The organism is Enterovirga sp. CN4-39 (genome assembly GCF_049446235.1).
In the GTDB taxonomy this organism is placed as follows: domain Bacteria; phylum Pseudomonadota; class Alphaproteobacteria; order Rhizobiales; family Beijerinckiaceae; genus Enterovirga.
The window spans coordinates 1-108,780 of record NZ_JBMSEF010000005.1 but is presented as its reverse complement, the minus strand read 5'-3'; the positions used below and the strand labels follow the sequence as shown (position 1 = coordinate 108,780).

Below are 108,780 nucleotides of genomic sequence, written 5' to 3'. Positions count from 1 at the left end.
CAGGTTGGACCGGATGGTCGAGTCCATCGAGATCAGGGCGATCTTCAGGGCGTCGTAGAGATCGGTGCCGTGCGAGACGGCACGGTCCAGGATGGGCTTTCCATACTTGTGCTCGCCGATCTGCAGGAACGGCGCGTCCTGGCTGCACTCGATGAAGTTGCCAGCCGAGTAGATCATGTACAGGCGCATGGGGCCGCCTTCGATCTGTCCACCAAAGAGGAAAGACACGTCGAACCGAAGATCGGCTTCCTGCAGGCCCGGGCCGTCGATGGTTCTCACCTGCCGGATGGCCCTGCCGATCAGCTGCGCCGCTTTGAACATGGTCGGCGCATCGTTGATGGTTTCCAACTCGTGGGTGTCGGGGTTCTCGGTGCCTTCCTGCAGGAGGCTCACGACCGCCTGGGAGACGGAGAGATTGCCGGCTGAGGCGAGCGCCAGGGCGCGCTGCCCGGGCTGCACGAAGAGATGCAGCTTGCGGTAGGTGGAGATGTTGTCGAGCCCGGCATTGGTGCGGGTGTCGGCAATCATGACGAGGCCGCCCTTGACGAGCACGCCTACACAATACGTCATCGGTTCCTCTCGACGGCAGCGGCAGCCGGCCTTCAGCCCTGCGACTGAACCTGCCCGCGAGCGGTATCCACTCTCAACCGGACGTCAAGCCGTTCGTCTCCGCCACCTCGGCGGCTGCCCCGGATCGGCGCCGCCCCGAGATAATCGAGGCCGATGGCGACCCGCACATGCGCATCCGTGGTGCTGATGCCGTTGGCAGGGTCGAACCCCACCCAACCGAGGCTCGCCACCTTCGCCTCGGCCCAGGCGTGGCCAGCCTCCTGTTCCGTCACCCCGTCGGCACGGTGGAAGTAGCCGGACACGTAGCGCGCCGGGATGCCGAGATGACGGGCGGCGGCAATGAAGATGTGCGTCAAATCCTGGCAGACGCCGCGGCGAAGCGCGAAGGCCTCGACGGCGCTGGTCGCTGCGTCGGTCGGGGCGAGGTCGAAGGCGATCTCGCGATGAATCCCGCCTAGAAGGTCATGCAGGGCCGCGAGCGGATCCTGGGATGCCAGCCGTCCGTGCTCCGCTGCGAATTCCCGCAGAGCGTCGTCGACCCCCGTGAGGCTCGTCTCACGCAGATAGACGAGATCCGGAAGACGCTCTACCGCCCCCCGAACGACCCCCGCCGTATCGTGAGTCTCCACTTCGCCCGTCACCGTGAGGGTGAAGTCGTCGATCGGATGATCGGAGGAGAATTCGTGGCAGCGATTACCGAAAGCGTCCTCGAACGGCTTCATCCGACCCTCGGCGCTCGGCTCGAGCCGCCAGGAGAGGACGTGCTGGCTCTCCGTGTCCCGCGGGGTCAGCCGCAGAACCTGAATGAGTGACCGCGCCAGGCTGTCGTAGGTGTAGCGCGTCTGATGCGAGATCCGGATCCGCATGGCCTCGAGCGTGTCGGTTCAGCTCAGGTATTGCTCGGTGATCGCGTGGCCGAGCCTGTTGTTCTCGGTGACGAAGGTCGTCACGAACTCGTGCAACCCGTTACTGAATATCTCTTCGATGGTCGAGGCCGACAGCCTCGTGCGGAGGCTTGTCGCCAGTCGTTGGCTCGGCCCGCGCCGCCCGTAGGCGTCGGCAATGAGGTCAAGATAGCGCACGAGCATCTCGTAGCAGTTTGCCAGCGAGCGCGGCATCTCCTTGTTCAGGATGAGGAGGTCGGCGACCAGCCAGGGCTTGATGCTCTCGCGATAGACCCAGTGGTAGGCGGTCAGCGCCGAGACCTCACGCAGGATCGTCGTCCATTGGAAGTAGTCGAGGCTCCCGCCGACGCGCTCCGTCTCCGGTAGGAGGAGGTGATACTTCACGTCCAGGATGCGGGCGGTGTTGTCCGCACGTTCGATGGCGCTGCCGAGGCGAGTGAACCAGAAGGCGTCGTTACGCAGCATCGTCCGGTAGGCCGAGCCGTCGAAGGTCAGGACGACGCGCTTCACCCAGTCGAGAAAGCGGACGAATTCCTCCTGGTTGATGCTGTTGTCGTACTTTTTGAGTTCGAGCCAGGCGCAGTTGAGATCGTCCCACATCTCCGAGGTGAGCGCCGTCCGGACCGCGCGCGCGTTCTCCCGGGCCGTTTCGATGCAGCTGCGGATCGAGGATGGGTTCGCCGGGTTGAAGGCCAGGAAGTCCCGAACCGTGTCCTCGTTCACGGTCGAATACAGGGTCCGGAAGAGGTCCACGTTGCCGGCCGAGGCAAGGGCCGATTCCCACTCGTTGCGCTCGCCCGCATAGCTCTGCGGCAGCGTCGTGAGCCTGAGCGTCGCGTCCAGGATGCGCGCGACGAAATCTGCTCGCTCGGAGTAGCGGGAGAGCCAGTAGAGACTGTCGGCGGTGCGGGAGAGCATGGGGTGGGCCTTGTTGGGCGGCGCAGGCGATGGGGTGGGCCGGGATCCTTTCCTATCCGTCCAGGACCCAGGTGTCCTTTGTCCCGCCGCCCTGGCTGGAGTTCACAACGAGCGATCCTTCCTTGAGGGCAACTCTGGTCAGCCCGCCCGGGACGATCCTGATTTCGTCAGAGCCGGACAGCACGAAGGGCCGCAGGTCGACATGCCGGGGCGCGACGCCCGAAGCGACGAAGGTGGGGCATGTGGAGAGGGATAGCGTGGGCTGCGCGATGAAGTTTTCCGGCGCGTGTTTCAGCTTGCGTCGGAACTCGTCGAGCTCACGCTTCGACGCGTGAGGGCCGACGAGCATGCCGTATCCTCCGGAACCGCTCACTTCCTTCACGACCAGCTCCGGCAGGTGCGCGAGCACATGGGCGAGGGCCTCCGGCTCGCGGCAGCGCCAGGTCGGAACGTTCTGCAGGATCGGCTCCTCTCCCGTATAGAAGCGGACGATGTCAGGCATGTAGGTGTAGACGGCCTTGTCGTCCGCGATGCCGGTTCCGACGGCATTTGCCAGCGTGACGCTGCCGGCCCGGTAGGCCCCCATGATGCCGGGCACGCCGAGAATTGAATCGGGACGAAAGACGAGCGGGTCGATGAAGTCGTCGTCGATACGGCGGTAGATCACGTCGACGCGGGTCGGCCCTCGCGTCGTGCGCATGTAGACGCACTCATCCTTTACGAAGAGGTCGGACGCTTCGACCAGTTCGACGCCGAGCTTGTCCGCGAGGAAGGAGTGCTCGTAGAACGCCGAATTATAACGGCCCGGCGTCAGCAGCGCGACGACCGGGTCGCGGGCGGCGGTGATCGGGGCGACGGAGCGGAGCGTCGCCAGCAACGCATCAGGATAGTTCTCGACCGGCGCCACGTGATGCTTGGCGAAGAGCTCTGGGAAGAGCCGCATCATCACTTCGCGGTTCTCGAGCATGTAGGAGACGCCGGACGGCGTCCGGGCGTTGTCCTCCAGGACGTAAAACTCGTTCGGCCCGACGCGAACGACATCGATTCCGGCAATATGCACGTAGATGTCGTGCGGAACGCGCGCGTCCTTCATCTCGAGGCGGTAGTTCGGATTGCGAAAGATGAGATCCGGCGGCACGATCCCGGCCCGGATACAGTCTTGCGGCCCGTAGAGGTCGCGTAGAAAAGCATTCAGCGCAGTGACACGCTGCTTGAGACCTTTCTCGAGGAACGACCATTCCGCCTTCGTGATCACACGAGGAATGATGTCGAACGGGATCAGACGCTCCGACGTCTCGTTTTCCCCGTATACGGCGAACGTGATGCCAACCCGTCGGAAAAAGAGTTCGGCCTGGCTTCGCCGGGTATGAAAGAACTCAGGTGGCTGCTCTTTGAGCCAAGCATTGAGGCATTCATAGGCAGGCCGGACCCCGCTCCCGGCATCCGGGCCGCCATTCATCTCGTCGAACGCCGCGCCTGTCATCGTCCCCCCAGGCCCTCTTCCGGACCGTAAACGCAATTTGCGTTCCAGGGAAAGCAGAGCTTCGTAGCTGGTTCCTGTGATGGGGCGAACCGAGGCTAAGCACAATGGACGATCCTGACGCCCATTCGGTTTGCGCTTAAACTACACGGCGGGAGAAGGCCGATGCTCGACCGATACGGCTATGAGACCCACGAGGTGCTGAACCAGCCCCCGCCACTGGCCGAGTTCGACGCCTTCTCGACGGATCCGACGTTGAAACGCGTGGTCGCCGCCTTCGGGGCCGACTGGGCGCGAGAGAAGCTCGGGGCGGCAGGGCGGACAGTCGGGAGCTCGCATGTCCGGACGCTCGCCAGGCAGGCCAATCGCTACCCGCCCGAACTCAGGACGCATGACCGTTTCGGCAACAGGATCGACGAGATCGACTTCCACCCGGCCTGGCACGAGTTGATGGGGCTTGCGATGTCCCAGGAGGTCCACTCGCTATGCTGGACCGATCCGCGGCCCAGTGCCCAAGTCGCCCGAGCCGCCCTCTCGTACCTGTGGAACCGGGGCGAGAACGGCATCATGTGCCCCATCCTCATGACCTACGGGTCGATCCCGACCCTCCGGCGCGATCCTGCCCTCGCTGCCCTATGGGAGAGCAGGGTGCTCTCGACCCGCTACGATCCGCGCCCGATCCCTGCGGCGGCGAAGATGGGCATCACCGTCGGCATGGCCATGACGGAGAAGCAGGGAGGCTCGGACCTGCGGCAGACGCAGACCGTGGCGGAGCGCGATGGCGAGGGTTGGCGGCTCGTAGGCCACAAGTGGTTCTTCTCGGCTCCGAACTCCGATCTCTTCATCACTCTCGCGCGGACGGAAGCGGGCGTCTCCTGCTTCCTCGTCCCGGGCTGGCTGCCCGACGGCACGCGCAACCACCTCATGCTCCAGCGCCTCAAGGAAAAGGCAGGCAATCGGTCCAACGCGTCCTCGGAGGTTGAGTATCGAGGCGCCTATGCTCAGCTGATCGGGGAGGAGGGACGCGGCATTCGGGAGGCTATCTCGATGGGCCACCTCACGCGGCTGGAATGCGCGCTCTCGTCCGCCGGGATCATGCGCGAAGCTGTTGCGCAGGCGGCTCACCACGTCACGAACCGGCGCGCGTTCCAGCGTTCGCTCGTGGATCAGCCGCTCATGGCCAACGTCGTCGCGGACATGCAGATCGAGGCGGTCGCGGCTGCGTGGCTTTCGTTCCGGGTGGCGCTCGCCTTCGACCGCGAAGCGGACGAGGCGGAGCGGCTTATCGGCCGCATCTCTGCGCCCATCGCGAAATACTGGGCTTGCAAGCGGGTGACGCCGCTCGTCGCCGAGGCGTTGGAGTGCCACGGCGGGAATGGCTTCATCGAGGATCACCTGATGGCGCGCCTCTACCGCGAGGCTCCCTTGAACGGGATCTGGGAAGGAACCGGAAACGTCATCTGCCTGGACGTGCTCCGCTCGATGCAGCGTGCGCCTGGATCCCTTGACGCTCTCTTGGCCGAAATCGGAGAGGCGAAAGGCGTCGATCGGCGGTTCGACCAAGCCCTCGCTTCCCTGAAGCAGGAGGTCGCAGATCTCGCGCCCCTGGAGAGCCAGGCGCGACGTCTCGTCGAGCGGCTCGCACTGATGCTGGCCGGCAGCCTCATGCTGCGCTTCGAGTCGCCGGAACTCGCGGACGCCTTCGTGGCGAGCCGGCTCGAGGCGGGCTGGACCGGCGCGTTCGGAACCCTCCCGAGGAGCGTTGATGCCGGCGCGATCGCCCGAGGGGCTGCGCCGGCATTGCACTGATCGGAAGCGCTCTCACCTCAGGTCAGATCAGACGCAGCCCCTTCATGCTCGCATGTCCCTCGCGGCCGACGATGATGTGGTCGTGGACGGCGATCCCGAGCGGTTTTGCGACATCGATGATCTGGCGCGTCATGGAGATGTCCGCCGAGGAGGGCGTCGGATCGCCCGACGGGTGGTTATGGACCAGGATGACGGCCGTCGCGGCAAGTTCGAGGGCGCGCTTCACCACCTCGCGCGGGTAGACCGGCGTGTGGTCCACCGTGCCGCGCTGCTGCACCTCGTCCGCGATCAACGCGTTCCGCTTGTCGAGGAACAGGAGCCGAAACTCTTCCCTGTCCGCGAACGCCATGGCGGTCCGGCAATATTCCAGGACGGCGCTCCACGAGGAGAGGACGGGCCGCTTGGCGACCGAGCCGCGAGCGAGCCGTCTCCCTGCAGCCTCGACGACCTTCAGATCCAGGGCCACGCTCTCGCCGACGCCGTCAATCTCGGTCAGAAGGTGAGGGGGGGCCGCGAGCACCTCCGCGAAGGAGCCGAAGCGGCGAATGAGCCGCTTCGCGATCGGCTTCACGTCCCTGCGTGGGATCGCGCGGAAGAGAAGAAGCTCGAGGAACTCGTAGTCGGCCAAGCCTTCTCCGCTCGTCTCTGCGAAACGGGTCCGGAGCCGTTCCCTATGGCCGAGATGATCGGGTGAATCCGCCGGGTCGGAGCTCATTGCGTACGGCCCGGCGCCTTCATCAGGGAGCTATGTTGTAGGGTGGCTTGTCGTAGCCCTTCGGGGAGAGCGTGAAGATCTCCACCCCGGTCTCGGTCACACCGACCGTGTGCTCGAACTGCGCCGAGAGCGAGCGGTCGCGCGTCACGGCCGTCCAGCCATCCGAGAGCACCTTCACCTGTGGACGACCAAGATTGATCATCGGCTCGACCGTGAACAGCATGCCGGGCTTGAGCGGCACGTCGTAGCTCGGCTCCACATAGTGCAGGATCGTCGGGGCATCGTGGAAGACGCGGCCCAGTCCGTGACCACAGAAATCGCGCACGACGGAGCAGCGCTCCTGCTCGGCGAGCGACTGGATGGCAGCCCCGATCGCGTTTGTGGTGCGGCCCGGCTTCACCGCTTCGACGCCCCGCATCAGGCACTCGTACGTCACGTCGCAAAGCCGCGCCGCACGCCGGGGCACCTCGCCGACGAAGTACATGCGGCTCGAATCGCCGTACCAGCCGTCGAGAATGAGGGTGACGTCGATATTGAGGATGTCGCCTTCCCTCAGCGGCTTGTCGTTGGGGATGCCGTGGCAGACGACGTGGTTGATCGAGGTGCAGATCGACTTCGGGTACCCGCGATAGAGCAGGGTGGCGCTATACGCTCCGTTGTCGCGGGCGAACTCTGCGACCAGAGTGTCCAGCGCCTGTGTGCTGACGCCCGGCTTCACGTGCTCGACCAACAGGTCCAGGGCCTCGGCCGTCAGTCGCCCAGCCCGGCGCATCCCCTCGAAGGCTTCGGCCCCGTGCAGGGGCGGTTCGGCGGGCCTCTGCTCCGCTTTGGTGGGCGCGTCGTAACTCATGGCTGGGCAACTGGATCTAGGCTGCCTTCCATGCAGCGCAAGCGCAGACGGGGCGGCCGGGTTGCGGGTGAGCGGGCCAGGTGCGATGACCGCGTCATCCGGGCCCGTTCGTCGGGCCGTGTATAGCTCATCGGGATGATCGACGCAGCCTCCTACGGCACCTACGCACCAAAGGGCATCATACGGACGGCCGTCGACTGGACGCGGTCCCTGCCCGATACGTGGCTGGCCCGCCGCGCGGTCATCTTCGTGCGCCGCTTCGTGTTGCGTCGCCTCGGGGGCGATCCTGTCGACGTCGAGGCGCTCGGCTTCCGCATGCGCCTGCGGCCATACGCGAACATCTGCGAGAAGCGGATGCTGTTCACGCCGGGCACCTTCGACCCGGTCGAGCGGGCCATCCTCAGCGAGAACATGCGGGAGGGTTTCACCTTCATCGACGTAGGGGCGAACGTGGGGGCTTACGCCCTGTTCGTGGCCTCGCGGGCCGGGCCGACGGCCCGGATCCTCGCCGTGGAACCGCAGCCAGAGATCTACGAGCGGCTGATCTTCAACATCCGCCTCAACGCCTTTCCGACGATCAAGGCGGTCGATTGCGCGATCGCCGAAAAGCCGGGCGAGGTGACATTGTTCCTCGATCCGAACAACGCGGGAGAATCGAGCCTCAAGGTCGTCGCCTGCAGCGGCGCGACGCCAATCCGGGTCGAGGCCCGGACCCTCCTCGATCTGATCAGGGAAGAAGGCTTCGAACGCGTCGACGCCATCAAGCTCGACGTAGAGGGCGCCGAGGATCTGATCCTCGAGCCCTTCCTGGCCAAGGCCCCGGACCATCTTTTTCCGCGCATCCTCATCCTGGAGAACGGGCTTGCGCGCTGGCAGGCGGATCTTTCCGGCTTGCTGGCCGCCAAGGGGTATGCGCTGAAAGCGACCACGCGCCAGAATCTCGTCTTCGAGCGCGCTCAGGGAGATGGCCGTCATGGGGGCTGAGACGATCACGGCAGCGCTTCTCGTCATCGGCGACGAGATCCTGTCCGGGCGCACCAAGGACAAGAACATCGGTTACATCGCCGAGTACCTGACCACCATCGGGATCGATCTGCGCGAGGTGCGTGTCGTGCCGGATGTGGAGGAGGAGATCGTCGGCGCCGTAAACGCGCTGCGCTCCCGCTACACGTACCTGTTCACCACCGGGGGGATCGGGCCCACGCACGACGACATCACGGCGGATTGCGTGGCCAAGGCTTTTGGCGTCCCGATCGATGTCGATCCGCGCGCGGTCGAGATGCTGCTGCAGCGCATGAGCCACGAGGACCTGAACGAGGCCCGCCTGCGCATGGCCCGGATACCCGAAGGAGCCGGGCTCATCGAAAACCCGATCTCGCGCGCCCCGGGTTTCAAGATCGGCAATGTGATGGTGATGGCTGGCGTCCCGGCCATCATGCAGGCGATGCTCGACAATGTCGCGCCGGGCTTGGTGAAGGGTGTGCGGGTGCTCTCGGAAGTGATTGAGGCGGCCGGCCTTCCCGAAGGGCTGTATGCTGCCGGCCTCGCCGAGATCGCGAAGGCTTATCCAACCCTCTCCATCGGCTCGTACCCGTCGTATTCTCCGTCAGGCTTCACCAACCAGATCGTGGCGCGCGGGCGTGACCGCGACACCCTGGTGGAAGCCGCCGGCCGGATCAGGGACCTGGTCGCCTCGCTCCGGGCCAGCTGAGCGGCTGTCCGGGAGAAACTCTCCCGAACAGCCGGATCCAGGATCAGTCGCAGCTCTGGGTCGTAACCGTCTTCGATTCGCCGAAGGCGTTCTCGGTGCGCGTCGTGCGGGTGGCGCAGTCGACGCTGCCCGTCCCTCGCCGCTCGATGACCACCGCGTCGGGGCGGCGATTGGCGTCGTCGGCCGCAGCGCCCGCTATACCGCCGACGCCGGCCCCGACTGCCGCGCCGATCGGGCCGCCGACGACCGCACCGGTTATCGCGCCTGTGGCGGCACCAGCCGCCGCACCTCCCTCCGCCAGGGCAGCGCCGGGAAAGGCAAGCGCCGAAAGCGATACAAAGCCGATCAGGGCATTCCGCATGTCGAACCTCCAAGGATTGTAGTCGATATGCGACCCAAACGCGCACCCAAGCGCGGCTGTTCCTGAGCACGGCGGCCTGAACCCTGTTCGCCGAAAAGGCGTTGCGCCAGGGACAGTGATCGCCCCGCGGAGCATTTGATGCCCACCGAACTTCCGAACGAGCGCACGATCCGGACACCCGGCTCGATGGAACTCGACCCCACGGGCGACGGCATCTCGACGGACGAGACCCGGCGCCTGATTGCTTCCAACAAGGTCGAGGGGACGGCCGTGTTCGACCGCTCGGGCGACCAGATCGGGACCGTCTACAACTTCATGGTCGACAAGGTCTCGGGCCAGGTCGCCTACGTGGTGATGTCCTTCGGCGGATTCCTCGGCATCGGCGAGAGCTATCACCCGCTTCCCTGGCGCGCGCTGACCTACGACACGGAGCTTGGGGGCTACGTGGTCGACATCGACAAGGACCAGCTTGCAGGCGCCCCGACGCACGGGGCGGACGAAGATCCGTTCGCCGATGACGAATACGGCCGGAAGGTGGACGCCTATTACCGTACGGCACCTTCGGCCTGACGGGAGCTTTCCGGCCCAACCTCCAGACAGTCCTGGGCATCCTTTCAGCGAGAAGCGCGACGCGGCCAAGCGCCCCCATGTTCTTGTCGTGTTCCCATCGGGTAGGCCCGGTGGGGAGGCTTGCCTAGCCGGCAAACGCCCGTGCCGCACGCCACCCACCGGAAGCGGGAAGGCGACCGCGCCAACTTGATCAACAGCCAGTTGCCCCGCCCTGAGCCATGAGGGCGCGCGCGCGAGCTCAGCTAAACCCGTCTCCGTAAGCGATGGCGCTATGTAGTGCGAAGTCGCTCCAGTCCGGGATTGCCAAGCACTGGGCGCAGTACCGGCGCTCGCGACCGATGGTGAATCCAATGCACAACGATTTACATGGCCATCCAGTTTACATCGGGTTCGTCCAGTGTATACGAGTTTCATACTCCCCAGGATGATCTCGCGGGAACCGCTCGATGTCCAGCGAGCATGTTCTCGAGACGGATCGCCAAAGGGAGGAATGTGCCGCTGAACTCAATCTTGCGAAAAGGCAATCGTTCAGCGCAGCAACAGAAGCCGTAAGGCTAGTTCAACACTTGGGGCGGGAATGCTTAAAGCTTGGTTTTTTGGGATTCTCGCGACGGCGATGATTGCGCATCACGCTGTAGACGCACAAGAGCTCGACGGTCGTTGTCAGAAACTTCTTGGAGCGCTGTGCGGAAGCTCCCAGATTGGCTCGTGCTTCAAGAAGCAGAGCACGTGGGACGACCTTCCCGCCCGCTGCCATGGTCCTGTTCAGGCCATGATCGAGATGGAGCGTGAAGCGCTCCAGCAGCAGCTCGAGGATCAACAACGACGGCGCAGAGGCCACGCCGGCAGGGGGCGGACTGAGGGCGCGAGCTTCTCTTGCGGCGGCATCCTGCGGAGCCGGCCGGCGATGACGGCAGGAAAGGTCGCCACCGTCGCAGAAGGCCAGCGGTTCGACAGCGTCGAGGACGCGGGGGTCTGGACCGACGATTACAAGTGGTTCCGGGTTCGTTATGGCGGCCTCGAGGGGTACCAGTGGGGCGGCATCTTCTGGACCCAGGGCGGCCGTGAGGGAACGATCCCGAGCTGCAACGGCTGATCCGGACAGCTCCGGCGTGCGTCACGCCCTGGCAGCGGACGCGCCGGCTTTGCTTGCGTCGCTTCGATCATGCTGTCGTGCAGGACAGGCAAGCATGATGAAAGCGGGACGCGCCTGAAAGCCCAATCCCGCTACGCGGCGCACTTGCGCGCTGTCTCTGCTGACCCCCGCTCGGAACTGCGCCCGAGACATCGGTGAAGGATAGGAATTAGCCATGCCCCGTAAGGCACTGAACGGATTCTTCGTCGCAGCTCTGTGCGCGCTCAGCTTGGCCCCGGCCTCGGCTAAGGCTCAGGGCAGCGGCGATAGAAGTACGCCCGAGGGCTTCGTGCGGGAGGTCTATCGACCCTACGAGCAGCGGCGCCCACCGAAGGATTTTGCGGTCCGCAACGGCGCCTCGATCCTGTCACCGCGGTTTCGGGCGCTGGTCCTGAAGGACCGCGCACAAGCCGGGGGAGAAATCGGCATCATCGAGGGCGACCCCATCTGCCAGTGCCAGGACGTCGTGAAGTTCCGCGTGACCGAAATGAATGTCGGCGGTGACAGGGAGAACGCGCTGGTGGACGTCGCCTTTCAGAACGGGGCGGACCGCGGCAAGGTAAAGCTCTCACTGCTCTACACCGACCGGGGCTGGTTGATCGACGACATCACCACGGGCGACGTGCCTTCGTATCGCACGATCCTGCAGAGCGAGCTTCGCTAGGTGTCATTTCCAAGGACGTTGTCCTTGGGGCTGATGGGTGGTTGTCCGCCGAGCGCTGAATGCGGTCGGCTGTGGTCACGGCGTCCAGTATCGCAGGGCGGCGAAAGCGCTCCTCCTGCGACCGACCGCGCGGCTTCCGATACGACTCACGTACATCCGCAGGGATGCCTTGGCGAACCAATCGCCAGTCGTGGCGCGTCTGAGGGATGTCATCGGAATGGCCATTTGGACCGCCCTCTGTAGCGAGGGCGTTCCGGGAAACCTCTGAAGTGCCTCGACTATTCGGCCGCGTTGCCGCTTTCAAGGCCATTGGTGCGGACGGCGGGGGTCGAACCCGCACGGGCAAGGCCCGAGGGATTTTAAGTCCCTTGCGTCTACCAGTTTCGCCACGTCCGCCTCAGGCGAGGACCGGTACCCGGGGCAGGGGGATCGATCAAGCCGAACCGGCGCGCCAGCCATAGATCCAGGCGTAACGCTCGGTCATCCTCTCGGCGCCGAGCCGTTTCATCACGATGTTCCTGCCGAGCCGCATCAGGCCGCCGGCGTGGTAGGCGGCGGCGTTCTGGCGGGCGCCGTCCTGCACGCGCCTGACGCGGCGCAGGCGAAGCTTTTCGTAGCGGCGCAGGGCGGCCGGAACATCGTCGGGCCGCAGGCCGACCTCCCCGGCCAGCGCCGCAGCGTCCTCGATCGCCAGCGCGCCGCCCTGTGCCAGGAAGGGCAGGGACGGGTGCGCGGCATCGCCGAGGAGAGCGATGCGACCGGCCCGCATCCGCTTCGCCGGAAGATCGTGCAGCGACCAGGCCGACCACTCCTCCGCCGCGCCGAGAAGCTGGCGGATGGGTGCGGATGCGCCCGCGAAGCTCGCAAGCACCCGGGCCCGGTCGGTCGGGGTCGACCACTCTGCAAGACGCTCCGCGCGGCGCTCGACGGCAACGACGTTAAGGTGCCGAGCGGCCCCGATCGGATAGTGGACGACGTGGCGCTCCCGCCCGAGCCACAGCCCGCCTTCGTTGCCGGCCATCTCGCGGGGCGCGGCATTGCGCGCGATGGTCGCGCGATAGGCGATGAAGCCGCTCGGGATCGGGTCGCGATCATCGCCGATGCTCTTCCGGGCGCGGGACCAAAGTCCATCCGCGGCGACCACCAGGTCCGCCTCCGCCGAATCCGCCGCTCCTCCCGATGCCTCGAAGGTGAGCGTGACCCGGCCCGCGGTGTCGGAGAGGCCCGTCAGGCTTCGTCCGACCCGCAGGCGTATGTTGCCGCGTCCGCGGACGGCATCGAGGAGCGCGGTGTGCAGGTCCTGGCGGGCGACGAACCAGTAGGGCGCCCCAAACCGCTCGTTGGCGCTGGAGCCGAGCGCGATCGCCGTGATCTCCCTCCCGCTCTCGAGATCCCGGACGACGATCCGGTCCGGCTCGGACGCGACGCGCCGCACGACCGGCCCAAGGCCGAGATCGATCAGGACGCGGCTGGCATTCGGCGAAAGCTGGATGCCGGCGCCCGCCTCGCCGAAGCCTGTCCGCCGCTCGTAGATGGTGATCTCATGCCCGCGCGCGGCCAGCGACAAGGCAGCCGTGAGCCCGCCGATTCCGGCTCCGACCACCGCGATGCCGAGGCGACTCACAATTGCTGTACGCGGTCGCCCCAAAGGCAGTCCGCCGGGTCGGATTCCGACGCGGAGAGCGATGCCCTGTATTTGTAGAGCGTGCCGCAATAGGAGCAGATCGCCTCGTCGGCCGACCCCATGTCGATGAAGACATGCGGATGGTCGACCGGCGGCGTCGCCCCGATGCACATGAACTCCCTCGCGCCGACATGAATCGTCGACACGCCGACATCGTTGTGAAAATGCGGAATACCCGACTGAGCCATCCTGCCTCTTCCGGCTGCCCGTTCGCCTCCGGGCGCGGGCCGCTCTCTGGCACGTGGGGCCGGGCCGGGCAATGGGCGGAGATCGGTTGTGGCTGACGCAGTGGCGATGGAGACGAAGCGGGCCGATCTCGGCGGTGTCGAGATTGCCTATGCCGACGTGGGGCCTGCGGCCGGCGTATCGCCCAGGCCGGTCCCGGTCCTGCTGATCCACGGCTTCGCCTCGAACCGGACCGTGAACTGGATCGCCACGAGCTGGACCGGGACGCTCAGCCGCGCCGGATACCGGGTCGTGGCGCTAGACAACCGCGGGCACGGCGAAAGCACCAAGCTGTACAGGCCCGAGGATTACGACACTTCCCTCATGGCGGCGGATGCAGTCGGTCTGCTCGACCACCTCGGCATCGAACGCGCCCACGTGATGGGGTATTCGATGGGGGCGCGGATCACGGCCTTCACGGCGCTCGAGCATCCGGGACGGGTCAAGACCGTGCTGCTGGGTGGGCTCGGGATCCACCTTGTGGAGGGTGTCGGGCTCCCGCTCGGGATCGCCGACGCCATGGAAGCCCCGTCGCTCGCGGATCTCACCGACCCGATGCAGAGGATGTTCCGGGCCTTCGCCGAGCAGACGAAGAGCGACCTGAAGGCGCTCGCCGCCTGCATCCGGGGTTCGCGCCAGACCCTCAGCAAGGACGAGGTGGCGCGGATCAGCCATCCGACGCTCGTCTCGGTGGGCACTCGGGACCCGATCGCCGGCTCGCCGCAGGAACTCGCGGACTTGCTGCCGCGGGGCGAGGCCCTGGATATTCCGGGCCGCGACCACAATCTTGCGGTGGGCGATCGCGTGCACAAGGAAGGCGTGCTCGCTTTTCTGGCAGAGCCGCGCTGAGCGCCGGGCTGGGCCGCGTACCGGACCGGTGTTCGGCAGGGCCGCCTGAGATGGTAGAACACTCGCCTCAGGAGGCCCGGTATGGCGAACAACCTAGCGCGTCAGGAGTTGCCCAAGGAGATCGCGGGCGTGGTCGACCCGGTCTGGACCCGGATCCGGCAGGAAGCCGAGGCGGCGCTTCGCGGCGAGCCCGCGATGGCGACGCTTCTCTTCACGACGATCCTGAACCAGCCGACGCTGGAAGCGTCCGTGATCCATCGGGTCGCGAGCCGGCTCGCGCATGCGGCGCTGACCTCCGATCTCATCATCCAGACTTTCGAGGAGGCGCTCGGGGCCGACGGCGCCATCTCCGAGGCGTTCCGGGCGGATATCCTGGCCGTGGTCGATCGCGACCCGGCCTGCTCGCGCTTCCTCGAGCCGCTGCTCTATTTCAAGGGCTTTCACGCGCTTCAGACGCACCGTCTCGCCCATTGGCTCTGGCACGAAGGTCGGCGCGACCTCGCGCTCTATCTCCAGAGCCGGTCCTCCGAGGTCTTCCAGACCGACATCAACCCGGCGGCGCGGATCGGCAAGGGCATCTTCCTGGACCATGCGACCGGCCTGGTCGTCGGCCAGACGGCGGTGATCGAGGACGACGTGTCGATTCTCCAGGGGGTTACGCTGGGCGGGACCGGGAAGGAGCGGGGCGACCGGCACCCGAAGATCCGCCGCGGCGTGCTCCTCGGGGCTGGCGCCAAGGTGCTGGGCAATATCGAGGTGGGCCAATGCGCGCGCGTGGCATCGGGCTCCGTCGTGCTCCAGCCGGTGCCTCGCAACACGACGGTGGCCGGCGTGCCGGCGCGCGTGGTGGGCACTGCGGGCTGCGCGGAGCCGGCGCGCTCCATGGATCAGATCCTGTCGGACAAGAGCGAGGCCTGATGCCGCGCCTTGCCGCCCGGCCCGTGCCGTGGCAAGCGCAGGAAACAGCTTAACGAGGACAGCCTTTGGATAAGACCGAGCTCGCCAAGATCGAGCGCTACCTGCGCCAGAAATTCTCGAACCACGCCATCAAGATCGCGGCGCGGCCGAAAAAGTCGGATTCGGCCGATGTCTATCTCGGCGAGGAGCAGATCGGCACGATCTCCCTCGACGATGAGGACGGCGACCGCTCCTTCATCCTCACCATGCCGATCCTGGATGTCGACCTGGAGGACTGAGAAGACGCGCCGATCTTAACCAAGACGGGCGATCTTGCTTAACGAAGGGTAAAGGGCGCGTCAGAACGGCTTCGCAGGAGCGAGCCGCCATGGCGCTGACCCAATCGACGATCGACGCGTTTTCAGCACTGGCCTTGGGTTTCGCCTTTGCGGGCCTGCTGGCCAGCGGCTTCGAGTTGGTCGCGCGGCGACCGCTCGGGTTTTCGTCGCTCCAGACGGGCGATCTCGGAGCGCTGGCCACGGTCCCGTTCCTGGTCTTCTCCGCTCCCCTCATCATCCTCCGGAACACGATCCGGGGCCGGCGGATCGACGGGCGTCCCATCCCGGCCGTAATGATCGCCACGATGATCGCCTGTTTTTGGAGCATGATGTGTGGTCGCGTCGTGCTCGACGTCGCCCATCTCGTCGCTGGCGCTTGACCCTGACCGCATCGCGGTCTTTCTGGGCGGCCACGCGAGCCGCACAGCCATGCCCATCTACTCCCTCGACGATGTTGCGCCCGAGCTTCCTGCCGAAGGCGAGTATTGGATCGCGCCCGACGCGCACGTGATCGGCCGCGTCCGATTAAAGCGCGGCGCAAGCATCTGGTTCGGCTCGGTGGTGCGCGGCGACAACGAACTCATCGAGATCGGCGAGGACGTGAACATCCAGGAGAGCTCGCTGCTTCACACGGACCCCGGTTTCCCCATGACGCTCGGGCGGAACTGCACGATCGGGCACCACGCCATCCTGCATGGCTGCACGATCGGGGAGGGCTCCCTCATCGGCATGGGAGCGACGGTCCTGAACGGGGCAGTGATCGGAAAGGGCAGCCTCGTCGGCGCCAACGCGCTCGTGACCGAAGGCAAGACCTTCCCCGATCGGTCGCTGATCGTCGGGGCACCCGCCAAGGCGGTGCGCGAGCTCGACGATGCGGCGGTGGCGCGGCTCGCCGGCACGGCCGAGCACTATGTCAGGAATTGGCGGCGGTTTTCCGCCGGGCTGAAGCGCATCGGCTAGGCCCGAGCGGGGTGATGGCGCAGCTGTCCCCTACGGAACTTCCTAACGGGACGTAAGCCCCTGGTGCCTCAGCGGTTCGCGGTGGTGCTCGGCGAGGTCCGCTCGCCGAGCGACACCCATTCACGGCTGTCCTGGCCCTCGCGTTTCACGAAGACATAGCCTGTCTCGTGCCAGGGCAGGATGGCGGAGCGCTTGTTGTCGAGGATCAGGTCGCCCTCGTCGGTTCTCACCATCATGACCGCGTGGCCTTCGCCCTGCTCGTCGATGACCACCGTCATGCGGAAGGCGCGCTTCGGGAACCCATATTGCTCGACCAGGATCTTGCGCTTGAGGAGCTGGTAATCCTCGCAATCGCCGTAACCGTCATCGGGGAGGTCCCAGCGGTCGACGACGCCCCAGTGCTCCATGTCGGTGCGCGGCTTGACGGTCGTGTTCACCTTGCGGTTCACGGCGTTGAGCGCTTTCCAGGTACGAGCGCTGAGCGTGATCGTTGAAGCCTCGCCGCTGTTGAAGTCGCACTCGCCAGCGTAGCGCTCGCAGAACCTGACCCAGCCCTGGACGGGGCGCGCCGATCCGGTCGTCTCGACCTTGCCGATGGCGGCGGCGTTGGGAAGTGCGGCGTAGCTCTGGGCGAAGGCGCCGCCCGGCATGAGGGCGGCAACGGCGAGGGCGGCGCCAATGGCGAGGGATTTTGCGAGCGTCGCCAGCTCTCGCGTCTCAACCCCGCCCCTCAGCATCTCGTCAGCCCCGGTAACCTTTGATTAACCAAAGGTGCCACGGCGGAGGCTGAAGGCTCAAGCCGATTGTTAAAGCTTCGTTAACGACCATCCGGCGCGTTGTCCCAAAGACACGGGGCCGGGACACGAGCGATGAGCGCGGCTCAGCGGTTCTTGGCGGTGACGGTCGGCGAGGTGGCACGGCCCAGCGAAACCCACGCGACAGCCTCCTGGCTTTCCCGCTTCACGAAGACATAGCCGGTCTCGGACCAGGGCAGGACCTCGTCCGTCTTGTTGTCGAGCGCGAAGTCGCCCTGCGTCGTACGGATCATGAGGACGGCATGGCCCTCGTTCTTCTCGTCGATCACGACCGTCATACGCATGGCGCGCCGCGGCAGGCCGGCATCCGCGAGCATCTTGCGCTTGAGGAGCTGGTAATCCTCGCAGTCCCCGAAGCCGTCCTTGGGCAGGTCCCAACGGTCGGCCACGCCCCAATGGTCGGAGTCGAGCATCGGCTTGATGGTGGCGTTCACCTTCCGGTTCACGCTCACGATCGTCTGCCACATCTTCGGCGTGAGACTGATCTGCGCCGGCTCGTTCCGATCGAAGCTGCACTCGTCCCGATAAGTCTGACAGAACTCCGTCCAGGCCGGCAGCGGCTTAGCATCCCCAACCGAGGCGATCGGCTGCGTGTCGACCGGAAGCGAAGCAAGAACCTGAGCGGAAGCAGAGCCGAGTCCGGCGACGCCCAGACCGGCCGCCACGATCAATGCTCGAACCGTCTTGTTCTTGAAAAACATGTTGTTCCCCCTGTCCCGGGGAGCAACATGCCTGGACCCTATACATCGCCGCTGAAGCAGATATGCGCAATTTGATGCAATCGGCCCGCCGCAAAACGCAGCCGATTACGTCATAAATTCAGGGCTGCGGAGATGCGCGCAATTTGAGCCTTTCTGCTGGCAGGCTGTTTGCACGCGGAAGACAGGGCCAGGAGCGCGGTCCCGGCCGTGATGGCTCGCAGTGCCAGAGGGGGCGTTCGAGAGGCGCCCTAGGGGCTAGCCCAAAGCGCCCAGGGTAGGGTTAGAGGACGATATTCTCGTCGAACCTGTCGGGCGACAGAGGCAGGCGGAACTCGAGCGCGACGCCGTTCTGGAAGTGGCGCACGACTTTCGCAGCGGTGCTGCCGACCGTTACGCCGGCGCCGAGCGGCGGCTTGTGATCCATGGCGATCGCTGCTCCGGACATCGAGATGTCGATGATCCGGGCCGGCAGTTCGCGCCCGTTATCGAGCCGGATGACGGTCGAGAGGATGCGGGGCGTGATGCGCTCGTGCCTGCGGTCTTCGGGAAGGCCCAGCGTCGTCCGGTTGGCAAGCCAAGTCAGCTGGGACGCAAGCTTGTCGCGCTTTCTGGCGGCGGCGTGAATGCAGATCGCGAAGCCCTTCGGCGTGTGCCGCGCGATCTCGCCCTCGATACGCCCAAGATGCTCGAGATAGACGACGACCCGCTCGCCGATCTCGCCTTTGACCGGCGCGGTGAGCAGCACGCCACCCGGGGACATGTCCACGGTCTGGCAGGGATATTCCTGGCGATCCGCCAGCATGTAGCGACCAAGGAGCGAGACGAGCACGCGCTGGTGGCGACGCCGCTCGAGCGGGCGGGTCTGAAGCCGGGGCGCAGTCGCCTGCATAACGCTCATATCGACAGAATCAGTCCTGGATACCCTCCCGATGCTACCCAGGCTACGTTAACGCTGGCTTGAACCGACCGCTCACAGGTTAGGAAGTGCGACTTCGCTTAGCGGAGGCCGCCCTCGAGCACGACGAGGTGACGGCGCTTCGACGAGGGGCCGGAACCGAATTCGCCCGGGAGCGATGGCGAGCCTGTGCGGTTCCCGCCCACGACCCTGACCGAACGCGTCGTAAGCCCATGGACGGGCGCCAGGCCGAGCCACGGCGGCACCGTACTCGGGGACAGCGCACCGAGTGCGCGCCGGTTTGTCGATCCTCCGTAGCGAAGCGGCAGGAGGAGCAATTCGAGCCCGACGACGGGCCCAAGGTCGGCCTCGCCGAGCATCCCGGCGACCACCGCGACCGTATCGTTCGCGACCAGATCAATCAGTTGGTCGGGCTCCGCCTTCCGATCGGCTGGCCATAGATCGGAGAAGAGGGCGCCCTTCAGGTCGCGGCCGAACAGCGCACACATCCGCGTTCCGGCGAGGCGGAAGGTGGCCCGTCCGTCTGCCTCCAGGCCAAGAATGAAGGTATCCGCCAGGATATGTCGGATGCGGCCCGGCTCGATCTGCGCGCGCTCGGGAGCGGCCCGGTCGCCTCGCACCCCGTCCCAATATGCGAACAGAAGACGAGAGGTTGTGTGCTTCATCTCGGGACCGTCTCGCTCGCCGGCGGAGCTGGGCCGCTCCATTTCGGGATCCGAGCCTCGCGCTTCCGGTCAGAACCGGGACGACGGCGAGCCTCTCACGCCGAGAGCGCGACCGGCATGCCTCAAAAGGGGCAGTGCGCCGGAAACGGCCGATTAGGGTTAACGAGCGGCGCGTACGCTTGCGGGAGCGGGGTGGCCGGCCCAAGTTCGGGCGCGATGTCTCATGATGCGATCCGCCGGCGCGAGCCCGCTGTGAACATGCCGGGCTTGATCCTGGTCCTGGTCCTTGGGCTTTGCGCGATCCACTTTCTTCGAGGGCTGCTGCCCCCCGCGACGGATCTCGAGCTTCTGTTCGACTGGGGCTTCGTGCCGGCGCGATGGTCGCTCGCGTGGGGCTACGCCGGTCCCGAGGCGATCATCGCGGCGGCGACTTCGATCGACGGTGGTGATGCGGACGTTACGGCCGCCCATCTCATGATCGCCGAATATGTCGTCGCGCAGGGCGGGGCATCGCCCGTCACGGCGCTGAGCTACGCGCTGCTGCATGGCTCTTGGATGCACGTCGTCCTGAACTGCGTGTGGCTGGTAGCCTTCGGCAGCCCCGTCGTTCGCCGCTGCGGGACGACGCGCTCCGTCATCCTTGCCGTCCTGGCGACCGTCGGGGCGGTTGCCGTGCAGTGGCTGAGCAGCCCGCTCAGCACCCAGGTCGTTATCGGGGCGTCCGGCACCGTATCGGGCTTCATGGGAGCGGCAGCCTTGTTCGTGTTCCGGCGACCTGAACGCGTTTGGGATTGGCCGGCCGGCGCCCAGGACCGGCGCAGCAGCCTCGGCGAGCTCGTGCGGAATCGCAGCGCGCTGTTCTTTCTGGGCAGCTGGCTCGTCATCAACCTCGTCGTAGGGCTCCTGTCGCAACCCCTCGGCATCACGGAAGGTGGGGTCGCGTGGCAGGCGCATATCGGAGGGCTTGTCACGGGGCTGCTGGTCTTTCGTTGGCTTGACCCCGTATCGGGCACGCCCGGACAGACCTCATCGTGGACGGCTTGAACCCTGGGCCGCCGTTTCGCATCATCCCGTTCTGAGACCTGATCGAAGGGACGGAGGCGATTCGATGAGCGTCGAGCACATCTTGGCCGGGAAAGGCCGCCAGGTCGTTACGATCGCGCCGGACCGGACGCTGGCGGACGCGGTCACCTGCCTGTCTGAACGTCGGATCGGCGCCGTCGTGGTGGTCGACGGATCCGGGACCGTCCTCGGGATCATCTCCGAGCGTGACGTCGTTCGGGCGGTTGCCGAGGCAGGCGGGGAGGCCCTCAAGGCTCCCGTCTCGAGCCGCATGACGGCCAAGGTTGTCACCTGCGTGCCGACGACCAGCATCGACGAGATCATGGGTCTCATGACAGAGGGCAAGTTCCGCCACGTCCCGGTGATCGAGGGCGGGCGACTCGCCGGCATCATCTCCATCGGGGACGTCGTGAAGCAGAGGCTCGGCGACATCGAATCGGAGCACCGAGCGATGCGCGACTACATCGCGACGGCCTGAGGCATCCCCCGGGCCACGCCTGGCACGACGACGGCCCCCTTCAGCATCTCGAGAATGTCGGGGAGCGCCCGCTCGGCCGCCTGACGGCCGAGCTCGATCGCTTCGGCGGCCCGGTGGAATTCGAACAGGCCGATCTCCGCGAGCTTGGGCGACACCATGGCGTCGGGCGGATCGCCCGCCAGTCGCGAGCGCGAAATGCGGTCCTGCGTGATGTTGAAGGCGTCGATCATGACGCTGGCCATGCCGGGTGCGGAACGTCGCCCACGCCGTCGCCCGGGATTGTCCAGCCAACTCGAGAACAGGCCCGTCCGCGGCGGCTCGCCGGCGGATTCGTCAAGCGGGGCCGGTTCGTCCTCTACCTCGCCGTGATCATGGATCACGGCGCCGCGAAGGCGGATGTCGTTGTTCAGGTTCACGCAGATGACGACATCTGCCCCAAAGGCGCGGGCCACCGTCACGGGAACGGGGTTCACGAGCGCCCCGTCGATCAGCCATCGTCCGCCGAGGCGGACCGGATCGAACACGCCCGGCAGTGCATAGGATGCCCGCAGGGCATCGACCAGCGCGCCCCGCGTCAGCCAGATCTCGTGGCCGGTCACGAGTTCGGTGGCAACCGTGGCGAACCGGATGGGCAAGTGCTCGAGCCTGAGGTCGCCCAGATCCATCTCGAGAAGCTTCTGCAGACGCCCGCCCGCGATGAGGCCCGATCCCGTCAGGTGGAAGTCGAGCAGCCCCATTACCCGACGCTTGGTCAGCGAGCGCGCGAAAACCTCGATGTTCTCGAGCTTCCCGGCCGCGTAGCAGCCGCCCACGACGGCACCGATCGAGCAGCCTGCAATCATCGCGGGCCGTATGCCCGCCGCCTCGAAGACCTGCAGGACGCCGATATGCGCCCAGCCCCGCGCCGCTCCTCCGCCCAGCGCGAAGCCGATCTTCAGCCGCGTCGATGGCGGCGACTTCTCCTGCGATCCATTCGCCGTACCCTCGCTGCCGAGGCTGAGTGCCCGGCGGGCGAGTCCATCGAACAGCATGTCGAGGCTCCGTGCCTGTTCCCGCTACCGTGCCAGCCGGCCCGTGAAAACGCCGTGAACGATCGACGTCCTGCCGAACGGCCCTACTCCTGCTCAACCCATTCGAGAGCTATGCTGCCGTCCTTCGCGGCACCGCCGACCCGCCGGTAGAAGCAGCTCCGGCGTCCGGTGTGACAGGCCCCGCCGTCGCCCCCGACGCGGACCTTGATCCAGATTGCATCCTGGTCGCAGTCGATCCGCATATCCTCGATGGTCTGGATCTGGCCGCTTGTCGCGCCCTTGTGCCAGAGCTCGCCGCGGGAGCGTGACCAGTACCAGGCCTCGCCCGTCTCGATGGTTCGGGCGAGCGCTTCGCGATTCATGTGCGCCACCATGAGGAGATCGCCCGTCAGCACGTCCGTCGCTACGCAGGTGAGGAGCCCGTCGGCGCCGAAGCGCGGCGAGAAGCGCAGATCCTCCTCGAGTTCCTGCTTGCTGTTGGCTGTCGCGAACTGCACCGGTTCCGTCCTCTCCGCCTCCGCCTCGCGACGGAGCTTGCAGGTTCCTATATGCTTCTTCGAGGCGAAACGGCCACGAGAGCCATCGGGGCATGCTGAGCGACATCTATAACCAGCGCATACTCGAGCTAGCTGCGGATATTCCGAGGCTTGGCCGGCTTGCGGATCCCGACGGGACGGCTCGGGCGCATTCCAAGCTTTGCGGCTCGACCGTCACGGTCGACCTCAAGACGGATGGCGAGCTCGTCACCGACTTCGCACATGATGTGAAGGCCTGCGCCCTCGGCCAGGCGTCGTCGTCGATCATGGCGCGCCACGTCGTCGGGGCGACGCATGACGAACTCCGCGAAGTGCGGGAGACGATGCGCCGGATGCTGAAGGAGAGCGGGCCCGCCCCGACGGGGCGTTGGGCGGATCTCGCCGCGCTGGAGCCGGTGCGCGACTACAAGGCGCGGCATGCCTCGACGATGCTGACCTTCGATGCCGTCGTGGAGGCGCTCGATCAGGCGGAAGCCCGGCGCAACGCACCTCGCGAGGCAGCCGAGTGAGCGCAGGCGCGGCGGCGGGCCGCACCGGCCGGCTCCTCGCGACCGGATTGATCCGCGCCTACCAGCTGACGTTCTCGGCCATCGCGGGTCGCACCTGCCGCCATCTGCCAAGCTGCTCTGAATACGCGGCCGAGGCGGTCGGGCGGCATGGGGTCTGGCCGGGCTCCTGGATGGCCGCGGCCCGCATCTGCCGCTGCGGCCCTGGCGGCACCTCGGGCCTTGACTTCGTATGCGAGGAAATCCCGCGACGGGCCGCCTGGTATCTGCCGTGGCGATACGGGCGGTGGCGCGGAACGAACTCCGAACCTCCTGCCCGGACCTGAGGTCAGGAATCCTTCGCGAAAACCTCGATGTCGCGGTCGAGGCCGCTCTCGACCTTGAACTCGCGCGTATAGACGCGCCCGTCATGCCGGGCGATCACCGTGTACTCGCCTTCGGCCAGGGTGACGGTCGGGAAGGCCCCGATCGCCTCGCGGATGACGTCGCCGCCGGGCGTCAGCACGCTGAAGGCGGTACCCGCGAAGGCTTCGCCGCCCGGCGCTGCCACGAGCTTCAGGGTCACGGTCGCCGCGCGGTGGTTGACCGTCGCCTCCGTCAGCCGGCCCGGATCGACCTTCAGATCAACCCGCATGATCGCGTTCGACTCACCGTAGGTGGACACGATGTGGTAGTTGCCTTCCGGCAGCCGGATCACGTCTCCGGCCTTGACGTTGGACATCACCGTCCGCCCTTCGCTGTCGTTCCCGACCGGCAGGAAGATCGAGAAGGTCAGCCGGTTGGGGCTGATGGGCAGATCGCCGATCGCTCCCGATAGCTTGAGTGCGCCGCCATTGATGGCCAGGCGCTCCGACGAGCCGCCGCCCGACAGCGTTACGCGCCGGGAAGCGCTCGCGAACCCATAGGCCGCATGCACCGTGTAGGTGCCGGGGGCGAGCGAGATCACCGGCGCAGCTGCCGTTGACTTCGCAACGAGCCTGGGACGGCCTTCCACGCCGCTCTCCGCGAAAATGCGCCAGACGAGTCCGGAACGGATGGGGCGCTGGTCGGCCGTGAATACGGCGCTCAGCGACAGGCTGGCTGAATCCGGCACCATCGCGGGCGTTGGCACGGGCGGTGGCGCGGGGAAGTTGAGGCCCGATCCTGGAGTTGCCTGGAACTGGGGCGCGGCGGCCGCGGGAGGCGAAGCCGCGCCCGGACCGACAGCCGGCGCGGTCTGGGCATGGGCTGACTGGCCGACAAGGCTCAGCAGTGCCGCCGCAATCCCAAACCGCCTCAAGGTCATCCTCATCGCCTCAGCGGGTCAGCGTCTCCGCCTCGCCGTCCTCGCTCTCGATCAACCCGCTCGCCGCCGAAACGAGGTTCGCGACCGAAAGCGGGCGGAAGCGGAACTCGATCCTGTGATGCCCGGGCGGAACCTCGACACCGCGGAACAGCAGATTGGCCCGCAACATCGTCGCGGGTTTTCCGTCCACCGTTACCTCCCAGCCGGGATAGTAGATGTCGTGAAGGATCACCACGCTGTTGCGATCGGTATCCACCTCGAGTGAGACCTCATTGCGGCGGTATCCCGTAATGCGGACTGAGCCGTTCGCGGGATCCGGCTCGGCGGCGGTATCCCGAGTGCCGTAATCGCCGTGAAGTTCGGCGGCCTGGTCGGCCTCCAGCAGGGCCGCCGAGCGCCTGTCGAATTCCGGCAATTCCTCGTCTTCGAGAACCTTCTCGGAATCGACGGGCACGAGATGCGTCGCCAGATAGGCGCGAGGCGCGCTCGAAGCGAGCTGGTAGACCCACATCGTGCCCGAGCCGTAGAGGAGCCGCGCTCCGGTCAGGCGGGGGAAGTGGCGCGGCAGGCGCTCCACGGGTCGGTCGAGGACGAGATATTCGAGGCCGAGCAGGCTTGCCAGACGGCAGCGATAGCCGCGGAACGTGCCCGGGAACTGCCTCAGGTTCGGGTCCGCCGCGTTCTCCCCGGGGCCGATCGCGCGTTCATAATCGGCAAGCCGCAGGGGATTGTAGCCGATGGTGTCCTCGAGCCCGAGAACCATCGAGGCGTTCTGCCATGCGCCGCCCAGGCCGAGGATCTCGACCCGCGGGCGCTCGCCGCGAGCATGCCTCTCGGCCAGCGCCTGCTTGAGCACCTGAAGACCCCTCAGTTGGTCGGCCGGCAGGTCCTGGAAGACGGCATATCGCTCGGCCGGCTCCGCATTGAGCGCCGAGGCGGCGTTGCGCCAGATGAGCTCGCCGCCCGTGAACGCGGCGATCGCCACAGCAGCCATGGCCCGCCAGCGTCGATCGACGTCGCTGCGCAGGAGCAGGACGACCAAACCTCCAGAGAGGGCGATCGCGATCGCGATCTCCGTCGCCGCGGCAGCACCTTGGTTTGCCCGCAGCGCAAAGGTCAGTCCGGACAGGATCGCGCCCGCGACGATAGCGATGGCGCAGGCCACCAGGATCGCGGCCCGAGGCGATCGCCGCATCTCGGCGAAACGCGGATTGCCCTCCTGGAAGAAGCGATGGACCAGGTAACCGCCGGCGAATGCCAGTACGATGTTGATGAGGAAGGTCGCATCGGCGGGCCGGCGATAGAGGGCGATCCCGGGCAGGTTGTCGAAAATGAAAGAGAACACGGGCGTGTAGCGGCCGAGCGCGTAAAGGATCGCGGCGACGCCCACGACGAGGAAGAACCGGAACTCGCGCGCGAGTAGGCGCCCGCCAGCGAGCCCATGCCAGAGGAGCAGGATCGCGGGGACTGTCCCGGCGAAGAGGTAGTTGGTCGCGCGGTCCGTCCAGGTGCCCTCGACGAGGGAATGCCAGTCCGGGCCCCAGTAATCATAGGTCCAGCGCAGCGAGCCGAAGACGTTGGCGAACAGGATCGTCGCGAGGCTCTCCGGCGGAAGCGAACCCATAGCCGCGACGCCGAAGCCGAAGGACGGGCGCGTCGAGGTCGCCAGGAGCTGCATCGTCAGCACCACCGGCACGGCGAGAAGCGCCGCACCGACGAGTCCCGCGGCGAGAAGGATACCCGCCCGGGAACGCAGATACGCGAGCGCGCCGCCGGAGAGGACCGTCTGGTGCACGACGACGCCGACGAGCATCAGGCCGGTCAGGAACGCGACCTGGTCGCGTCCCACCACCATGACGCTTGCGACGGCGGCAAACGCGCATGCCAGGAGATACGAGCGGCGATCGAGCGCTTCCTCGAGCAGAAGCAGTGCGAGTGGGAAGATCCCGTAGCCGAAGATCATGCCCGTATGCTGCAGCCTGGCGGAAGCCGAGCCGCCGAGCACGAAGATCGCTACCGCGACGAAAGCGCCCTCCGGCCGCCATCCTCGGCGGGCGAACAGGCCGAGCATGGCGAGCGCACCAGGTAGGAAATGCGCGAAGACGACGACATCGAAGAGCTGCATGGACGGCGCTGGAACAAGCCAGCCGAACAGCAGCATGGTGGGCGTGAAGAGCAGCGATTGGGGGTCTGCGACGGCCGGGTGGCCACTGAAATGGTAGGGATTCCAGAGCGGAAGCTCACCATTCGCCAATGCCTCGCCGAGATAGCGAAGCATCGGATAGAAGTGGTTCTTGGAATCCCAGGGAACGACGCTGCCGGTCAGCGGCCACGCAAGGGCGGCGCAGGACCAGAAAACGAGGACGGCAATGACGGCCAGCACCCACTGCCGCCTCGTCCACGGCCGGAACGGGGCGGTTCGCGGCTCGATGCCGAAGGAGATATCGGCATCGGTCGCAAATCGCGCGGAGCCGCCGCCGGACGGTCCAAGATAGTCAGCGCGCATTGACGTGATGTGACCTGGAGGGGAGGGGCCTGGCCGGCCGGGCCCTCAGGCCTCGTCCAGCAAAGGCTTGACGCCATTTCGACGCCAGCGGAGACACGTTCGACACCTGACCATCCCCCGAGATGCCGTCGCTTGATCCGCCGGCCCCGGGCTCCTGTCTGTCCGGTTTGATCTCTACCGGCGACAAGTGGCAGGGAAATGGCGGAGATCTGTTGCCGGCCCTCTCGCGGCCGACCTGACGGTTCTGTCCCGCGAGCCCCTTCTTCTCTGCTCCTCCTCGGCTGAAGGTAAAATGAACGACAAACTTGCATTCCTGGCGCGGCGACGCTCGGTCCCGCCGCACCTCATGACAGGGCCCGGCCCGAGCGCTGCCGAACTCGAGCAGCTTCTAACGGTCGCGTCCCGCGTCCCCGACCATGGCAAGCTCGCGCCCTGGCGCTTCATCGTGATCGAGGGCGAGGCCCGCGACCGAATCGGCGAGTCGATCGCGGCCGCCTTCCAGGCCGACGAGCCGAATGCGGACGAGCAGCGGATCGCGACCGAGCGCAAGCGGCTCGCTCGGGCCCCGCTCGTCGTTGCCGTCGTGTCGACCGCCCGTCCTCACGTGAAGATCCCCGAGTGGGAGCAGGTGCTCTCGGCTGGGGCCGTCTGCATGAACCTGGTCGTTGCGGCGAACCTGATGGGCTACGCCACCTCGTGGCTCACGGAGTGGTACGGCTTCGACCGGCGCGTGCTTGGTGCGCTCGGCCTCGCCCCGAACGAGGAGCTTGCCGGCTTCATCCATATCGGTCGGGCGGAGGAAACCCCGCCGGATCGCCAGCGCCCGAACCTCTCCGACATCGTGACGCGACTCTGAGGCATCCCATGTTCTACGACGCTACCAAGAACGATCACGGCCTCAAGCATAGCCCGATGAAGGCGCTCGTAGGCCCTCGCCCGATCGGCTGGATCTCGGCGCTGAACGGAAAGGGCGAGGTGAACCTTTCGCCCTACTCCTTCTTCAATCTGGTGGGCGAGAACCCGTTCATCGTCGCGTTCTCGTCGTCCGGCTACAAGGACGCAGTCGCGTTCGTGGATGAGACGAAGGAGTTCGTCTGCAACCTCGCCACGTACGACACGCGCGAGGCAATGAACCTCACCTCGGCCCCGCTTCCGCGGGGTGAAAGCGAGTTTGGCTTCTCCGGTCTCACGACCGCTCCGTCGCGGCTGGTCAAGCCACCCCGCGTGGCGGAAGCGCCGGCCGCCCTCGAATGCCAGTGGCTTCAGACGATCCAGCTGCAAGATCGGGATGGACGGCAGATGGACCAGTACCTCGTTCTGGGCCAAGTGGTCGGCGTCCATATCGACGATCGCTTCATCAAGGACGGTCTCGTGGACAATGCTGCCATGCGGCCGATCATGCGGGGGGGCTACATGGACTATTTCGTCGCGACCCCCGAAACGAAGTTCTCCATCCAGCGCCCGAAGGGCGCCTGAGGATCGGTGCGCCTCAGGGCTGCGACCTCAGCAGGGTCGAGGGCCAGCTTCCCGGAGAAGCCGTTCGCGACAGCGACGGCCGCTTCTGCAGCGAATTCTTCGGGAGGCGATGGGGTCTGGGTCGCGTCGATTGCAGGCACGTTCGATGCCGCGGCGACGATGACGGCCTGGGCCTGGGTGGCGCGGACCGGACCTGGGAGAAGCCCCGGCTCCTCCGGGCGGCATCGGAGGTCCGCTGCGAGCGCCTGCGCATCCAAGGCCACCGCCGCGAGGCGCGGCCCGACCTCTGCGAGCTGCGGCAGCGCCAGGGCGCCCCGCGCGCTCTCGATGGAGGCGACGACGCGCGTTCCCCCATGACGTAGGTCGAGCTCGGCTTCCGCCACTGCGAGACGCGATGCGAGTTGCTCGACCTGGGTCCGTCCGACCGTATCCCGCAGCCACACGGCATCGGGACGCGCCTGCATCGCGCAGCTCAGATCACCTGCGCCGCCATCTGCCAAAGGACGGATCCGGAGCAGGACCGGACGCTTCCGCGTTCGGATCGCGCCGACAAGGGTGAGCAGGACCTTCGGCTCGCAACCGGCGACGTCCAGCAGGAAGGCGTCGGGGTTGCAGCGAACCACCTCGTCGATGGTGTCGAGGCTCGTCGGGTGGACCAGCAGTACGGCGCGCATCGGATAGGGATAGCGCGGACAGGCGATTGCGCCAGTCCCGGCCTGACCACGCGCCGCGGGTTGAGGCTTCGTTTACCATAAGCGCGGCAACCTGCGCGCCTCCTCCTCGAGGCCTCGCTCCCGTTCGATGTTCCTCTTCACGACGCCCGCCGAGCCCCGCGCGAGCGCTCCCGCGCCGACGCCCGTCGTAGAGGCGATCCGCCAGGGCGCGGAGCAGACGGGTACGAGCTTCGAGTATCTCTTGAGCACCGCCCAGCGCGAATCGGCGCTCGATCCGGGCGCGAAGGCGCCGACATCGTCGGCTACCGGCCTGTTCCAGTTCATCGAGCAGACCTGGCTGGGCCTAATGAAGAGCGAGGGCGGCAAGCTCGGCCTGTCGGATCTGGCTTCGGCGATCACGTCCCGAGGCGAAGGCGGCTATGCCGTCCCGGACGGCGCGATGCGCGAAAACATCCTGAAGCTGCGGGAAGACCCGCGACTGGCCTCCATGATGGCCGGGGCACTGACGCAGCAGAACCGGGAAGCCCTCACGGCGGCGACCGGCCGCGAGCCGACGGGCAGCGAGCTCTACATGGCTCATCTCCTCGGCGCGCGAGGCGCACGCGACCTGATCCGGGCTGCCCGGAGCGAGCCATCCCGGCCGCTCGCGCAGGACATGCCGGAAGCCGCTGCCGCGAACCGGACCATCTTCTTCGACAGGGCCGGCAAGCCGCGCGGTGCGGGCGAGCTATATGCAATGCTCGGTGCCGCCGCGCCCGCCGGCCCGCCTCCCATGGCCGCGGCAGCGCCGCGTACCGTCACGGCGACAGGGCGCCCGGCCGTCACACGCACCGGCGATGGGCCGCCGCTGCTTGGCCTCTTCCGGACCGATGCCAGGACCGGGCCAGTCTCCGATGCCGTCGCGAAGCTGTGGCAGGTGAACCGAGCCCAGGCCAGCCAGGCGGCGCCAACCGTCGCCTTCTTTCCGAAGGCGAACGGAATGCAGAGCGCCGCGATCGAGGCGGAGCCCGTCCCGGCCGCTGTATCGCCCGCGCCGGCCGAAGCCGCGGTCGGCCCGGCCAATGTTCCTCTTCCGCCGCCGCGTCCCAAGGCAACCGCCAACCCGGCAGCCGCGCGGAACCCGAGTGCCCTGCCACCCCAGGCCATCCTCCATGATCGTTCGCCGCTTCCTTCTCTGGGCGCGTAGCGCATCGCCCGGGCATCGGGCGGAGGCGACAGCCGCCCTTGCGAAGGCGTTCCTTTATTCGGACCTGTCGGAGTCCGACCGGTGGGAGGCGGAGACGGCGCTCACCGCGATGCTCGACGATCCCGCGCCGATCGTCCGGCGCGCCATGGCGGAGAGCCTGGCCGCTGCGCATGACGCCCCGCGCCACATCATCGTGGCGCTGTCGAGCGATGTGGCAGAGGTCGCGCAGCTGGTTCTCGCGCGCTCTCCGGTGCTCATCGACGCCGACCTCGTCGATGCCGCGGCCGTCGGCGACGAAGGAATGCAATGCGCGATCGCTAGCCGCCTGACGGTCTCCGTCTCGGTGTCCGCCGCCCTCGGTGAGATCGGGCGCCCGGCGCCTCTGGTCAGGCTCGCGGCCAATCCCGGCGCCGAGATCGCCCATTCGACCCTGTGCAGGATCCTGGAGCGCCACGGGGACCATGCCCCGCTGCGCGAGGCGTTGCTCGGCCGGCCAGACCTGCCGGTCGACGTCGCTCAGGCGATCGCGGCGGCGCTCGCCCGCTCGCTCGAGAGCTTCGTGGTCGGGTGCGGCTGGCTCAGCCCGGAGCGGTCCGGACGGATCGCGCGGGAAGCCCGGGAGAGCACGACGGTGGCCCTCTCGGCCCGCTCGGAGCGGGAGGATGTCAGCCGGCTCGTAGCTCACTTGCGCAACTCCGATCAACTCACCCCCGCCTTGATCCTGCGGGCGATCCTCTCGGGGGAGATCGGCTTCGTGGAGGCCGCGTTCTGCGAGCTGACCGAGCTTTCGCCGAAGCGGGTCGAGGCCTTTTGCCGGGAAGCCGGCGGGCAGGGTTTTCGGGCGATGTTCGCGAAGGCAGGCCTGCCGCCAACGCTCCGTCCTGCCTTCGAGGCGGCGCTGCAAGCCTGGCGGGAAGGGCAAGCCTCAGGACAGCCGAGGGGCGCAAGGCTATCGCGCGCGGTGATCGAGCGGGCGCTCGCTGCCTGCGGACATCTGCCGCCCGATCAGACCGGCCGGCTGGTCGCGCTTCTGCGCCGCTTCGAGGTGGAGGCGGCCCGCGAGGAGGCACGCCGGATCGCAAGCGATCTCGCGGACGATGCCGCGCTGGACATCGTCATGCGCCACGCGCCCGAGATGCTGCTCGAGGGCCCGGAACCCCGTTCGGCCCTGGCGGCCTAGTAGCCGAACTGCTCAACGAGGATGCGCTCCTCGAGGCCGTGCCCGGGGTCGTGGAGCATCACGAGCTCGATGCTCGTATCCATCGAGGCGCTGACGCAGGCGACCTTCCTGAACTCGGTGTGGTCGGCGACGGCGCTCACGGGACGCAAGTCGGGGTCGATGACCGTGATGGTGATCCTGGCCCGGTCGGGAAGCAGGGCGCCGCGCCACCGCCGGGGGCGAAATGCCGAGATGGGGGTCAGGGCGAGCAGGGGCGCGTTCAGCGGCAGGATCGGGCCGTTCACCGAAAGGTTGTAGGCTGTGGAGCCGAACGGGGTCGCTACCAGAAGCCCGTCCGCCACGAGCTCCTGGAGCCGGATCTTCCCGTCGACCTCGACTCTCAGCTTGGCGGCCTGGTGAGTCTGGCGAAGCATCGAGACCTCGTTGATCGCGTAGGCCTTGTGACTCTTCCCCTCGATGTCGCGCGCATCCATCAGGAGCGGGTGGACGACGCTGCGCTGGGCCGCGCTCAGCCGCTCCATCAGCCCGTCCGGCTTGAACTCGTTCATCAGGAAGCCGACCGAGCCCTTGTTCATGCCGTAGACGGGCTTCGCCTGTCCCATGAAGCGGTGGAGGCTCTGCAGCATCAGGCCATCGCCTCCGAGCGCGACGATGACGTCGGCCTGTTCGGGCGACACGTGAGGGTAGCGGGACGCCATCTCCCTGGAGGCGGCCTGGGCATCAGGCGTCGGGCTCGCCACGAAGGCGATCGTCATCTCCCGGCCCATCATCGGTCCCGCTCTGGTCAGGAGGGCTCAAGCCCGGCGCTGCGATGCAGCGGAACGGCTGCCTTTATACGAGCCCCGCGCCGCTTGGAACCAGGGAGGTAGAAGCCTGCGCGGGCAACAAGGGCCCGCGCAGGTTTGGCGCTCAGACGGCAGGCGTCCACTGGACAGGCACGAAGCGGAAGCCGCTGCCGTCCTTGAGGATGTGACCCGTGGCCGGGAAGGGCGCATGGTAGAAGGCGACCTGAGTACGGTCGGCGGCCACCATGTCGAGCATCTTCACGCGCGTCTCTCGCGCCTTCTCCGCGTCCATGTCAAAGACCGCGGCCCAGGCAGGGTTGCGGACGAAGAGCGCGGGGTGGTTCGTGATGTCCGAGACCATCAGGAATTGCTTGCCCCCGGAGGCAATCCGGAACGCCACGTGGCCAGGCGTATGTCCGGGGGCGGCGACGGCGCTGATCCCGGAGACCAGTTCCTTCTCCGGCTGGAACTGCTTCACGTCCTTCGCTACCTGGCCGAAGACGCGCCGGACGTTCTGGAAGCCGCCCTTGAGCCCCTCCGGCGCCGAGTTCATCTTCGCGTCATCCATCCAGAAGGCCCACTCCGTCTCGGGCACCATGATTTCGGCTTTCGGAAACACGGCGTTCCCGTCCTTCAAGCGCAGGCCGTTGATGTGGTCCCCGTGGAAATGGCTGATCAGGACGGTGTCGACCTGGGCCGGGTCGAAGCCGGCTGCCCGGAAGTTGGCCATCCAGCGGCCGGAGGTCGGCGCGCCGGAATCGCCGTTCCCGGTATCGATCAGCACGGTCTTGCCGCCGGTCTTCACGACGAGGGTCGTGAACGTGATCGGGAGGGCGTTGTCCGGCAGGAATGCCTCCGCCATCGCCTTCTTGACGTCCGCTAGCTCGGCGTTCCGGACGAAGCCCTCCAGCGGCCGCATGGCGAAGCCGTCATTGATCGCGGTGATCTCGATATCGCCGATCTTGTACCGGTAGAATCCCGGCGCCTGGCCGGCCGTGGGAGCCGCGGCGCCTGCCGGAGGCGTGGCTGCGGTCTGGGCCGAAGCCGAGCCGAGGCCGATTCCGGCCGCGGCGATCGAGGCCGAACTGATTACCATGCGCCTGTTCAACATCTCCGCCCTCCATTGTCGCCGGTCGTCGGCTGACGTTCCTGAATTCGACCGCATGCATGACGGCTGGCGAAACCTGGCTATTCCGCTTTCCGACTGCCGTGGCTCGAAGATTCGTGACATGCGGACCTGTCGCGCCGCAACTCGGACTGGCTAAACATGATTGTGATCCATTCGCCGGCTGTCTCCCTGCATGATCCGTCCGGCTACTTCCGACGCGGGCAGACGATCAGCCACCCCGAGCAGGCGGAGCGCTACTGGATCCTGCGGCGGGCGGTCGAAGGTGCCGGCCACCGCCTCATCGATGCGGTCGACCACGGGCTCGAGCCGCTGCGTGCGGTCCACACGGACAGCTATCTCGACCTGCTCCGGACGGCCTGGACCCGCAAGGACGAGCTTCCCGGCGTCGGCGAGGAGATCCTGACCGGGCACTTCGCCAGGCCGCAGATGCATGCTCGCCCGGCCGGCCTGCTCGGGTTGCTCGGCTACCACATGGCCGATACCTCGACCCCGATCAGGGCCGGAACCTGGGAGGCTATCAATGGCAGCGCGCAGGCAGCGGTCTCGGCTGCCGATGTGGCCCTCGAGCACGGCCACGCTTACGCACTGTGCCGGCCGCCAGGCCATCACGCCTATGCGGATTCCGCAGGCGGGTTCTGCTTCCTGAACAGCACGGCAATCGCGGCCGAGCGCCTTCGCGCCAAGACGAGCGGGCCGATCGCGATTCTCGATATCGACGTCCATCACGGCAACGGCACGCAGGGAATTTTCTACGGGCGAGGCGACGTCCTGACGGTGTCGATCCACGCCGACCCTACGAACTACTTTCCGTTCTACGCGGGCTACGCCAACGAGACGGGGGAGGGGGCCGGGCAGGGGGCCAACCTGAACCTGCCGCTGGCGGAGGGCTCGCATGACGGCGTGTGGCTGGAGGCCATCGGGGAAGGCTTGCGCAGGGTGGCCGCCTTCTCTCCTGCGGCTCTCGTCATTGCGCTCGGCTTCGACGCCTCCGAGCATGACCCGATCGGAGCGTTCAAGGTGTCGACCGAGGGGTTCGCGGCGGCTGCACGGATGATCGCCGCCGCGCATCCGACGACGCTTCTCGTCCAGGAGGGAGGCTATCTGTGCGACGCGCTCCCGCGCAATCTCGTGGCGTTTCTCGGAGCCTTCGAGGAGGCCCGCCGCTGATCAGTGCCTGATCCGCGGGTCGTCGAGGACTGGCCACGGCCGGGCCGTTTCGAAGGCCCGCGACGCGCGCAGCACCTGCCCGTCCCGCTGGATCGCGCCGACAATCTGCAGGCCGACCGGCAGCCCGGATTGGGTGAAGCCGCACGGCACGGTCGCCGCGGGCTGGAGCGTCAGGTTGAACGGGAAGCTGTAGGGTGCCCAATCGATCCAGTTCTGGCCGAAGCGTCCGTCCGGCGGCGTATTGTTGCCGACCTCGAACGAGGCCGTCGCAAGGGTTGGGGTGAGCAGCAGGTCGTATTGCTCGTGGAAGCGCTCCATGGCGAGGTAGAGCGCCCCGCGGGCGTTCGCCGCCGCGACGAAGTCGGCCCCGAGGATCCTGCGGCCGCTCTCGGCAACAGCGACGAAGCCGGGATCGACATCCTTCCAGCGCGCTTCCGGTATGCCGCGCAGGACGGACCAGGCCCCGACGTACCAGAGGGTTTCCAGCGTTTCGATCGCGTCGACGAGGCCAGGATCCAGCTCCTCCACCGTTGCGCCAAGTTCCTCGAACACGCGGGCGGCCTTTGCGGTGAGTTCCTCCACCTCGGGATCCAGCGTCTCGACATAGCCCAGCCGGGGGCTCCAGGCGATCCTCAGGCCTCGGACGCCGAGCTCCAGGCCGGCGAGATAGTCCTGCGGGGGCGGGACGAGTGCGGTCATGTCGCGCGGATCGGGAGCCGCGATGGTGCCGAGCATGATCGCGGCATCGGAGACCGAGCGCGTCATCGGGCCGACATGCGACACGATGGCGAATGGAGAAGGCGGGTGAGCCGGAACGCGGCCGAAGCTCGGCTTGATCCCGTAGATCCCGCAGAAGGAGGCCGGAATTCGGATCGAGCCAGCGCCATCCGTCCCGATATGAAGGCGCCCGAGCCCGAGCGCAGCTGCCGCTCCCGCGCCCGCCGACGAGCCGCCGGTGGTCATCCGTGTGTCCCAGGGATTTCGGATCAGCCCGTACAATGGCGAGTCCCCAAGACCCTTCCAGCCGAACTCGGGAAGCGTGGTCTTGCCGACCGGGATCGCGCCGGCCTCGAGCAGACGATCGACCGATGGCGCGTTGTCGAGAGAGGGCGCGTCGTTGGTTGTCTTCGAGCCCCGGCGGGTCGGATGCCCCGTCCAGACGACGTTGTCCTTGACGGTGAAGGCCACGCCATCGAGCGGTCCTGATGGGTTGCCCGCCCCCCAGCGCTTCTCGGAAGCGGCGGCAGCCTGGAGCGCGGCATCGCGGTCGACCACGCAGAACGCGTTCACGGCCGGGTTCACACGGTCGATGGCGTCGAGGACCGCCCCGATTGCCTCCCGGGGCGAAAGCTTCCGCTCGCGATAGGCGGAGACCAGGGCCATGACGTCGAGCGACAGGATGTCCTTCATCGAGTACCCATTCAGAAGTTGGTTTCGGACAGCCCGGCCGGCCCGATCCGGCGAGGGTTGAGCTGTTCGCTCGCGAGCGCCTCGAGGATCGCGGCCGTGTGCTCCCGGCTGCGGGTCTCGATCGTGAGGTCCACCGAAACGCCCTTTGCGGGTACGTCGAGGAAGAGGCGTCCGTGCGACACCTCCAGGATGTTCGCGCCGAGCTGCCCAAGCCGCGACGCGATCTCCCCCAGGAGGCCCGGCCTGTCCGGCGAGGTGATCCGGAAGGAGGCAATCCGATCCTCGCGCTCGAGCTCCCGCACCATCACGGAGGCGAGGAGCCGGGCGTCGATGTTCCCGCCGCACAGCACGAGGCCGACCCGCCGCCCCTGGAACAGGTCAGGGCGAGACAGCATCGCGGCCAGGCCCGCAGCACCGGCCCCTTCGGCCATCGTCCGGCACAAGGTGGCATAGGCATTCACGGCGCGCTCGATGGTGGGTTCGTCGACGAGGACGATCTCGGACACGAGCTCGCGGATGATGGGGAGTGTCAGGCGGCCGACATTCTTGACCGCGATGCCTTCCGCCAGCGTTGCGCCACCGATAGGGGCGTCCTCCCCGCGAAGAGCGTTGACGCAGGAGGGATAGAGCGCGGCCTGGACCCCGACGATGCGGATATCCGGGCGGGTCGCTTTCGCGGCGACCGCGATGCCGGAGATCAGGCCCCCGCCGCCGATCGGCACCACGATGTCGTCGAGGTCCGGGCAGGCTGCCAGCATTTCGAGCGCGATCGTTCCCTGCCCTGCCATGACGAGAGGATCGTCGTAGGGATGGACAAGGGTCAGGCCCCGCTTCCACGAGAGACGCCGGGCCACGTCCTCGGATTCGGAGAGGTTCGCACCCTCCAGGAGCACCTCGGCGCCGTGGCCGCGCGTATTCTCCGCCTTAACGAGCGGGGTGCCGACCGGCATCACGATGGTGGCCGGGATGCTCAGCCGGCCCGCATGGTAGGCGAGCGCCTGGGCGTGGTTGCCGGCGGACATGGCGACGACGCCCCGCGCCCGCTCGTCGGCCGTGAGCGCGAGCAGGCGGTTCAGGGCGCCGCGCTCCTTGAAGGCGCCCGTCGCCTGCATGTTCTCGTGCTTCACGAAGACAGTCGCGCCGGTCAGGTCGGAAAGGCGCGGGGAGGGGATGAGCGGGGTCGCGATGACCTGTCCGACGATCACGGCGGCCGCGCGCCTGACCTCGTCAAAGCCGATCGCGGCTTCGTTCCGGCTCAAGAGGAAGCCTTTTGCGGCAGGGTCGCGCCGAACAGCCCCTCCGGTCTCAAGGTGATGAGCAGGATGAGCAGGAGATACACCGCGAGGTCACGCCCCTCGATGGGCAGGTACGCAGACCATAGCGTCTCGAATAGGCCGATCGCCAGCCCCCCGACCAGCCCTCCCGGAACGGAGCCGATCCCGCCCAGGATCGCCGCTGCAAGGGCCTTCAGCCCGAGCTGGAAACCGTCCGCGAAGCCGAGCGCTCCATATTGGATTGCCACGAGAGCCCCCGCGAGCCCGGCCAGCGCGCCGGAGATCGCGAAAGTGGCGAGGGCGAGCCGCAGGTTGTTCACGCCGAAGAGCGCCGCCGCGCCCGGGTCGTCCGATGCCGAGCGCCACTCCCGCCCGAAGCGGGAAAAGCGCAAGATCGCCAGGAGGCCGGCGGCCGCCGCGAGGCCCACGAAGGTCGTCAGGACCGAGATCGGCGTGATCGTCACGACGAAGTTTCCTGCACGTGCGAGGAGCCACGGTTCCGCTCCGACCGGGGGGATCCAGTTCGGCGTGGCGCCTCCTGCCAGGCGCAGATACTCCATGAGAGCGAGCGAAAGGCCTATCGTGGCGATGAGGCTCGCCTGGCTCCGCCTCGCCGGGATGATGACGAAGGCGACATGGCCGGCAACCGCGCCATACAGCGCGGCCGTTATGCTGGTGACGGCGAGGCCGATGGCGAGGCTGGGCAGAATGGAGCCCGATCCCGCGATGGACAGGGCTGCGACCACCAACCCCATCGCGGCGGCTCCGACTGCGGCAAGCTCGCCGAAGGCGAGATTGATGCGGCCGACCAGGCCGAGAACGAGCGCGTAGGCGGCAGCGAGGAGCCCGTAGATCGCGACGCGAGGCAGGGCGACGAGCACCTGCTCGGCCGCGTAGGCGATTCCGTGGTTGATCTCCGGGAGAGCGACCGCGGCTTCTCCCGGGCCGGGGTCGCCCTCCAGAGCGTCAGGGGTATCCAGGTAATACCGTCGGAGAAGGTAGATTGCTGCGGGTGAGATCGTGCCGCGATCGGTAGTGATCCCGACGAGCTCGGCCTTGCCGACGGAGAGACCTGGGCCGAAGCGGCATACGGCGAAGCGGGAGAGGGCGGGGCCTCCCTCAGGGCGGATCGCGTGGTAGTTGATCCTGACCGTGTTCGGCTCGCGCCCGTGCAGCACCTGGCGCACCAGGACCCGCGCTCCGCTCGCCTCGAGGGCCGGCAGCGACATCCTGCAGATTCGCGTCTGGTCCGCGTCGACCGCAAAGGAGCAGCCCATGATCAGCCCGAGCAACACCGCAGTGAGGAGCCAGCGAACGTACCGGGCTGGCGCTGGCCCGGAGGGCGGCCAGGCAGGTAGCTGGCGGCGAGCATCGGGAAAGGGGCGGGGCAAAACTCGTCCGGGTCGGAGAAAACAAGAGTCGCAACGACTGCGTGGAAGGCACGAGATTACCTGAGGCGGTTTCTTCGTCTAAGCGGGGGCTCCGTTTCCGGCCTCGAGGGTCCGGAGGTGATGAAGCGCTGCTTCGATGGGGACCGAACGTGTTGCAGCCGCGATCATCCGAGGACGACGTCGTCGCGATCGTGGTTACCTTCGATTCGGCGAAGGTCCTCGGCGGCTGCATCGAGGCGCTGGACGAGAACCGGCTCCCCGCCATCGTGGTCGACAATGCGAGCTCCGATGGCTCGGCCGAGCTCGCCCGGCATAGCGGCGCCCGGGTCATCAGGAACCGGGTGAACGAGGGCTACGGCCGCGCCAACAACCGGGGCGCCGCGGCCGCGAGCTCGCCTTGGCTCCTGATCGTCAATCCGGATGTCGCTCTCGATCCCGGCACGGTCGACCGGCTGCTGGACGCGGCGAAGCGGTACCCGGATGCCGGGATTCTCGCGCCGCGGATCGTCGAGCCGGATGGCCGATTTTTCTTCCAGCCGCGCTCTCTGATCCCACCCTACCTGCCGAATTCCGGCGGGCGGCGCTCCCTCCCGGAAGGCGATTGCTGCGCTCCGTTCCTGTCCGGCGCCTGCTTCATGATCAGGCGCGAGCTGTTCCTGCGGCTCGGCGGCTTCGACGAGCGGATCTTTCTCTTCTACGAGGATGACGACCTCTGCCGCCGCGTTGCAGATGCCGGCTACGCACTCGTCCATGTCCATTCCGCGGTCGCACGCCACCTCCGGGGCGGCTCTAGCGAAAGAAGACCGGGTCGTGTCTTCACGGCGCGCTGGCACCTCGCCTGGTCACGTGCCTATGTGTCACGGAAATACGGTCTCCCTTCCGGAGCGGCCCAGATGGTTCTGGTGAACGGCGCCAAAGCTTTGCTCGCCTGCCTGACGCTCCGGCGCTCGCTCGTCGAGCGGTATGCTGGATCGGCCGCTGGAGCCCTGGCCTTTCTCAGAGGCCGCACTGCCCTGGCGCGCCAAGGCCTGTCGGAGACGCGGTGATGGGGTGGCGCGGGGCCGGGCCGACGATTGGTGCGGCACTCGACGCCCCGGCGAACGGGTTTTCCGGATTGCGACTCGGCCTGGCGCTGGCGGTCGTCGTCAGCCACGGGTTCAGCGTCGTCTCGGGCCGGATCGAGGACGAGCCCCTGACGCGGCTCACGGGCTTCACCCTCGGCGAACACGCCGTCAACGGCTTCTTCGCCATCTCGGGCTTCCTGGTCACGATGAGCTTTTGCGGGCGCGGCTGGCGCGACTACGTCATTGCCCGTGCGCTGAGGATCGCCCCGGGACTGATCGCGGCGACGCTCATCGTGTCACTCCCGCTCGGGGCCGCGCTGACCCGGCTGGACCTGGGAGAATACCTGGCAAGTTCCGGCCTCTGGCGCTTCGTCACGGGCACGCTGACGACCTTCAAGAGCAACGCCGCGCTCCCCGGGGTCTTCGCCGAAAACCCCTTCCGGATGCCGATGGGGACGGTATGGACCCTCAAATACGAGGTGATCTGCTACGTGGGAGTGCTCGCCGCCGGTGTCGTCGGACTTCTGCGTTCGCGCTGGCCCGCGGCTCTCTTGGCCGGCGGCTTGCTCCTTGCCATCCTCATGCTCGATTGGGTTTCGCCGGACGCATCAAAGGGCGTCCAGACCGCGTTGCGCCTGCCCTTCCTGTTCGCTGCGGGGGCCGCCCTGTTTCTCTGGCGGCATCGGATCCCGCTATCCGGGAAGGGAGCGCTCGCGCTCGTCCTGCTCGCGGCTGTGCTCTCCTCGACCCCCGCCTACCACGCTCTGCTGTTTCTGGCGGAGGCATACGGCGCGATCTATCTCGCCTTCTCGCCGGTGCTCGCCCGTCCTGCCTTCGACCTGCGGGAGGACCTCTCCTACGGCGTCTATCTGTACGGCTGGCCCATCCAGCAGGCTTTTCGGCAGCTCTGGCCTGAGGCTGGCGCGTGGACGCTGCTCGGGCCATCGCTCGGCCTTGCGCTTCTTGCGGGTTGGGCATCGTGGCGGCTCGTCGAGGCGCCGGCGCTTGCCTTGAAGGCGCGCACGCTCGGGCGCCGCACGCTCAAGACGATCGAGCCCGCAGCGCCGTGACGGCGGCGGCGAGTTCTTCGACCTCCCCGCTGGCGAGGAGCGGCAGGATCGAGGCCACCTCGGCATCGGGAAGCTCCCACCAGGCCGTCTCGAGGAGCAGGGCGACCTGGCTGTCGCTGAACCGCGTCCTGAGAACGCGGGCCGGGTTGCCGCCCACCACGGCGTAGGGCGGCACGTCGCGCGCAACGACAGCATGGGCTCCGACCACAGCCCCATGGCCGACCGTCACGCCCGACAGGATCATGGCCCCTGAACCGAGCCAGACGTCGGACCCGATGGAGACGTCGCCGCGGCTGGCCTGGTAGGCCGCGCCTGTGGCAGCCGCTCCCGGCCAGAGTTCGGGGAAGGCCGCGAACGGGAACGTGCTGATCCAGTCCGTCCGGTGATTCCCGCCGAGGAGGATCTCGACCTTGTCGGCTATGGAGCAGAACCGACCTATCGTGAGCTTCGCGCCCGCCTCCGGGAACCGCACCTTCGGGCGGCCGTAGGAGTGAGACCCGATCGAGAAGCCATAGCGACGCGAAAGATGGGCGAGGTGCACGGCGGTCGCGTTATGGGGATTGCGCCAATTGCGCAGCCGGTGTCGTAGGTTCATGGGCGTGCCACGGCGCCGGTTTCGGCCAGGGGTGAAAAGACCCCGGAATTGGCGGTAGGTGGAGATGGAATTTCCGAGCGTTCGCGACGGAAGGAGAATTGGCTGATGGCGGATGTCACGGAAGACCTGCGGTCGGGTGCGCTTTTCTATCACCGCAACCCGCGTCCTGGAAAAATCGAGATCCAGGCGACGAAGCCGCTCGGCAACCAGCGCGATCTAGCCCTTGCCTACACGCCCGGCGTCGCGGCCGCCTGCGAGGCGATCGCCGCCGATTTCACCGAGGCGGCCAATCTCACTTCCCGGCAAAACCTTGTCGCCGTGGTCACGAACGGCACGGCCGTCCTCGGCCTGGGCGATATCGGCCCGCTCGCCTCCAAGCCCGTGATGGAAGGCAAGGCCGTCCTCTTCAAGAAATTCGCCGGGATCGACGTCTTCGACATCGAGGTCTCGGAGAAGGACGTCGACCGCCTCGTGGATGTGGTGGCGGCGCTCGAACCGACCTTCGGCGGCATCAACCTCGAGGACATCAAGGCCCCCGAGTGCTTCGACGTCGAGGAGCGGCTGAAGGAGCGGATGGGGATACCTGTCTTCCACGACGATCAGCATGGCACGGCCATCATCGTCGCGGCGGCCGTCGTGAATGCCATGGAACTGGCCGGCAAGCGGCTGGCCGACATCAAGGTCGTGACCTCGGGAGCCGGTGCCGCGGCTCTGGCGACCCTGAATCTCCTCGTCTCGCTCGGGGTAAAGCGCGAGAGCATCTGGGTCACGGATATCGAAGGTCTCGTCCACGAGGGCCGGAACGTCCTGATGGACCGCTGGAAGGCCCCCTATGCCCAGAGCAGCGACAAGCGGTCGCTTTCCGAGGTCATCGTGGGTGCGGACGTCTTCATCGGCTTGTCGGCCGGCGGTGTGCTCAAGCCCGAGATGCTGCAGCAGATGGCGCCGACGCCGCTCATCATGGCGCTGGCCAATCCCACGCCGGAGATCATGCCGGATCTCGCCCGGAGCGCGCGGCCGGACGCGCTGATCTGCACTGGGCGGTCGGACTTCCCGAACCAGGTCAACAACGTCCTCTGCTTCCCCTACATCTTTCGGGGCGCTCTGGACGTCGAGGCTTCGACGATCAACGAGGCGATGAAGGCGGCGGCCGTGAACGCGATCGCGGCGCTCGCCCGCGAGGCGCCGTCGGATGTCGTGGCACAGGCCTATGGTGGCGAGGCGCGGCCGTTCGGGCCCGACAGCCTGATTCCGAGCCCGTTCGATCCGCGCCTCATCCTGCGCATCGCACCTGCGGTCGCAAAGGCCGCGATGGATACGGGCGTCGCCCGGAAGCCGCTGTCGGACCTCCGGGCCTATGCGGAATCGCTCGGCCGCTTCGTCTTCCGGTCCGGCTTCATCATGAAGCCGCTCTTCACGGCGGCCCGGGAGCACCCGAAGCGCGTGATCTATGCCGAAGGCGAGGACGAGCGCGTTCTGCGCGCTGTCCAGGCCGTGGTGGAGGAGGGGATCGCAAAGCCGATTCTCATCGGCCGGCCATCCGTGGTCGAGACGCGGCTCAAGCGCTTCGGCCTCTCGATGGAGATCGGTCGCGAGTTCGATCTCATCAATCCCGAGGACGACCCAAGGTACCGCGACTACGTCTCGACCTACCTCGAGGCGGCCGGCCGGAAGGGGATCACGCCGGATGCGGCCAGGACGCTCGTCCGCACGAACTCGACGGTCATCGGCGCAGTGGCGGTTCGCCGCGGGGATGCCGACGCGCTGATCTGCGGCCTGGAAGGGCGCTTCCAGTCGAACCTGCGCCATATCTCGAACATCCTCGGGCTCGCGCCCGGCGCCCGACAGATGGCGGCCATGAGCCTCCTGATCACATCGAAGGGCGCCTACTTCCTCGCCGACACGCACGTCACCGCGGACCCGACGGCTGAGGAACTCGCGGACATGACGATCGCCTGCGCAAGCCATGTGCGCCGGTTCGGCATCGAGCCCCGGGTCGCGCTCCTGTCGCACTCGGATTTCGGGTCTGCCGACACGGCTTCGGCGCGCAAGATGCAGAAGGCCCTCGGCCTGATCCAGGCACAGGCCATGGGCCTGGTGGTCGACGGCGAGATGGCTGCCGATACGGCTCTTCTTCAGCCGATCCGCGACCGCGTGAATCCGACCTCGACGCTGAAGGGTGAGGCCAACGTCCTGATCATGCCGAACCTCGATGCGGCCAACATCTCGCTTCAGCTCGTGAAGGTGCTGGCCGATGCGCTGCCGGTTGGGCCGATCCTTATCGGGCCGGCCAAGCCGGCCCATATCCTGACGCCATCTGTCACGGCGCGGGGCATCGTGAACCTGACGGCCGTCGCTGTGGTCGAGGCGCAGACCAGGATGCCGCGCCAGGACGAAGACTGAACGGCTACTCGGCCGACGCGCTGAGATCGAGCTTGTCGAGCAGCGCGGTCGGATCCGGCGCGGCGGCGAAATCGGCGACGCCGAGCCCTGCGGCATCGCGGGCTCGGGCCTCGATCACGAGACGGCCGGGCTTCGCCACGAACCGCGCGACGGCCTGGCCGACAGCCTTTGCGGCGGCGGAATTGCCGAGCATGACCGGTACGGCGACCGCCGCCATCATTCCGTATTCGCGCCGCAGCTCGTCGACGCTCCGCTTCTTCTCAGCCGCCTGGGCGGCGAGGAGCTTCTCGAAAAGCCCGGCATTCTGGACGATGACTTCGAGCGAACGGGCGGTGGCGCTCATCCATGCCACGACGGCCAGCGCCTCGTCCGGACTGAACGCGTCCTTCGACAGGTTGCCCACGACACCGCGGACGAGAAGCCGGCCCATTCCGGCGCCTTCCGCGGAAAGTTCGCGGATAACGAGTTCCTGACCGGGTGCTTCCCAGCCGAGATTTGCGGTCAGCGAAGCATCGATCTTGTCGTAGCCGAGGGCGGCGAGCGGCCTCGCCGTCTCATTCCTCGCGGCAGCCTCAAGGGGAACGGAGAGGTTGCGCAAGCTCAACCGGAGGTCCGTCGGAACCCCGTCGACGAGGTTGTCGGCGAGGAGTTCGAGAGATGCGAGCGTGATGCGCATCGGAGCTTCGCCCTTGGGGGCATCGCCCTTCGTGTTGACTTCGATCCCGCTCATTCGGACCGATCCGATCACGGGGACGAGGCGACGGATCTCGGCCGGCGTCAGCTCCGCGGTCTTGCCGGCGAGCTCGCGTGCCGCGCTCAGCATCGGCGACAGGGAGATGCCCCCTACGCTGAAATTCGCGATGCGGATGCCGCCGTCCTCACCGCCGGCCTCGAAGCCTTCCACGCGGAACTCGCCCGGGCTGCCGCCGCCCGTATAGGCGATGCGGCTGATGCGACCCGCTGTCTCCTTTTTGTCGGCATCCGAGAATTCGATCCCCGTCGCCTCGAGCGCGCCGACCTCGAAGGCCTCGAAGAGATCGACCATCGCGCCCACAACACGGCTGCGCTCCGCCGGGGGCGCCGTGTTCAGGTCCGTGTGCCCGGCGAACGCGTTTGCGGTCGCCAGCCAGCCATCGCGGGTAGGACGCGCCCGGAAGTCTCGTCCTGCGAGCCGGGCGATGCGCGACCGGTTGCCCTTCGGGCCTTCGCTGGTCAGGCTCTCGATTGCGACCGACCCGTAGATCCGCTTCAGCTCGGGGCTTGTCCCAGGTGGAGCTTTGTCGAGCAGGGACACCATCAGCGCGGCGTCGATGTCGCCCATGTCCATGCGGGCGAATGCTCCGCGGGACGGGCCGTCCGGCGAGGTCCCGTCGAAGCTGCCGTTCCCGCCGGTCGCCTTCTCGATCCTGCCCGAGGCGACGCCGGAGAGGCGGATATCGCGATAGACGGCACTTTGGCGCCCGGGCCCGATGCCGGTTTCGGTGCGGAGTTCGGGAATGACGATCTCATCCGCCCGAAGCCCCGCTACGCGCTCCGCCAAGGAAGCAGGCGATGCCGGGTCGAGAAGCCGGGAAAGCTCGTCACGTGAGAGGCTCGATCCGCGGATCTCGGCGGTCGGGATGACGTAGGTCGATGGCCCCGCGACGAAGCGGAGATTCGACGCCCTGTAGCCTTCCGGCGTCTGGGCAACAGCGAAGGGGCCGGATGGAGCCGCCTCTGCAGCGCCTGCCGGGGCTGGGGCGACCGATGCCGCGGCCGGCGGTTGCACGATGCTGGCGGGCGGGCGTGGAGCGACGATCGAAGGTCCCGCACCTTGCTGAACGACATCCGGCCGCAACCCCGGCATGGCTGGGGTGGCAGGTGGAGCCGCTGGTCGGTTGGACAAGCCGCCGGGGCCGGCAGGCGGCGTACTGGGAGGCGCCGCCGGGCCGCTTCTCGGCTGCGACGACATCATCCCGGCCTGGGCGAGCCGCAGCCCGTCGCTCGCGGCGCTCACGTCCGGAGACCAGAGCCCAGCCGCGCAGATTCCGGCAAGCAGGCCGTGCCGCATGCCCCGGAAGACCTGTCCGGACCCGCTCATGATGCTCTCCGACGGGGAAATGTGCCCGGCCGGTGCTGGCCGGGATCTCAGATGGAGAAGGATGTACCGCAGCCGCAGGACGATGTCGCCTGCGGGTTCTCGATCTTGAACGACTGGCCGATGAGATCGTCCACGAAATCGACGACCGAGCCCTTCAGGAACTGAAGGGAGGTCTCGTCCACGAGGACGGCGGCGCCGTTCCGCTCTACGATTACGTCGTCCGGCCGGGGGTTGTGGTCGATGTCGAAGCCGTACTGGAAGCCGGAGCAGCCCCCACCGTTCACGCTGATGCGGAGCATCGAGCCGGACGGTTCGCCGGCCAGGATCTCTCCGATCCGCCGGGCCGCGCTCTCGGTCAGTCTGATCTCGTCGGAAGCCTGTAGAGTCATGGCGTCGCGCTTGCGGTTCGTCTTGCGCACAAGGTAAGGGCCCGCAGGAACCCCCGCAACCCGGATCACCCCGTGCTGCTTCACGGCGAGCGCTGGCGCGCAGCCTATTCATGCCACCCAGGGGAGAGCCGTGGGCGGCTCCACCCGGAACGGGCGTCCCCGACCCGATCCGAGTTCCAGCGCGACCGCGACCGCATCATCCATTCGACGGCGTTCCGGCGGCTCACGCATAAGACCCAGGTCTTCATCCACCACGAGGGGGATCATTTCCGGACCCGCCTGACCCATACGCTCGAGGTCAGCCAGATCGCCCGCGCCCTCACACGATCCCTGGGGCTCGACGAGGATCTGGCCGAAGCAGTCGCCCTGTCCCACGATCTCGGCCACACCCCGTTCGGCCATACGGGCGAGGATGCCCTCGATGCCTGCCTCGGGCCCTTCGGCGGCTTCGATCACAACGCGCAGGCTCTGCGCATCGTGACCCGCCTCGAGCGGCGCTATGCCGCCTATGACGGGCTCAACCTGGCCTTCGAAACGCTCGAGGGATTGGTGAAACACAACGGCCCCCTGCTCGGGCCGGACGGTCAGCCGACGGGCCGCTACGAGGAGCGTGGCGTTCCGCTTGCGATCCTCGAATTCGAGGCCGCGTACCCGCTCGGTCTAGGCAGCCACGCCTCGGCCGAGGCGCAGGCGGCCGCGATCGCCGATGACATCGCCTACAATGCCCACGACATCGACGACGGGCTCCGGGCGGGGATACTCGATGCGGAGGAACTCCGGTCGGTGCCTTTCCTCGAAGAGCTCCTGCAGGAGGTCGATGCCGTAGCGCCGGGGCTGGATGCGCCTCGCCGCACGCACGAACTCACTCGGCGAGTGATCACACGCTTCGTCGAGGACGTTCTGGCCGAGAGCGCGACGCGAATCCAGGAACTCGCGCCGGCGACCGTGGAGGACATCCGTCAGGCCACGCGCCCGATGGTCGGGTTCTCGACCGCGATGGCGGAGGCGGACCGGTCTCTCAAGGCCTTTCTGTTTCCGAAGCTCTACAAGCACCCGCGGCTCATGTCCGTGCGGCAGGATGCGGAGACGATCGTCCGCGACCTTTTCTCCCGGCTGATGCGCGAGCCGTCGCTTCTGCCGGGAGACTGGTGCCACGACCTGGAGGGGGCGTCCGAGTCGAGGCTCGCCAGGCGCGTGTCGGACTACATCGCCGGAATGACGGACCGCTATGCGATCCACGAGCATCGCAGGCTGTTCCCGACGACTCCGGATCTCCGGATCGCCTGATGGTGCGGTGCGTCACGTGACAGCGAGGGCGCCGGTTGCTATTCGCGGCACACACCTGACACTTTTGGCTATCTAACGACGGTGCGTCGAGATCCGCGCCGGAACAAGCGACCTGCAATGAACATCTTCGGCCTCTTCGAGCTCCGGGTGGGCGAAGCCTTGGAACGTCTTGCGGCGGCCGGGCAGATCCCGGCCGGGATCGACACGTCCAGGGTCCTCGTGGAGCCTCCGCGGGACGCCAGCCACGGCGATCTCGCCACCAACGCCGCGATGGCGGTGGCGAAGGCCGCCAAGGCCAACCCGCGTCAGCTTGCCGAACTGATCGCCGCGGACCTGCGGGACGATCCGCGCGTGCAGGAAGCGACCGTCGCCGGCCCGGGCTTCATCAATATCCGCCTCAGGCCCCATGTGCTCCACGACGTCGTGCGTGCCGCCGTGCTCGACCCGACCGGGTATGGCCGGAGCGGGCAGGGCGCGGGCGCGGCCGTGAACGTGGAATACGTCTCCGCCAATCCGACGGGCCCGATGCATGTCGGCCATGGGCGCGGAGCGGTTTTCGGCGACGCTCTGGCGAACCTCCTCGCCTTTGCCGGCTACAAGGTCACGCGCGAGTACTACGTGAACGATGCGGGCGCCCAGGTGGACGTGCTCGCCCGCTCGGCGTTCCTCCGCTATCGCGAGGCTCTCGGCGAGGATGTCGGGCCCATCCCGGAAGGGCTCTACCCGGGCGAATACCTCGTTGCCGTCGGGAAGACGCTCGCGGACCGGCACGGGACATCGTTGCTCGAGATGCCTGAGGCCGAGTGGCTTCCCATCGTCCGGGCGGCCGCGATCGATGCCATGATGGCGATGATCCGGGACGACCTCGCCTCGCTCGACATCCGGCACGAGGTGTTCTTCTCCGAGCGCTCCCTTACCAAGGGAGAGGTCGACAAGATTGCGGAGACGATCGAGGACTTGCGGGCGCGTGGCCTGATCTACGAGGGACGGCTCCCGCCTCCGAAGGGTCAGCTTCCGGAGGACTGGGAAGATCGCGAGCAGACGCTGTTCCGGGCGACCGAGTTCGGGGACGACGTCGACCGGCCGCTGCTCAAGTCCGACGGTTCATACACCTACTTCGCCGCCGATATCGCCTACCATCGCTCGAAGTTCGAGCGCGGCTTCCAGACGATGATCGACGTTTGGGGTGCCGATCACGGCGGCTATGTGAAGCGGATGCAGGCAGCCGTTCAGGCGGTCAGCGGCGGGAAGGCGGAGCTCGACGTGAAGCTATGCCAGCTCGTGAAGCTTCTGCGCGGCGGCGAGCCCGTGAAGATGTCGAAGCGGGCAGGCGACTTCGTGACGCTGCGCGAGGTCGTCGACGAGGTCGGGCGCGACCCCGTCCGCTTCATGATGCTGTACCGGAAGAACGACGCCCCGCTCGACTTCGACCTCGCCAAGGTGATCGAGCAGTCGAAGGACAACCCTGTCTTCTACGTCCAGTACGCGCACGCCCGGTGCGCCTCCGTGTTCAGGCAGGCCCTCGAGGCATTTCCCGGCGAGGCGCCGGGCCCGCAGGCGCTGGCGGAGGCCGACCTCTCGCTGCTGGCCGACGAGTCGGAGATCGAGCTCCAGCGTCGCATTGCCCAATATCCGCGTATCGTCGAGGCGGCGGCGCAGGCCCATGAACCCCACCGGATCGCCTTCTACCTCTACGAGCTCGCGAGCGTGTTCCATGCATTGTGGAACAAAGGCAAAGACTTGCCGCAATTACGCTTTGTTAAGCACGACGATGAAAAATCGACGCTGGCGAGGCTCGCCCTTCTGGGCGCGCTGAAGGCGGTGCTCGCGTCGGGGCTCGGGACCCTCGGCGTGAGTGCCCCGAACGAGATGCGGTGAGATGGTGCTCCTTCTTCGGGCAGGTCTTCACGCGAGGTCGCTGGCGCAGGCTCCGGCTGGGCGTCTCGTGCCAGCCCCGGTACCGAGTTGGGTCTAGGTATGAGCGACACGGCACAGAACCGCTTCGAGATCGATCTCGACGAGATCGAGCGTCAACTGCGGCGCTCCGCCGAGCTCGATCCCCCTGCGACCGGGCCACAGGCAGACCCGCTCGCCGAACTCGCCCGCATCGTCGGGCAGGACGACCCATTCCTCGGCATCCTCGGAGACAATCGTCGGCCTGAGCCGAGCCGGGAGCGGCGCGAGCCCGTGCTGGGGGGGCAGGAGGCCGCGCCCGCGGCTCCAACGCCTCGCAGCCAAGCCGATGCCGTCCTGACGGCCGAGGACCGGGGCGTCCTCGGAACCGGGCCGCTGCCACCGCAGGGGGGCGACCTCGGGGGTGCTCCGGAGCCGTTCGACCCGGTGGTGCGAAGCTACGGCAGTGAGAGCGCTGCCCTCGATCAGGACGAGTTCGTGCCGGCGTCGTCGAGCGCGCCGCGCCGGCGCGTCGGCGCCGTGTTGGCGGTCGTTGCGCTTGCTGCGGTTGGTGCGGGCGGGGCCTTCACTTGGCGGAAGATGAGTGGCGACACCGCATCCTCTGGTCCGCCGCCCTTGATCAAGGCCGACAACGCGCCCCTCAAGGTTCAGCCGGAAAATCCCGGCGGGATGGATATCCCGAACCAGAACCGGCAGATCTACGAGGGCCCGACGGACAACGCTCGCTCGCGTGTGCTCGACCGGCAGGAGCAGCCGATCGACGTTCGTGAAGCTGCCCGGCACATGCCGCAGCCGGAACCGGCTCCCGAGGTCGCGCCACCTATGCCTGCTCAGGCCGGCATCGGTGCGGGCGTTGTTCCGCAGCCCCCTGACGCCACGCTGTCGCAGCCCGCACCGAACGTCGCCGTGGCTCCGCCAGTCGCCGCTCCCGGCACCCCTGATGCCGTCCCATCTTCGAACGGCCAGGGCCCGAATGTCGTGGCCGCCCCCGCCGCGCCGGGTCGGAATGCTGCGCTCAGTGCCTTGGGCGAGCCGCGCCGTGTCCGCACCGTCGCCATCCGGCCGGACGGGACGCCCATCGGCGGCGGGCTGATGGTCACGAATCCCGACGCGCAGATACTGCCGTCGAACCAGATTCCGCCGCCGGTCACGGTCCCGACGATCTCGATCCCGATGAATCCAGCACCGGCGCAGCCCCAGGCGCAGCCGGCCCCGCCGGCCGCTTCCTCGGCTACTCCGTCTGCCGATGACGGCACGACCCCTTCGACGGCGACACCCATACAGGTTCTTCCTCCTGCCCGGCCGATTGAGCTGGCGGCCCGGACGACGGGCACGCCTACGGAAGAAGGCAATCCGGCCTTGGCTGGCGCAACTGCTCCCGCCGACGCAACGGGCGCTGATGACGCCGATGCGGCGCCTGCTGCCCCGACGGGACCAGTGGTTTCGGTTCGCCCGCCCGCCCGCCCGGCAAGGCTCGCGCAGCAGGCGGCGGCAACCACCGAGGGAGCCGATCAGGAGACGGCCGCGATCTCTCCGGCGGGCCGAACCTATGCGGTGCAGATCGCCGTAAGGCCGACCGAGGCCGCCGCGCGGACTGCCTACGAGCAACTCGCTGACAAGTACCCAACGGAACTCGGCGGCAAGCCCGCCACGGTGACTGAGGGGAACGTCAACGGAAGGACGGTCTACCGCATCCGCGTGACGCCCCTCTCGCGCGAGGACGCGAACACGCTCTGCACGCGCCTCAAGTCTTCCGGCGGCCAGTGCTTCGTCGTCGCGAACTGACGAGGCGCATGTGACAGGGCCTCGCTGCTTCATCGCCGGCTGCTCCGGCCTCTCCCTCACCCCCGACGAGGTGAGCTTTTTCCGGGACGCCGATCCGGTCGGCTTCATCCTGTTCCGGCGCAACATCGCGGATCCGGACCAGGTCCGCGCGCTCACCGACTCGCTTCGCGAAACGGTGGGCCGGGCAGACGCGCCGATATTCGTTGACCAGGAGGGCGGTCGCGTGCAGCGGCTGGGCCCGCCGCATTGGCCGAAATACCCTGCGGGGCGGACCTATGGGCGGCTGTCGAGCGATCCGGAAGGGCGGCGCAGGCTCGTGCAGACGGGCGCGCGGCTGATCGGACATGACCTGCGGGTCGTCGGGATCGACGTCGATTGCCTGCCGGTACTCGACGTTCCGATTCCCGGCTCGCACGACATCATCGGGGACCGGGCCTATGACACCGATCCGGCGATCGTTGCCATGCTCGGGCGCGCAGCCGCTGAGGGCCTCATGGAGGCCGGCGTGCTCCCGGTCATCAAGCATATGCCCGGGCATGGCAGGGCGTCAGTCGACAGTCACGAGAGCCTGCCGCGGGTATCGGCGGGCATAGACGAACTCCGGGCCCAGGACTTCGTGCCCTTCCGCGCGATGCGCGACCTGCCGATCGGCATGACGGCGCATGTCGTGTACGAGGCGATCGACCCGGAGGGGCCGGCTACGACCTCGGCGTCGGTCATTGGTCAGATCATCCGAGGCGAGCTCGGCTTCGACGGGCTCCTCCTGACGGACGATCTCTCCATGAAGGCGCTTAGCGGTTCCTTCCGGGAGCGCGCAGAGGCTGCGTTCCGCGCGGGCTGCGACGTGGCGCTTCACTGCAACGGCAACCTGGACGAGGCTGAAGCGGTCGCCGAGGCCGCGCCGGCCCTTGCCGGGGAAACCCTGCGCCGCTTCAAGGCGGCCCGGGCCAGGGTTGCGGGGCAGCAGGCGAGCTTCGACATTGCGGATGTGCGCCGGGGATTCGAGGCGGCTCTTGCCGAAGCCGCCTGAGGCGTCAAGCTGACGCCTGGCCGAATCAGGCGTGAGCGATGTCGGAGGCAGTTCCCATCCAGGCTGAGATCGAGCGCGCGGAAAGCGATCCGCTGCTCGTCGTCGACGTGGGCGGCTTCGAGGGTCCGCTCGATCTTCTGCTGGACTTGGCGAGGCGCCAGAAGGTGGACCTGCACGAGATATCCGTGCTTGCGCTCGCCGAGCAGTACCTGGCCTTCGTCGAGACGGCCCGGACGATGCGGCTCGAACTCGCGGCCGATTACCTCGTCATGGCGGCCTGGCTGGCCTATCTGAAGTCGCGTCTTCTCCTGCCTGAGCCGCCGAAGCCCGAAGGCCCCAGTGCGAGCGAGCTCGCCATGGCGCTGGCCAACCGGCTCCGCCGGCTCGAGGCGATCCGCAAGGCTGCCCGGCTTCTCTCCGAGCGGCCGCAACTCGGGCGCGAGGTCTTCGGGCGTGGGGCCTTCGAGGCACGCGTGCAGGTCGGGACGCCAACCTATACCGCGTCGATCTACGATCTCCTGTCCGCCTACGCTCGGCAGAGGCAGCGCGTCTCGTCGAGCCACGTGACCGTTGCCAAGCGGCCTTTCTGGTCCCTCGTCGATGCCCGTGCTGCCCTCGAGCGGCTTGTTGGCGAGGCTGGCGACTGGATGACGCTGGATTCCTACCTGCTCCGGTACGTCGTCGAGCCCGGGATGCGCGCGACCGTGCTCGCCTCGGCGCTCTCGGCCACGCTGGAATTCGTTCGGGAGGGGAGGGCGATGCTGCGCCAGGACACGCCCTTCGGCCCCCTCATGGTGCGGAAACGGGAGGTGCCGGCTTGACCACGCGGTTGCCCGCACGCGGCATGCTGACGCTTGCCGTCGACAACCGTCCTGCCGATCCGCCTGCGCATGGCGAAGCGATGCGGATCGCGGAGGCGGTGCTGTTCGCCTCCCCCGAGCCGCTCGGCTTGGACGCCGTCGCGGCGCGCCTCCCCGCAGCCGCCGATCCTGCTCGTGTCCTAGCAGATCTCGAGCGTCTTTATGCGGGGCGCGGCATCAACCTCGTCCGGGTCGGGGGAAAGTGGGCGTTCCGCACGGCGACCGACCTCACCTTCGTGCTGGCAGAGGATGCGGGCGCGCCGCAGAAGCTTTCGCGGGCCGCCATGGAGGTGCTCGCCATCATCGCGTACCATCAGCCTACGACGCGCGCGGAGATCGAGGAGATCCGCGGCGTCACCACCTCCAAGGGCACGCTTGACGTGCTGCTGGAGACCGGCTGGATCCGCATGCGCGGGCGCCGCAAGTCACCCGGCCGGCCGGTCACGTTCGGCACCACGCCCGAATTCCTCAATCATTTCGGTCTCAACGCCATCAACGACCTGCCTGGCCTCGAAGAGCTGCAGGGGCTTGGGCTGCTGGAAGGCAAGCTGCCGGCCGACCTCGTTCCGGTGCCGTTCGATGCGGAGGCCCTGGGCGATGACGAGGAGCCGCTGGAGCCGGAGTTGATGGCCCTCGGGCCCGTCGGCGAGGAATAGGCTTACATCCTCGCCCAGGCGGCGACGGAAACGTAGGGCGATCCTCGGCGGCGATCGTCGGTCACCATCCAGCCGGCGGAGAACCGCCCTTGCAGGATGCCAAACGCGAAGCCCGTCAGGTGAGCGCCCGCCTTCGTTTCCTGGTAGCTGTCCGTCGCGTAAGCCGAGATCTCGGGTCCGGCGAAGAGGTTGTTCCAGACGCGATAGCCGACCGAGCCTCGGCCCGACACGCTCGCCTTGGCGGTCGTTCCGGTGAGGGTTGCGGTGAGAAGCGTGTTTCGTGTCGGATGGGCCCAAAGCTCGATCAGCCCCTTCGCTCCGTAGATTGGCTCGGAAAAGCCCTGAACCTGTCCGGCGATCGTCAACTGCTCATGCAGGATTTCCGGCCCGATCAGGGCGGACAGGAAAACCGGTCCAAGGTTCCACTGCTGACCGACCAGCACGCTCGTCTGGGTGGTGAAGCGGACTGCCGGGAGATCGAGTTCCTGACGCCTGAAGCGCTCGTGCGTGATGCCGAAGCCGCTCGTCTCCATGACGACGAAGCCCGTGCGGTCTAGAGGGCCAACGAGAGTCTGCTTCGCGCCCAGCGTGAAGAACACCGACCGGCCTGCGTCGATTTGACTGAACAGGACCGTCCGCAGGTCCTCGGGTCGGACGAAGAGCAGGCGGTCAGGATCCGCCGCGGCTGCTCCTTCGATCGGCGACAGCAGGAAGTGCAGGGAAATAGAGGCCAGACAGGCGGCGCTTCGACCCGAATTACGCAACACGGGTGATACTCAAGTCTGGAGGAGGCGTCAGGGAATGTCCTGAGCTATATTGAATTTATATTCGTATCTCCTGTCCAGAGGTTTCGGGGCTGGGGATTGCGTCCGTAGGCGGACGCCCCCTTGTCCGGAACCATCCTCGGTCAACCCGCGTTCGAAGGGTCCCTGCGTCGAGGGTCGATGTATTTACCGGACGGTTTCTTGGCACTCTCTGTATCTGATTGCTAGCGTTGCCTTCTGTTTAGCCGAGAGTTCAGTTGCTGCGGCTTGAATCCCGTAGCGCATCGGCGAGTATAGTCGTTGCTCGCTCGCTACGGTGCTGATTCACAAGGAGGTTGCATGGTCTCCGAGGATTTCATCCGCCAGCTACAGGGTTATGGCCTGACGACGGCCAGGATCCTATACGGGATGCCGGACCACCCTCGGGTTCTCCAGACGTTCGTCTGGCAGCAATATGATCTGGCGCCCAGCTTTCCCGTCCTGAACAAGTTTCTCGCTTTTTGGCAGCGTGAGCTCGAAGGCCCGCTACATTCGGTCGAGATCGCTCATGCCGGCCTAATCAAGCCGGCATCGTTTCGGGCGGTGAATGGGGAACTCACGCTGCACTGACGGCGGGGCAGAACGCCGCCGCGGGCCGCTACTTGGCCCGCGCGCGCCGCTGGTTTAGAGGTGGCGCCGTTTCCACCCAGCGGCGATCCCCCGGTTGTTTCCTGAAGCGCGTATCACCGCGGTCCTCTCCTCCCTGGCGCGGAACGCGGGCGAGCGGCTGACCGTAGCCGACATCGTATCCGTGCTGCGCGATCGAGCATTCGCGTTGCTGGTCGTTCTGCTCGGCCTTCCGAACTGCCTCCCCATGCCGCCGCCGATCCCATTCGTGTGCGGGCTTCTTCTTGCACTGGTCGCGGCCCAGCTCGCGGCCGGCCGGCCGACGCCCTGGCTTCCGGCGGCGCTGCTTCGTCGGTCGGTCCCACAGGATGCGGTGGACCGCGCCGTATCCCGCGCCTTGCCGATCCTCCACAAGCTCGAACGCTGGTCGAAGCCGAGAATCGAGTTCCTGGAGACGCCGATCGCGCTCCGGCTCCTTGGCGTGGTGCTGATCCTGCTCGCGCTGGGCCTCCTCGTCGCAGCCCCCATCATCGGCCAGATTCCTCTTGGGATCGCCGTCTGCCTTGTCGGCCTCGGCCTGGTGGAGCGAGACGGGGTTCTGGTCGTTGGCGGCGTCGCAGTCGGGCTCGGCGGTCTCGCCCTGAGCTTCGGCTTTCTATACGCCGTGTTCGCGGGCCTCGAAGCGATCTTCTGAGTTCGCGCGGCGCCCTGAGTGCCGGCCAACGTTACCAAGATTTCATCCCGTCGAGAGAGCGCCGTAAGGGGCGGTCTCCTATCTCTTGTTCATCCCAAGGGCGCACGGCGGAAACCCCCACTCCGACCAGGCACTCTGAGTAGGGAACGGGACGCGGGGCTGCCATGTCGCCCCCCGCCAGCTCTGCGGCTCGTGGCGGCAGGCCGGATCGTCGATCCGGCCTGCCGTTTTGCATCTTGGCGCGCTACCATGACCGATATGCGCATCCTCATCATCGAAGACGATCAGGAAGCCCGCGAATACCTCGCGAAGGCGTTCCGCGAGTCCGGTCATATCGCCGATGCGGCACCCGACGGGCTGGACGGCTATGCGCTCGCACGCGAGGGCGCCTACGACGTGCTCGTGGTGGACCGGATGCTGCCCAAGCTCGATGGGTTGTCGCTGATCCGCTCGCTCCGGGAGCAGAAGGTCGACACGCCGGCCATCATCTTGTCTGCGTTGGGTCAGGTCGATGACCGCGTGAAGGGCCTTCGCGCAGGGGGCGACGATTATCTTCCCAAGCCGTATGCCTTCTCCGAACTGCTTGCCCGGGTGGAGGTTCTCGCGCGCCGCCGCGGCGGCGGGGGAAGCGGAGAGGCGACGAGCTATACCGTCGGCGACCTGGTGCTGGACCGCTTGTCGCACCGGGTGACTCGCTGCGGACAAGAAATCCCTCTCCAGCCGCGTGAATTCCGCCTTCTCGAGTATCTCGTCCGCCACGCCGGTCAGGTCGTGACGCGCACGATGCTGCTCGAGCATGTCTGGGATTATCATTTCGACCCGCAGACCAACGTGATCGACGTGCACGTGTCCCGGCTTCGGTCCAAGATCGACAAAGGGTTCGATCGGCCGCTCATCCACACGATCCGTGGCGCTGGGTACATGGTCCGTGACACCGCAAAGTAGCTTCCTTCCCAAGCTCTTCCGCACGACCGCCTTCCGGCTGTCATTCGCCTATCTTGTTACGTTCGCGATCTTCGCCTTCGTGATCCTGGGCTATGTCGCCTGGAACGCGACCAAGGTCCTCGATGGGCAGATCGTGGACACGATCTCGGCGGAGATCACGGGGCTCGCAGAGCAGTATCGGCTGGGCGGCATCCGGCGGCTCGTCGCGATCGTGGATCGTCGGTCGCGTCAGCCGGGAGCCTCCCTTTACCTCGTCACCAACTTCCAGGGCGAGCGCATCGCCGGCAATGTCGGCGCCTTGCCACCGGGGACACTGGACGAGGCCGGCCAGCGGGAGGTCACCTATGCCCGCACCGATGAGGAAGCGCGCGAGCATAAGGCGATCGTGCGCGTCTTCGTCCTGCCGGGCGGCTTTCGCCTTCTCGTCGGGCGCGACGTGGACGAGCGCATCCGGATCCGGGACATCATCCGCCGTGCCTTCGGCCTCTCTCTCCTCCTCATTGGCATACTCGGCTGTCTGGGAGGCTGGTTCGTCACGCGCCGCGTCCTGAAGCGCGTCGACGACATGACCGCTACGACCGAGACGATCATGGCGGGCGACCTGAACGGCCGCCTGCAGATTGCGGGCACCGGCGACGAACTGGATCGCCTCGCGCAGAATCTCAACGCGATGCTCGACCGGATCGGCGAGTTGATGACCGGCCTGACGGAGGTGTCGAACAACATCGCGCACGACCTCAAGACGCCGCTGACCCGCCTCAGGAACAGGGCGGACGAGGCGCTCAGGAGCGCAATGGGTCCCGACGAACTCCGCGCCGCGCTCGACGGGGTGATCGAGGAGAGCGATAACCTGATCCGCGTCTTCAACGCGCTTCTGATGATCGCCCGCCTCGAAGCGGGGCACCAGAGCGAGGGCATGGCCGATTTCGATGCCGCCGAGGTGGCACGCGGGGTGGCGGATCTCTACGAACCCGTCGCCGAGGAGGCCGGAACCGAGCTAAAGCTGGAGGTCGAACCGGGGCTTCTCATTCACGGCAGTCGCGAGCTTCTCGGCCAGGCGGTGGCCAATCTGGTCGACAATGCGATCAAGTATGGGACTGAGGCCTCCGGTCCGCAGGCGCCCGTAACCGTCAAGGCGCGAAAGGAGGGTGACGCCGTGATCATCACCGTGGGGGATCGCGGGCCCGGCATCCCCGCAGACGACCGCAATCGCGTGCTCGGCCGCTTCGTCCGGCTTGAAGAGGCGCGCTCCCGCCCCGGGTTCGGGCTGGGGCTCAGCATCGCGGCGGCGGTCGCGCGTTTGCATGGCGGTACCCTCAGCCTCAACGACAACAAGCCGGGGCTCGAAGTGCAGCTCTCCCTTCCCCAGCGCCAGGCTGCGGTTCCGGTATGACCCAGGTACCTCGCCCGCTTGCGGAACTCGTCCGCCCGCCTGCCCACCACGCCCTGGCTCCAGGCGAGGCTCCATTTGCCGGCCTTGTGCGCTTCGCGAACCTCTACTCGCCCTACCTCCGCCAACTTGCTGCGGCGGAGCCGGTGCGGCTCGAGCGGCTGGCCGGGGAGGAACCAGCGGCCGCCAATGCCACTATCGTCGCCGCCCAGCGCCGGATCGGCGCGTCTTTCGTTGCCGGAGATCTCTCCCGCGACGAAGCGATGCGCGATCTCCGGCGGAACAAGAGCGCCCACGCGCTGCTCGTCTCCCTGACGGATCTCGGTGGCGTCTGGACCGTCGAGCAGGTTACGGCGGCGCTGTCGGACTTCGCGGACGCGTCCGTCCAGAGCGCGGTCGACATCGCGCTCGCGGAGCTAGCCATGGCCGGAAAGGCACCCGGCTTCGCGCCGGGATCGGATCTGGTCGGTTCCGGGCTCACGCTCCTGGCGCTCGGGAAGCATGGTGCCGGGGAGCTCAACTTCTCGAGCGATATCGACCTCGTGGTCTTCTACGACCCAAGATCGGACATGGCCTCCGCCTCGCCGGAGCCTCCGGCCAAGCTCTACACGCGCCTCGCACAGAACGTCGCGAAGCTCCTGCAGGAACGTACGGTCGACGGCTATGTGCATCGGGTGGATTACCGCCTCCGCCCCGACCCTGCCTCCACGCCGCCTGCCGTGTCGCTGCCCGGCGCCTTCGTCTATTACGAGAGCGTCGGCCAGAACTGGGAGCGGGCGGCCATGATCAAAGCCCGTCCCGTGGCGGGCGACATCTCGCTCGGGCAGGGCTTCCTGGCGGATCTCGCCCCGTTCATCTGGCGCAAGTACTTCGACTTCGCCTCCATCGCGGACATCCACGCGATGAAGCGGCAGATCCACGCGATCCGTGGTCATGACGAGATCGCCGTCGCCAGCCACGACATCAAGCTCGGCCGTGGCGGGATCCGCGAGGTGGAATTCTTCGTCCAGACCCAGCAGCTCGTCTTCGGCGGGCGCCGGCCCAAACTCCGGGGACGCCGCACGCTCGACATGCTGGGCGCACTTCACGAGGAGGGCTGGATCAGCGCGGAGGCGCGGGACGAGCTCTCCGATTCGTACAGGTTCCTGCGAACGGTCGAGCACCGCCTGCAGATGGTTGCCGACGAGCAGACGCAGCGGCTGCCGTCGCGGGACGACGAACTGTCGCCCTTCGCCCGCTTCTGCGGCTACGAGGACTTGCCTGCTTTTGCCGCCGACCTGACCACTCGGGCACGGCGCGTCCAGCATCATTACGGGCTTCTCTTCGAGGAAGGGCCGGAACTCGCCTCCGAGCTCGGGGATCTCGTTTTCACCGGGGCGGCGGTCGATCCGGCGACCGTGGCCACCCTCAACCGGCTGGGATTCAGGCAGGCCGAGGCTGCCGCCGAGACAGTGCGGGGCTGGCATTTCGGCCGGCGCGCCGCCGTGACTAGCCCGCGCGCTCGGGAAGTCCTGACCGAGCTCACGCCGGCTCTGCTTGCCGCGCTCGGCGGCTCTGCCGATCCCGATGGCGCGCTCGCCCGACTGGATCGCGCCTTCGCGCGCATGCCGGCCGCGGTCGAACTCCTCACCATCCTGCGCTCGCACGAAAAGCTGCGGCTCCTCTTCGCCGACCTCCTCGGAAGCGCGCCGCGCCTGGCCGAGACGGTCGCTGTGAGCCCGCACGTGCTCGACGCCATGCTGGATCCGAGCTTTTCCAGCCCGGCGCGGGATGAGGAGGCGGCCGAGGCTGAGATCCGCGCGCTGGTCGGCGCGCCATCCGCCACGGAGGAGTTCCTCGATCGCTTGCGGGACGCCTTCCGGCAGGTTCACTTCGCGACGGGAGCCCGTCTCCTGTCGGGGGTCATCTCCCCGGCCGAGGCGGGTGGTGCCTTCGCGGCGATCGCGCAGAGCATAGTCCGGACGGCACTCGACTGGGTATCCCGCGAGTTCGCGAAGGAGCATGGGACCATCCCAGGAGGGCGGATCGTCGTGCTCGGGCTCGGGCGCCTCGGCGTTCGCGACCTGACCGCTGGCTCGGACCTCGATCTCGTCGTCCTTTATGATTTCGACGCGGCTCGTCGCAGCAGTGATGGCCGCCGGCCGCTCGACGCCGTCCTGTACTACACCCGCCTCACCCAGCGCCTGATCGCCGCCCTGACGGTGCCGACCCGGCGTGGCCGCTTGTACGAGGTGGATATGCGGCTGCGGCCATCAGGCACGAAGGGGCCGATCGCGTCGCAGTTCCACGGCTTCCTGTCCTACCAGCAGCGCGAGGCCGAGCTGTGGGAGCACATGGCTCTGACGCGCGCCCGCGTGATCGCCGGCGATGCGAGCCTCGGCAGGGAGGCGTCGTTGGCCATCCGGGCTGCCCTCGCGCAGGTCAGAGGTGGAGACGAGGTCTTCGCCAAGGTGATGGAGATGCGCGAGCTCGTCGCACGGGAGAAGGGCGAGGAAGATCCCTGGAACCTCAAGCATGCAGCCGGCGGCACGATGGATCTGGATTTCCTCGCGCAGGCTCTCGTCCTGACCCGGGCAGCGGAATATCCAGATCTGGTAGGGATCGGAACGCCGGACGTCCTCGCCGAGGCCGGTCGCCTCGGCATCCTCGAGCGCGACGCGACTGCGCGACTGCTCGAGGCCTGCCGGATCCTGGACGACGTAGTGCATTGGCAGCGGCTGACGATGTCGGATGCGACGGACGAGAGCGCGCCGCCGGCGACGCTCCGGCGTCTGGCGGCGCTCGTCGGGGCACCCGGTCCGGAGGAACTCGCGGCTCGGCTCGGCGAGATTCGGGCCGAGGTGCGCTCAACCTTCCTTCACGTGCTGGGGAAGGAAGGCGCGCCGTGACGCTGCCTATTCGGCCGCTTCGAGGTAAGGCCGGGGCGAACGGGCCGGATCGCTGAGCGGGATGCTGACGAGCACGATCGTCCCGACGCCTTCCTGCGATCGGATGCGCAGCCCGCCGCGATGCATCCCGGTCAGCGCCTTAGCGATCGCAAGTCCCAGCCCCGAGCCCCTCTGCGCCCGGTTGAACTCCGACCCCACCTGCTCAAATGGCCGGCCAATGCGCGGCATGAACTCGCGCGGGATGCCGGCGCCATTGTCCTCGATGAAGAAGTTCATCGCTTCCCCGGCGCGCGCAACCCGGAGACGAACCACTCCGGACCCTTACGGGGTGAACTTGATCGCGTTGTCGAGGATCTGCGTGAGGATCTGGTGCAGGGCCCGCTCGTCGGCCTGCACGTAGCCCCCGGCCTGGACGGAGCAGACCAGCGAGATGCCTTTTGCTCGGGCGCACTCTGCGACGGTGGCCATGGCGTTGTTGACGACCTCGGCCACGTCGATGGGGGCCGTGGTGAGCGTAACGTGACCGGCTTCGATCCGCGAAATCTGAAGGATGTCGTTGATGACGGCGAGCAGGTCGAGGCCGCTGCCGCGGATGTGGCTGGCGTAGTCGCGGTAGCGTTCATTGCCGAGCGGGCCGAACATCTCGCGCTGCATCACCTCGGCGAACCCGATGACGGCGTTCAGTGGCGTGCGCAACTCGTGGCTCACTTTGGCCAGGAAGTCGCTCTTTGCGCGGCTGGCGCTCTCCGCCTGGCCCTTCTGCTCGTGGTAGCGCTCGGCCAGATCGGCGAGCTGCTGGGCCTGGATCTGGAGCGTGTGGCGTGAGCGCTTGAGGTCGCTGACGGTGCCGAGCAGGCGACGCTCGGATTCCAGAAGCTTCTCCTCATGGCGCTTCAGGGCGGTGATGTCCGTTCCAACCGAAACGTATCCGCCATCCTTGGTCCGGCGCTCGTTGATCTGCAGCCACCGCCCATCCGAGAGCTGGACCTCCAGCGTGCGGGAGCCGCGACCGTCCGTCTGCTCGTGGGTCACGTGCGAGGTGACGCGAGGTGGGCGTCCCGCCGCGATGATCTCCGCGTAGGTCGCCCCGGGCACGACCGCTTCCGGCGATAGGTCGTGGAAGTTCCGGAACTTCGAGTTGCAGAGAACCAGGCGATTGTCCGCATCCCAGAGGACGAAGGCCTCGGAGATCGCCTCGACGGCATCGCGCAGCCGCATGTCGGCCGTCGCGCTGCGCTCGACGAAGCCGCGCTCGTCCGAGATGTCGACCGCGATCCCGACGAGGTGGCGCCCGCCTTCCTCCGGATCGATCACCACCTCGGCGCGGGCCCGCAGCCACATCCAGCCGCCATCCGCCGTGCGCATGCGGAAATCGATCTCCAGGTGCTTCACCTCCGACGAGGCGACGCGCTCGGCGAGATCAAACAGGTTCCCATCATCCGGATGGATCATCCCGTTCACCTCGCCGAAGGACAGGTACTCGTCCCGACGCTGGTATCCGAGAAGGCTGTAGAGCGAGCTGGACCAGTAGATCCGCCCGCGCGAGATGTCCCAGTCCCACAAGCCGCAGCGGCCGCGGGTGAGGGAGGTGTCCATCCGCCGTTCCATCCGGGCGCAGGCGCGGCGTGCGCTGCGAGCGCCCTTCGCATGGGCGACGCAGACGCCGCCCAGGCCGGCAACGGCCAGGATCACCGCGATGGCGGCAGCCGAATAGGCCGGGCCGGGGCCTTGCAGAGCCTTGATCTCGGCAACGGGTTTCACGATCGCAACTTGGCCGCCGGGAAGGTTCCGGAGCGCCGCGAGCGCGTCCGTTCCGTCCCCCAGCCTCATGCGCATCGCGCCGGCTCGTTCGGCCAGGATCGCGAGCGGCTGCTCCTCCTCGATGACATCGTTGATGTGGGCCGGTGCGGCGTCCGCGGGCGGATGCGTGGCGACCACGCGGCCCGTCAGGTCGGCGAGGAGGAATAGCCCCGTCGATTGCGCGGCTGCCGGAAGCCGGCGGATCGCTCGCTCCAGGGAGGAGGTGCCAAGCAGCCCGGCTCCGCTGATGCGGGTGAGTTCGTCTGCCAGCACCGCGAGGGTCAGTTCCGCCTTCGCAAGCTCCTCCGACAAGGTTGCGTCCCGGCCCGTCTTCGAACCCAGGATCAAGCTTGGAGCGAACCACAGCAGCGCCGCTGCCACGAGTGCCGGGCCGACGTACTCGACCCTCAGGGCAGACGCGCAGAACCTCCGGAGAACGGGGGCAAGGACGAGCCCCGACTTGCTCGCAATCTCATGCAACCGTGTGGCAACGCCGGCGGCGTCCACGCCCATGCGAGCTCCCCTGCTCATCTTGCCCCAGTTCGGGAAGACGTGCCGCATCTTCTCGAATCGAGAACAATAGAATCGAGGAGAGCTGACTTGTCCAGGGTTCCGGTAAAGTCTCGTTAAGTTTTATAGGCTGTTGCCACCGCGACTCACTTCGCCGAAATCATGAGTCGCGCCAAATGGTTACGCAGGCGCAAGCGAACGCTGCACGATGTCGAGGACGTCAGGCGAGAGCGCGGGGGCGGCTGCGATGTGCTCGAGAGCGGACCTAGCCTGCGCACGCCGCGCCGCAGTGACGGTACGCCAGGTACCGAAGCTCGTCAGGAGCCGCGCCGCGATCTGCGGATTCGTCCCGTTGAGCGCCAGCACCGTCTCGGCGAGGAGCGCATAACCTGTGCCGTCCTCGCGATGGAACTGCGTCGGGTTCGCCATCGCAAAGCTGCCGATCAGCGAGCGCACCCGGTTCGGGTTCGAGTACGCGAAGGCGGGGTGGGTCATCAAGGCGCGAACCCGACCGGGGGTGCCTTCCTCCGGGATCGCTGCCTGAAGGGCGAACCATTTGTCGAGGACCAGCGGCTCGGCCGCATAGGAGTCGCCGAAGCGGGTCAGCGCCGCCTCGCGTGTCTGTCCGGGGATGAGCGACAGCGTCGCGAGCGCTGCGAGCCGATCGGTCATGTTCGTGGCCTGTTCGAGCTGTGCTGCGGCGAGGCGCTCGCCCTCGCCCGGATCGCCCGCCGCAATAAGATCGAGCGCCGCATTGCCGAGGGCGCGTCGTCCGGCGCTTGCCGCGTCGGGCGAATAGGCGCCGCTGCCCCGCATGGCGGCCCGCAGATCGCGGAGGCGCGGCGCCAGGCTGCGGCCGAGCTCCGCCTTGACGCGCTGCCGGGCGGCGTGAACCGCGTCAGGGTCGACGTCGCGGCCGATCTCCTGCGCGATCTCCGTTTCGCCGGGCAAAGCCAGGATCATCGCCGCGAACGCCGGATCCTCCAGCCCCGAGCGATCGAGGAAGGTGCCAATCGCATCGGCGAGTTCGGCTGAGCTGCCATTGGCGGGCGCTTCGGCAAGGCTGGTGAGAAGGCGGAGCGCGACCGTCTGGGCCGACTGCCAGCGATTGAAGGGGTCCCGGTCGTGGCGGAGCAGAGCAAGGAGATCGCTGTCCGGCAGATCGAGCTCGAGCCGGACGGGCGCCGAGAAGCCCCGGAGGAGGGACGGAACCGGTCGGGAATCGATCCCTTCGAAGGTGATGCTCTCGGCCTTCGTCTCGAGGACGAAGAGACCATCTTCCCGCACTTTGTTGCTCGACGCTTCGAGCAACTGGCCGTCCTCTCCGACAAGGCCGAGCAGGACGGGGACGACGAGAGGGCTCTTCTCCGGCTGCCCCGGCGTCGGCGGGGTCTCCTGCCGGAACTCCATCCGGTAGGTTCGGGCCACCGGATCATAGGCGGTCTGGACCGATACGGTCGGGGTGCCGGCCTGCTCGTACCAGCGCTGGAAATGCCGGAGATCGCGGCCGGAGACCTCCGCGAAGCATCCGAGGAAGTCCTCGACCGTTGCGGCCGTGCCGTCGCAGCGCTCGAAATAGAGGTCCATGCCGCGCGCGAACTCGGCTTCACCGAGAAGGACCTTCAGCATGCGGACGATCTCGGCGCCCTTCTCGTAGACGGTCGCCGTGTAGAAGTTGTTGATCTCGCGGTAGCGCGTCGGCCGGACGGGGTGGGCGAGGGGCCCCGCATCCTCCGTAAACTGGCGCGCCCTCAGCGTACGTACTTCCCCGATGCGATGAACCGCGCGCGAGCGCTCGTCGGACGAGAATTCCTGGTCGCGGAAGACCGTCAGCCCTTCCTTGAGACAGAGCTGGAACCAGTCGCGGCAGGTGATCCGGTTGCCGGTCCAGTTGTGGAAGTATTCGTGCGCGATAACGGCTTCGATATTGGCATAGTCGGCATCCGTCGCGGTTTCGGGGCTCGCCAGGACGTACTTGTCGTTGAAGATATTGAGGCCCTTGTTCTCCATCGCGCCCATGTTGAAATCGGATACGGCGACGACGTTGAAGACATCGAGGTCGTATTCGCGGCCGAAGACGCGCTCGTCCCAGCGCATCGAACGCTCCAGCGCGTCGAGGGCGTAGTGGGAGCGTTCCTCCTTGCCAGGTTCGACATAGATCGCGATCTCGACCGCGCGGCCGCTCATCGTGCGGAAGGTCTTGCCTGTCCGGGCGAGGTTCCCTCCCACCACCGCAAAGAGATAGGCCGGCTTGGGATGCGGATCGTGCCACACGGCAAAGTGGCGCCCGGCGGCTTCCGCCTCGCCCCGTTCGCGCAGGTTGCCGTTCCCGAGGAGGACCGGGGCCTCGTCGCGGCTCGCCTCGATCCGAGTGGTGTACACGGAGAGCACGTCCGGCCTGTCCAGCAGGTAGGAGATGCGGCGGAAACCATCCGCCTCGCACTGGGTGCAATAAACCCCGTTGGAGCGATAGAGCCCCATCAGCTTCGTGTTGGCGCTCGGGTTCACCTCGGTGTCGATCGTCAGCCTGAACGGGCGGCCGGGTGGGTGAGCGATCGTCAGGCCCTGAGGGGTCGCCTCGTAAACGTCGGCGGAGGCGGGCTCATCGTCGATCCAGAGGCCGCGGAACATCAGCTCGTCGCCGTCGAGGACGAGCGGGACCGCCTTGACGCCGAGGGGATTGGGCCGGATCTGCAGCACCGAGCGGATGCGCGTCGCAGCGGGATCGAGCTGGATGTCGAGTTCGACCGTGTCGATCAGATAGTCGGTCGGACGGTAATCCTCGAGACGGGTGATAGTCTGCGTGTCCGTGCGCACGTCCGGGCCTAGGCTCTTGATGATCGGTGGGTTATCGCCGAGCCGGCGTTGCGCCGCAACGCGTGAGGCGCGTTTGGAGCGTTGCGGACAGGTGCCGAGCATCTACGATTTCGAGGTCCAGGACGGGGAAGGGCAGGGCGTGCCCCTCAGCCGCTACCGGGGACGAGTGCTTTTGATCGTGAACACGGCGAGCTTCTGCGCCTACACGCCGCAATACGGGGAACTCGTGGAACTGCATCGGAAGCTGGAGCCGCTCGGCTTCTCGGTGCTGGCCTTCCCCTGCAACCAGTTCGGCTCCCAGGAGCCCGGCAATCAGGAGGAGATCCGGACCTTCTGCCGGGTCGCCTACGACGTGACCTTCCCTGTTTTCGCCAAGCTCGAGGTCAACGGCCCGAACACTCACCCACTCTACGCGTTTCTGAAATCGGCGAAGCGCGGCATCCTGGGCACGAGGAGCATCAAGTGGAACTTCACGAAGTTCCTCGTGGACCGGCAGGGTGACGTTACCGCACGCTTTGCGCCCCGTGCTCATCCGCGGGCACTCGAGCCCGCCATCCGCAAGCTTCTCGGCCCTGAGCCCACCGCCTGAAAGGACGAACCATGGAATACCTGCACACGATGGTCCGCGTGAAGGATCTCGATCAGTCGCTCGACTGGTACTGCAACAAGCTCGGCCTCGTGGAGGTCCGGCGCATGGAGAACGAGGCCGGCCGGTACACCCTCGTGTTTCTCGCGGCGCCGGGCGATGTCGAGCGGGCGAAGCGGGACCAGGCTCCGACCGTCGAGCTCACCTACAATTGGGACCCGGAGACCTACACCGGCGGCCGCAATTTCGGGCACCTCGCCTACAACGTGGATGACATCTACGAGACCTGCCAGAAGCTGATGGATGCCGGCGTGACCATCAATCGCCCGCCGCGCGACGGCCGCATGGCCTTCATCAAGTCGCCGGACGGCATCTCGATCGAGCTCCTGCACAAGGGCGGCTCGAAGGAGCCGGCCGAACCATGGAAGTCGATGCCGAACACGGGAACCTGGTAGCTCAAGGACGGGCTCGGGGCCTGCTTACCTGAGGGAGCCAAAGCGCCTCGGCCGGTCCGGCTCCCGCAAGCTTCTACCCGCGGCGGCACCTCTTCCAGGCGCCGCCGCGACTAGCTCGCGCCCCGCACGGCAGGCCTGACGCGATTCCCAAGCCCCTCCTCCGGCGATCCGCGACCCGAAGCCCATCCGGCCGCGATTGTTTGTTCCTCGAGACGAACCCCTTCGGCTTCCGGGCGTTCAGTTCCCTGGACAAGAGGAGGACGTATGAGCGACGAGAACATCACGGTGGGCAGCTCCAACGTGGAACTCGGTGAGCGATTTTCGCAGGCCGCGCAGGACGAGATCAGGCGCATCGCCAAAAAGCACCTCGGCAACCTGACCACTGCCTCCGTGCACGTTGCCCATGAGGGCCGGTTCTATCGCTGCTCCGTGAACATGCAGATGGGCGGCTTCAACATGATGACCGGCGAGGCCAAGGGAAAGGACGTCCCCCTCGCTTTCCGCACCGCCCTCGGGAAGGTCGCAAAGCAGCTTCGGCGCGCCAAGCGGCTCGTCAGGGAGAGCCGGGTGCACCGTCCGGAGCGCATCCTCAGCGCCTGAGCCAGTCCGGTCTCGGCTGCCCTGGCTCCGGATCTGCCGGGGCGGCCACTTCGACCGTCTCGCTTCGTGACGAAGGCGCCGAGGCCGTCAAGGCGAGGAACAGTAATCCGACGTGCTGCGCATTCAGCATGCCGCCCGACCTCGCTGCCGCGAGTGCCTCCTCGCGCGAGAGAAGAACCACCTCCGTCTCTTCGGCCTCGTCGATCTGGCGAGGGCCGGCCGTCGCGCCTTCCACGCGGATCAGATGCAGGCCGTTGCTGAAATTGGCGGGGTTCGGGGCTAGGGTCAGGAGCTTTCGAGCCGTGCCCCCCGTGTAGCCGGTCTCCTCCTGCAACTCGCGCAGGCCGGCCGCGACGGGGTTCGTCTCGCCCGGGTTCATGATCCCGCCCGGGAGCTCGAGGGATACCTCGCCGCGACCGTGACGGTAGAGGCGGACCAGAACGACCCGATCCTGCGCGTCGGTCGCGACCACGTGGGCGAAATCCCGATATTCGAGGACATAGAACGGCGAGATCTCCGTCCCCCGCGGGTTGACGCAATCGTCAGCCCGCACGCGAATCCAGCGATCCTCCAGCACGTACCGCGAGCGTCGCACCTCCCACTTCATCGGGGTCTCCATCGAGGTGTCGCGGCAGCCCGGCAGGATCTCTCTCACCGGTCCCGCCAGTCTTGGTATGGCGACGGAAGGATCACTCTGACCGGCCGCTGCCTTGGTTCGACGGTCGGGGTGGCTGGCCGCACGGGAGCCTCGGCTGCGGTCAGCACGACCGGGCGGCGCACTTCGACGATCCGGTCGTACAACGGCGAGTTCTGAAACAGCGCACGTCCTGCCGCGAGATCCATCTCCGCGCGATCCGAGGAGACGTCCTGGGCGGAGGCCGGTTGCGGGAGCAGGGCCGAAGCTAGCGTCAGGAGATAAGCCGGCGAGACCCGGCCCAAACGATTGCCCCTCGTCACCTGACTCACTGATCGTGCCCCGGCCTTCTGTAGGAGAGGTTCTTCCGTTCCGGCCGTTTCCGGATGATTGCGAGGCAGGGATGGCGGAGGAGATCTGACAGTAAAAGGCGCTGTCCTGAGGCGACAGCCGGAGCAGGTGGGCCACGCGACTCTCCGTCACCATGGAGCCGGGCAGGAGCGGTCGGCAGGCGATGGGCCGTCCCGGTACACGGTGAAGCGCCGCGCCTCCACGAGTCCCGACCCGAGGTTCTGAACTCTCGGCTTCCACGGGCGTTTTCTTGGCGAGCCCTCCTGAAGGAGTGCCGCGATGTTCGACCGTAGCAAATTCCTGAACGAAGGAGCCGAGGCAGGATTGGACGGCCTGCCCATCGAGAGCTGCCCTTACCCGGTTAATTCCCTCCAACACGAACTCTGGCTGGATGGGTGGCGGTGTGCCGACGACGGAACCTTCACCGTGCTCGCCCCCATCACGGCAACGCCGCCCGATCAGCGTCGTGACGAGGCGGCATGAGGGGCGGCCGGCCCGGCGAAGAAGCTCGCGAAAAGCGGCACGGCTTGCGGAGGCGGCTTTCCTCCAGAGGGATGGGACGCAAGTCGGTATCGGCTGCCGGCATGGGTACCACGTCGTAGATGCTTGGACTCGAGCGCCAGAGCGCTCATACGGATGGCTGAAGGGGCCTCGGGCTCGTGCTGAAGCTCATCGACACCTGGGATGAATTCCAGTCGCTGCGTGCGGCGTGGAACCACCTCGCCGACCGACAGCGAAGCCCGCTTCTCAGGCACGAGTTCTTCTCGGCAGCCCTAGCGGCCAGTCAGGCTGCGCCTGCGATCTACGTGCTGGTCAAGAAGGGAGAGCCAGCGGCGATCGCTCCCTTCGAGTGCGTCGGCAGCAGAGGCGTGTCGCGCTACAGGTCCATCGGTCGCGATCTGCACGAGCCTTCTCAGTTGCTCTATTCCGGCTTGGCTCCTCTTGAGGAGCTCCTTGCCGAACTGCGGCAGATCGGACGACCGATCCTTCTGTCACGCGTGCCTGCGAACGGTCCCGAGACGGTCGCCCTGCGCTCGGCCTTGGGATACGGCGATTTCATGCACGTGAGTGACGGCGGGACCAGTCCAGCCGTTCCGCTCTGTGGCGGCTTCGAAGAGGTCCTGAGCCGGATATCGAGTTCTCGCCGAGCCGACATCCGCCGAAAGCTGAGACTTGCGGAGAAGCTCGGCCCGGTGAGCATGACGGCCATAGCTCCCGAGCCCGATCAAGTGGACGTCTCCCTCTCGGCCTTCCTGCGGCTCGAGGCATCAGGGTGGAAGGGTAGTTGCGGTTCCGCCATTCTGCCCAATCCAGCGCGGAAGCGCTTCTTCGAAACCTACTCCAGGGCTCTGGCTGAAGACGGCCGCCTCCGCCTGTTCTTTCTTCGGATCGGCGATGACACTGTCGCAGCGAGACTGGCGATCGCGCACAACGGTTGCCTTTGGGAGCTGAAGATCGCCTACGACGAGACTTTCCATAAGGTCTCCCCCGGAACGCTCCTCACGCTCGAAACGATCCGCTACGCCTGCGACGCGGGTCTGCAGCGGTTCGAGTTCCTTGGTCGCGTCTCTGACTGGAACAAGTGGTGGGGTGTCGAGCTGCAGAACCACAGCACCATCAGGTTCTATCCCCGCAGCCTCGCCAGCCTGGCGTGCCTCGCGATCGACGGCTTCGACGTCATGAACTCCGCCATCCGGGGCAGGCCCGCTCACATCGGTCTGGCTGGCGCAGTCTGGCCGGGGGATCCAGGCCTCCTGGAGCTCGAGCCCGTCGCGGCAGCGCGAGATCAGCCTGGGCTGGTGCCGCGCGACCTGTTGAACCAGTTCATCGAAGAGTTCGGACCATCGTGCGCGCAAATGGCATTCGTCTGAGGCTCGAGGGCAGGTCTCCGCTATCGTGACCGCTCACGATCCCCACATGCCCGGGAATGCCCATCTCATGAAAGCGTAGCCCGAGGCGAAGCCGAGCGCGATGACGCCCCACAACATGCGGCGGTTCATGTCTTGTATCCTCGCCGGGGCACCACCCCGACCTGTCACCGGACTTAGCGGCTTTCAGCCAACATACCTGTCACGAATTGGGCGCAGGTGCCTGCAGGGCTTCGGCGGCATCCTCTCTCGGCACGCGAGCGCGCCGCCCTTTTTGGATTGCAATCCAGGCATGGTATCCCGTCGCGCCACGTCGCGCTTGCCGTAGCAAGCACCGACACGGGTCGAAGCGCGTTGAAATGGCGTCGAAACAAGACAGGAGCCGCGGCGGCCAAGTGACGGTGAAGGCCAACATTCCCAGCGATCTCAGAGGGTACCAGTTCACGATTGCGCCCATGATGGATTGGATCGACAATTCTGCCGCGCAGAGCGTTGAACGGCTCGGTGCGGCCGGATGCTGTACCAATTGCAGTACCATCACGATCACGCGTAGCGCTTCAGGCCGCGAACTGCCTCGGCGCGGACGGCGCTAAGCTCGTCGAGATTCCTCAATTGGGCGACAGGTAGGCCAGTGTCGACGGGGGTTTCCAAGGCTCCGCGCTACCAGACGGCGCGTGCCGGTCGCAATCAAGGGCCTGGCTTGGTGGTTGCTGCCGGATTTGGCGCCTGTCCGCCCGTTCCGACTGAACCGGCAATAGATAAGAGATCCACTCCGGCCACTCTGAGGAGGACCACGATCGCGATCAGAAGTAGGGTGTAGATGAAATTCGCGGCGATCGAGGTCCCGATCGACTTCCAACTCGTCCCGCGGAGCGCCTCCTCGCGGATAGACGGCGTGTTCTCCTCGACGACCACCTCGGCGAACCGGGCGAGAGCGTTCTGCGCCTGGTCCTCAAGGCCCTTCAGCCGGCTCTCGGTCCAGGTTGCGGCATAGTCGGCGAGCTGCGTCTCGGTGGGCTTCAGGCCGCTGACCTCCGAAATGCCCCGCACCCATTCCCGTTTCGCGACCTTGTAGAGGCCGTACGCGATCAGGCCCTGGATCTGCTCGTCTCCACCCCGCTCCAGCTCTACGAAGCGGGTGAAGATCGGGTTGTAGGGTGGTGGCTGCTCCGGCATCAGCGCTTGCGGTCGGGCTTTCCGTCAACGAGCCGCCGGTTGGCAACGGTGTTTGCCCGGATCGTCTGTTCGAGCGCCTGGCTGGCGGTCTTGGCCGCCTTCTTGAAGGTGTCGCGGCCGATGATCTTAACGGAACCGACCGAGGCGGCGTCGAGGGTCCGGGTCTGGCGCTTCTTCGCATAGGTGCCGATGATGACCGGCCGCCCGACTTTGAAGCTCTTGCTCAAGAAGCGATCTCCCTTGTCGGCCATGGATTCGTCCCGCAGTCGACGAAGGTACTATCGGGGCCGAGCCCTGGCGCGGCAAGGGTCCTGCGCGGTTCGGTCCACTGGCGACTTTCCTCCATCGTTCACCGGCGTGTGACGCGACGAAACCAAGAGGCGTCCGGAGCTTCATACGGGGGCGGGGGTGGTGCCGACCGGGGCGGAAGCGTGTACTCCCTCGCTCCTTTCCCTCGCGCGATGTCGCTGAGGTTCTGAGCGAAAATGTGAACGTCGCCGAAGTAGTTCGGATACGCCTGCTCGAGCTGCTCTAGGCGGTCTGCCTCGATCAGAACAGTGTCCGATTGGACCGAGCCCACCTCGTCACGCAACTCTGCCTCGTTCAACGACGATGTGCCAACCTTTGCACCATACTTGTAATCGATCGTGACGAGCCGGGTTGCCGGATCGAAGCGGACCAAGAAGTAGTCAGGCCGCACGAGCGGATCGAGGTAAGTCTTCGCGTAGCGGATTGTCTGCCTCAGGCGCTCAAGAACCTCGACTGCATCAAGGCGTTCGTTCAGCTCGCGCAACTCTGCCGCGCGAGAAGCTGCATCGCCGACATCGGCTGGCTCGGGGCAGCGCTCAACTGAGGCGAGCTCAGCTGACATCAAGGCGAACAGGCGTCTCCATTGAGGATCACCACTTCCGCCCTTGAAGTCCTCGCTCCGATAAAGGCCGACGGCTTCGACGGCAGTTGCCCACGAATGTTGTAGCCGCGATCGGACCTGAAGCTCGATACGCCGTCCGTCGAAAGGAGCAAGCGAGCCCTCGCCCCTAAACTCGACCATCAGGTGGTGACACCTGTACCCGTCGGGTTTCGGTGAGCTAATATAATCTGTCTCTCGGTAGACCCTGTAGCGCTCTGATTCTCTGAGTGTGGGCAGTAGCCGCCTCACCTCATCCATCGAGGTCAGGATTGCACGGCACCCGCCGAGATCCTGCATCCGATGGAGCTTCGTGGGTTGAGTTCGCAGCTTTTTGCGAACGGAACTCATCCGCTTGAGACGAGCGGCGGTCAATCCCGTGCACGAAGCGCTTCTAAGCCGGCTCGTCATGAACTGCCGGATGCGGTGCATCGGCAGGGCGTGGCTTTCTCGCCAGTTATTGGCGATGCGAAAGACTTCGCGGATCTCGGGTTCGCGGTCTGCGCTCCAGATCAGATCTTCTCGCAACAGCTCCCCGGCCCGCTTAACTTGGTCGATCGAGAACTCAAGCTGTGGGAAGTCGCCCATGTCGTCGTCCGAGACGGGCGCCTTCGGCGAATCACCCGCATGGTCGTTTGTACCTGAGCGGAACGCGCGCAACGAATCGTCCTCGGCTTAACCGGTCAGCTGCTGGCACTCCTTCCGTGCTGCCTCGGCGCGCTTGTCGATCCATCGCGCGAGATCCTGAAGGTGTACCCCCTTTGCGGCTTTCTGGCTCGTTTCCATTCGAACCATCGGGAGCGCGATCTCGCCGGCTGAGATCTTCCGGACCAGCTTGTCCGGAGTGAGGTGCGAGAAATAGTCGCGGCAGACGCGATCGATTGGGATCACCGCTTGGCCGTCGTACTGTGCCAAGAGCAGGAAGGCGGTGTTCATGGCCTGTCTTCCTGTTCGCCAGCGCAGTCCTGGCACTTCGTCGACGCTCGCCCGCCCACGTAGGATCGGTCGCAGACGGGGCACCGCTTCATGAGCGGGCCAGGCACGTAACCGCCGCCGGACGCTGGCTGCTCGGGTCGGCTGGGAGTCTCGGGATCAGTCGGACGAGCGCTCGGCGCGGGGGAGGGCGGTGCGATACCAGCCTCATCCTTCGCCGCCGCTGCCGGCCTCCGGCGCTTCTTCAGAGCTTGCAGCCATACCGCGACCAGCCCTCGCCAGAGCGGGACATTGTGCGTGCCAGCAAAGAGCTTCGCCTCCTTCTCGGCGGGCCCCATGCCGAGCGCCATAACGGCCCGCGTAAGATCCTCCGGCCTGACCGGGGCCTCCTCGTCGGTGAGGATCTGCTCCACGGCCTTGATGTGGCTGGCCTGGATCGGCGCAAAGCCGGCGAGGGCCAGGACGGTCAGGATCTCGGCTGCCTTCTCGACCCCGCGCTTTTTTACGAGCAGCCCGATCTGGCCTGCCGCGATCGTCTCGCCCGGCTGATAGTCGCCCCTCGAGGGCGGGACTCGGAGAAGACGGACGTTCGCCAGGCGGCATGCCGCCTCGACGGCGAGCGCGTCTTTGTCGCCGGCAGCGACTGCGGCAACCTGCATCTGGGCAGCGGTCACGCCGATGCGGTCCCGGTTGTGGCCGATGAAGGCCGAGGCGCGATCCTGCCGCTCCGTCGCCTCGACCACCACGACCGGAATGGTGTCGATCCCGGGATGGCAGACTGCCGCGGTCGCCGAGTGCTGGCCGTCGATCACCTCGAGGCCTTCGTCGGTCCACGTGACGATCGGCGGCTTGAAGCGCCGCCAGTCCCAGGCCTCGACGATCCGGCGGATGAGCTTGACCGAGCGGTCCGAGAGGTCCCGCTGGTAAGCCTCATCGACCACGAGGTCAGCCGGGCTGATCCAGGTGAGCTCCGGCTTGGGTGTAGGCGGCGTGCCGGGGATCACCCCCGGCAGCTCGATCGCCGTGATGGCGCGCTTCACGGTTGCGCCTCCTCGACCGATTTCAACTCCGATACGTAAGCCTGGATGCTGTCCAGGAAGGCGAAGAGGCCTTCGCCCGGATCTGCGACCGAAGCCTCATACCGGCTCTTGATCAGCTCGACCTGGAGCCGGACATCCTCGGCCGATTGGGGCTTGGCGGAGACAGCTGCGCGGAACGCTCGCAGCTCTGCCTGATACGCCCTCTCGAATGCTGCCTTTTCGGCCTCCGTTGGTGCTCGACCGAGTTCGTACTGGTCGATCGCTTCGGAGGCCGCGACCATGGCCTGCTCGGCCGCCTTCGCCTCGGCAACGAGTTCCGCGACGGAGCTACGAGCCAATGCCTGGAGCACCTCATCGCGGTAGTCGTCCGACCCCATCTTGTCAGAGAAGGTCAGGGCGCATTGCGCAAGGGCCCGGACGCCCTCCGGTGTGGTCGGACGAAATGCCAGGACGGCGCGCCAGGCCGCCCAGTACTCCTCGCTCGCGTGTCTCGTCGCGGGAGCCTCGGCATCGTCGTCTGTCCTGGCCGCCTCGTCATAGCGGTCGAATGCGCGCCAGCACTCGTCGATGAGATCGAAGATCGGGTCGGGTTGAGCGTTTGGCCCGTCCCGCAGAATGTCATTCACGATCGAAGCCGCGAGCGCCTCGCGGTCGTCAGCCGGCGGGCGGGAGGGATCGACCTGGAGCAAGTCGCGGAGGACCGTCGCCTTTGCCCGGAGGTCATCCGGGGTGGAGCGAAGCGCTTCCGAGATCGGCGTCAGAGCCGTAGCGGAGAGGAAGGAGCGCGGGGTCTGAATGTTCATGGCCCGCCCCTCACTCTGCTGCCTGGAGGAGTGGCATGTCTGCCGGGAGGACCACGTCCTTGTACGAGAACAGCATGCTCTCGCCGAGTACCCGATCGGGATGGTCAAGGATGGAGGCGACCGTTTCAGCTACGGCGCCGCGGAGGTGAGGCCGTAGCGAATTGAGTGCGCTCAGGGCGAACCAGCGCCGCTCGGCCGAAGGCACGGTGTCAACCATCACGCTGCCGGCGATCTCGATCAAGATGCAGGCTGCTGCAGCCATCGGTGAGGATGTCTGCCGCGCGATCGCGTCTTCGATCTCCCGGATGCGGTCGCGAATGAAGGATAGAGGAGAGCCCTCGTCGTCCTCGTCCGGATGGATCGGCAACAGGTCGCATTCGCGCCCGAGCTCCCGCCAGCGCCGCCACAGCACGTCGACGCTGTCGAAGTCTGGATCCGGACCTGCCGCTTGCTCGATTGACGGCAAGCCGGCCAAACGGGACGGCCGGTGTTCCTGGTCGCGCCAGTCGCATCCGGCAGCCGCAAGAACGACGGCAGCTCGCGCTGAAGGCTGGGGCTGATCCTGCCAGCTTCCCGTGTCGGGGAAGTGGAAGCGCGAGGCGCCCGTATTTTGCGGGACGAAACTCTCGGCATTCGGCTCGTCAGGAAACAGCTCTTTGCAGAGGAGCCGGCGCTCGTAGAAGAGCCATTCGTTATACGACTGCAGCAGGCCCTTCCGATCATCGTGTGCCTGCTGGATCACCGGGACGGTGCCAGCCGGCCACTGTTCAGGCGCTTGGCCGGCGTCCATCGCCTCATCGAGTTCGCGATGGAGCCTGGCTCTACGCACCTCAGCGCCTTCTGCGCAGGACGCTGGCCAGCGAGCGACCGCGTCGCAGTCCCTGTCGATCGTCTCGTGATCGTAGGCGTAGACCGGTTCAGCCACCCACTGGTCCGGGGGGATGGGATCGGAGTTCGGCCCGGATACGACCGGCGTGAAGGTGCCGATGAGAACGGCAGGCCTCGACACAGACGGAGCGCTGCTCCGCGCACTGTGATGCTCAAGCACTGTAGCCACCTCCAACCATTTGGGACGAAGGCAGCATCAACCCCTTATGGTGTTACGTCAACCCCTTTTCGTTCGACTACCGCCGAATGTATCGTCCGAGGACTCGGTGGCACTCATGCCACTCTGACCGAACTAGTTGACGCTCAGTAAGTGGATGCCACTGACGCGTCAGCCATATTTCGTCGGAGAACCCGACCAGGCGGGCAAGCATCGCGTTCGCGTCTCTCGTAAGAGAGTTGTAAAACAGGCAAGATGTATCGGCCGGCTCGGCTTCTGGATCGATAAAGGCGATATCGCCAGGTTCAAATTCCGGCGCCATCGATCTGCCGGTGATAACTATCGCGTACGCAGACTTTGATTCTCTTATAAACGACGGCCGCCCGATATGACTGATTGGAGCATTCGACACGGTCATCGTCCCCGTGCGCCCCTCAAACGTCGAAAAAACTGGCAATCGATCTGGATCCCACGCCTGTGCGTCTTCGATCCACTCTCTGCGCTCCACCGACCACCTAAGCGCCTTTTCCAGTGAGGGGTCGGCCTCCAGTGCCTCCACGGTTACGCCTAGGGCTGAGGCGATCTGGGACAGGTACCTTGTACGCTTGGTCAACCCCCGCTCAATCTTGTCGATGGTTGTCTGACTCGTTTTGGCCTCGGTCGCCAGGCGCTCCTGCGACCATCCTAGCCGCTCCCTCAAGCGCCGCATGTTGAGAGCGACGGCGCCAAGCTTGCTCTTCGTCATAACGTCGAGTTCTCCTGGTCCGTCGGTACAACCCCGGTCAAACCCGCGCCACAGCGCAATGGGGTTGAAATTAACACCAAGGGGTGTTATCTCGGGTAAATGTCCCGCCAGGAGCTAATCGCGCGTGCCATCGAGCTTGCCGGCTCGCAGCCGAAGCTCGCGCGAAGGGCTGGCATGTCTCAGCAAGCAGATCTCAAAGCTCTTGAATGGGCAGCGGCGCGTCAGTGCCGAAGCTGCCGTGGCCATAGAAAGGGCAACTGATCGGATCGTGTCGAGGTCATCCCTCAGACCGGATCTCTGGCCGACCGGAGATCTGAAATGAACTCGGCTCTTCAAAAAGGCGAGCAGTTTGGCGGTGTCGTAAGCCCACGGCCCAAAAAGACCACGCATCCGCCGACATGGTTTGAATCACATCCGCCAGCCCTCCGTCTGCTTGGCCAACTGAGCCGCCGTCAGGTGGAGCAGGTTCATGGCGTGCCGGATCAGGTCGACGGTCGGGACAGAACCCACCTCGATCCAAACCGACATGGTGAAGCTGTTGCTGTCCTGCGTGATCTCGAAGTTCGCCTGGTAGAACTCCGGCACAAACGGTGGGCCGTCATCCCGCACGACCTCAAGCAGCCCGATATCGAATTCGCCCACGTTGGGTCTCCTTCGCCCTCTCATTCAGGGCTCCTTTCGAACGGCGGTGAGCGGGGACGACCGGCGTCCCGCGCTCCTTTGCCGAGGCGAGGGTCGCCGGCCGCGCTGACGCCGCCGCTGCCTTGCTCTCGCTCTGATGACGTTCTCCCGAGCTCGTCGCGCACTCACGTCGTGGCAGATGTCGTTCGCGACCGAGCCCAGGTGGATCCACGTGTCCCTGTCTTCACCCTCCATCGTTCTGCCTCCGCTGCGGTGATCCGAGATCACCACAGAGGATTGAGCGCGTGGGACCAATTCGTGGGCGCAGGCGAACAATGATCGTCACAGCCGACGATGCGATCGCGAAGACCAGGCCCTTTGCCGAGGCCTTGGTCGATCGCGAGCGTCGGAAACGCGGGTCGAAGATGTCCGCCTATGCGGCCGTCGCCGATCTCGCGGGTGTGTCGGAGTCGTGGGTGCGCAAGCTTCTCGGTGGCCGCCCGGTCGTCGTGGAGCTGCGGCACTTCTTGAGCCTCGCCGAGGCGTATCGGCGCGTGTGTGACAGAGTCGAGGCAGAGCGCGACCTCGAGCGAACGCGCTTTCAAGCACTACGAGCGGAGGCCGATGCGGCTCTGGCGATTGCTGAAGGAATGGTGGTCAGCCCGGCGGGCCAGGATCGCCGAGGAGAAGAGACTTGAGGAGATCAAGCGCCAAGCAACGGGGCCGCCCTAAGCCCGCAGCGGCCTAACCGCTCCACCAACCCCAGACCTGTCGTAACAGCCGGCTCGCGCAAGCGATTGCCGGAACGGTGATCCTATGCCCGAAGCGCTACCCTCTTCGATGCTCCTCGGAAGCCCCTTCGCAGCCCGTTCTGCGCTGCCGGAAGGGGCTTGATCATGCGCTCGTATGCCCAGGTCAATCCGCAGTTCTGGATGAGCGAAGGGGGTCGACGTCTGCGCAAATTCGGGCCGGAGGCCCTTCTTGTCGCCGTCTACCTCGAAACCTCGCCGCACAGCAACATGCTCGGGCTGTACTACATCCCGAAGCTGTACCTTGCCCACGAGACAGGTCTGGGCATCGAAGGGGCATCGAAGGGCCTCCAAGGCTGCATCGAAGCCGAGTTCTGCCGGTTCGATGAGGCATCGGAGGTCGTGTGGGTCATCGACATGGCCCTCCGACAAATCGCTCCCTCGCTGAAGGAGACGGACAAGCGGACCAAGAACGTCCAGCAGGCTTATGCGAGCCTTCCAGAAAACCCTTTCCTGACAGAGTTTTACGATCGGTATTCCCCAGCGTTTCACCTGCTGGAGCGGCGGGTCCCGCGGGCTGGAAACGCGTCCAAGACGGAAGGGGCTTCGAAGCCCCTCCGAAGCCAGGAACAGGAACAGGAACAGGAAGCACCTAGCCAGGAAGGGAGAAAACCTAGGGATGGTAGAGCTCAGGCCTCGTGCACTCGCACACCTGCCCCCACACGCGAGGCTGGGCCGATCTCGCTGAACGGGGCGGCCCGATGAGGACGACCCCACACGACCACCAGTTCGAGGCCGTCGAGAGGCTGAGGCAGGCTCTCCTGGCTGGGAAGCGCCGCCCGATGCTGCAGGCGCCGACGGGCTTCGGGAAGACGCTGCTCGGGGCGATGATCGTCGAGGGAGCGCTCAGCCGGGGCAAGCGGGTGATCTTCACCGTCCCCGCCGTGTCTCTGATTGACCAGACCGTGGAGGCCTTCGAGGCTGAGGGGATCGACGCGATCGGGGTGATGCAGGGCTTCCACCCGATGTCCGACGCTCGGCAGCCGGTCCAGGTCTGCAGCGTGCAGACGCTGATGCGGCGCCAGCCTCTGCAGGCAGACGTCGTCCTGATCGACGAAGCCCACCGCTGGTTCGAGTTCTACGGCGAGTGGATGAACCAGCCCGAGTGGGCTCGCGTCCCGTTCATCGGGTTGTCCGCGACGCCTTGGACCCGTGGCTTGGGCAAGTTCTTCGACGACCTGATCGTCGTTCGGACCACCGCCGACCTGATCGACCAGGGTTACCTCTCGCCGTTTCGGGTGTTCGCGCCGACCCATCCGGACCTGAAGGGCGTCCGCACTCATCAGGGCGACTTCCACACGAGCGACCTCGCCGAGGCGATGGATAAGCCCCACCTCGTGGCCGACGTCGTCTCGACCTGGCTCGCTCGAGGAGAGGACCGGCCAACCCTCTGCTTCGCGGTCAACCGGGCGCACGCCAAGCGGCTGCAGCAGCAGTTCGAGGCCGCGGATGTCCCGACCGGCTACGTGGACTACGCCACCACCCGCGAGGAGCGCGAGCAGATCCGGCAAGCGTTCCAGGCCGGCAGGATCAAGGTGGTGTGCAACGTCGCGACGCTCACCACCGGGATCGACTGGGACGTCCGGTGCATCTCGCTCGCCCGGCCGACCAAGTCCCGCATGCTCTACGTTCAGATCATCGGGCGGGGACTGCGCAACGCTCCTGGCAAGGCTGACTGCCTCATCCTCGACCACTCGGACACGACGCTCCGGCTCGGGTTCGTGACCGATGTCCATCAGGAGCACCTGGACGACGGAAAGGGACGCGCCCCGGTCGAGCGGAAGACCGAGCAGCCGCTCCCGAAGGAGTGCCCGCAATGCCAGTACCTGAAGAAGCCGAAGGAGGTGCAGTGCCCTAGCTGCGGCTTCAAACCTGAGCGACAATCCAAGGTCAAATGCGAGGATGGCGAACTCGTCGAGCTGACCCGCGGCTCGAAGCGCGCTCAGCCGAGCCGGGCAGAGAAGCAGCGCTGGTTCTCGATGCTGAACAGCATCGCGGCGGAGCGCCGGTACTCGTCGGGCTGGGTCAGCCAGAAGTACCGGGAGAAGTTCGGCGTCTGGCCACGCGACCTGTCGCACCACCGCATCCCCGCCGAGGGGGATGTGCTGCGATGGGTTCGCTCCAGGAACATCGCCTGGGCCAAGGGAAGAGGGGCGGCCCATGCACGAGCCTCTTAGCGCGCGTGCGGCCGGCCGTTGGCCCGCCATCCTGCCTCAGCTCGGGATCGCTCCGAGCTACCTGACCGGCAAGCATACCGCCTGCCCGATCTGTCAGGACGGCAAGGACCGCTTCCGCTTCGACGACAAGGATGGCCGCGGAACGTTCATCTGCTCGGTCTGCGGGGCCGGCGACGGGATCAAGCTCGTGATGGCGGTCGGCCAGATCGAGTTCCGTGAGGCTGCCCGACGGATCGAGGAGGTGATTGGTTCGGGGTGCGCCCTGGCCACGGCTCGAAAGGCGGGACGGACGGACGACGAGAAGCGCGCGGCCATGAACCGGCTCTGGGCTTCGAGCCGCCCCGTTCAAGCCGGAGATCCAGTCGCCCTCTGGCTTGGCGCCCGGGTCGGCCTCACGGCCTTTCCGCCGTGTCTCCGGACCGCGCAGCGGGCGCGGTATCAGGATGACATCCCGACCTGGCACCCCGCCATGATCGCGATGCTCAGCGATCCTCAGGGCCGCCCCGCGATTCTGCATCGAACCTATCTCAACGGCATGGGCGAGAAGGCTGCTATCGAGAAGCCCCGCCGGATCATGGAAGGAACGATCCCGAAGGGGAGCGCGGTCAGGCTGTTCCCTCACGAGGATGTTCTCGGGATCGCCGAGGGCATCGAGACTGCGCTCGCCGCCGCCAGCATCTTCGGCGTGCCGTGCTGGGCGGCGACGAACACCACGATCCTCTCGCATTGGATCCCGCCGGAGGCCGTCCGGGAGGTGATCATCTTCGGGGACAACGACCCGAAGTTCGGCGGCCAGGCCGCCGCTCACGCGCTCGCCCATCGCCTGGCGGTCCGCGGGCGAACGGTGCGGGTCGAGATCCCAGATCGCGCCGGCTTCGACTGGAACGACGTCCTCCTCGAGAGGGCGTCTGAAGCTCGTCGCCGAACCCGGCTGATCGAGTGCTCCGCTGGCCTGCAGGAGCCCGAACCGCAGAAAAGAAGACGCTAGTGGTAGCAGTGGCGGTGAAGGCGCAGAGCGTCCAGAAGGCCAGGGATCGGCTCGCGGCAAAGCGCGTCATCCTCCTCGATCAGCCCACACTCCCGCCAGCGGTCGAGGCGATCTGGTCCCGATCGTGGTTCGCCCTCTTCGTCTACCCAGGACAGGAGTGGGAGATACGGCGGGAGCTGCAGAAGCTCGGCTTCGACGTGTTCCTCCCGGTGCAGACCTACTGGAACTCCAGCCGGTTCCGGGTGAAGCGCCAGCTCGAGCGTCCTTTGCTCCTCCGGTATGTGCTCGTGGGCATCGGCTCGGGCCCGCGCGGCTACATCAGCGATGATGATTGGGCGCGCCTCAAGTCGGTCGAGAGCGTCCACGCCATCCTTGGCGACCGTGGCGGAAGGCCCGTCCGGATGCCCATCGAGAACTTGGTGCAGCTCGCGGGCGAAGTCGCCTCTGGCCAGTACGACGAGACGAAGAACACCTACGAGGCCGGCCAGGCGCTCGTAATCACGAAGGGCATGTTCTCCGGCTGCAATGCCAGGACCAAAGACGCGGTGCCTCGCGAGGCAGCTCCCGATGACCCGATCCGCGTTATCGTCCGGATGTTCGGTCGTGACACCATTACGAAGATCCCCCTCGCAGACCTGAGATGCCAATGATAGGTTTATTATCTCAGCTCAATATTTGAGTTAGCGTCATGAGCGAGATAGACAGAGGCGAACAGGCCGGCACTCAAGCGCCCGCCTCTCAGGAAGCGGAGCGCCCGGCGTCGGATGCTACGGAGCGTCTCTCAGACTTTCTGCTTCTGGAACTCGGGGAAATGTATCCCCTCCAGGGGAGGGCGGCTCGGGCTTGGGCGGACGAACTGGCCACGCGTATTTTACGATCATTCGCTTGCCGAAGCGCATTATGTCGGATGCGAGCGCTTCAAGTGACTGCTGGTACTCGTTGATCTCTCGCTCCGTGTAGACGAGCGCCGACACTGCCTCTTCGTCGTCGTGGACGTGGAGCGATGAGATCCACCTAACTGCGCTGGCGCTGTCCACCAGGCAAATCTCGTGCTCCCGAAGATCGGGGGTGATGGCCCAAATGTCGTGAGCAAAGCTGTTCCTCCAAGCGGAAAGCGATTTCAGCTTGGCGCGTAGTCCACTTAGGTCTTTGTACTCGTCCGCATCGAGCCGGTTCCGGATGACGCTATCGAACGTGGCGTTCCTCGCGCTGTCTTTGAGACCTAGATAGATTTCGAGCGCGATCCGTTCGTCCACACGTAAGGCCACGGCAAAGAGCGAAGCCATAGCGAGTTCGGCACGCGAGAACGACGCGATCGACTGGGCGACGAGCCCGCTGATGAACGGGCGCTTTAGCAGCGCCTCCGGGTGCATTATGATCGGGGCCTTCCGACGATACGGCTGCGGCATGGCTGACGATCCGATCCCATCGAAAGAGCGGCCCCACGATCCTACGAACGACCCTGAGTTTCAGCGAGTCCTGGGCAACATGCTCATGAGCCCGCCGAAGCCGCAGTCTGAGATGAAGGTCGGTAAGCGTGCCGCAAAACCGAAAGACAGAGAGCCGCAACCTTAAGCCCGAGACCGCGATAGGGGGGATCACCCTTTATCCTCACTGGCCGACTTTGCTTGACGTGCGTATTGGATCAGAAGATCCGTCAGCTGTCCGAGAGCATCAGAAGTCTCTTGCGAAACAAGATCGATATGCACGGGATCAATGCCCGTAAGATCAATTGCCGGCGTGTCAACTCTTGACAGCCATATTCGCTTCATGTCCTCAGCAGTACCTACCGGGTCGGGGACTTTTTCGATAAGTTGCATCCAAGCATCGAGCAGAAGCGTCCTATAGGCGTTCGTCTCACCCAGCATCCTATAGCGAAACCGCTCCAAGTTTCTGACACGGTCCTCAAGGGAAGGAGCGTTCATCGGAACCTGATCCAGCGTCGAATCACCTTCGGCTTCGTGATCTTACGGCTCTTCTCGCGCCAGCGGACGAAGCGATCAGCCTTGTAGGTGAAGACCGGAGCCGTCAGGCCGTCGATAGGTGAGCCTCTTGCCCTCGATGCCTTTGAGCGCAGCGGCGGCGCGGTCCTTGTCGGTCCAGCCGAGCTTGGTCCGGTGATTGTAGCGGAAGTCGAACTCGGCAAGGTAGCGGTGCAGATGCTTCTCTGATCATTGCTGCTTGATACCCAGCCTGAACCTCGAAAAGGCGCAGTCGAGCGGTTCGCATAACCCGAGTCCGCGATTGAAGGTCTGTAATGAGCGAATGCTTTGGTCCGGATTGCACTTGCAGACTTGAGCGCTTTGCGTTAACTATGCCAAATCAGATTTGCGGGGCTGCCTCGAACAAGCGGGATCAACCCGAGCGAGCGGTTCGATCGAGAGGCGACAGCGCTCCGATCAGTGTCGGGCGGCGTGGCCCAGAGTAGCCCCGGCGATCAGGTCGCACGGGGCTTTTTCGTGTCCGTCCTACATCAGCTCGTCCGCGTCGATTTCCACATCGTCACGAACTCGCAGCCAAAGCTGTTCAGCCGCGTGGCGAACAAAGATGTGCGCCTGATCTATGGAAGAGAAGGGCAGCATGCCGGAGAGTTGCTCGGCCGAGCCATCGTCTTGCTCGAGGACCAGATCTAGCCAGACTTCTTCGTCGAGCCATCCAATCAGTTTTGCCTTCAGCGTAGGCATGCTGCTCTCCCGAATGCGGTGTCAGCAGTAAGCTTCGCCTCTAGACGATGCCCGGGGATCCAACGTCCGTGATTTCGAACAGGTTGTGATTCGGGAAAGGCCGCTCAAGAAGCCTTGCCGAGGCGCCTGTCCCGTGGACGGCGGAAGGAACAATCCGCGGCGGTCAAGCTTGCGTGGAGGCGGCCGGGTGTGGCCGCCTGGAACCGCCCGATGACTCTCATCCTGATCCTCGTGATCCTGATCCTGCTCTTTGGTGGAGGCGGGATGTTCTATGGCGGCGGTCGCTACCGCGGCGGCGGGTTGGGGATCGGAGGCGTCTTGCTCGTGATCCTGATCGTCCTTCTGCTGACCGGCAATCTGAGGGTCTGATTTCAGGCGGAGTGCCGCAACAGCGAGGTTGTGCCGAGGCCACAAGGCCTAGGCGCCCTGCAGACCACTGAGTTCTCTGGGCCGGGGCCTAAGTATGGTTCGTTGCCGTACCGGCCCCGGACCTGCAAACCTGCACGGACGTTTCCTAGGCGAGCCCTCCCGGAAGTGTGCCGCCATGTTCGACCGTAGCAAAATCCTGAACGAGGGAGCCGAGGCTGGGTTGGATGGCAGCCCCATCGAGAGCTGCCCCTACCCGATTACTTCCCTTCAGCACGACCTCTGGCTCGAGGGATGGCGGTGTGCCGATGATGGTACCTTCGCTGTGCACGCCGTGAGCATACCGCCGCCAGTCGACAAGGGGCTCGATGAGGCTGCCTGAAGAGGGAGCCCCGGCGATCGGGTCGCGCGGGGCTTTCTCGTGCCGCTACTTCGACTTCAGCTTCTCGGCCGCGGCATTCAGCTTGTCGCGATCATTCCCAATGCGGTCGATCAGCTTCTGGGCCTGATCCTTCGGGATCTTGTGCTTCTGCGCAAAGTAGCGGACCTCGTACCCTTGACCGCCAGCAACCTTGCTGCGGTCCGCCTTACCGGTCTTCGACTTGCTGTCTGGCATCTCAGCCCTCCGCCAGTGATCGGGCCGAAGAGCTTCTGAGAAGTCCCTTCTCCGGTCAACGAGCGCGCGCTGTTTGTCTTCACTGCTGTTCGGGACAGTCGCGGCGCTCATCGCGCCAATAAGTGAGGCGTCGTGAGGATCGAAGGCGCCGCGTGTTTCGAGGAATGTTTTGCTAGGCATAAAGACCTACGACCAAAGTCGCGGTCGGCACCTTGGTTGCGGAATTGCAACAGTGTGGTATCGGCGCAACTAGGACTTTCAGCCTACCTCCGGGGACCCTGGCGATCCGGACTTATACGGGGGTGCAAGGCGCTCGATTTCGCTACCGCCAGACCCTGAAAAGGTGTTCGCAGCATGAGCGGCAAGGGCATCAGCCGACGGGAGTTTGCCCGGCTCGACGGGTGCTCTGAGGCGCTCGTCCGGCGAGGTCTCACACAGGGGCGTCTGGTCGCTTTCAACGACGGTACGATCGATCCGGCTCTGGTCGGGACGCCGTGGCGGGATGGCAATAAGGGGCGCGTACAGGCTGCGAACAGCGGTGCGCACGATGCGCAGCCGCTTCAGGACGGTCCACAGCTCCTCTCCTTCGCCGAAGCGCAGACGAAGAAGGAGAACTACCTCGCGAAGCTCCGTGAGCTGGAATTCGAGATCAAGTCGGGCCGGCTTGTCGATGCCGAGCGGGTCCAGTCCTCCGTGTTCGACATTGCTCGCATCGAGCGAGACGCCTGGATCAACTGGCCGGCGCGGGTGGCGCCCCTGATCGCAGCGGAAATCGGCGTCGATCAGGTCAAACTGGCGGTTGCCCTTGAGCGGCATGTCCGAGAACACCTCGCCGAGCGGTCTGAGCCCCGATTACGTCTCGCTGGCTGAGACGGCTGTCGCCCGGGCCTGGTCCGACGGCTACCGGCCGGACCCGCTCCTCACGGTAAGCGAGTGGGCGGACCGCCACCGGATGCTGTCCCAGAAGGCGGCGAGCGAGCCTGGGCGCTGGCGAACGGAGCGCACGCCGTATCTGCGGGAGATCATGGACGCGCTGTCGACCTCCTCACCGGTCCAGCGCGTGGTGTTCATGAAGGGCGCTCAGATCGGGGGCACCGAGGCGGGCAACAACTGGATCGGCTACGTCATCCACCAAGCGCCCGGGCCAATGCTCGCCGTGCAGCCGACGGTCGAGACGGCAAAGCGGAACTCGAAGCAGCGTATCGCGCCGCTGATCGACGAGTGCGACGCCCTCCGGGACCTCGTGAAGGAGCCGCGGGCGCGCGACAGCGGGAATACGGTTCAGTCGAAGGAGTTTCCGGGCGGCGTCCTCATCATGACGGGCGCCAACTCGGCGGTCGGGCTCCGGTCCATGCCGGCCCGCTATCTCTTCCTCGATGAGGTGGACGGATATCCAGGCGACGTCGACGGGGAGGGCGATCCGATCGCACTTGCGGAGGCCCGGACGCGGACATTCCAGCGACGAAAGGTGCTGATGGTGTCCACGCCGACCATCGCAGGGCGGTCGCGCGTCGAACGGGAGTTCGCGAAATCGGACCAGCGGCGCTTCTTCGTGCCGTGCCCCGATTGCGGGCACTTCCAGACGCTCAAGTTCGCGCAGCTGAAGTGGCCGAAAGGCGAGCCCGCGAAAGCTGGCTACGCCTGCGAGGATTGCGGCGTCGTTCACGGTGAGCACGCCAAGACGGCGATGCTGAAAGCGGGCGAATGGCGCTCGACGGCGCCGGGAGACGGCAAGACGGCCGGCTTCCACCTGTCGAGCCTCTACAGCCCGGTCGGCTGGATGTCGTGGGTGGAGATCGCGCAGCGCTGGGAAGCAGCGCAGGGCGATCAGGAGCTCCTGAAGGAGTTCATCAACACGGTGCTGGGCGATACCTGGCAGGAGAAGGGCGACGCGCCCGAGTGGCAGGCGGTCTACAACCGCCGCGACCGCTACCGGTCGGGGATGGTGCCCGCCGGCGGCGTGGTCCTGTTCGCTGGGGTGGACGTCCAGAAGGACCGGCTCGAGGTCGGGATCTGGGCATTCGGCCGGAACCGGGAACGGTGGCTGATCGAGCACCGCGTGCTGCCCGGGGCGACGAACCGTCCGGAGGTCTGGGCCGATCTCGACGCGATGATCGGCGAGACCTGGACGCACGAATGCGGGGCCGAGATGTCGGTCCGAGACTGGGGGATCGACTCGGGCGCCTTCACGGCAGAGGTCACCGGGTTCCTGCGGACGCAACGAGGCCGGCCGAACGTGCATGCGGTCGACGGCCTGGACCGTAACGAGAGCCCCTATTTGGGGATCGGTGCCCGGGAAACGAACGCGAGAGGGCAAAAGGTCAAGCGCGGGCTCAAGGCGCTGAAGATCGGCGTCTCGTTCAGCAAGGCCGAGCTGATGGGCTCGCTCTCGCTCGAGCGGCCGGAGAGTGGGGATGCCTTCCCGCCGCGGTTTGTCCATATCCCGGACGACGTGACCGAGGACCAGATCAAGCAGCTCACCTCCGAGACGCTGATCACGGTGGTGAAGAAGGGCCGGACCAAACGGGAATGGTCGGTTCTGCCCGGCCGGCGCAACGAGGTCCTCGACTGCGCGAACTATGCCCGCGGCCTCGCCGCCATGCGCGGCTGGGATCGCTGGGCCGAGAAGCACTGGCGGGAGCTCGAGGCGGCTGCCGGGATCGATCGGGCCAAGGCGCCCGAGCCGGCGGCCGCGCCAGAGACTGTGATCGCCAACAAGGCGCTGAGCCAGAGGCCGCGTGCCCGCCCGGTGCGCTTCAGGATGAGGCTGTGAGCCGATGGCGTACACGACACAGGATCGAGATCGGCTCAAGGCGGCTATCGCCAGCGGCGTGCTGACCGTCGAGACGGAAGGCCGGGGGCGGGTGACGTATCGGTCCATGGCCGAACTCCGTTCGGCTCTGGGCGACGTCGAGCGCGAGCTCGCCGCAACGAGCGGTTCGGGCGTTCGGCGCACGCGCCAGGTCGTGCTGACGAGCCGGAGCGGCTTCTGACGTGTCCGGCTCCCCTGTCAGGTTCAGGCTCAAGGGCACGGACGAGTACATCGCGCCGCTCGCGTCCGCAGATCTCGCCGGCGCGCCCGCGGGCGGAACGGAGGTCCGGCCGTACGATGTCGCCGGCGGCACCGGCCGGCGCTCGCGCTCGTGGGTGGTTGGGGGGCACGGCCCGAACGCGGCGATCACCTACGCGCTCGACGAGCTGCGGCGGAAGTCGCGGGACCAGATCCGGAAGAACCCCTACGCGGCGGCCGCGTCCGACAAGCTGGTCTCGAACATCGTTGGGACCGGGATCGTCCCGAAGAGCACGGCGCCGGACCCGGCTTTCCGGCAGCAGGTCGCAGATCTCTGGCTCCGGTGGACAGACGAGGCTGACTCGACCGGGGCGCTCGACTTCTACGGCCTACAGGCGCTCGCCGTCCGGGGAATGATCGACGGGGGCGAGAGCTTCGTCAGGCTCCGGACGCGCCGGAGCACGGACCCTCTGCTGGTCCCGCTGCAGTTGCAGCTCATGGAAGGGGACCAGTGCCCGCACACGCGGAATGACCCCGGCCAGAACATCAAGTCGGGGATCCGCTACAACGGCATCGGCCAGCGTGTCGCCTACCTCATGCTCAAGGAGCACCCGGGGGAGGGCGTCTACATTGGCGCGGGGCTCGATGAAACCGAGGTCCCGGCCGAGGATATCGCGCATCTCTATCGCCCGCTGAGGCCGGGGCAGGACCGAGGCGAGCCCTGGCTCACTCGCGCGCTGAAGACCCTCTTCGATCTCGACGCCTATCTCGATGCCGAGCTCGTCCGCAAGAAGAACGCGGCCATGCTCGTTGGCTTCATCAAGACGGCGGCGGCCGACACGACGAGCGGGGTTGCGGGCTCGGACGAGCCTGACGAGGAAGGCGTTGCCCCGATCGATCTCGTCCCCGGCACCATGCAGGTGCTGCAAGAGGGTGAGGACGTCACCTGGTCGAACCCACCTGATGTCGGGCCGAACTTCGATGCCTTCGTGCGCCAGGCGCTCCGCGGCGTCGCGACGGCGGCGGGCGTCCTCTACGAGGAGCTGAGCGGCGACTACGGTCAGCTCAACGACCGGACGCTACGGGCCTCGCTCAATGCGTTCCGGCGCGCGGTCGAGATGTGGCAGCACCAGCTGGTCGTCTACCAGCTGTGCCGGAAGGTCTGGGTCCGCTGGATGGACCTCGCGCTGCTGTCGGGGGCGTTGAAGCTCCCTGCCGGCATGAAGCGGGAGGACGCCTATCGCGTCGACTGGATCCCGGCCCGGTGGCCCTACATCCACCCGGTCCAGGACATCGAAGCGCAAGAAGCGGAGGTCCGGGCAGGCTTCGCGACGCGCTCCCAGAAGGTCAGCGAGCGCGGCTACGACGCTGAAGCGATCGACGCCGAGAACGCGGCGGACAACACGAGGGCCGATCGTCTCGGCCTCTCCTACACGAGCGACGGGCGGCACGACGCCAAGTCGAAAGCGCCTGGCGAGCCCGACCCGCTGCAGGACCCGAACAACATCCAGGAGTGACCATGGCCGTTCTGGTCAGTGGGAACGAGATCGTGCTCTCGGGCACGGTCGGCGATCTCTATTGGGATGAGAGCTTCAGCGCTGCTGACGTGATCTCGGCGCTTGCTGAAGTCGGGCGCGACCGCGACGTGGTCGTGCGCATCAACTCGGGCGGTGGCATCGCGACTGAGGGTGCGGCGATCCACTCTGCGCTCGTCGCCCACAAGGGGCGCAAGACGATCATCGTCGAGGGCATCGCGGCTTCGGCGGCCTCGGTTATCGCCATGGCCGGCGACGAGATCGTGATGGCGCTTGGCGCGCTCATGATGGTGCACGACCCGAGCGGTTTCACGTTCGGGACCGTCGACGATCACGAGCAGCAGATCCGGGCGCTCACCGCGCTCGCGACCGCGATGGCGGGCATCTACGCCGACCAGACCGGACGCACGATCGACCAGTGCCGGGCGGACATGAAGGCCGAGCTCTGGATGACTCCGGAGCAGGCAGTCGAGGCAGGTTACGCCGACCGCGTCCAGGGCCGGGCGGCGAACGAGAACGAGCCAGAGCCGACGGCCTTCAACTTCCGTCTCTACGAACATCCGCCCGAGCGCCTCGTCGCCCTGGCTGATCAGCGCGCGTGGAGCAAACGCGCGCGTCCTCGGGCGGCCTTGCCCGCCGCCACCCACCGCCAACGGGAGACCACCATGGCGAATGAACCGGCGGGCGCGGGCCCGACCATCACTGTTGCCGAACACGAGACGAAGCTTGCCGCGGCGATCGCCGAAGCCAAGGCAGCGCCGCCGACCGCGATCCAGCGCTCGGAAGCGGCCGAGATCGCCAAGGCCTGCGTCGATGGCGGCGTGCCCGCCATGGCCGCGAGCCTCCTGGCTGAGGGCGTCACGCTCGCAGTCGCGAAGGAGCGGATCGGCTCCGCGAGCCAGATCAAGGAGCTCGTCGCGCTTGCCGGCAGGACCAGCACGGCCGTCACGGCCGCCATGGCCGATGAGTTCATCGCCGCGGGCAAGACCGTCGAGCAGGTCCGCGCCGATCTCTTCGACAAGCTCGTCGCCAAGCAGGAGCGAACGGACGTGCGCTCGCACGTGCAGCCCTCCGATGGTGACGCGAACCCCTCGTCGCGCATCGTGGCGAACTACCGCGCCGCCACCGGCGCCCCGCCGAAGACGGCCTGACGGCCGGATCCCGAAGTCCAGAAAAGGAGGCCTGTGATGGCCGTCACCAACATCCCGTATAGCGGCGTCGGTATCGCAGGTTTCGAGACCGGCAACGACTTCGCCCAGGTCGAGCTCTTCAACTCGGCCATCCCTCATCCCGTTACCGAAGACTACCCGGTCGGCGAGAGCACGACCCTCGCCGCCTTCGCGGTCGTGGGCGTAGATACCAACGGCAACCTCGTGATGGCGAAGACCTCGAGCACTGCCGTCGTCCCGATCGGGATCACGACCGTCGCTGTGGTCACCGGCGCGGGCCAGACGGACCGCATCGCGATCTACCGTCAGGGCAACTTCAACCCCGACGCTCTCACCTGGCACGCCGACTACAACACCGACGCCAAGAAGGCGGCGGCGTTCCGCGGCTCGCCGACCCCCACCAACATCGTCATCCGCAAGCGTCTCTGACGCCAAGACCAGGAAAGGAAACTCGTCATGGCGTTCGATCGCTACGAAATCTGGAACACGCACACCCTGCTCGGGGTGTACCGCGAGACGGACTCGCCGGTGAACTACTGGCTGGACCTGCTCTTCCCGAACGAGATCTCGTCCACCGACGAGTACATCGACTTCGAGAAGATCCCGCGTGTCGGGCGTAAGCTCGCGCCGTTCGTGGCCCCTCTCGCGCAGGGGCGCCCGATCTACGAGGAGGGCGGTCGCGTTGCTCGGTTCAAGCCCGCCTACGTGAAGCCGTCCGACCCGGTGACGCCGTCGCGCGCCCTCACGCGGCGCCCGGGCGCTCTGCTCGCGCCGGAGGCGATCAGCCCGCAGGCCCGGTATGACGCCATCAAGGCGGACATTCTCGCCTACCACCGCACGGCGATCGAGCGCCGGTGGGAGTGGCTCGCCGCCAAGGCCATCATTGATGGGGCTGTCACGATCGACGGCGACGACTACCCGTCCGTCGTGATCGATTTCGGTCGTGCGCCCGGCCACACCGTCGTTCTCGGTTCCGGCGCGCGCTGGGGCGAGACCGGCGTCTCGATCCTCGACAACGTCCAGAGCTGGATGGACACGATGCACTCGGCCGAGTTCGGCGGTGCTCCGACCCGCATCACCATGGGCACAGCCGCCTGGGGTGTGGCGCGGAAGGACGAGAAGCTCCTCAAGGAGATGGACACGACGCGGCGCGGCAACGACGTGAATATCCGCACCGGACTCTACGGTACGGGCGAGGTGCGGTACGTCGGAACGCTTGGGGCCGGGCTCGAGGTCTACGTCTACAACGACTATTACAGCGTCGGCGGGGCGGTCACGCCCTTCATGTCGCCCAAGGACGTCGTCCTGACCGGGCCGAACGTGCAGGGTATCGCTGCTTCGGCGCCATCGTGGACGTCAACGCGCAGTTCCAGGCGCTCCCGATCTTCCCGCGGAACTACATCATCCCGGGCGATGTCGCGATCGAGCAGATCGTGACCCAGTCGGCTCCGCTGATGGTGCCGATCAATCCGAACGCCACCCTCAAGGCGACCGTACTCGCCTGATCCCGCAACAGGTCTGGAAGGATGAAAGACGATGGCACAGGCCTTCGCGATCACGACCCTGCATGTCTGCCGCAAGCCGGCGGAAATGAAGGACGGCACGGTGGTGAAGCCCCCGGAGATCGAGGTCGTCCCAGCGGGAGCGATCACCGATCTGACCGATGAGGACTTCGAGGCGTTCTCGGCGGCTGGTGCTGCGCGCCGGCCGACGAAGGTAGATCGAGCCAAGGTCGAGGACGAGGCGGAGCCTGCTCGCGTCGAAGCCTCTCCTGCTCGAGCGCCGAAGCCGGCGCGATGAACGCCTTCTCGGGCGCTGTGGACGCGATCTTCGACGATCCGAACATGGCGTCCGATGTGACCTGGCGCTCTGCCTCGAGCGGCAATGAGCGCCCGGCCCGCATCATCCAGAAGCGGCATCAGCCCGATATTGTCGTCCGCCAGAACACGTTCGAGCTGGATGCCATCCTGGTCGACGTTCGCTTGTCTCAGATCCCGGATGGCGAAGTGGGTGACAGCCTCCTGTTCGAGGATGGGTCCGAGTTCGAGATCACTCGGGCGGTCGACACCGGCGACATAGGTCGCGTGCAGACGTTCGAGGCTCAGGTCTACGAGCCGTAGGGATGCGGTTCAGCGTCAAGACCGATGACATCCGCAAGGCGCTCTCGGGAGCCGAGACGCAGATCGCCAAGGCTGTCACGGCCGGCATGCGGGACGCCTCCGCCGGGCTGAAGGATGATCTCCGGGACGGTGTCAGGGGCGCCGGCCTCGGCCAGCGTCTCGCGAACACTTGGCGCGGGAAGAGCTACCCGGAATCCGGCGAGAGCGTCGAGGCTGCGGCCTTCGTCTGGTCGAAGGCGCCGAAGCTGATCGACGCCTACGATCGCGGGGTCACGATCTCTGCTCGCGGACGTCGGTTCCTGGCCATACCGACACCTGAGGCGGGCGTGCGGCATGCGACCTCGGCGAGGCGTCGGGGGACGACCGGGCACACGCTCACACCCGCCGTCTGGGAGCGGGAAACCGGCATCAAGCTTCGCTGGGTCCCAGGGCGGGGCGGCGGGGTACTTGTGGCTGACGCCTTCTACATGAGGCAGCCCGCGCGCTGGCGGCGAAGGAAGTCGTTTCAGCCGATCAAGACGAGTGGCCCACGCCCCGGGCGCAAGTTCATCGTCATCTTCGTGCTCGTCGCGCAGGTACGCGTGCAGAAGCGTCTCGACATCGACGGGATCGCGAAAGCCTGGGCCGACCGCGTGCCGGGCCTCATCGCGAGGCATTGGACCTGATCATGCCGAGCAAGCGGGAACAGGTGATCCAGGCCGTCGTCGCGCTCGTGCGGGCTGCGGTCCCGGAAGTCGACCTGGTCCGGAACAGCGGCAAGCCGGAGAAGATCGGCAAGGATCCCGTCGCGATCGTCAACGATGGTGATCCCGGCGAGCCGGAGGTCACCCTGAACCCGGTGACTTACCTCTACGAGCATCGCATCCCTGTCGCGTTCGGTGCCAACAGGACCAGGACCGAGACGGCAGACGCGGTCATGGACAGCATCCTGGTCCGTCTGGGGCAGGCGATCGAGGCGAACCGGTCGCTCGGCGGCTTGTGCGACTACCTCGACGTCGAAGCCCCCGTCGCGGACGTCATTGAAGCGGAAGGCGCACAGACGGCCCGCTTCGCCGAAGTGACCCTCGTGGCCGCCTACGGCGTCACGAACCCTCTCACCTAAGTTTCACGGAGAAGCAGCATGGCTCGCGCGAGAGGGGCGAACGCCCTGATGGCTGGCGCTTTCGAGAGCGTCTACGGCACTCCCCCGGTCAGCGGCTACAAGCGGCTGCCTTTCGTCTCGTCGAACCTCGGCGAGGAGCAGGGGCTCATCGCGGACGACCTGCTCGGCTTCGGTCGCGAGGCGCTCGCGCCATCGTTCGATGTGATCAACAACGTCGGCGACGTCGTCGTGCCGGTGGATGTCCGCAACTTCGGGAACTGGCTCAAGCTGTATTTCGGCAATCCGGCCACGTCGGGCGGGGTCGCGGCGAAAGGCTCGATCCTATTCTCGGCCCAGCCGGCGAATAGCTCCACGATCGCGATCGCCGGGACGGCGTTCACCTTCGTGTCGAGTGCGCCGAGTGGCAACCAGATCCAGATCGGGGCGAACCTGGCCGCGACTCTGACGAATGCGGTCACCGTGCTGAACGCCAGCGTCGTCCCGGCGGTCGCGGCGGCGACATACGCCCAGACGGGCGGCAACACCCTGACGATTACGCACGACACGCTCGGTCAGGCCGGCAACAGCTTCGCCCTTGCGGCGACCGCTCCATCCAACGGCGCCATCTCAGGTGCGACCCTCTCCGGAGGAGCCACCCAGCACGTCTTCACGTCGGGCGCTTCGACCCTCCCATCGATGTCGATCGAGGTCGGGCTGCCGGATGTGCCGACCTACGGCATGAACTTCGGCGTCCGCGGCAACACGATGCGAATCGGGATGCAGCGCTCCGGTCTGCTCTCGGCCACGCTCGGCCTGATCGCCAAGGGCGAGACGAAGGCCGGCGCCACTGCGGCGGGGACCCCATCCGTTGCAGAGGTGAAGCGCTTTTCGCAGTTCACCGGCAGCGTGAAGCGTGAGGGCGCGCAGCTCGCGAGCGTCGTCTCTGCCGAGTTCACCTTCACGAACAATCTCGAGCCGGTCGAGACCATCCGGTCGGATGGCCGGATCGAGGACGCTGACCCTGGCATGGTCGGCATGTCGGGCAGCATCGTCACGCGGTTCGCCGACACGGTCCTGCTCGACCAGGCCCAGTCAGGAGCGCCGTGCGAGATCTCGTTCGGCTGGGCAATCGACGCGAGCACGTCGCTCCTCTTCCTGGTCCCGGCCGTATACCTGCCGCGCGCCAAGCAGCCCGTGTCGGGGCCGGGCGGCGTCCAGGCGACCTTCAACTGGCAGGCAGCCCGCGGCGCGGCGGGCGCTACCTGCATCGCCACCCTCGTCAACGATGTCGCGAGCTACTGACCCATGCTGAGGCTGTCCCCGAAGGGTTCCGAGCCGTTCTGGATCGACCTCCTGCCCGGCGTCCGGGTTCAGGTGAGGCCCATCTCTGCCGCGATGATGCTGGTTGCGCGAGCCGCGGCGGGCGACGCCTTTCGCTCGGCCGATCGCGACTCGGTCCACTACGCGAACGCTGCCATGACCGTGTCGCTCGCTCACCAGGGCATCGTCGCATGGGAGGGCATCGGCGACGCTGAAGGCGCTCCGCTCCAGGTTACCCCGGAGAACATCGATCTCCTGCTTGACGAGTGGCCGGCGTTCCAGGCCCTCGACGACGGCTATACCCGGCCCGCTCTGGTGGCGGCCGACGAAAAAAACGGCTCAAGGCCCTCGCCGAATGGCATTTCGGCGGCGGGTCCGAATACTGCAATGCCTGTGACCCCGACGACGAGCGGTGCTCCGGATGCGCCTACCGTGTCCACACCCCGCAAACGCCGGACGGCATCGTCACCTGGGAAGTGATCCAGCGTTCGGCCGGTCAGGTCCGGGTCTGCTCCATGGGGGCGAACGGCTTTATCACGGCAGTTCCGGTCGGGCTCGATTTCGGGGCGATCATCGCTCTGGCTGAGGCCATGGGAGCGATGTCTCCGCTCCTGGCGGAAGTCCTGCCCCATGTTGAGCCGCTGATCCTAAAATCCTTCCGCGACAGCGGGGAGGGCGCAGATGCCTCCTAGTATCGGAATTCGGCTCGGCGTCGAGGGCAAGGCTGACATTCAGCGCGCCTTCAACGAGGTCGAGCAGGCCGGCAGGGCTGCCTTCGGCGGCGTCGCGGACGCGGCCGAGAAGGCTGGCGCGGCATCTGAGCGCCAGATCGAGAAGTGGAAGCGCCTCGCCCAAGCGGCACGGGAGGCGCAGGCCACCGACCGAGCCCAGGCGAACATTAACTCACTGCTCGGCGTGAACCCGGCCGCGGACGGGACCGCGCGGGCCTCTGCCGCTGTGTTCGAGGCGGCCTTCGCCAGCGCGGATCGCTTGCCGGCGAAGCTGAAGGATGTCGCGGTCGCGAATGACAACGCGATGCGCGCCATCGGTCTGCAGGGCCATGCCTGGAAGAACCTGGGCATGCAGGTCAACGACGCTGCGACGATGATGCTCTCAGGCTCGTCGGCATTTCAGGTCGCTGCAACGCAGGGCGGCCAGGTTCTCCAGATCCTGCAAGGTGCCGACGGCGGCATCTCTGGTGCGCTGCGACATCGGCAGCCGGGCGGGCGCGATGGTCAATCCCGTTACGGTCGCTGTCGCGGCACTGGTTACGATGGGCACCACGGCTGCTCTCGCGTTCAAGAGCTATTCGGACGGACAGCAGGCGGTCGAGCAGTCGCTCGTCGGCGTCGGCCGGGCGAGCGGTGCCACCGTAGGGCAGATCAACGACGTCGCGAGCGCAGCCGCTGCGGCCGGGAAGGCTTCCGCGTCCTCCGCGCGGGAGATGGCCTCGTCCTTCGCCTCGACCGGCAGGATCAACGTCAGCCTGTTCGGCGACATGATCTCTACGTCGCGCGATCTCGCGAAGACGCTCGGGATCGACGCGACCGAAGCTTCAGCCATGCTGGCCAAGGCCTTCAGCGGCGATCTCGCGAAGGGCGCCGAGCTGCTGAACGAGCGGCTCGGGTTCCTGGACGCGAAGACGCTCACGCTGGTTCGCACGCTCGAAGCGCAGGGCGACCGGACGGGGGCGACGCGCGCCGTCATGGACGCCATGAGGCCGACCCTCGTGGATGCGGAGGCAAAGACCTCCGCGCTCGGAAAGGCTTGGGACTACGTCAAGACCGCTGCCTCTGGCGCCTATGACGCGCTCGGCCGGGCCGTTTCGCGGGCCGTCAACGGTCCCGAGATCTCACAAGCCACGCTCGACGCGCTGAACCGGCAGATCGAGCAGGCGCGCAACTCCCCCCTGTTCCGCGGCCTCGATCCTCAATCGCAGGCGATGTCGCTGCAGGCGCTCGAGACCCAGCGCGACGCCGTAATGATCGCGCTCGACACGGCTCGCCGTACGGCCGACGCTGATGCGCGCGAGATGGAGCAGCGGGCAACGTCGCTCGCGGCCCAGAACATCATCCGGCAGTTCATCCCGGATCAGGCGGATCTTGAGCAGCTGGAGAAGTTCAAGACGACGCTCGAGCAGGCGCTCGCGGCGCCGAACGCGCCCGGTGGGCTTGATGTCGTGCTGCAGCGCATCCGCGAGCGGCTCCAGGCCGGCGGGACGCAGGCTGAGCAGTTCGGCCGAGCCTCGCGGGACGCCTTCGCTCTCTCCGGCCTGACTGGCTATGCTCGCGAGCTGGAGACCATCCGGCAGAAATATGCGGAGCTGATCGAGACTGCCTCCCGCTCCGGCAATCTCGCGGCCGTCGGCACGCTCGTCATGGCGCAGGGCACCGACATCCAGGCGGTCAACGACAATCTGCTGCGCACGCCGAGTAGCTATCGAAAGGGCGTTGCCGACGTTCCGGAGCAGTACCGGGCGGCGCTTCTCGCCGCGGCGGCCCGCTACAACGTCGATCCGAATCTAGGTGCCTCGGTCCTCTGGCAGGAGAGCCGCTTCAACCCGGACATCATCAACGGGCGTATTCGAAGCAGGGCGGGCGCAGCGGGCATTGCGCAGTTCATGCCGGACACTGCTGCCCAATACGGCATCGACCCTCTCGACCCGCAGCAGGCCATCCCGGCCATGATGCGGATGCTGAGCGAGCGCCTTCAGGCCCGCAACGGCAACGTCCCGCTCGCGCTCGCCGATTACAACTTCGGGGCCGGCAACGTGAACCGGGTCGGTGGTGACGTCTCCCGCTTCCCGGCCGAGACCCGGAACTACATCGCCGAGATCACGCGCCAAACCCCGGCCACGCAGGCACAGGTTGAGATGGTCCGCTCCTGGGAGCAGGCCACGAAGAACTCGACCCAGTCGCTGGAGCTGCACCGCGGCGCCCTCTCAATGACGACGTTCGAGATCGAGAAGTCAAAGCAGGCTCGCCAGCTTGAGAACGAGGCGATCCAGCGCGGCGAGGAGCTTACGGACGGGCTGCGGGCCAAGATCGATGCCGAGGCCACAGCTCGGGCTCGAAACGCTGCGGCGATCCAGCAGACCAACGCGGAGCGCTTCATCGAACAGCAACGACGCGAGCTCGGGATGACGTCGACCGATCTCATGGTCGAGCGACAGATGCGCTCGCTTGGCGTGGGCAAGAACGATCCGCAGCGCGAATTCGTCGAGAGCAACCTCCGGATGAATGCCGCCCTAGCGGAGACGCGTAGTCTCGCCAGTGAAAGCTTGAGGGGCTTCCTGTCCGATCTGCGGTCAGGCGCGTCGTTGATGGACGCTCTCGGCAACATGGCCAACCGTCTTGCGGATCGCCTGATCTCCATGGCCGCCGATCGAGCAATCGCGGCTTTGTTCAACGGTTTCGGCGGCGGGGGCACGGGTACCGGGGGCGGCCTCATGGGCTTCTTCTCGAGCCTCTTCGGGGGCTCGGCTGTCCCGGCCCGGGCGAACGGCGGCTGGATCTCGGGGCCGGGCAGCGGCACGTCCGACAGCATCCTGGCGCGCCTCAGCAATGGCGAGTTCGTCGTGAATGCGAACTCTGCTGCTCGGCACCGTCAGGTTCTGGAGGCGATTAACGGAGACCGCCTCCCTCGCTTCGCCGCCGGCGGCTTCGCGCTGACGGGCTCGGGCGTGCCGGCGATCGGCCCGGCCGGGGCGCCGCAGCAGCCGGTCGTCTACGTCGAGAACTACAGCGGGGCCGGGGTGCGGTCCGAAGCGGTTTCTGACGGTCCGAAGGGACCCGGCCTCAAGATCATCGTGGGCGAGATGATCCAGGGCATGATCTCGGAGGGCCAGTTGGATCGACCCTTCCGCGCCCGGTACGGCATGAACTCGATGCGGGGCGCCTGATGGCTGCTCCGGTTTGGCCGTCCGCTGTGCCTTACGAGACGAAACGATCGAGCTTTGCCATCGAGAAGCTCGGTGGCGGGAACATCAAGACTCCGATGCAATCGGGGCGGACCCGCATGCGCCGCGCCAGCACGCTCCGGATCACCCTGATGCGCTGGGGGCGGGAGCTGAAGACGGCCGAGATGGCCGCCTTCCGCACGTTCGTCCTGACCACTCTCGGCGACGGCACGGCGTCCTTCACGATGCCGGTCTGGCAGGCAGGCTCGAACAGCTACGTCACCCGGACCGTGCGCATCAAGGACGGCGCGGAGGGCATTTCTGAGCGAGAGACCCGCCCCGGTCGCACCGAGGTCTCGATGGTGCTCGAGGTCGAGAATCTCTGATGCCGATCACGGTCTCCGATGCCTGGGCCGAGGCGGCCGTCACGGCGCCGCGCCAGGAGGTGATGCTCCTCACCCTGGAGTTCCATCACCCGGCCTTTGTCGAGAATGGCCTGCCCACGGCAATCCGGGCGGTGCGCAACACGGAAGACCTGATGCTGCGCCTCGACGCCGGCGCGCCGCTGAACGCCGGCCAAGTGGTGCTCTTCAAGGCGATCCCTTTTGAGGTCGACTATCCCCGGATCGGGCAACTCGGGGCAGAGGCAACCATCCGGCTCGACAACGTGAACCGGGAGGTCTCCCGCTATCTCGCTTCGGCGGTGACGATGAACCAGACCGTGAAGGTGATCTTCAGGGGCTATCTCGCGTCAGATCCGGACACGGTAGGGCATGGGCCCTACACGCTGGAGCTCCGGAACGTCACTCGGAAGTCGACCACGCTCGAAGGCAAGATCGTGGTGGCCAGCCCGGGTCAGCTCAAGTTCCTGCGTCAGGTCTACGACCAGCAGTCCTTCCCCTCGCTCATGGCGGTGTCATGATCAAGTTCCGACCACAACGCGGCGGCTTGGCCGAAGCTATGGCGGAGGCCGTCGAGCTTCCTGATCGCAGTGCCCTGGTCGCCCACATCAACAAGCAGCTCGAGGGAGCGCGAGGCAGCACAGGGGCCCCGCTCGCCAACAACGCCAATCTCGTTATCGAGCCGTATGGAGGCGCGGACCCGCGCATCGGTTGGAGCAGGACATTCGTCGTCACGCTGCGAGATTGGGGGATCGTAGGCTTCACGGACAGCAGCGAATGACGATGGACCGCAACGCCTTCCTCTCCGACCTGATCGGCCGCCCCTACGCCATCGGCGCGCGCGGGCCCGAGGCGTTCGACTGCTACGGGCTCACTCGGCACCTGCAGCGCGAGCTCGCCCGGATCGAAATGCCGGATGTGCCATTCGCCAATCCGACCACGCGGGCCGCAGCCGAGGCCATGCTGAGCCATCCCGAACGGCAGGCCTGGGAAGAGGTCGAGCACCCCGAGGATCTCGACATCGTCTTGATGGGGAACGTCGCGAAGCGCGACTTCCACCTCGGGACATTCGTGATCCCGGCGATCTCGGGCGTGGTCGTACACACCGACCAGGCGAACGGGGTCGTGGCCGACGACATCCCGTCGCTCAAGGCGGTGGGCTTCAACTACCTGCGGTTCTTCCGTCGCAAGACCTGACCATGCGCCTTGCCGTCGCCCACAAGCTCGAGGTCTACGATCCCGAGTTGGCGGAGCCGTGCCCGGACGAGCGGCTCGTGCTGCCCGTCCGCACGGCCGAGGCCGTCATGGGCGAGAGCGTCACCAGCTTCCTGGAGCGCTCGGGCTGGCGTTTCGATCTCCCGACCGTCCTCGTCATCAATGGCGAGTTCTACGGCCGGGCCGAGTGGGACAGCTACAAGCTCGCCCTGAACGACAACGTCGCTTTCCTGTCGCGACCCGGGATCGGCGGTTCGTCGTCAGGCGGGAGCAGCAGTGGCGGCAAGAGCATCATGGCCCTGGTGGGCCTGATCGCTCTCTCGGCCCTGGCCCCGTGGGCGGGGGCGGCGGTCTTCGGTGCTGGTACAGTGGGGGCGAGCATCTTCTCGGCGGTGCTGATCGCCGGGGGCTCGATGCTCCTGTCGTTCCTGCTCAAGCCGAAGCCGGCCGGGAAGACGCAACAAAACGCCGACGATCTCTACTCCTTCGCCTTCTCGGCGAACGCGGCGCGCCCGCTCCAAGCCATTCCGGTCGGATATGGCCGCCGCATCCAGGCGCCAGACCTCGCCGCACCCTCCTACACGGAGTATTCTGGCGACAGCATGGTCGAGTACGCGCTGTTCTCGATCGGGGGCGGTCGCTACGACCACGAAGAGATCCGGATCGGGGACACGACGATCTGGACGAAGGCCGGCGGCACGAACCCGGACTTCCCCGGGCTCTCGTTCCAGATGCTGAACCCCGGCGAGCAGGTCACGCTCTTTCCGGTCAACGTCGTGACGGCGAGCGAGGTCAGCGGGATCGAGCTGACACAGGACTGGTCGGCGCCGTTCACGGCGAACGCGGCGGAGACGACTGCCCGCAAGATCCTGGTGGACTTCGTGTGGCCGTCGGGCTGCTTCCAGACCGACAAGAAGAGCGGGAAGCTCAAGCCGACGAGCGTCTTCATCGTGGTCGAGGCCCGGTTCGTGAACGCCGCGGGCGCCCCGACGAGCGGCTGGTTCCCGATCTTCACGAACCCCTACACCTTCGCCAAGCAGTCCCAAATTCGGGTGACGGAGCACATCACCGTCCAGCCCGGCCGCTACGAGGTGCGGGTCCGGCGCGAGAACCCGAGCCTGAACGACAGCGACGAGGTGAACGGCCAGGACTCGGTGCAGTGGACCGCGCTGCGCGCCCATATCGACGGGCCGCAGAGTTTTCCGGTGTCGACGATCGCCATTCGGGCCGAGGCGAACAAGTCGCTGTCCGGCGTCACCAACGGCAAGGTCAACGTCATCTCCACCCGCATCCTGCCGGTGTGGGACATGGCTTCCGGCCAGTTCGTGGAGCAGCCGACGCGGTCGCCGGCCTGGGCCGCGCTCGATGCCTGGCGCAACGATGACTACTCGGCCGGCCTGCCGATCAGCCACGTCGACTTCCAGAGCTTCGTGAACTACGCGGCCTTCTGGGAAACGCAGGGGCACTGCTTCGACCACTTCTTCACCGAGCCGGTCTCGCTCGACGAGGCGCTCGAGACGATCCTGAAAGCGGGGCGGGCGCGGCCGGCCTTCGTGGGCGACCGCCTGACGATCGTGCGCGACGAGCCGCGCGGCATCCCGCGCATGCTCTTCAACGACTTCAACATCGTCCGGGACAGCCTCACGATCGACTATGTGCTCGCGAACGACCAGTTCGCGGACGGGGTGGTTGGGCAGTATCTCGACGAGACCTCATGGAAGCTGGCCACCGTCTCGTCGGCCCCTGACGGGGTCATGCTCGCCAAGCCAGCGCAGATCGAGGTGACGGGCGTCACGCGGCGTGCGCAGGCGGCTGGCCTCGTCCGCTTCCATGCCGCTGAGAGCCAGTATCGGCGCGTGACAGTCTCGTGGCAGACCGGGGCCGAAGGCAAGCTCCTGAAGTTCGGCGACCTCGTCGTCCTGTCGAGCGAGCAGCCGGAGGATTGGGGGCGGTCGGTCGAGGTCACGGCCTTCGACCAGGGAACGCGCAGGCTCACCCTCAACCCGGCCCCATCCTGGGATGCGGGCGCCCTGAACCACTACATCGAGGTGCAGCGCGCGAACGGGCAGTCATGGGGGCCGGTGCGCGTCCTGCGCGGGCCTTCGGACGCCATCGCAACGGTCAACGCGAGCGACCATGACGCCGAGGCCGCCCGGCAGGGCATGACGCTCTGGCAGGCCCTCGCCCGCAAGGACACCGCGGAGCAGCCGCTCGCCAACTTCTCGCCGGCCCAGCCGCGCTCGTTCCGCGTCCTGATCACGGAAGGCACACCGGACCAGGACGGCGAGCACATGACGCTGAAGGGCGTCGTGGATGCGCCCGAGGTCTACGATGTGACGGAGTCGGGCGTTCCGCCACTCCCGTCGATCCCGGACATCTATTCGCAGTCGATCCCGACGATCACGACGCTCGGCGCACAAGTCTACCAGCGCGGCGTCGACCTCATCCTGTCCGCAGGCTGGCAGCCTGCCCGCGGCGCGGTGAGCTATGTCGGCGAGGTCAGCTACGACGGCGAGAGCTGGGTCCGCGCCTACGCGGACGACCGGACCACTTTCGAGGCTGTCGTGGGTGGCGCGCCCACCATCCGGGTCCGCGTTGCCGGTGTGACCGTTGGCGGCGTCCAGGGGCCATCGTCGGTGGTCGAGGTCGTGCCGCCGAATCTCGTGGTCTCGCCGGAATTCGTGTTCATGCGGCTGCGGCCGGAGGATTTCGAACAGCAGATCGCGCGCCGCTTCGAGGTTCTCGACCAGCTTCAGATCACCGCGGACCTCGCGACCGAGAGCCTCGTGATCGGCGATGAGGCGACAGACCTCGGCAAGGCTGCGATCCGGCAGATCCAGGCGGTCGAGGTGGATGTCGACCGTGCCTACGCCATCTTCGGGACGGAGGTCCTTGCCAAGTTCCAGCAGAGCGGGGCCACCGTCTCCCAGACCTTCACGGCTCTGGCGGAAGCGGATCAGGCTCAGGCTCAGGCGACGCAGGAGGTTTCCAGCGAGCTGGAGCAGTTCTCAGCCACCGTTACCGAGAACCTCGCCACTCTAGCGGACGCCGATGAAGCGCAGGCGCAGGCGACGCAGGAAGTGGTCGCCTCCGTCGGGGATCTTTCGGCCAGCGTCACGCAGCAGGCCAACGCTCTGGCTCTGATCAACGGCCAGCTCACCGCGAGCTACATCGTCAAGGTCGCGGCCGGTGGGTACTGGAGCGGGTTCCAGCTCATCACGCAGGATGGCAGCCCGGGCCCGGTGAACTCGGAATTCCGCGTCGCCGTGGACAAGTTCCTCATCGGGGCACCGGGGGTCGGAATCGCGCCCGACTACTTCTTCTCGATCGCAACAGTCGGTGGCCAGGCGCGCGTGGCCGTCCGCGGGGACCTGATCGCCGACGGGACGGTTTCGGCCGGCGCGATGCAGGCGCAGAGCCTCTCGGCGATCTCCGCGAACCTCGGCACTGTGACAGCCGGGATCATCTCGATCTCCGGCGGCAACGGTCGGATCGAGTTCTGGGACTGATGCCCCGCCGGATCCTCATCGGCGAGATCGCCGGCCAGGTGGACTGCCGCATCTCGCGGCCCGGCTACGACGCTGCCCTGGACGATGTGAACGACCGCAAGAAGATCTCGTTTGCGGCGAGCCGGCCGAGCTACGGGCAGGTTGCGGCCGCGGGCTTCATCACGGGCGTGAACACCTGGCACGTCTTCGAGCAGGCCTTCGGCAACATCCCCGTCGTGATGTTCACGATCAAGCGCGGCGGCAGCCAACTCACGGGTGAGGTCAGCCGCTACACGCGGCCCTATGCGGGCCCGGCCATGTACCGGGACGGCACGCCCTACGTCGTCGTGGTCGAGCAGGGCCGGATGATGATCACGATGCCGAACGATTGGCAGCTGGCCGAGCATCCGCTGCCGGCCGGCGATGCGTTCAACTTCTTCTGCGTGACCTCCTGATGGCGCGCCGGATCGTCCTCTTCGCAGAGGGGATGCGGATCTCAAAGCCCGGGTTCGATGCACTGACGACGGGCGAGGAGAACCTCCTGTTCTCGACGAGCCGCGGGCACCTGATGCAGCTCGGGGCGGGCATCTTCGTGGTGCCGGGCGGTACGAGCGGGATCCGGATCGAGTTCGGGCGGGATGTCGGGCAGGCCCCGATGGTCAAATGCGGGCGCCTCGACGCCGGGGAGATCCTCTTCCCGGTCCACGTCTACGTCGATCAGACCGGGTTCTGGGCAGTTGCCGGCTATGCCCCGAACGGCACGCAGCCGGCCGCAGGCATCACGGTGCGTTGGGTCGCCTTTATGAGGCAGCAGGGATGAGCCGGCGCCTGATCATCGGGAACGCGGGGGGCGGCTTCAAGATCAGGCTGTCGAAGCCTGGCTACGACGCGCTCACGGCACCGCTGGAAGGGCTCCTCTTCGATGCGGACAACTACCCGGGCCGGATCTACGCCTCGGGGGTGAACGACGTTGCGAAGAACCCCCAGAGCGGGCTTCCGAACAGGCCGGCGAACGTCGTGAGCATACCGCACGGGCTCGGCCATCAGCCGGACGTCATCGTGGCCCTGGCTCGGGCGATCAACAATCCCTTCGCCGGGACCATCCAGGAGGCCGCCGGTGTCCAGTACATCGGGCACTGGATGTACCTGGGTAAGGCCAACACCCAGACGTTCTACAACGCCTTCCCGCTGAACCCCGCCATGGCGCAGCGGTGGTGCAGCCCCTTCAGGTTCGAGGGCGTCTATGCCGGCAGCGGGGGTGGTGCCACGGGCGGCACCGAAAACGGCGGCTGGTGGATCGATTACGACGCGGCCAGCATCCACGTGACGAACTGGCTCGCCAACGACCTGCAGGTCCGCTGGACCGCGCTCGAGGTGTTCTGATGCCCTTGTGGTTCCTGGACGAGGCCGGCAGCTATGTCGGCGAGAACTCGACCGCCTATCCGGCTCCGGCCGAGATGGTGGAGCGAATCCGAGCGAACCTGCCCGACGGCGTGGCTCGGGTGGAGGACGTCCCGCCGCTCACGGGCGAGTTCTGGCACTGGCCGTCCGGCGCCGATGGGCCCCAGCTTAAGCCCGCGATCGGCGCGAAGCTCGACAAGGTGGAGGTCGCGGCCGACGAAGTCGATCACGTCGTTCTGACCGGCGTGCCCGCCGGCGCGGAGGTGCTGATCACCGGACCCTTCCAAGGCAGGTTCGTGTCGGATGGCAGCGACATCGCGCTCTCCTTCACCGATCCCGGGCCGCACGAGGTGCGGATCTCCGCCCCAGGCTGCCGGCCGGAGCGGTTCTCGCTGATGGCCAAGCCAGAGGGAGAGGCCAGCCCGAAGAGGCGCCGCCGTAAGGTCAAGGCCGGGCAAGAGGTCGTGGTCGGCCGGACGCCCGAGGCCTATGCCGATGAGGTGGCGGCCGACGTGGATGCGCATTTCGAGGGCGTCGCAACCCGCTATCAGGCTGCGGTCGCGATGGCGCCGGAGGCCGAGGCGCACCTCGCCGGACAACCCTCGCAGCGGATCGAACGGCTCGCCGCGGCCCAGGACACGACGGCGGACGCGCTCGCCACCATCATCAAGGCCGATGCGGACCGCTTCTGGTCGCTGCAGGAAGAGCAGGCCCAGACCAAGCGGCAGATCCGCGAGCTCGGGCAGCGCCGCGAGAAGCGCGCCGGCTTCCAGGCACTCCTGAAGGCCAAGGGGATCGAGGCACGCCGGGCCGCGATCGACAACCCGGTTTCCGTCACCCGCGCCTGACGCACCTCGCCTTTCCCGTCTGAACCGGGCGCGCCTGCGCGTCGGAGCGATATCGAATGGCCGATCCACCGATCGACTTCATCTATGCCGAGGGCACGATCACGCTGACCAATGGCTCGGATATCGCCGTCGGCCAGGACGTCGCCTGGGACCTCGCCGTCCTGCCCTACGACATCGTCTTCCTGCAGAGCGGCCAGGGCGTCACGGCCGTTCGGGAGGTGCTCGCGCCCGGGCAGATGCGGATAGCACGTGCCTGGGCCGGCGAGACCCTCGTAAACGCGCCGTACTTCGTGCTGCGCTGGATCAAGCACACCGATCCAAGGGTCTACGGCGCGCGGGTCTCGTCCTACCTGACCCGGCTGAAGAACATCCCGGAAGATGGAGCCATCCTCCAGGCGATCGACGAGCGGGTCACGCAGATTGGCGCTCAGGTCGCCGCGGCGACGGCTGAATCGGCCGCCGCCGCCCATCTCTCGGCACAAGCTGCAGCCGAGATCGCGTTGGGCAATCTTGGGGCCGCGGCGCTCATCGCCCTGCTCGAGGCGGTGGCGCCACTCCTACCGACCTCCCTACCGGCACAGTCCGGCAAGCTCTGGAACGCCGGCGGCGTCCTCGCAATCTCCTGATCGGATAATCACATGCTGAACCGTCTCGCCGCGGCAACCCTCACCCTGCTGCCGCCCTCGCTCGCGTTCGCTCAGGCCAGCCTTCCTTCGCCGCCGGTGAAGGACACGCCGACGGACGCGACACGCGCCGTGAACCGCAACTTCGTCGATGGCGAGTTCGCGAAGCGCGGGCGCTACAGCGTCAAGTCGTTCGGGGCGAGGGGCGATGGTGTCCGGCGCGAAGGCTGCGCCACCACGGCGGGGTCTGCGGTCCTGACCTGCCCGGGGGCGGCGTTCACGGCCGGCGACGTCGGCAAAACCGTCATCCTGAAGCGTGCCGGGGCAAGTGGCGGCCAGATGATCTCCACGATCACTTCCCGGACCTCCGCGACCACCGTCACGATGGCGGCCAATGCAAGCACGACGGTCGCGAACACCAACAATACGAGCACGTCGACAAGCTCGGTTGCCATCGGGACTGGAACGAAGACGTTCACGGCATCGACCGGTCGGGCATGGGTCGCGAATAACATCGTTCAGGTAGCGCCTACGTCGAACACTGGCGCATGGATGTGGGGTCGGGTCACGAGCTACAATGCCGGCAACGGCTCGCTCTCGATCTCGGTGCTCGGCATCAGCGGCTCGGGAACCTTCGCCAGCTGGAATATCTCGAGCCTTCCGGTCCAGGCGCTCTACGGCACCGATGACGGGGCTGCGATCAAGGAAGCCGCCGCTCAGGTCACGTCGACCGGCGGGGAGCTTCATTTCCCCTCGGGCATCTATCTGACCTCGCAGCGGGCTGATTTCGCCGCCACGCGGTTCGGGGTGGATGACCAATCCGCCTTTCTCTTCGCGTCTCAGCTGGATCATCCGCCGGGGCTCAAGACCGTTCGCATCACTGGCGCGAGCCGTCCGCAGATTGTC

The 108,780-nt window shown here is 66.6% G+C and carries 117 protein-coding genes, 1 tRNA gene and 2 pseudogenes (1 of these 120 only partly in view); 74 read left to right on the top strand and 46 right to left on the bottom strand.

Features of this window, described 5'->3' with window-relative positions; all coding sequences use genetic code 11:
• The 4 genes in view from ACO2SS_RS10600 to ACO2SS_RS10585 are tightly spaced (at most 52 nt apart) and all read right to left on the bottom strand, a layout consistent with a single transcriptional unit that may run on beyond the window.
• A protein-coding gene (locus ACO2SS_RS10600) for a peptidase (RefSeq protein WP_423277606.1) crosses the window boundary here: on the bottom strand, positions 1-570 show its 5' portion. 204 nt of this gene lie to the left of the window's left edge; only the first 570 of its 774 coding nucleotides appear in the window; its start codon is at positions 568-570; its stop codon lies beyond the left edge, outside the window.
• Between the two features lie 32 nt (positions 571-602).
• On the bottom strand, positions 603-1,436 hold the full coding sequence (locus ACO2SS_RS10595; RefSeq protein WP_423277605.1) for a transglutaminase family protein: 834 nt from the start codon (positions 1,434-1,436) through the stop codon (positions 603-605).
• Positions 1,437-1,454: 18 nt separating this feature from the next.
• Positions 1,455-2,393, bottom strand: a complete 939-nt coding sequence (locus ACO2SS_RS10590) for an alpha-E domain-containing protein (protein ID WP_423277604.1) — start codon at positions 2,391-2,393, stop codon at positions 1,455-1,457.
• A gap of 52 nt (positions 2,394-2,445) precedes the next feature.
• Positions 2,446-3,876 carry a circularly permuted type 2 ATP-grasp protein gene (locus ACO2SS_RS10585; RefSeq protein WP_423277603.1) on the bottom strand — a complete coding sequence of 477 codons (1,431 nt, stop codon included), beginning with the start codon at positions 3,874-3,876 and terminating at the stop codon, positions 2,446-2,448.
• A 162-nt stretch (positions 3,877-4,038) separates the two neighbouring features.
• On the opposite strand from ACO2SS_RS10585, the gene ACO2SS_RS10580 reads away from it, so the two are divergent.
• Positions 4,039-5,682: an acyl-CoA dehydrogenase family protein gene (locus tag ACO2SS_RS10580; RefSeq protein WP_423277602.1), complete on the top strand. Its 1,644-nt coding sequence runs from the start codon at positions 4,039-4,041 to the stop codon at positions 5,680-5,682.
• A 22-nt stretch (positions 5,683-5,704) separates the two neighbouring features.
• Here ACO2SS_RS10580 and radC read toward each other — a convergent pair whose 3' ends face one another.
• Both radC and map read right to left on the bottom strand, forming a co-directional pair.
• Entirely contained in the window at positions 5,705-6,397 is a 693-nt protein-coding gene (gene radC / locus ACO2SS_RS10575; protein ID WP_423277601.1) for a RadC family protein, read from the bottom strand.
• Positions 6,398-6,419: 22 nt separating this feature from the next.
• Positions 6,420-7,247: a type I methionyl aminopeptidase gene (gene map, locus ACO2SS_RS10570; protein WP_423277600.1), complete on the bottom strand. Its 828-nt coding sequence runs from the start codon at positions 7,245-7,247 to the stop codon at positions 6,420-6,422.
• 135 nt (positions 7,248-7,382) lie between these two features.
• Here map and ACO2SS_RS10565 point away from each other — a divergent pair, with 135 nt between their 5' ends.
• Positions 7,383-8,231 (top strand): FkbM family methyltransferase, encoded by an 849-nt coding sequence (locus ACO2SS_RS10565; RefSeq protein WP_423277599.1) that lies wholly within the window; start codon positions 7,383-7,385, stop codon positions 8,229-8,231.
• Complete coding sequence (locus tag ACO2SS_RS10560) at positions 8,221-8,958, top strand: competence/damage-inducible protein A (RefSeq protein WP_423277598.1); 738 nt, start codon at positions 8,221-8,223, stop codon at positions 8,956-8,958. The genes ACO2SS_RS10565 and ACO2SS_RS10560 overlap by 11 nt, the downstream gene beginning before the upstream one ends.
• A gap of 43 nt (positions 8,959-9,001) precedes the next feature.
• Here ACO2SS_RS10560 and ACO2SS_RS10555 read toward each other — a convergent pair whose 3' ends face one another.
• Complete coding sequence (locus ACO2SS_RS10555; RefSeq protein ID WP_423277597.1) at positions 9,002-9,319, bottom strand: hypothetical protein; 318 nt, start codon at positions 9,317-9,319, stop codon at positions 9,002-9,004.
• Positions 9,320-9,457: 138 nt separating this feature from the next.
• Between ACO2SS_RS10555 and ACO2SS_RS10550 the strand changes: the two genes are divergently transcribed.
• The 3 genes from ACO2SS_RS10550 (at position 9,458) to ACO2SS_RS10540 (ending at position 11,688) form a co-directional block, all read left to right on the top strand.
• A complete protein-coding gene (locus tag ACO2SS_RS10550) occupies positions 9,458-9,889 on the top strand; it encodes a PRC-barrel domain-containing protein (protein WP_423277596.1) in 432 nt (143 codons plus the stop codon).
• Positions 9,890-10,466: 577 nt separating this feature from the next.
• Entirely contained in the window at positions 10,467-10,985 is a 519-nt protein-coding gene (locus tag ACO2SS_RS10545) for a hypothetical protein (RefSeq protein WP_423277595.1), read from the top strand.
• Between the two features lie 214 nt (positions 10,986-11,199).
• Positions 11,200-11,688, top strand: coding sequence for a DUF3828 domain-containing protein (locus ACO2SS_RS10540; protein ID WP_423277594.1), 489 nt, complete (start codon positions 11,200-11,202; stop codon positions 11,686-11,688).
• Between the two features lie 310 nt (positions 11,689-11,998).
• Here the strand turns inward: ACO2SS_RS10540 and ACO2SS_RS10535 are convergent.
• From ACO2SS_RS10535 to ACO2SS_RS10525, 3 genes are all read right to left on the bottom strand, one after another.
• Positions 11,999-12,084: transfer RNA gene (locus ACO2SS_RS10535), tRNA-Leu, on the bottom strand.
• A 37-nt stretch (positions 12,085-12,121) separates the two neighbouring features.
• Positions 12,122-13,312, bottom strand: a complete 1,191-nt coding sequence (locus tag ACO2SS_RS10530; RefSeq protein WP_423277593.1) for an FAD-dependent monooxygenase — start codon at positions 13,310-13,312, stop codon at positions 12,122-12,124.
• Positions 13,309-13,560 (bottom strand): zinc-finger domain-containing protein, encoded by a 252-nt coding sequence (locus ACO2SS_RS10525; protein WP_423277592.1) that lies wholly within the window; start codon positions 13,558-13,560, stop codon positions 13,309-13,311. Before ACO2SS_RS10525 ends, ACO2SS_RS10530 begins: the two co-directional genes overlap by 4 nt.
• A gap of 106 nt (positions 13,561-13,666) precedes the next feature.
• Between ACO2SS_RS10525 and ACO2SS_RS10520 the strand changes: the two genes are divergently transcribed.
• The 5 genes from ACO2SS_RS10520 to ACO2SS_RS10500 all read left to right on the top strand — a co-directional run bounded on the left by ACO2SS_RS10520 (position 13,667) and on the right by ACO2SS_RS10500 (position 16,641).
• Complete coding sequence (locus ACO2SS_RS10520) at positions 13,667-14,446, top strand: alpha/beta fold hydrolase (protein ID WP_423277819.1); 780 nt, start codon at positions 13,667-13,669, stop codon at positions 14,444-14,446.
• Positions 14,447-14,527: 81 nt separating this feature from the next.
• Positions 14,528-15,364 (top strand): serine O-acetyltransferase, encoded by an 837-nt coding sequence (gene cysE, locus ACO2SS_RS10515; protein WP_423277591.1) that lies wholly within the window; start codon positions 14,528-14,530, stop codon positions 15,362-15,364.
• A gap of 65 nt (positions 15,365-15,429) precedes the next feature.
• Complete coding sequence (locus ACO2SS_RS10510) at positions 15,430-15,642, top strand: DUF3126 family protein (RefSeq protein ID WP_423277590.1); 213 nt, start codon at positions 15,430-15,432, stop codon at positions 15,640-15,642.
• A gap of 89 nt (positions 15,643-15,731) precedes the next feature.
• On the top strand, positions 15,732-16,061 hold the full coding sequence (locus ACO2SS_RS10505; RefSeq protein WP_423277589.1) for a DUF6949 family protein: 330 nt from the start codon (positions 15,732-15,734) through the stop codon (positions 16,059-16,061).
• A 49-nt stretch (positions 16,062-16,110) separates the two neighbouring features.
• The gene (locus ACO2SS_RS10500; RefSeq protein ID WP_423277588.1) at positions 16,111-16,641 is read left to right on the top strand and encodes a gamma carbonic anhydrase family protein; all 531 of its coding nucleotides are present in this window, start codon (positions 16,111-16,113) and stop codon (positions 16,639-16,641) included.
• A gap of 68 nt (positions 16,642-16,709) precedes the next feature.
• Here the strand turns inward: ACO2SS_RS10500 and ACO2SS_RS10495 are convergent, their stop codons facing one another.
• The 4 genes from ACO2SS_RS10495 to ACO2SS_RS10480 all read right to left on the bottom strand — a co-directional run bounded on the left by ACO2SS_RS10495 (position 16,710) and on the right by ACO2SS_RS10480 (position 19,738).
• Positions 16,710-17,378, bottom strand: coding sequence for a transglutaminase-like cysteine peptidase (locus tag ACO2SS_RS10495; RefSeq protein ID WP_423277587.1), 669 nt, complete (start codon positions 17,376-17,378; stop codon positions 16,710-16,712).
• A 143-nt stretch (positions 17,379-17,521) separates the two neighbouring features.
• A complete protein-coding gene (locus ACO2SS_RS10490; protein WP_423277586.1) occupies positions 17,522-18,157 on the bottom strand; it encodes a transglutaminase-like cysteine peptidase in 636 nt (211 codons plus the stop codon).
• 280 nt (positions 18,158-18,437) lie between these two features.
• Complete coding sequence (locus tag ACO2SS_RS10485; RefSeq protein ID WP_423277818.1) at positions 18,438-19,046, bottom strand: PilZ domain-containing protein; 609 nt, start codon at positions 19,044-19,046, stop codon at positions 18,438-18,440.
• Positions 19,047-19,153: 107 nt separating this feature from the next.
• Positions 19,154-19,738, bottom strand: a complete 585-nt coding sequence (locus tag ACO2SS_RS10480) for a PAS domain-containing protein (RefSeq protein ID WP_423277585.1) — start codon at positions 19,736-19,738, stop codon at positions 19,154-19,156.
• A 258-nt stretch (positions 19,739-19,996) separates the two neighbouring features.
• Between ACO2SS_RS10480 and ACO2SS_RS10475 the strand changes: the two genes are divergently transcribed.
• Both ACO2SS_RS10475 and ACO2SS_RS10470 read left to right on the top strand, forming a co-directional pair.
• Positions 19,997-20,782, top strand: a complete 786-nt coding sequence (locus ACO2SS_RS10475) for a rhomboid family intramembrane serine protease (protein WP_423277584.1) — start codon at positions 19,997-19,999, stop codon at positions 20,780-20,782.
• Between the two features lie 64 nt (positions 20,783-20,846).
• Positions 20,847-21,278, top strand: a complete 432-nt coding sequence (locus ACO2SS_RS10470; RefSeq protein ID WP_423277583.1) for a CBS domain-containing protein — start codon at positions 20,847-20,849, stop codon at positions 21,276-21,278.
• On the opposite strand, the gene ACO2SS_RS10465 is transcribed toward ACO2SS_RS10470, so the two are convergent.
• Together ACO2SS_RS10465 and hisI are read right to left on the bottom strand one after the other, a co-directional pair.
• Positions 21,260-22,309, bottom strand: a complete 1,050-nt coding sequence (locus ACO2SS_RS10465) for a patatin-like phospholipase family protein (protein ID WP_423277582.1) — start codon at positions 22,307-22,309, stop codon at positions 21,260-21,262. The two genes, ACO2SS_RS10470 and ACO2SS_RS10465, sit on opposite strands and share 19 nt — an antisense overlap.
• 83 nt (positions 22,310-22,392) lie before the next feature.
• Complete coding sequence (hisI, locus tag ACO2SS_RS10460) at positions 22,393-22,806, bottom strand: phosphoribosyl-AMP cyclohydrolase (RefSeq protein ID WP_423277581.1); 414 nt, start codon at positions 22,804-22,806, stop codon at positions 22,393-22,395.
• 92 nt (positions 22,807-22,898) lie between these two features.
• On the opposite strand from hisI, the gene ACO2SS_RS10455 reads away from it, so the two are divergent.
• Complete coding sequence (locus ACO2SS_RS10455) at positions 22,899-23,354, top strand: iron-sulfur cluster assembly scaffold protein (protein WP_423277580.1); 456 nt, start codon at positions 22,899-22,901, stop codon at positions 23,352-23,354.
• Positions 23,351-23,677, top strand: a complete 327-nt coding sequence (gene yidD / locus ACO2SS_RS10450; protein ID WP_423277579.1) for a membrane protein insertion efficiency factor YidD — start codon at positions 23,351-23,353, stop codon at positions 23,675-23,677. Before ACO2SS_RS10455 ends, yidD begins: the two co-directional genes overlap by 4 nt.
• 2 nt (positions 23,678-23,679) lie before the next feature.
• On the opposite strand, the gene ACO2SS_RS10445 is transcribed toward yidD, so the two are convergent.
• Both ACO2SS_RS10445 and ACO2SS_RS10440 read right to left on the bottom strand, forming a co-directional pair.
• Positions 23,680-24,642: a hypothetical protein gene (locus ACO2SS_RS10445; RefSeq protein WP_423277578.1), complete on the bottom strand. Its 963-nt coding sequence runs from the start codon at positions 24,640-24,642 to the stop codon at positions 23,680-23,682.
• Positions 24,643-24,646: 4 nt separating this feature from the next.
• A complete protein-coding gene (locus ACO2SS_RS10440) occupies positions 24,647-27,142 on the bottom strand; it encodes a YfhO family protein (RefSeq protein WP_423277577.1) in 2,496 nt (831 codons plus the stop codon).
• Positions 27,143-27,434: 292 nt separating this feature from the next.
• Between ACO2SS_RS10440 and ACO2SS_RS10435 the strand changes: the two genes are divergently transcribed.
• Positions 27,435-27,998: a nitroreductase family protein gene (locus ACO2SS_RS10435; protein ID WP_423277576.1), complete on the top strand. Its 564-nt coding sequence runs from the start codon at positions 27,435-27,437 to the stop codon at positions 27,996-27,998.
• 8 nt (positions 27,999-28,006) lie between these two features.
• The gene (locus tag ACO2SS_RS10430; RefSeq protein WP_423277575.1) at positions 28,007-28,618 is read left to right on the top strand and encodes a flavin reductase family protein; all 612 of its coding nucleotides are present in this window, start codon (positions 28,007-28,009) and stop codon (positions 28,616-28,618) included.
• Here ACO2SS_RS10430 and ACO2SS_RS10425 read toward each other — a convergent pair.
• Positions 28,561-29,292, bottom strand: coding sequence for an aldolase/citrate lyase family protein (locus ACO2SS_RS10425; RefSeq protein WP_423277574.1), 732 nt, complete (start codon positions 29,290-29,292; stop codon positions 28,561-28,563). The two genes, ACO2SS_RS10430 and ACO2SS_RS10425, sit on opposite strands and share 58 nt — an antisense overlap.
• A 127-nt stretch (positions 29,293-29,419) precedes the next feature.
• On the opposite strand from ACO2SS_RS10425, the gene ACO2SS_RS10420 reads away from it, so the two are divergent.
• Both ACO2SS_RS10420 and ACO2SS_RS10415 read left to right on the top strand, forming a co-directional pair.
• Positions 29,420-30,478: a lytic transglycosylase domain-containing protein gene (locus ACO2SS_RS10420; protein WP_423277573.1), complete on the top strand. Its 1,059-nt coding sequence runs from the start codon at positions 29,420-29,422 to the stop codon at positions 30,476-30,478.
• Positions 30,444-31,658, top strand: coding sequence for a DUF2336 domain-containing protein (locus ACO2SS_RS10415; protein ID WP_423277572.1), 1,215 nt, complete (start codon positions 30,444-30,446; stop codon positions 31,656-31,658). The genes ACO2SS_RS10420 and ACO2SS_RS10415 overlap by 35 nt, the downstream gene beginning before the upstream one ends.
• Here ACO2SS_RS10415 and ACO2SS_RS10410 read toward each other — a convergent pair.
• Both ACO2SS_RS10410 and ACO2SS_RS10405 read right to left on the bottom strand, forming a co-directional pair.
• Entirely contained in the window at positions 31,655-32,428 is a 774-nt protein-coding gene (locus tag ACO2SS_RS10410; RefSeq protein WP_423277571.1) for an NAD kinase, read from the bottom strand. The genes ACO2SS_RS10415 and ACO2SS_RS10410 overlap by 4 nt on opposite strands.
• Positions 32,429-32,567: 139 nt before the next feature.
• Positions 32,568-33,539 (bottom strand): MBL fold metallo-hydrolase, encoded by a 972-nt coding sequence (locus ACO2SS_RS10405; protein WP_423277570.1) that lies wholly within the window; start codon positions 33,537-33,539, stop codon positions 32,568-32,570.
• Between the two features lie 171 nt (positions 33,540-33,710).
• On the opposite strand from ACO2SS_RS10405, the gene ACO2SS_RS10400 reads away from it, so the two are divergent.
• Entirely contained in the window at positions 33,711-34,739 is a 1,029-nt protein-coding gene (locus ACO2SS_RS10400; RefSeq protein WP_423277569.1) for a histone deacetylase family protein, read from the top strand.
• Here ACO2SS_RS10400 and ACO2SS_RS10395 read toward each other — a convergent pair whose 3' ends face one another.
• Genes ACO2SS_RS10395 through ACO2SS_RS10385 form a run of 3 tightly spaced genes read right to left on the bottom strand, consistent with a single transcriptional unit; the run spans position 34,740 to position 38,652 of the window.
• Positions 34,740-36,149 (bottom strand): amidase, encoded by a 1,410-nt coding sequence (locus ACO2SS_RS10395; RefSeq protein WP_423277568.1) that lies wholly within the window; start codon positions 36,147-36,149, stop codon positions 34,740-34,742.
• Positions 36,150-36,160: 11 nt separating this feature from the next.
• Positions 36,161-37,408 (bottom strand): threonine ammonia-lyase, encoded by a 1,248-nt coding sequence (locus ACO2SS_RS10390; protein ID WP_423277567.1) that lies wholly within the window; start codon positions 37,406-37,408, stop codon positions 36,161-36,163.
• Positions 37,405-38,652 (bottom strand): branched-chain amino acid ABC transporter permease, encoded by a 1,248-nt coding sequence (locus ACO2SS_RS10385; protein ID WP_423277566.1) that lies wholly within the window; start codon positions 38,650-38,652, stop codon positions 37,405-37,407. The genes ACO2SS_RS10390 and ACO2SS_RS10385 overlap by 4 nt, the downstream gene beginning before the upstream one ends.
• A gap of 314 nt (positions 38,653-38,966) precedes the next feature.
• Here ACO2SS_RS10385 and ACO2SS_RS10380 point away from each other — a divergent pair, with 314 nt between their 5' ends.
• On the top strand, positions 38,967-39,860 hold the full coding sequence (locus tag ACO2SS_RS10380) for a glycosyltransferase family 2 protein (RefSeq protein ID WP_423277565.1): 894 nt from the start codon (positions 38,967-38,969) through the stop codon (positions 39,858-39,860).
• Positions 39,860-40,948, top strand: coding sequence for an acyltransferase family protein (locus ACO2SS_RS10375; RefSeq protein ID WP_423277564.1), 1,089 nt, complete (start codon positions 39,860-39,862; stop codon positions 40,946-40,948). Before ACO2SS_RS10380 ends, ACO2SS_RS10375 begins: the two co-directional genes overlap by 1 nt.
• Here the strand turns inward: ACO2SS_RS10375 and ACO2SS_RS10370 are convergent.
• Complete coding sequence (locus ACO2SS_RS10370) at positions 40,920-41,543, bottom strand: CatB-related O-acetyltransferase (protein ID WP_423277563.1); 624 nt, start codon at positions 41,541-41,543, stop codon at positions 40,920-40,922. The genes ACO2SS_RS10375 and ACO2SS_RS10370 overlap by 29 nt on opposite strands.
• A gap of 105 nt (positions 41,544-41,648) precedes the next feature.
• Here ACO2SS_RS10370 and ACO2SS_RS10365 point away from each other — a divergent pair, with 105 nt between their 5' ends.
• A complete protein-coding gene (locus tag ACO2SS_RS10365) occupies positions 41,649-43,946 on the top strand; it encodes an NADP-dependent malic enzyme (protein WP_423277562.1) in 2,298 nt (765 codons plus the stop codon).
• Positions 43,947-43,950: 4 nt separating this feature from the next.
• Here the strand turns inward: ACO2SS_RS10365 and ACO2SS_RS10360 are convergent, their stop codons facing one another.
• Both ACO2SS_RS10360 and erpA read right to left on the bottom strand, forming a co-directional pair.
• Positions 43,951-46,026, bottom strand: coding sequence for a hypothetical protein (locus tag ACO2SS_RS10360; protein WP_423277561.1), 2,076 nt, complete (start codon positions 46,024-46,026; stop codon positions 43,951-43,953).
• Positions 46,027-46,073: 47 nt separating this feature from the next.
• Positions 46,074-46,415, bottom strand: a complete 342-nt coding sequence (gene erpA / locus ACO2SS_RS10355) for an iron-sulfur cluster insertion protein ErpA (protein ID WP_423277817.1) — start codon at positions 46,413-46,415, stop codon at positions 46,074-46,076.
• A 72-nt stretch (positions 46,416-46,487) separates the two neighbouring features.
• Here erpA and ACO2SS_RS10350 point away from each other — a divergent pair, with 72 nt between their 5' ends.
• The 6 genes from ACO2SS_RS10350 to scpB all read left to right on the top strand — a co-directional run bounded on the left by ACO2SS_RS10350 (position 46,488) and on the right by scpB (position 53,947).
• Positions 46,488-47,702 carry a deoxyguanosinetriphosphate triphosphohydrolase gene (locus ACO2SS_RS10350; protein WP_423277560.1) on the top strand — a complete coding sequence of 405 codons (1,215 nt, stop codon included), beginning with the start codon at positions 46,488-46,490 and terminating at the stop codon, positions 47,700-47,702.
• Between the two features lie 117 nt (positions 47,703-47,819).
• A complete protein-coding gene (argS, locus tag ACO2SS_RS10345) occupies positions 47,820-49,580 on the top strand; it encodes an arginine--tRNA ligase (protein WP_423277559.1) in 1,761 nt (586 codons plus the stop codon).
• A gap of 99 nt (positions 49,581-49,679) precedes the next feature.
• Complete coding sequence (locus tag ACO2SS_RS10340; protein WP_423277558.1) at positions 49,680-51,401, top strand: SPOR domain-containing protein; 1,722 nt, start codon at positions 49,680-49,682, stop codon at positions 51,399-51,401.
• Between the two features lie 10 nt (positions 51,402-51,411).
• Positions 51,412-52,431: a beta-N-acetylhexosaminidase gene (nagZ, locus tag ACO2SS_RS10335; protein ID WP_423277557.1), complete on the top strand. Its 1,020-nt coding sequence runs from the start codon at positions 51,412-51,414 to the stop codon at positions 52,429-52,431.
• A 38-nt stretch (positions 52,432-52,469) separates the two neighbouring features.
• Positions 52,470-53,252, top strand: a complete 783-nt coding sequence (locus ACO2SS_RS10330) for a segregation and condensation protein A (protein ID WP_423277556.1) — start codon at positions 52,470-52,472, stop codon at positions 53,250-53,252.
• Positions 53,253-53,275: 23 nt separating this feature from the next.
• Complete coding sequence (gene scpB / locus ACO2SS_RS10325) at positions 53,276-53,947, top strand: SMC-Scp complex subunit ScpB (RefSeq protein WP_423277816.1); 672 nt, start codon at positions 53,276-53,278, stop codon at positions 53,945-53,947.
• 2 nt (positions 53,948-53,949) lie between these two features.
• Here the strand turns inward: scpB and bcsS are convergent, their stop codons facing one another.
• Positions 53,950-54,714, bottom strand: a complete 765-nt coding sequence (gene bcsS / locus ACO2SS_RS10320) for a cellulose biosynthesis protein BcsS (protein ID WP_423277555.1) — start codon at positions 54,712-54,714, stop codon at positions 53,950-53,952.
• Positions 54,715-55,050: 336 nt separating this feature from the next.
• On the opposite strand from bcsS, the gene ACO2SS_RS10315 reads away from it, so the two are divergent.
• The 5 genes from ACO2SS_RS10315 (at position 55,051) to ACO2SS_RS10295 (ending at position 61,234) form a co-directional block, all read left to right on the top strand.
• Entirely contained in the window at positions 55,051-55,320 is a 270-nt protein-coding gene (locus ACO2SS_RS10315; protein ID WP_423277554.1) for an usg protein, read from the top strand.
• A 94-nt stretch (positions 55,321-55,414) separates the two neighbouring features.
• The gene (locus ACO2SS_RS10310; protein ID WP_423277553.1) at positions 55,415-56,011 is read left to right on the top strand and encodes an exopolysaccharide biosynthesis protein; all 597 of its coding nucleotides are present in this window, start codon (positions 55,415-55,417) and stop codon (positions 56,009-56,011) included.
• A 258-nt stretch (positions 56,012-56,269) separates the two neighbouring features.
• Positions 56,270-56,956 carry a response regulator transcription factor gene (locus tag ACO2SS_RS10305; RefSeq protein WP_423277815.1) on the top strand — a complete coding sequence of 229 codons (687 nt, stop codon included), beginning with the start codon at positions 56,270-56,272 and terminating at the stop codon, positions 56,954-56,956.
• Positions 56,940-58,349, top strand: a complete 1,410-nt coding sequence (locus tag ACO2SS_RS10300; RefSeq protein ID WP_423277552.1) for an ATP-binding protein — start codon at positions 56,940-56,942, stop codon at positions 58,347-58,349. The genes ACO2SS_RS10305 and ACO2SS_RS10300 overlap by 17 nt, the downstream gene beginning before the upstream one ends.
• Positions 58,346-61,234 (top strand): bifunctional [glutamine synthetase] adenylyltransferase/[glutamine synthetase]-adenylyl-L-tyrosine phosphorylase, encoded by a 2,889-nt coding sequence (locus ACO2SS_RS10295; RefSeq protein ID WP_423277551.1) that lies wholly within the window; start codon positions 58,346-58,348, stop codon positions 61,232-61,234. Before ACO2SS_RS10300 ends, ACO2SS_RS10295 begins: the two co-directional genes overlap by 4 nt.
• A 6-nt stretch (positions 61,235-61,240) precedes the next feature.
• Here ACO2SS_RS10295 and ACO2SS_RS10290 read toward each other — a convergent pair whose 3' ends face one another.
• From ACO2SS_RS10290 to pepN, 3 genes are all read right to left on the bottom strand, one after another.
• A complete protein-coding gene (locus ACO2SS_RS10290; RefSeq protein WP_423277550.1) occupies positions 61,241-61,546 on the bottom strand; it encodes an ATP-binding protein in 306 nt (101 codons plus the stop codon).
• Positions 61,547-61,555: 9 nt separating this feature from the next.
• Positions 61,556-63,595 (bottom strand): histidine kinase dimerization/phospho-acceptor domain-containing protein, encoded by a 2,040-nt coding sequence (locus ACO2SS_RS10285; protein WP_423277549.1) that lies wholly within the window; start codon positions 63,593-63,595, stop codon positions 61,556-61,558.
• Positions 63,596-63,724: 129 nt separating this feature from the next.
• The gene (gene pepN, locus ACO2SS_RS10280) at positions 63,725-66,361 is read right to left on the bottom strand and encodes an aminopeptidase N (protein WP_423277548.1); all 2,637 of its coding nucleotides are present in this window, start codon (positions 66,359-66,361) and stop codon (positions 63,725-63,727) included.
• Positions 66,362-66,452: 91 nt separating this feature from the next.
• Here pepN and ACO2SS_RS10275 point away from each other — a divergent pair, with 91 nt between their 5' ends.
• The 3 genes from ACO2SS_RS10275 to ACO2SS_RS10265 all read left to right on the top strand — a co-directional run bounded on the left by ACO2SS_RS10275 (position 66,453) and on the right by ACO2SS_RS10265 (position 68,002).
• A complete protein-coding gene (locus ACO2SS_RS10275; RefSeq protein ID WP_423277547.1) occupies positions 66,453-66,950 on the top strand; it encodes a glutathione peroxidase in 498 nt (165 codons plus the stop codon).
• 11 nt (positions 66,951-66,961) lie between these two features.
• On the top strand, positions 66,962-67,402 hold the full coding sequence (locus tag ACO2SS_RS10270; RefSeq protein WP_423277546.1) for a VOC family protein: 441 nt from the start codon (positions 66,962-66,964) through the stop codon (positions 67,400-67,402).
• A gap of 264 nt (positions 67,403-67,666) precedes the next feature.
• Positions 67,667-68,002 (top strand): HPF/RaiA family ribosome-associated protein, encoded by a 336-nt coding sequence (locus ACO2SS_RS10265; protein WP_423277545.1) that lies wholly within the window; start codon positions 67,667-67,669, stop codon positions 68,000-68,002.
• On the opposite strand, the gene ACO2SS_RS10260 is transcribed toward ACO2SS_RS10265, so the two are convergent.
• Entirely contained in the window at positions 67,992-68,657 is a 666-nt protein-coding gene (locus ACO2SS_RS10260) for an NUDIX hydrolase (RefSeq protein ID WP_423277544.1), read from the bottom strand. The genes ACO2SS_RS10265 and ACO2SS_RS10260 overlap by 11 nt on opposite strands.
• A 609-nt stretch (positions 68,658-69,266) precedes the next feature.
• On the opposite strand from ACO2SS_RS10260, the gene ACO2SS_RS10255 reads away from it, so the two are divergent.
• Together ACO2SS_RS10255 and ACO2SS_RS10250 are read left to right on the top strand one after the other, a co-directional pair.
• Complete coding sequence (locus tag ACO2SS_RS10255; protein ID WP_423277543.1) at positions 69,267-69,470, top strand: Rmf/CrpP fold protein; 204 nt, start codon at positions 69,267-69,269, stop codon at positions 69,468-69,470.
• 176 nt (positions 69,471-69,646) lie between these two features.
• Complete coding sequence (locus ACO2SS_RS10250; protein WP_423277542.1) at positions 69,647-70,858, top strand: GNAT family N-acetyltransferase; 1,212 nt, start codon at positions 69,647-69,649, stop codon at positions 70,856-70,858.
• 684 nt (positions 70,859-71,542) lie between these two features.
• On the opposite strand, the gene ACO2SS_RS10245 is transcribed toward ACO2SS_RS10250, so the two are convergent.
• The 8 genes from ACO2SS_RS10245 to ACO2SS_RS10210 form a co-directional block, all read right to left on the bottom strand.
• Entirely contained in the window at positions 71,543-72,031 is a 489-nt protein-coding gene (locus tag ACO2SS_RS10245) for a hypothetical protein (RefSeq protein ID WP_423277541.1), read from the bottom strand.
• Entirely contained in the window at positions 72,031-72,258 is a 228-nt protein-coding gene (locus tag ACO2SS_RS10240; RefSeq protein WP_423277540.1) for a hypothetical protein, read from the bottom strand. Before ACO2SS_RS10240 ends, ACO2SS_RS10245 begins: the two co-directional genes overlap by 1 nt.
• Positions 72,259-72,380: 122 nt before the next feature.
• Positions 72,381-73,598 carry a RelA/SpoT domain-containing protein gene (locus ACO2SS_RS10235; protein WP_423277539.1) on the bottom strand — a complete coding sequence of 406 codons (1,218 nt, stop codon included), beginning with the start codon at positions 73,596-73,598 and terminating at the stop codon, positions 72,381-72,383.
• 15 nt (positions 73,599-73,613) lie between these two features.
• Positions 73,614-73,874, bottom strand: coding sequence for a pyocin activator PrtN family protein (locus ACO2SS_RS10230; protein WP_423277538.1), 261 nt, complete (start codon positions 73,872-73,874; stop codon positions 73,614-73,616).
• A complete protein-coding gene (locus tag ACO2SS_RS10225; RefSeq protein ID WP_423277537.1) occupies positions 73,871-74,911 on the bottom strand; it encodes a hypothetical protein in 1,041 nt (346 codons plus the stop codon). The genes ACO2SS_RS10230 and ACO2SS_RS10225 overlap by 4 nt, the downstream gene beginning before the upstream one ends.
• Positions 74,908-75,714, bottom strand: a complete 807-nt coding sequence (locus ACO2SS_RS10220) for a hypothetical protein (RefSeq protein WP_423277536.1) — start codon at positions 75,712-75,714, stop codon at positions 74,908-74,910. The genes ACO2SS_RS10225 and ACO2SS_RS10220 overlap by 4 nt, the downstream gene beginning before the upstream one ends.
• Before the next feature lie 10 nt (positions 75,715-75,724).
• Positions 75,725-76,639 (bottom strand): hypothetical protein, encoded by a 915-nt coding sequence (locus ACO2SS_RS10215; RefSeq protein WP_423277535.1) that lies wholly within the window; start codon positions 76,637-76,639, stop codon positions 75,725-75,727.
• Positions 76,640-76,838: 199 nt separating this feature from the next.
• On the bottom strand, positions 76,839-77,504 hold the full coding sequence (locus ACO2SS_RS10210; protein ID WP_423277534.1) for a helix-turn-helix domain-containing protein: 666 nt from the start codon (positions 77,502-77,504) through the stop codon (positions 76,839-76,841).
• 124 nt (positions 77,505-77,628) lie between these two features.
• On the opposite strand from ACO2SS_RS10210, the gene ACO2SS_RS10205 reads away from it, so the two are divergent.
• Complete coding sequence (locus tag ACO2SS_RS10205) at positions 77,629-77,826, top strand: YdaS family helix-turn-helix protein (RefSeq protein ID WP_423277533.1); 198 nt, start codon at positions 77,629-77,631, stop codon at positions 77,824-77,826.
• Between the two features lie 86 nt (positions 77,827-77,912).
• Here ACO2SS_RS10205 and ACO2SS_RS10200 read toward each other — a convergent pair whose 3' ends face one another.
• Positions 77,913-78,146 carry a hypothetical protein gene (locus ACO2SS_RS10200; protein ID WP_423277532.1) on the bottom strand — a complete coding sequence of 78 codons (234 nt, stop codon included), beginning with the start codon at positions 78,144-78,146 and terminating at the stop codon, positions 77,913-77,915.
• A 314-nt stretch (positions 78,147-78,460) separates the two neighbouring features.
• Here ACO2SS_RS10200 and ACO2SS_RS10195 point away from each other — a divergent pair, with 314 nt between their 5' ends.
• From ACO2SS_RS10195 to nusG, 5 genes are all read left to right on the top strand, one after another.
• Positions 78,461-78,823, top strand: a complete 363-nt coding sequence (locus ACO2SS_RS10195; protein WP_423277531.1) for a hypothetical protein — start codon at positions 78,461-78,463, stop codon at positions 78,821-78,823.
• Positions 78,824-79,015: 192 nt separating this feature from the next.
• Complete coding sequence (locus ACO2SS_RS10190; RefSeq protein WP_423277530.1) at positions 79,016-79,639, top strand: hypothetical protein; 624 nt, start codon at positions 79,016-79,018, stop codon at positions 79,637-79,639.
• The gene (locus ACO2SS_RS10185) at positions 79,636-81,111 is read left to right on the top strand and encodes a DEAD/DEAH box helicase (RefSeq protein WP_423277529.1); all 1,476 of its coding nucleotides are present in this window, start codon (positions 79,636-79,638) and stop codon (positions 81,109-81,111) included. Before ACO2SS_RS10190 ends, ACO2SS_RS10185 begins: the two co-directional genes overlap by 4 nt.
• Positions 81,095-82,099 carry a toprim domain-containing protein gene (locus tag ACO2SS_RS10180; RefSeq protein WP_423277528.1) on the top strand — a complete coding sequence of 335 codons (1,005 nt, stop codon included), beginning with the start codon at positions 81,095-81,097 and terminating at the stop codon, positions 82,097-82,099. Before ACO2SS_RS10185 ends, ACO2SS_RS10180 begins: the two co-directional genes overlap by 17 nt.
• On the top strand, positions 82,099-82,749 hold the full coding sequence (nusG, locus tag ACO2SS_RS10175; protein ID WP_423277527.1) for a transcription termination/antitermination protein NusG: 651 nt from the start codon (positions 82,099-82,101) through the stop codon (positions 82,747-82,749). The genes ACO2SS_RS10180 and nusG overlap by 1 nt, the downstream gene beginning before the upstream one ends.
• A 117-nt stretch (positions 82,750-82,866) precedes the next feature.
• Here nusG and ACO2SS_RS10170 read toward each other — a convergent pair whose 3' ends face one another.
• From ACO2SS_RS10170 to ACO2SS_RS10160, 3 genes are all read right to left on the bottom strand, one after another.
• Positions 82,867-83,508 carry a hypothetical protein gene (locus tag ACO2SS_RS10170; RefSeq protein WP_423277526.1) on the bottom strand — a complete coding sequence of 214 codons (642 nt, stop codon included), beginning with the start codon at positions 83,506-83,508 and terminating at the stop codon, positions 82,867-82,869.
• A 189-nt stretch (positions 83,509-83,697) separates the two neighbouring features.
• Positions 83,698-84,024 (bottom strand): hypothetical protein, encoded by a 327-nt coding sequence (locus ACO2SS_RS10165; RefSeq protein WP_423277525.1) that lies wholly within the window; start codon positions 84,022-84,024, stop codon positions 83,698-83,700.
• Positions 84,025-84,567: 543 nt separating this feature from the next.
• A complete protein-coding gene (locus ACO2SS_RS10160; RefSeq protein ID WP_423277524.1) occupies positions 84,568-84,783 on the bottom strand; it encodes a hypothetical protein in 216 nt (71 codons plus the stop codon).
• A 210-nt stretch (positions 84,784-84,993) separates the two neighbouring features.
• Here ACO2SS_RS10160 and ACO2SS_RS10155 point away from each other — a divergent pair, with 210 nt between their 5' ends.
• Both ACO2SS_RS10155 and ACO2SS_RS10150 read left to right on the top strand, forming a co-directional pair.
• Positions 84,994-85,152: a DUF3309 domain-containing protein gene (locus tag ACO2SS_RS10155; protein ID WP_423277523.1), complete on the top strand. Its 159-nt coding sequence runs from the start codon at positions 84,994-84,996 to the stop codon at positions 85,150-85,152.
• 94 nt (positions 85,153-85,246) lie between these two features.
• The gene (locus tag ACO2SS_RS10150; RefSeq protein ID WP_423277522.1) at positions 85,247-85,531 is read left to right on the top strand and encodes a ribosome modulation factor; all 285 of its coding nucleotides are present in this window, start codon (positions 85,247-85,249) and stop codon (positions 85,529-85,531) included.
• Between the two features lie 45 nt (positions 85,532-85,576).
• On the opposite strand, the gene ACO2SS_RS10145 is transcribed toward ACO2SS_RS10150, so the two are convergent.
• Positions 85,577-85,765, bottom strand: a complete 189-nt coding sequence (locus tag ACO2SS_RS10145; protein WP_423277521.1) for a DUF3606 domain-containing protein — start codon at positions 85,763-85,765, stop codon at positions 85,577-85,579.
• Between the two features lie 354 nt (positions 85,766-86,119).
• On the opposite strand from ACO2SS_RS10145, the gene ACO2SS_RS10140 reads away from it, so the two are divergent.
• The 14 genes from ACO2SS_RS10140 to ACO2SS_RS10075 all read left to right on the top strand — a co-directional run bounded on the left by ACO2SS_RS10140 (position 86,120) and on the right by ACO2SS_RS10075 (position 96,692).
• The gene (locus ACO2SS_RS10140) at positions 86,120-86,635 is read left to right on the top strand and encodes a hypothetical protein (RefSeq protein WP_423277520.1); all 516 of its coding nucleotides are present in this window, start codon (positions 86,120-86,122) and stop codon (positions 86,633-86,635) included.
• Positions 86,580-88,538 carry a phage terminase large subunit family protein gene (locus ACO2SS_RS10135; RefSeq protein WP_423277519.1) on the top strand — a complete coding sequence of 653 codons (1,959 nt, stop codon included), beginning with the start codon at positions 86,580-86,582 and terminating at the stop codon, positions 88,536-88,538. The genes ACO2SS_RS10140 and ACO2SS_RS10135 overlap by 56 nt, the downstream gene beginning before the upstream one ends.
• A 4-nt stretch (positions 88,539-88,542) precedes the next feature.
• Positions 88,543-88,758 (top strand): phage head-tail joining protein, encoded by a 216-nt coding sequence (locus ACO2SS_RS10130; protein ID WP_423277518.1) that lies wholly within the window; start codon positions 88,543-88,545, stop codon positions 88,756-88,758.
• 1 nt (position 88,759) lies between these two features.
• Positions 88,760-90,292 carry a phage portal protein gene (locus tag ACO2SS_RS10125; protein WP_423277517.1) on the top strand — a complete coding sequence of 511 codons (1,533 nt, stop codon included), beginning with the start codon at positions 88,760-88,762 and terminating at the stop codon, positions 90,290-90,292.
• Between the two features lie 2 nt (positions 90,293-90,294).
• Positions 90,295-91,461, top strand: coding sequence for a head maturation protease, ClpP-related (locus ACO2SS_RS10120; RefSeq protein ID WP_423277516.1), 1,167 nt, complete (start codon positions 90,295-90,297; stop codon positions 91,459-91,461).
• Between the two features lie 36 nt (positions 91,462-91,497).
• Positions 91,498-91,908 (top strand): head decoration protein, encoded by a 411-nt coding sequence (locus tag ACO2SS_RS10115; RefSeq protein ID WP_423277515.1) that lies wholly within the window; start codon positions 91,498-91,500, stop codon positions 91,906-91,908.
• Positions 91,909-91,935: 27 nt separating this feature from the next.
• Entirely contained in the window at positions 91,936-92,916 is a 981-nt protein-coding gene (locus ACO2SS_RS10110) for a major capsid protein (protein WP_423277514.1), read from the top strand.
• A gap of 99 nt (positions 92,917-93,015) precedes the next feature.
• The gene (locus ACO2SS_RS10105) at positions 93,016-93,279 is read left to right on the top strand and encodes a hypothetical protein (protein ID WP_423277513.1); all 264 of its coding nucleotides are present in this window, start codon (positions 93,016-93,018) and stop codon (positions 93,277-93,279) included.
• Entirely contained in the window at positions 93,276-93,599 is a 324-nt protein-coding gene (locus tag ACO2SS_RS10100) for a head-tail joining protein (RefSeq protein ID WP_423277512.1), read from the top strand. The genes ACO2SS_RS10105 and ACO2SS_RS10100 overlap by 4 nt, the downstream gene beginning before the upstream one ends.
• Before the next feature lie 2 nt (positions 93,600-93,601).
• Positions 93,602-94,264 (top strand): DUF6441 family protein, encoded by a 663-nt coding sequence (locus ACO2SS_RS10095; RefSeq protein ID WP_423277511.1) that lies wholly within the window; start codon positions 93,602-93,604, stop codon positions 94,262-94,264.
• Positions 94,265-94,266: 2 nt separating this feature from the next.
• Positions 94,267-94,701: a hypothetical protein gene (locus ACO2SS_RS10090; RefSeq protein ID WP_423277510.1), complete on the top strand. Its 435-nt coding sequence runs from the start codon at positions 94,267-94,269 to the stop codon at positions 94,699-94,701.
• Between the two features lie 18 nt (positions 94,702-94,719).
• On the top strand, positions 94,720-95,982 hold the full coding sequence (locus ACO2SS_RS10085) for a phage tail tube protein (protein ID WP_423277509.1): 1,263 nt from the start codon (positions 94,720-94,722) through the stop codon (positions 95,980-95,982).
• A 3-nt stretch (positions 95,983-95,985) separates the two neighbouring features.
• A complete protein-coding gene (locus tag ACO2SS_RS10080) occupies positions 95,986-96,480 on the top strand; it encodes a hypothetical protein (RefSeq protein ID WP_423277508.1) in 495 nt (164 codons plus the stop codon).
• Positions 96,477-96,692: a DUF7697 family protein gene (locus ACO2SS_RS10075; protein WP_423277507.1), complete on the top strand. Its 216-nt coding sequence runs from the start codon at positions 96,477-96,479 to the stop codon at positions 96,690-96,692. Before ACO2SS_RS10080 ends, ACO2SS_RS10075 begins: the two co-directional genes overlap by 4 nt.
• 39 nt (positions 96,693-96,731) lie before the next feature.
• Here ACO2SS_RS10075 and ACO2SS_RS10070 read toward each other — a convergent pair whose 3' ends face one another.
• Positions 96,732-97,046, bottom strand: coding sequence for a hypothetical protein (locus tag ACO2SS_RS10070; RefSeq protein WP_423277826.1), 315 nt, complete (start codon positions 97,044-97,046; stop codon positions 96,732-96,734).
• On the opposite strand from ACO2SS_RS10070, the pseudogene ACO2SS_RS10065 reads away from it, so the two are divergent.
• The 13 genes and pseudogenes from ACO2SS_RS10065 to ACO2SS_RS10005 form a co-directional block, all read left to right on the top strand.
• A pseudogene (locus ACO2SS_RS10065) lies at positions 97,036-97,597 on the top strand (phage tail length tape measure family protein); the annotation flags it as partial. The gene ACO2SS_RS10070 and the pseudogene ACO2SS_RS10065 sit on opposite strands and share 11 nt — an antisense overlap.
• A gap of 108 nt (positions 97,598-97,705) precedes the next feature.
• Positions 97,706-99,901 carry a lytic transglycosylase domain-containing protein gene (locus ACO2SS_RS10060; protein ID WP_423277814.1) on the top strand — a complete coding sequence of 732 codons (2,196 nt, stop codon included), beginning with the start codon at positions 97,706-97,708 and terminating at the stop codon, positions 99,899-99,901.
• Complete coding sequence (locus ACO2SS_RS10055; protein ID WP_423277506.1) at positions 99,901-100,284, top strand: hypothetical protein; 384 nt, start codon at positions 99,901-99,903, stop codon at positions 100,282-100,284. The genes ACO2SS_RS10060 and ACO2SS_RS10055 overlap by 1 nt, the downstream gene beginning before the upstream one ends.
• Positions 100,284-100,820: a DUF1833 family protein gene (locus ACO2SS_RS10050; protein WP_423277505.1), complete on the top strand. Its 537-nt coding sequence runs from the start codon at positions 100,284-100,286 to the stop codon at positions 100,818-100,820. The genes ACO2SS_RS10055 and ACO2SS_RS10050 overlap by 1 nt, the downstream gene beginning before the upstream one ends.
• Entirely contained in the window at positions 100,817-101,080 is a 264-nt protein-coding gene (locus tag ACO2SS_RS10045; RefSeq protein WP_423277504.1) for a hypothetical protein, read from the top strand. The genes ACO2SS_RS10050 and ACO2SS_RS10045 overlap by 4 nt, the downstream gene beginning before the upstream one ends.
• Complete coding sequence (locus ACO2SS_RS10040; RefSeq protein WP_423277503.1) at positions 101,077-101,496, top strand: peptidoglycan endopeptidase; 420 nt, start codon at positions 101,077-101,079, stop codon at positions 101,494-101,496. The genes ACO2SS_RS10045 and ACO2SS_RS10040 overlap by 4 nt, the downstream gene beginning before the upstream one ends.
• 2 nt (positions 101,497-101,498) lie before the next feature.
• Positions 101,499-105,023, top strand: a complete 3,525-nt coding sequence (locus tag ACO2SS_RS10035; protein WP_423277502.1) for a host specificity factor TipJ family phage tail protein — start codon at positions 101,499-101,501, stop codon at positions 105,021-105,023.
• Positions 105,023-105,457 carry a hypothetical protein gene (locus tag ACO2SS_RS10030; protein WP_423277501.1) on the top strand — a complete coding sequence of 145 codons (435 nt, stop codon included), beginning with the start codon at positions 105,023-105,025 and terminating at the stop codon, positions 105,455-105,457. The genes ACO2SS_RS10035 and ACO2SS_RS10030 overlap by 1 nt, the downstream gene beginning before the upstream one ends.
• Positions 105,457-105,822 carry a hypothetical protein gene (locus ACO2SS_RS10025; protein ID WP_423277500.1) on the top strand — a complete coding sequence of 122 codons (366 nt, stop codon included), beginning with the start codon at positions 105,457-105,459 and terminating at the stop codon, positions 105,820-105,822. Before ACO2SS_RS10030 ends, ACO2SS_RS10025 begins: the two co-directional genes overlap by 1 nt.
• Positions 105,819-106,385, top strand: a complete 567-nt coding sequence (locus tag ACO2SS_RS10020; RefSeq protein WP_423277499.1) for a hypothetical protein — start codon at positions 105,819-105,821, stop codon at positions 106,383-106,385. Before ACO2SS_RS10025 ends, ACO2SS_RS10020 begins: the two co-directional genes overlap by 4 nt.
• Positions 106,385-107,251, top strand: a complete 867-nt coding sequence (locus ACO2SS_RS10015) for a hypothetical protein (RefSeq protein ID WP_423277498.1) — start codon at positions 106,385-106,387, stop codon at positions 107,249-107,251. Before ACO2SS_RS10020 ends, ACO2SS_RS10015 begins: the two co-directional genes overlap by 1 nt.
• Positions 107,252-107,307: 56 nt before the next feature.
• Positions 107,308-107,877 (top strand): hypothetical protein, encoded by a 570-nt coding sequence (locus ACO2SS_RS10010; protein WP_423277497.1) that lies wholly within the window; start codon positions 107,308-107,310, stop codon positions 107,875-107,877.
• Positions 107,878-107,889: 12 nt separating this feature from the next.
• A pseudogene (locus ACO2SS_RS10005) lies at positions 107,890-108,780 on the top strand (hypothetical protein); the annotation flags it as partial.

Bases quoted from the DNA above. Each gene is read 5' to 3' on its own strand.
- ACO2SS_RS10230 (WP_423277538.1), bottom strand. From the start codon at position 73,874: ATGAACACCGCCTTCCTGCTCTTGGCACAGTACGACGGCCAAGCGGTG.
- ACO2SS_RS10050 (WP_423277505.1), top strand. From the start codon at position 100,284: ATGCCGATCACGGTCTCCGATGCCTGGGCCGAGGCGGCCGTCACGGCG.
- ACO2SS_RS10155 (WP_423277523.1), top strand. From the start codon at position 84,994: ATGACTCTCATCCTGATCCTCGTGATCCTGATCCTGCTCTTTGGTGGA.
- ACO2SS_RS10145 (WP_423277521.1), bottom strand. From the start codon at position 85,765: ATGCCAGACAGCAAGTCGAAGACCGGTAAGGCGGACCGCAGCAAGGTT.
- ACO2SS_RS10540 (WP_423277594.1), top strand. From the start codon at position 11,200: ATGCCCCGTAAGGCACTGAACGGATTCTTCGTCGCAGCTCTGTGCGCG.
- ACO2SS_RS10490 (WP_423277586.1), bottom strand. From the start codon at position 18,157: ATGTTTTTCAAGAACAAGACGGTTCGAGCATTGATCGTGGCGGCCGGT.
- ACO2SS_RS10500 (WP_423277588.1), top strand. From the start codon at position 16,111: ATGCCCATCTACTCCCTCGACGATGTTGCGCCCGAGCTTCCTGCCGAA.
- ACO2SS_RS10495 (WP_423277587.1), bottom strand. From the start codon at position 17,378: ATGCTGAGGGGCGGGGTTGAGACGCGAGAGCTGGCGACGCTCGCAAAA.
- ACO2SS_RS10020 (WP_423277499.1), top strand. From the start codon at position 105,819: ATGAGCCGGCGCCTGATCATCGGGAACGCGGGGGGCGGCTTCAAGATC.
- ACO2SS_RS10110 (WP_423277514.1), top strand. From the start codon at position 91,936: ATGGCGTTCGATCGCTACGAAATCTGGAACACGCACACCCTGCTCGGG.
- ACO2SS_RS10385 (WP_423277566.1), bottom strand. From the start codon at position 38,652: ATGTCGCTGCCGGCCCTCGAGGCGAGCGGAGCGCGGGTCCTGGTGCGC.
- ACO2SS_RS10120 (WP_423277516.1), top strand. From the start codon at position 90,295: ATGGCCGTTCTGGTCAGTGGGAACGAGATCGTGCTCTCGGGCACGGTC.
- ACO2SS_RS10150 (WP_423277522.1), top strand. From the start codon at position 85,247: ATGGTTCGTTGCCGTACCGGCCCCGGACCTGCAAACCTGCACGGACGT.
- ACO2SS_RS10185 (WP_423277529.1), top strand. From the start codon at position 79,636: ATGAGGACGACCCCACACGACCACCAGTTCGAGGCCGTCGAGAGGCTG.
- ACO2SS_RS10295 (WP_423277551.1), top strand. From the start codon at position 58,346: ATGACCCAGGTACCTCGCCCGCTTGCGGAACTCGTCCGCCCGCCTGCC.
- cysE (WP_423277591.1), top strand. From the start codon at position 14,528: ATGGCGAACAACCTAGCGCGTCAGGAGTTGCCCAAGGAGATCGCGGGC.
- ACO2SS_RS10220 (WP_423277536.1), bottom strand. From the start codon at position 75,714: ATGAACATTCAGACCCCGCGCTCCTTCCTCTCCGCTACGGCTCTGACG.
- ACO2SS_RS10360 (WP_423277561.1), bottom strand. From the start codon at position 46,026: ATGAGCGGGTCCGGACAGGTCTTCCGGGGCATGCGGCACGGCCTGCTT.
- ACO2SS_RS10520 (WP_423277819.1), top strand. From the start codon at position 13,667: ATGGAGACGAAGCGGGCCGATCTCGGCGGTGTCGAGATTGCCTATGCC.
- ACO2SS_RS10555 (WP_423277597.1), bottom strand. From the start codon at position 9,319: ATGCGGAATGCCCTGATCGGCTTTGTATCGCTTTCGGCGCTTGCCTTT.
- ACO2SS_RS10040 (WP_423277503.1), top strand. From the start codon at position 101,077: ATGACGATGGACCGCAACGCCTTCCTCTCCGACCTGATCGGCCGCCCC.
- ACO2SS_RS10105 (WP_423277513.1), top strand. From the start codon at position 93,016: ATGGCACAGGCCTTCGCGATCACGACCCTGCATGTCTGCCGCAAGCCG.
- ACO2SS_RS10465 (WP_423277582.1), bottom strand. From the start codon at position 22,309: ATGCTGTTCGATGGACTCGCCCGCCGGGCACTCAGCCTCGGCAGCGAG.
- ACO2SS_RS10430 (WP_423277575.1), top strand. From the start codon at position 28,007: ATGTTCTACGACGCTACCAAGAACGATCACGGCCTCAAGCATAGCCCG.
- ACO2SS_RS10030 (WP_423277501.1), top strand. From the start codon at position 105,023: ATGCCCCGCCGGATCCTCATCGGCGAGATCGCCGGCCAGGTGGACTGC.
- ACO2SS_RS10455 (WP_423277580.1), top strand. From the start codon at position 22,899: ATGCTGAGCGACATCTATAACCAGCGCATACTCGAGCTAGCTGCGGAT.
- ACO2SS_RS10210 (WP_423277534.1), bottom strand. From the start codon at position 77,504: ATGACGAAGAGCAAGCTTGGCGCCGTCGCTCTCAACATGCGGCGCTTG.
- ACO2SS_RS10255 (WP_423277543.1), top strand. From the start codon at position 69,267: ATGTTCGACCGTAGCAAATTCCTGAACGAAGGAGCCGAGGCAGGATTG.
- map (WP_423277600.1), bottom strand. From the start codon at position 7,247: ATGAGTTACGACGCGCCCACCAAAGCGGAGCAGAGGCCCGCCGAACCG.
- ACO2SS_RS10035 (WP_423277502.1), top strand. From the start codon at position 101,499: ATGCGCCTTGCCGTCGCCCACAAGCTCGAGGTCTACGATCCCGAGTTG.
- ACO2SS_RS10400 (WP_423277569.1), top strand. From the start codon at position 33,711: ATGATTGTGATCCATTCGCCGGCTGTCTCCCTGCATGATCCGTCCGGC.
- scpB (WP_423277816.1), top strand. From the start codon at position 53,276: ATGCTGACGCTTGCCGTCGACAACCGTCCTGCCGATCCGCCTGCGCAT.
- erpA (WP_423277817.1), bottom strand. From the start codon at position 46,415: ATGACTCTACAGGCTTCCGACGAGATCAGACTGACCGAGAGCGCGGCC.
- ACO2SS_RS10550 (WP_423277596.1), top strand. From the start codon at position 9,458: ATGCCCACCGAACTTCCGAACGAGCGCACGATCCGGACACCCGGCTCG.
- ACO2SS_RS10565 (WP_423277599.1), top strand. From the start codon at position 7,383: ATGATCGACGCAGCCTCCTACGGCACCTACGCACCAAAGGGCATCATA.
- ACO2SS_RS10340 (WP_423277558.1), top strand. From the start codon at position 49,680: ATGAGCGACACGGCACAGAACCGCTTCGAGATCGATCTCGACGAGATC.
- ACO2SS_RS10420 (WP_423277573.1), top strand. From the start codon at position 29,420: ATGTTCCTCTTCACGACGCCCGCCGAGCCCCGCGCGAGCGCTCCCGCG.
- ACO2SS_RS10545 (WP_423277595.1), top strand. From the start codon at position 10,467: ATGCTTAAAGCTTGGTTTTTTGGGATTCTCGCGACGGCGATGATTGCG.
- ACO2SS_RS10395 (WP_423277568.1), bottom strand. From the start codon at position 36,149: ATGAAGGACATCCTGTCGCTCGACGTCATGGCCCTGGTCTCCGCCTAT.
- ACO2SS_RS10180 (WP_423277528.1), top strand. From the start codon at position 81,095: ATGCACGAGCCTCTTAGCGCGCGTGCGGCCGGCCGTTGGCCCGCCATC.
- ACO2SS_RS10505 (WP_423277589.1), top strand. From the start codon at position 15,732: ATGGCGCTGACCCAATCGACGATCGACGCGTTTTCAGCACTGGCCTTG.
- ACO2SS_RS10315 (WP_423277554.1), top strand. From the start codon at position 55,051: ATGGTCTCCGAGGATTTCATCCGCCAGCTACAGGGTTATGGCCTGACG.
- ACO2SS_RS10285 (WP_423277549.1), bottom strand. From the start codon at position 63,595: ATGCGGCACGTCTTCCCGAACTGGGGCAAGATGAGCAGGGGAGCTCGC.
- ACO2SS_RS10365 (WP_423277562.1), top strand. From the start codon at position 41,649: ATGGCGGATGTCACGGAAGACCTGCGGTCGGGTGCGCTTTTCTATCAC.
- ACO2SS_RS10140 (WP_423277520.1), top strand. From the start codon at position 86,120: ATGAGCGGCAAGGGCATCAGCCGACGGGAGTTTGCCCGGCTCGACGGG.
- ACO2SS_RS10265 (WP_423277545.1), top strand. From the start codon at position 67,667: ATGAGCGACGAGAACATCACGGTGGGCAGCTCCAACGTGGAACTCGGT.
- ACO2SS_RS10090 (WP_423277510.1), top strand. From the start codon at position 94,267: ATGCCGAGCAAGCGGGAACAGGTGATCCAGGCCGTCGTCGCGCTCGTG.
- ACO2SS_RS10590 (WP_423277604.1), bottom strand. From the start codon at position 2,393: ATGCTCTCCCGCACCGCCGACAGTCTCTACTGGCTCTCCCGCTACTCC.
- ACO2SS_RS10115 (WP_423277515.1), top strand. From the start codon at position 91,498: ATGGCCGTCACCAACATCCCGTATAGCGGCGTCGGTATCGCAGGTTTC.
- ACO2SS_RS10305 (WP_423277815.1), top strand. From the start codon at position 56,270: ATGCGCATCCTCATCATCGAAGACGATCAGGAAGCCCGCGAATACCTC.
- ACO2SS_RS10025 (WP_423277500.1), top strand. From the start codon at position 105,457: ATGGCGCGCCGGATCGTCCTCTTCGCAGAGGGGATGCGGATCTCAAAG.
- ACO2SS_RS10470 (WP_423277583.1), top strand. From the start codon at position 20,847: ATGAGCGTCGAGCACATCTTGGCCGGGAAAGGCCGCCAGGTCGTTACG.
- ACO2SS_RS10445 (WP_423277578.1), bottom strand. From the start codon at position 24,642: ATGAGGATGACCTTGAGGCGGTTTGGGATTGCGGCGGCACTGCTGAGC.
- ACO2SS_RS10595 (WP_423277605.1), bottom strand. From the start codon at position 1,436: ATGCGGATCCGGATCTCGCATCAGACGCGCTACACCTACGACAGCCTG.
- radC (WP_423277601.1), bottom strand. From the start codon at position 6,397: ATGAGCTCCGACCCGGCGGATTCACCCGATCATCTCGGCCATAGGGAA.
- ACO2SS_RS10055 (WP_423277506.1), top strand. From the start codon at position 99,901: ATGGCTGCTCCGGTTTGGCCGTCCGCTGTGCCTTACGAGACGAAACGA.
- ACO2SS_RS10270 (WP_423277546.1), top strand. From the start codon at position 66,962: ATGGAATACCTGCACACGATGGTCCGCGTGAAGGATCTCGATCAGTCG.
- ACO2SS_RS10370 (WP_423277563.1), bottom strand. From the start codon at position 41,543: ATGAACCTACGACACCGGCTGCGCAATTGGCGCAATCCCCATAACGCG.
- ACO2SS_RS10435 (WP_423277576.1), top strand. From the start codon at position 27,435: ATGAACGACAAACTTGCATTCCTGGCGCGGCGACGCTCGGTCCCGCCG.
- ACO2SS_RS10480 (WP_423277585.1), bottom strand. From the start codon at position 19,738: ATGAAGCACACAACCTCTCGTCTTCTGTTCGCATATTGGGACGGGGTG.
- ACO2SS_RS10080 (WP_423277508.1), top strand. From the start codon at position 95,986: ATGCTGAGGCTGTCCCCGAAGGGTTCCGAGCCGTTCTGGATCGACCTC.
- ACO2SS_RS10475 (WP_423277584.1), top strand. From the start codon at position 19,997: ATGCCGGGCTTGATCCTGGTCCTGGTCCTTGGGCTTTGCGCGATCCAC.
- ACO2SS_RS10015 (WP_423277498.1), top strand. From the start codon at position 106,385: ATGCCCTTGTGGTTCCTGGACGAGGCCGGCAGCTATGTCGGCGAGAAC.
- argS (WP_423277559.1), top strand. From the start codon at position 47,820: ATGAACATCTTCGGCCTCTTCGAGCTCCGGGTGGGCGAAGCCTTGGAA.
- ACO2SS_RS10440 (WP_423277577.1), bottom strand. From the start codon at position 27,142: ATGCGCGCTGACTATCTTGGACCGTCCGGCGGCGGCTCCGCGCGATTT.
- ACO2SS_RS10330 (WP_423277556.1), top strand. From the start codon at position 52,470: ATGTCGGAGGCAGTTCCCATCCAGGCTGAGATCGAGCGCGCGGAAAGC.
- ACO2SS_RS10060 (WP_423277814.1), top strand. From the start codon at position 97,706: ATGGACGCCATGAGGCCGACCCTCGTGGATGCGGAGGCAAAGACCTCC.
- ACO2SS_RS10085 (WP_423277509.1), top strand. From the start codon at position 94,720: ATGGCTCGCGCGAGAGGGGCGAACGCCCTGATGGCTGGCGCTTTCGAG.
- ACO2SS_RS10170 (WP_423277526.1), bottom strand. From the start codon at position 83,508: ATGCCGCAGCCGTATCGTCGGAAGGCCCCGATCATAATGCACCCGGAG.
- ACO2SS_RS10560 (WP_423277598.1), top strand. From the start codon at position 8,221: ATGGGGGCTGAGACGATCACGGCAGCGCTTCTCGTCATCGGCGACGAG.
- ACO2SS_RS10375 (WP_423277564.1), top strand. From the start codon at position 39,860: ATGGGGTGGCGCGGGGCCGGGCCGACGATTGGTGCGGCACTCGACGCC.
- ACO2SS_RS10165 (WP_423277525.1), bottom strand. From the start codon at position 84,024: ATGAACGCTCCTTCCCTTGAGGACCGTGTCAGAAACTTGGAGCGGTTT.
- ACO2SS_RS10525 (WP_423277592.1), bottom strand. From the start codon at position 13,560: ATGGCTCAGTCGGGTATTCCGCATTTTCACAACGATGTCGGCGTGTCG.
- ACO2SS_RS10070 (WP_423277826.1), bottom strand. From the start codon at position 97,046: ATGGCGCGCATCGCGTTGTCATTCGCGACCGCGACATCCTTCAGCTTC.
- ACO2SS_RS10405 (WP_423277570.1), bottom strand. From the start codon at position 33,539: ATGGTAATCAGTTCGGCCTCGATCGCCGCGGCCGGAATCGGCCTCGGC.
- ACO2SS_RS10095 (WP_423277511.1), top strand. From the start codon at position 93,602: ATGCGGTTCAGCGTCAAGACCGATGACATCCGCAAGGCGCTCTCGGGA.
- ACO2SS_RS10135 (WP_423277519.1), top strand. From the start codon at position 86,580: ATGTCCGAGAACACCTCGCCGAGCGGTCTGAGCCCCGATTACGTCTCG.
- ACO2SS_RS10415 (WP_423277572.1), top strand. From the start codon at position 30,444: ATGATCGTTCGCCGCTTCCTTCTCTGGGCGCGTAGCGCATCGCCCGGG.
- ACO2SS_RS10580 (WP_423277602.1), top strand. From the start codon at position 4,039: ATGCTCGACCGATACGGCTATGAGACCCACGAGGTGCTGAACCAGCCC.
- ACO2SS_RS10195 (WP_423277531.1), top strand. From the start codon at position 78,461: ATGATCGTCACAGCCGACGATGCGATCGCGAAGACCAGGCCCTTTGCC.
- ACO2SS_RS10485 (WP_423277818.1), bottom strand. From the start codon at position 19,046: ATGCAGGCGACTGCGCCCCGGCTTCAGACCCGCCCGCTCGAGCGGCGT.
- ACO2SS_RS10585 (WP_423277603.1), bottom strand. From the start codon at position 3,876: ATGACAGGCGCGGCGTTCGACGAGATGAATGGCGGCCCGGATGCCGGG.
- ACO2SS_RS10245 (WP_423277541.1), bottom strand. From the start codon at position 72,031: ATGCCGGAGCAGCCACCACCCTACAACCCGATCTTCACCCGCTTCGTA.
- ACO2SS_RS10130 (WP_423277518.1), top strand. From the start codon at position 88,543: ATGGCGTACACGACACAGGATCGAGATCGGCTCAAGGCGGCTATCGCC.
- ACO2SS_RS10045 (WP_423277504.1), top strand. From the start codon at position 100,817: ATGATCAAGTTCCGACCACAACGCGGCGGCTTGGCCGAAGCTATGGCG.
- ACO2SS_RS10425 (WP_423277574.1), bottom strand. From the start codon at position 29,292: ATGCGCGCCGTACTGCTGGTCCACCCGACGAGCCTCGACACCATCGAC.
- ACO2SS_RS10410 (WP_423277571.1), bottom strand. From the start codon at position 32,428: ATGATGGGCCGGGAGATGACGATCGCCTTCGTGGCGAGCCCGACGCCT.
- ACO2SS_RS10010 (WP_423277497.1), top strand. From the start codon at position 107,308: ATGGCCGATCCACCGATCGACTTCATCTATGCCGAGGGCACGATCACG.
- ACO2SS_RS10160 (WP_423277524.1), bottom strand. From the start codon at position 84,783: ATGCCTACGCTGAAGGCAAAACTGATTGGATGGCTCGACGAAGAAGTC.
- ACO2SS_RS10100 (WP_423277512.1), top strand. From the start codon at position 93,276: ATGAACGCCTTCTCGGGCGCTGTGGACGCGATCTTCGACGATCCGAAC.